Below are 111,030 nucleotides of genomic sequence, written 5' to 3'. Positions count from 1 at the left end.
AGCGAGCGGGTCACGATGGCCATCAGGCCGACCGCGAGCAACAGGGCCAGCAGCACCAGCGCCGCGTCCCGCCACGCCGACTCGACCGCGTCGTCGGCCAGCACCTCGGCGTCGTCGCGCAGCTGGTCGAGCAGCCTGATCTCGACGTCGCGAATGTGGGTGGTGGTGGCCGAGCCGAAGCTGGTCAGCTCGTCCTTGTTGATGTCCAGGTCTGGCTGCGCGGTGCCCGCGGCGGCGGCGCCCTCGGTGTCGGCGATGGCCTGTGCCTTGAGCCGCTCCCGCTTGTCGACCTCCTCGCCGCTGACCGTCTCGTCGTACAGCTGCTGCTGGTCGTTCGAGGCGTTCGCCTTGAAGTCGGCCTCCGCGCCGATGACCGCGGCCTGGGAGTCCCGGATCCGGTCGAGCAGGTCGGCCGGGAAGCCGTTGTTCGCCGCGGCGATCTGCAGGATCGCGTTCTCCTTGGCGGTGTTCTCCTTGGCCTCGGCGAGCGCCTGGATGATCGTGCCGTCGCGCAGCAGGTCGCGGTCGGTGACCGCGGTGTTGATCTCCCGGCCGAGCCGGACGACCGCGTCGAGCACCCCGGAGTAGCGGACGAACGCGTTGATGCTCTGGTAGTCGGGGGTGTTGGCGAGCGTGCGCAGCGCGGGCAGCGCGGACAGTCGCTGGAGACCGATGTTGTAGCGGGTCTTGGCCGCCTCGTCGTCGGTCTCGAGACCGTTGGCCACCTCCTGCGCCCGCTCGATGGTCTCGTCGACCTTGCCGATCTGGGTGTCCAGCGCGGACCGCGACTCGGTCCTGGCGGCCAGCCAGGCCACCATGAGCGTGCGTTCCTCCTGGAGCTCGTGCACCACGTCGGTCACGGCCCTGGCGAGGTCGACCTGGTCGACCGTCTGTTGGAACTCGCCCGCGCGACCGAGGTCGTCCGCGGAGCGCAGTCCGGCAAGGGCCAACGCGGTCAGCGTCGGCACCACGATGACGGCGATGACCTTGGTCCGCAGTCGCCAGTTGCGCATCCGGAGCCGGGACCCGCCGGCGAGGGCGCCGGGGCGTTTGTCCGGCTGCCGGCCTGACGGCGCGTTCCGGTCGCGTTTCTGCTCGGGCACGGCGGCACCATAGACGGTGCGGTTCCCGGCGCGGGGTGGGACATCAGCAGTGTGGTCGGGCACTCCCAGCACTCTCCCTGGTTGTCAAGCCGGTAGCCCGCCAGCTCGAACGGACAAGTACCCCAGTGAGGACCCCGACCCGCCTCGCGCCCCCAGCGGCGGCGCACCCCTGCTGCCACACTTCCCAGCTCCCGCTGCCGGGAAGCACGCGCAAGACCATCTGGGCGCGCTCCTTAACCGCTTCGACGGATCTCTACCTCACTGTGGCCACAGAAGGTAGCGGAGTCTACGGCCCGATGTAAGCCCTCCGGACGGATGGTCACGCATCAGGGTCTGAAAAGTCACACGGAGGCAACGATTTATCTCGATCGGTTTAGCTCTGGACGTACCACGATCGGGTGACGAAACTCTCGTCGTAGTAGCGCCGAGGCCGCAGGTCGGGCCCGTACGTGGGCGACTAAATGCCGCAGCACGCAGGTCGGCAAGCGGCGTTACCACTCGTTTCACCAACCGTCATCACGTGGACATGATCTGGCAGACACTCATTGTGACCCGGGGATGAAGGTCTCTAGAGTGGCGACCTGGTGTACGGGGCACCACCACCTATCAGCTTTCAACCACCTCACCCCATGAGGAGAGGCTCGAAATGCCCAATGGCAGTACCGGGCGCGGTATTCGCTCCCGCCTTCCCCTGGTCGCAACGGCGTTGACGCTGGTCACGGCGCTGTCCAGCTGTGGTCTGCTCGGTGGTTCGGACGAGGAGTCCGAGCCGCAGTCCGGCGGAGACAACAAGCTGGAAAAGACCAATCTCACCGTCTCGATCATGACGACGACCGACCTCGCGCCGTTCCACCTGGCGATGAAGGAGGGCTTCTTCAAGGAAGAAGGCCTCAACATCGAGTACGTCCAGGCGCCGAGCGGTGGCGATTCGGTTGGCAAGCTCCCCTCCGGTGAGGCGGACATCGCCTACTCCAGCTACACCCCGTTCTTCCTCGCCGAGAGCAAGGGCCTGGCCCAGAACAAGGGCGGGATCAAGCTGGTCGCCGACGCCGCCTCGGCCGGTCCGGACAGCTGTGTGGTCGTTGCCCTGCCCACCTCGTCGGTCAAGAGCATCAAGGACATGGCGGGCAAGCGGGTCGCGGTGACCGCGCAGGGCACCATCTCCGACCTGCTGGTGATGTCCACGCTGAAGACCAACGGGATCGACCACGCGACGATCGACTGGGTCAAGACGCCGTTCCCCAAGACCGCGGACGCGCTCAAGGCGGGCGACGTGGACGCCGCCTTCGCCACCGAGCCGTTCATCCAGGACACCCACAAGCGGGCCGGCGCGGTGACGATCTTCGACACCGCCAAGGGTCCGACGGCCGACATCCCGGCCGCCGGCTGGGGCTCCACCGGGGAGTTCGTCGAGGCGAACCCGAACACCGTCGCCGCCTTCCAGCGCGCCATGCAGAAGGGCACCGACCTCGCACTCTCCGACCGCAGCCTGGTCGAGCCGCTGCTGGTCGAGCACTCCAAGGTCGATGAGGAGACCGCGAAGCTCGCGACCCTGCTCACCTTCCAGTCGAAGCTGGACGCCTCGCGCATCCAGCGGGTGCCCGACCTGATGGAGGAGTTCGGCGTCATCGAGGCCCCGTTGGACGTGTCCACGATGATCGTGCCGACCGCACCGCTGACCTGACGCCACTGTGCGACCTGTTGTGCGAGGTCTGATCGGGCTGGCCGGCTTCTTCCTGTTGTGGGACGGAGTCGTCCGGCTCGGTCTGGTCGACGCGGTGACCCTGCCCCCGCCAGCAGAGGTGGCGGTGCGGCTGGTTGACCTGTTCGGCCAGGAAGAGTTTCTCCGCGACGTGATCGCGACCGTGTTGGCCTGGCTGGTCGCCGTGGCCATCGCGGTCGCGATCGCGGTGCCTGCCGGCCTGGTGCTGGGGACCCTGCCCGGGGTCCGCACGGCCACCCGGACGCTGATCGAGTTCCTCCGGCCCATTCCGCCGGTGGCGCTGATCCCCCTGATCATCATCGTGCTCGGCTCCGGGCCGGACGCGAAGATCACCCTCGCGGTCTACGCGTCGGTCTGGCCCATCCTGTTCAACATCATCTACGCGCTGGACGAGATCGATCCGCTGCTGCTGGACACCGCCCGTTCCTTCGGCCACAAGCGGGCCAGGGTGCTGTCCACGGTCGCGCTGCCGCACGTCGCGCCGTTCGCGTTCACCGGTCTGCGGCTGTCCGCGGCGATCGCGCTGATCGTGACGGTGTCCACCGAGTACCTGGCGGCCAGCGAGGTCGGCGTGGGCGCGTTCATCATCACCGTGTCCAACGCGCCGAACACGATGGACGAGGTACTCGCCGGCGCGATCGTGATCGGTGTCTTCGGCTACCTGGTCAACGCGGTGCTGGAACGGATCGGCCGGCGGCTGTTCCACTGGAGCGACACCACCCGCGCGGAGGCGCTGACATGAGCCGGGTCTCCCGCTTCGCACACCGGTGGGTGGTGTTGATCGTCCTGGTCGTCGCCTGGCAACTGGCAACGGCCGCCGCGGACGACGTGTACTTCCCGACGCCATGGCACATCCTGCATCACGGCTGGAAGATGTTGTTCACCACCGAGGACGGCGGTTTCGGCCTCGCGGACACGATCTTCGTCGACGTGCTGCCCAGCATCACCCGCGCGGTCGGCGGTTGGGCGATCGCGGCACTGCTCGGGGTGGTGCTCGGGACCATGCTCGGCCGCTCCCGTACCGGGATGCAGTACGTCGGGCCGCTGTTCGCGTTCTTCCGCTCGCTGCCATCGCCCGCGCTGCTGCCGGTGTTCATCGGGCTGTTCGGCCTCAACAACAACATGAAGCTGTCACTGATCGTGTTCAGCTGCATCTGGCCCGTACTGATGAACACGGTTGACGGCGTACGCTCAGTGGACTCGGTGAAGACCGAGACGGCCCGCTCGTTCCGCACCCCCCGCACCCAGTGGGTGACGATGGTGGTGCTGCCGGCGGCGCTGCCGAAGATCTTCGCCGGCCTTCGACTCAGTCTGGCGATCGCGGTGATTCTGATGGTCGTGTCCGAACTGGTCGGTGACACCACCGGCATCGGCTCCCGGCTGACCTTCGCCCAGTCGCAGTTCGACTTCATCAGCATGTGGGCCTGGATCGTCCTGCTCGGCATCATCGGTTACGGGTTGAACCTCGCGCTGCTCGCCGTCGAGCGCCGCGCCCTTGGCTGGCAGCCAACCCGCGCCACCGTGTCGAATGCCAAGCAGACCACCAAAGCAGGAGGATGAGATGTCGACCATGTTGGAGGTGCGTGGGCTCGCGCACCGGTACGGCGCGGGCGCGGGCGCACACGTCGCGGTCGAGGACCTGACGTTCACCGTCGCCAAGGACGAGCTGGCCTGCATCGTCGGCCCGTCCGGGTGCGGCAAGTCGACGCTGCTGCGGTGCATCGCCGGTCTGATCACGCCGTCCGCCGGCGGCGTCGTGCTGCACGGCGACCCGGTGAACGGGGTGCCGGACGACCTCGCGGTGGTGTTCCAGGACTACAGCCGGTCACTGTTCCCGTGGCTGTCGGTGCGCGGCAACGTCGAGTTCCCGCTGCGCACCCGGGTGCGCAACCGCGGCCAGCGGCGGGAGCGCGCGATGGAGGCGCTGAGCTGGGTCGGGCTGACCGACGCGGCCGCGAAGTACCCCTGGCAGCTCTCCGGCGGGATGCAGCAGCGGGTGTCGATCGCCCGCGCGCTGGCCTGCAAGCCGGCGCTGCTGCTGATGGACGAGCCGTTCGCGTCGGTGGACGCGCACACCCGCTCGGAGCTGGAGGACCTGCTGCTGCGGGTGCGCCGCGACCACGGGAGCACGGTGCTGCTGGTCACCCACGACATCGACGAGAGCGTCTACCTGGGTGACCGGGTGCTGGTGCTGTCGAAGTCGCCGGCGCGGATCATGGCCGACCTCACGGTGAACCTGCCGGCGCAGCGGGACCAGATCGCCACCCGGGGTTCGTCGACGTTCGTCGAGCTGCGGACCGAGATCGCCCGGCTGCTGCACGACCGGCCGGGGGCCGGGTCGGGCACGGCCGCGCCGAGGACCGACGGCCAGGCCGCGGAGCGTTTCCTGGCGGCCGAGCGAGCGGAGGCGCGGCACCAGTCGACCCGCTGACCAGCTCTTTTGCGTCACCCATGTGGGTGGTCTTTGTCGCTGGATAGTTTTCCTCTGTGGACGTTGGGCAGCCCCTCCAGTGTTCCGGTACCCAATGGAGGGAGACGTCGTGAGCACGTTCGACAAGGCCAAGGACCAGGCGGGCAATTTCGTCGACGAGGCCAAGGACAAGCTCGGAGACAAGTTCGGCCAGGGCGGCGACCAGCAGTCGGACAACGCCGGCGACCAGCAACAGGCTGACTCCGGCTCCGACGACACCCAGAACGCGCAGGGTCAGGAAGGCGGCGACCAGGGCGATTCCGGCGGCCTCGGCGACAAGCTGCGCGACCAGGCCGAACAGCGGTTCCAGGGATAGTCAAATCGAACAAGCGCCTCTCGGCGGCTCCTGGAAAGGCGAGGAGTCGGCGGGTGGCGTGCCCGTCAGTACAGCACCGTCGGGTTCGGGTCGACCCGCACGTGCACCAGCGTCGGTCGCTCGTCGGCCAGTGCCTCGGTCATCGCCGGCTTGAGCTCGTCGGCCTGGCTGACCAGGTGGGTCGCCAGCCCCATGCCGCCGGCCAGCGCCACGAAGTCGATGCCCCCGAGCTCCACGCCGGGCATCTTGCCGTTCTCCGGCCCGGCCAGGATGTCCACGGCCGCGTACTGCGCGTTGTCCAGGATGACGAACGTGACCGGCAGGTGCTCGCGCGCCGCGGTCCACAGCCCCTGGATGGAGTACATGCTCGACCCGTCCCCCAGCACCGCGACCACCTTGCGGTCGGGGGCGCCGAGCGCGGCACCGACGGCCGCCGGCAGGCCGTAGCCGAGCGCGCCGCCGCCGGTGCTCAACAGCCCGGTCCGTAACGCGCGCACCGGCAGGTACTCCCGGCGCACCAGCAGGTGGCTGGGGATCTCCTCCACCAGCAGCGCCTCCGCCGGCACCAGCTCGGCCAGCGTGGCGAACACCCAGTCCACCGCGATCGGCGCGGTCGGCGCGGGCGCCGGCCGGCGGGTACGGCCGGCGGGCACCGGCCGGGTCGGCTCGGTCACCTGATCGGCGACCGCGCGGACCGCCGCCAGCACGCCGGACCGGATGCCGACGCCCTCGCGTGCCCTGGCCAGGACCTGTTCGTCATCGCTGACCAGGTACAACGGCGGCAGGCTGTGCTCGGCGGTGCCCCGGAACACGTGGTACAGGAAGGCGGGGGCGCCGAGCACCACCACCAGGTCGTGCTCCTGTAACGCCTCGACCAGCCCGCGCTCCTCCGGCGGCAGGAAGCCACGGAACCGCGGGTGGTCCTCGGGGAACGAGCTGCGCCAGGACATCGGGCTGGCCCACACCGCGGCCCGCGCCCGCTCGGCCAGGGCCACCACGTCGGGCACCGCGCCCTCGGCGTCCACCCCCGGCCCGACGACCAGCGCGGGCCGGCGTGCCTCGGCCAGGGCGGCGACCAGCCCGGCGATGGCGTCCTGGTCAGGGCCGAAGCCGGGGACCGGCGGCCGGGCCGGCAGCGGGTCGCACGGGGCGTCCCAGTCGTCGGCGGGCACCGAGACGAACACCGGGCCGAACGGCGGCTGGGTGGCCACCCGGTGGGCCTGCGCGATGGCCGCCGGGACGTCGTCGGGGCGGGCGGGCTCGATCGCCCACTTCACGTACGGGCGGGGGAACAGGGTGGCGTCCAGCGCGCCGAGGAACGGTTCGGTGACCATCAGTGAGCGCACCTGCTGGCCGGCGAGCACGATCATCGGCGTGTGGTTGCGGTAGGCGGTGAACACGTGCCCGAGACCGTGCCCGACGCCGCCCGCGGAGTGCAGGTTGACCAGCACGGCCTTGCCGCTGGCGTGCGCGTAGCCGTCGGCCATGGCGACCACGACCGACTCCTGCAGGCCAAGGACGTAGCGGAAGTCGTTGGGGAAGTCGCGGAGGAACCCGATCTCGGTGGTGCCCGGGTTGCCGAAGATGGTGGTGAGGTCCAACGCCCGCAGCAGATCACGGGTCACTTCCCTGACAGTGCTGGTCACCGCACCAAACTACCTCCCAGCCCCCCAGGGACCGCGATGCCCTGAATGAGGCATTGGCGACGTTCAACGTCCCGAATGGGGCATTCAGGGCAGTTCCCCGGCCGGGCGACAACGGTGCAGGTACAGCACCGGGGCCGGCTGGCGGCCGCCCCGTATCGTCGTGGGGCAGTCTCGTGGAAGGAAGTCCGAGTGACCGACGGCCCGTTGATCGTGCAGTCCGACAAGACAGTCCTGCTCGAGGTCGACCACCCGAGCGCGGACGACGCGCGAATGGCCATCGCGCCGTTCGCGGAGCTGGAGCGCGCGCCGGAGCACGTGCACACCTACCGGATCACCCCGCTCGCGCTGTGGAACGCGCGCGCCGCGAGCCACGACGCCGAGCAGGTGGTCGACGCCCTGACCAGGTACTCGCGCTACCCGGTCCCGCAACCGCTGCTGATCGACATCGTGGACACCATGGGCCGGTTCGGCAGGCTGCAACTGCAGAACCACCCCGCCCACGGCCTCACGATGTCCACAACGGACCGCGCGGTGCTGGTAGAGGTGTTGCGGCACAAGAAGATCGCCCCGATGATCGGCGCGCGGATCGACGACGACACGGTGATCGTGCACCCGAGCGAACGCGGCCGGCTCAAGCAGGTGCTGCTCAAGGTCGGCTGGCCGGCCGAGGACTTCGCCGGCTACGTCGACGGCGAGGCGCACCCGATCGCCCTGGAGGAGAACGACTGGGAACTGCGCGACTACCAGCGCCGCGCGGCCGACGCGTTCTGGGCGGGCGGCTCCGGCGTGGTGGTCCTGCCGTGTGGCGCGGGCAAGACGCTGGTCGGCGCGGCGGCCATGGCCCGCGCGCAGGCGACCACGCTGATCCTGGTGACCAACACCGTCGCCGGCCGGCAGTGGAAGCGCGAGCTGATCGCCAGGACCTCGCTGACCGAGGAGGAGATCGGCGAGTACTCCGGCGAACGCAAGGAGATCCGGCCGGTCACCATCGCCACCTACCAGGTGATGACCCGCAGGTCCAAGGGCGAGTACCGCCACCTCGACCTGTTCGACTCCCGCGACTGGGGCCTGGTCGTCTACGACGAGGTGCACCTGCTGCCCGCGCCGGTGTTCCGGATGACCGCCGACCTGCAGTCCCGCCGGCGGCTGGGGCTGACCGCCACCCTCGTGCGCGAGGACGGCCGGGAGGGCGACGTCTTCTCGCTGATCGGCCCGAAGCGCTACGACGTGCCGTGGCGCGACATCGAGGCGCAGGGCTGGATCGCGCCCGCGGAGTGCATCGAGGTCCGGGTCACGCTGACCGACAACGAGCGGCTCCAGTACGCCACCGCCGAGCCGGAGGAGCGCTACCGGCTGTGCGCCACCGTGGCGACCAAGCTGCCGGTGGTGCGCAGCATCCTGGCCCGGCATCCCGACGAGCCGACCCTGGTCATCGGCGCCTACCTCGACCAGCTGGAGGAGCTCGGCGAGGCGCTGGGGGTGCCGATCATCCAGGGCTCGACCCGCAACTCCGAGCGCGAGCGGCTGTTCGACGAGTTCCGCCGGGGTGAGCTGCGGGTGCTGGTGGTGTCGAAGGTGGCGAACTTCTCCATCGACCTGCCGGAGGCGACCGTCGCGGTGCAGGTGTCCGGCACGTTCGGCTCCCGCCAGGAGGAGGCCCAACGGCTGGGCAGGTTGTTGCGCCCCAAGGAGGACGGCCGGCAGGCGCACTTCTACTCGGTGGTCTCCCGGGACACCCTGGACACCGACTACGCCGCCCACCGCCAGCGGTTCCTCGCCGAGCAGGGCTACGCCTACACGATCCGCGACGCCGACGACTTCCTCGGCCCAGCCCTCCCGGAGATCGCCGGCTAGTCGGCCACGCCGGCCTGCGCCACGACCTTGGTGATCCGCCCCCGCACCAGCAGCTCGCCGGGCACGGCGTTGCGCCTGCCGAACTCCAACGCCCGGTCCTCGCCCATGTACCGGGAGCCGATCCGGCTGGCCCAGGAGCGCATCTCGTCCAGGTCCTCGGACAGCTCGGCCTCGGCCTGCACGCTGACGAAGGCGTAGGGCGGCTCCTCGCTGTCCACACACAGCGCGAACCGGGGGTCGCGCAGCAGCGCCCGGCCCTTGGCCGTGGTGGCGGCCGTGGTGAGCACCAGGTAGTCCGCGTCGGCGCCCTCGTCGACCACGAACCAGACCGGCGCCACGTGCGGTGCGCCGTCGGCACGCATCGTGGCCAGCTTGCCGGTGCGGGTGCCGTGCTGGACGAAGGCGAGCCACTCGTCCCGAGCCATGATGTGCATGACCCAATCGTGCCTGCTCAGAGCTCGGCGAGCACCTCGTCGATGAACTGCGGCCAGGTTTCGACGGCCCACTGCCCGAAGTCCCGGTCGGTGAGCACGACACATCCGACGCGCGCGTCCGGGTCGACCCACAGGAACGTGCCGGACTGGCCGAAGTGCCCGAAGGTCTTCGGTGAGCTGTGCTTGCCGGTCCAGTGCGGGCTCTTGTGGTCCCGCAGCTCGAAGCCGAGGCCCCAGTCGTTCTCCTGCTGGTAGCCGAACCCGGGCAGCACGCCCGCGCGGCCGGGGAAGGCCACCGAGGTCGCCTCCGCGAGGGTCTGCGCGGAGACCAGGGTCGGGGACTGTAATTCCGCGACGAACCGGGCCAGGTCGTCACAGGTGGCCACCGCGCCGGCGGCCGCACTGCCGGCCAGCCGAGAGGAGGTCATGCCCAGCGGGTCGAGCACCGCCTCGGTCAGGTACTCGGCGAACGGGATGCCGGACGCGTCGTGCACGGTGTCGGCGAGCACCTCGAAGCCGGCGTTGGAGTAGAGCCGCCGCTCCCCCGGCGGGGCCACCACCTTGTGCTGGTCGAAGGCCAGGCCGGAGGTGTGCGCGATCAGGTGCCGCACGGTCGAGCCGTCCGGGCCCGCCGGCTGGTCCCACTCGACCGCGCCCTCCTCTACCGCGATCAGCGTCGCGTAGGCGGTGAGCGGTTTGGTCACCGAGGCCAGCCGGAACTCCCTGGACATCGGCCCGCTGGTCGCCAGCACGGTGCCGTCCGCACCGACCACCGCCGCGGCCGCGTTGTCCACCGGCCAGTCGGCCACCGCCCGCACACTGTCCATGCCGTTGACGTTACCCAGGCGACGCTCAGCCGCCGGGGCGGGTCAGGCCATCGTCGAGGGCGCCGCGCGAGCCGACCACCTCGTCGGTGCGGTCCAGCGCCTCGTCGCGGCGCTCGTCGGCCACGTCGTGGTCGTCGCCGGTCAGGTCGACCAGGCGGATCGGCGGGCCGAGGTCGACCAGGGTCGGCACGTACTCCGCGCGGTCGACCGTCCAGCCGTCGCCGCTCCTGCTGAACCGGAAGCGGGCCGTCACGCCCTCCTCGGTGGTGCCCCTTGGCTCCTCGTGCTTCGCGACCTGGTTGCCAAGGCCGTAGGCGACCCATTTGCCGTGCAGCTTCTCGAACGGCTGCACGACGTGCGCGTGGTGGCCGATGATCAGGTCGACGGCGGGGTCGGCGAGCAGCTCGTCGGCGATCTCGCGCTGCTCGTCGGTGGGTTCGTGCTGGTCCTCGATGCCCCAGTGCAGGCTCGCGATGACCACCTCGGCGCCTGCCTGCTTGGAGGCGCGCGCGGCGGCCAGGACGGCGTCGACGTCCAGTTCGTTGGTCATCCACGGCGCCGGCGCCTCGGTGCCGGCGTTGAGGCCGAAGGTGAACGACACCTGGCCGACCTTCACGCCATGCACGTCGGTGATCAGCGGCGCCTGGGACTCGAGCTCGATCCGCGCCGAGCCGGTCTGCCGGATGCCGGCGGCCGACAGGGCCTCGATGGTGGTGGACACGCCGGCGGGGCCGTGGTCGAGGGTGTGGTTGGAGGCCGTCGAGCAGGTGTCGTAGCCGGTCTCCGCGAGCGCCGTGGCCACCTCCGGCGGCGCGTAGAACAGCGGATAGCCCTGAAACGGGCCACTCTTGCGGGCCAGCGGCACCTCAAGGTGACAGATAGCCAGATCGGCCGAACCGATCAGGGACGAAACCCCACTGAACAACGGCACGAAGTCGCGATCGCCATTACCGTCGGCAACCGCCTGCTCGGTCAGCGCGGGGTGGATCAGCACATCACCGCTGGCCACCACGGTGAACGACCCGGGTGGGGCAGGCGCGCCGGACTGCGCGGACCGCAACGGCGCGACGGGTTCTGGCGGGCCGGCAACTGGCTCGCCCGCGCACCCGGCGACGAGCACGGCGATTCCGCCAAGGACCAGTATCGACCGTCGCACCCGCGACATCCTTCCGGCGGGCGGCAGAGTCTTCAAGGGGCCGTCTGGCCCCTTTCCGGTCACCCTTTCCGCCGCCGCCTGGTCAACACGGCGATCACCGCGAGCGCGCCGATGGCCACCGGCACGAGCCGCTTGAGCAGCGACGGTCCGGCGTAGGACAGCAGGTCGATCGGCTCGGACTCGGGTTCGGGCGCGACCGAGGCCAACTTCGGCTTGGCGACGCTGCGCCGTGCCTTCGCGGTGGCCGCACCCGCCTGCGCACCGGTCGCCGCCGCGGCCGCGCGGGCTGGTTGCGGCACGGCCTCCAGCCTGGGCGGCTCGCTGACCGGCTCCGGCGCGAGCTTGGTCGCCAGACAGGTGGCGAACGAGTCCAGGATCTTGCTGCCGACCTCGGAGATCAGCCCCCGGCCGAACTGGGCCGGCCGGCCGGTGATCGAGAGGTCGGTGTCGACCGAGCCGACGGTGGCGTCGCCGTCGGCGCGCAGGGTGAGGGTGACCGTGGCCGATGCCGTGCCGTTGCCGCGGACGTCCTTCCCGGCGGCCTTGATCACGACCTTGCGGGCGGTCGCGTCCTTCTCCAGGAACTCGCCGGATCCCTTGTACTGCAACGAGATCGGCCCGACCTTGACCTTCACGACGCCCGTGAAGGAGTCGCCGTCCACCTCGTCGAGGGTGGCACCGGGCATGCACGGCGCGACCCGCTCCGGATCGAGTACCGCCGCCCACACGGTGTCGAGGTCGGCGGGCACGGTGAACGAGTGCTCCAGCTTCACGGGCACCTCCTGACCTGCATAAACAACCAAACGGTCCGCTACGGTACAAAGCGTACGCGTTACGTGCCGGTCAGTCAGGTCGTGCGGAAGGTGTCGAGGTGACGTGCCCAGCCCAGCAACGGCGCGATGCCGAAGTGGTCTGGAAGCCGAGGCTGACATGCGGACGGAATCCGCTCGCTGCTTCGGGAACATGGTCCCGACCCCACACATCGCCGATCGCACCCCGAACAGCGAGACGGAGTGCGGCGAGCGGCGCCGGTGGCCGCACCGGCAGCTGAATGGTTTCCGGGTCGACCCGCGCCGGGCCGATGGTCACCGTGCAGGGAGTGAGGCGCGCACAACGTGCCCGGGCCGCCGAGACGATGCGGTCCACGTCGGCGCCGGTTACCTCGTCGGTGAAGCCGATTCCCTGGAGTGTCAGGTGCAGCCAGCGCGACGGTACGGGGTCGATGACCGGCAGACCGGCGAGCGCCGGGGAGTATCCGGCGGCGAGATCGTGCGCACCGGGCTGATCGGCGAACGTGATGTGCCAGGTGTAGAACGATCGGCCGGTCCGCCAACCTGGCCGCCACCACCAGTGATCTCGCATCGGCCGTCCTGCCCTGGGCTACCGCGTCAGGTCCCCATCACCGCGGTGATGGGGACCGTCACACGCCGGCTATGCGCCGACTGCCGCGGTTACCGCTCGGGAGGTCAGCACTCTGGCCAGGTGTTGGCGGAACTCGGTGTCGGCGTTGCCGTCGGTCGTTGGGCTGGTGCCCTCGGCGGCGTGTCGGGCCGCGGCGTTGATCACTTCGGCGGTTGCCGGTTGGCCGATCAGGGCGGCTTCTACCGCAGTCGCCCGGAGTGGGGTCGCGGCCATGTTGGTCAGTCCGACCCTGGCCTGGGCGATCACGCCGGCCTCGACCAGTACCGCGGCTGCTACCGCGACGATCGACCATGCCTGGGCCACTCGGTTGAACTTCTCGTAGTGGGCGCTCCAGCCGGTTCGTTTCGGGATTCGGATCTCGCACAGGATTTCGCCTTGGCGTAGCGAGGTCTCGAAGAAGTCGGTGAAGAACTCCGCCGCGGGCACCGTTCGTTGGCCGTCCACTCCGGACACGACCAGTTCGGCGTCCAGGGCCAGTGCGGGGGCCAGCAGGTCGCCGGCCGGGTCGGCGTGTGCCAACGAGCCGCCGAGGGTGCCTCGGTGGCGCACCTGGGGATCGGCCACCGTGTCGGTCGCGCGGGCCAGCAACAGCGCGTGCTCGCGGACCAGTGGGTCACGTCGCACCTCGTAGTGCGTGGTCATCGCGCCGATCACGATCTGGTCGCCGTCCTCGCGGATGCCGCGCAGTGCCGGGATCCTCCCAAGGTCGATCAGGGTGGATGGGGCGGCCAGGCGCATTCGCAGTACCGGCAACAGACTCTGCCCGCCGGCGATCACCTTGGCGTCCTCACCCGCCTCGGACAGCGCGTGTACCGCTTCGTCCACAGTGGACGGGGCGACGTAGTCGAATGCGGCCGGAATCACTTGGCACCTCCCGAGGCGTCGATGGAACCGAGGCCACCGCCCGACTCGCCGCCGAGTCCGCCGGCGTCGGTCTGGCCGGTGCGGATCGCCTGCCACACCCGCAGCGGGGTGCATGGCATCTGGATGTCGGTCACGCCGAGGTGGCGCACCGCGTCGACCACGGCGTTGACCACGGCGGGTGTCGACGCGATCGTGCCGGCCTCGCCGACTCCCTTGACGCCCAACGGGTTGGACGTCGCCGGGGTCTCGGTGCGGTCGGTGGTGAACTTCGGCAGATCGGCGGCCGATGGCACCAGGTAGTCGGCCAGGGTGCCGGTCATCAGGGTGCCGGACTCGTCGTGCACGGCCTCCTCGAACAGCGCCTGGGCGATGCCCTGCGCCAGGCCACCGTGCACCTGGCCCTCGACGATCAGTGGGTTGACGACCTTGCCGACGTCGTCCACGGCGACGTAGTCGCGGATGCGCACCTGGCCGGTCTCGGTGTCCACTTCGGCCGCGCACAGGTGCGTGCCGTGCGGAAAGGAGAAGTTCTCCGGGTCGAAGGTGGCCTCCGAGTCCAGGTTCGGCTCGACGCCCTCCGGCAGGTCGTGTGCGGCGAAGACGGCCAGCGCGACGTCCTGAATGGACACTGTCTTCGCGTCCGCGCCGGCACCCCGGACCCCGAACGAGCCCGCGGTGAACTCCACGTCGTCCTCGGCCGCCTCCAGCATGTGTGCGGCGACCTTCGCGGCCTTGGCCTTCACCTTGTCCGCGGCCTGGACCACGGCGATGGCCCCGACGGTCAGCGACCGCGAACCGTAGGTGTCCATGCCCTTGTGCGAGGACTGCGTGTCCCCGTGCAGCACCTCGACGTCCTCGAACGGCACGCCGAGCTGGTCGGCGACGATCTGGCTCCACGCCGTCTCGTGGCCCTGACCGTGCGGCGACGAGCCGGTGACCACCTCGACCTTGCCGGTGGGCAGCATGCGGATCGCCGCGTGTTCCCAGCCGCCGGCCGAATAGGCGAGCGCGCCGAGTACCCGCGAGGGCGCCAGCCCGCACATCTCGGTGAACGTCGACGTGCCGATGCCCAGTTGCACCGAGTCGCCGCGGTCCCGGCGGGCCCGCTGCTCGGCGCGCAGCGCGTCGTAGCCGAACAGCTGCTTGGCCTTCGCGGTGGCCGCCTCGTAGTTGCCGGAGTCGTAGGTCAGGCCGGCGACCGTGGTGAACGGGAACTCCTCGTGCGCGATCCAGTTCCGCTCCCGCACCTCGATCGGGTCCAGGTCCAGCTCCGCGGCCAGCTCGTCCATCAGTCGCTCGATGGCGTAGGTCGCCTCCGGGCGCCCGGCGCCGCGGTAGGCGTCCGTCGGCGTCTTGTTGGTGAACACGTTCGTGCAGCTGAACCGGTAGGCCGGGAACTTGTAGATCGCGTTGAACATGAACGCGCCGAGGATCGGCACCCCGGGCCCGACCAGGCGCAGGTAGGCGCCCATGTCGGCGAGCAGCTCCACCTTGAGGCCGGTGACCGTGCCGTCGCGCCGGGCGGACAGCGTCAGCTTCTGGAGCTGGTCGCGGCCGTGGTGGGCGGCCATCAGGCTCTCGCTGCGCGACTCGGTGTACTTGACCGGCTTGCCGAGCCGGCGCGCGATCAGGAAGGTCAGCACCTCCTCCGGCGTGACCTGCAGCTTGCCGCCGAACCCGCCGCCGACGTCCGGCGCGATCACCCGGATCTTGTGCTCGGGCACCGACAGCGTCATCGCCAGCATGATCCGCAGGATGTGCGGGATCTGGGTGGACGACCACATGGTGAACTGCTCGCCGGTCGGGTCGACCATGATCGAGCGCGGCTCCATGAACGCCGGGATCAGCCGTTGCTGGCGGTAGGTGCGCTCGATGAGCACCTCGGCGCCGTCGATGGCCTGGTCGACCGCCGAACCGGTGCCGGCCTCGGCGGAGTCGAACACCCAGGTCGCGCTCTTGTTGGTGCCCAGGTCCTCGTGCACCAGGTCGGCGCCGTCCTCGGCGGCCGCCGCCAGGTCGAGCACCACGGGGAGCTCGTCGTAGTCGATGTCGATGGCCTCGATCGCGTCCGCGGCCTCGTAGGCGGTGCGGGCGACCACCACGGCCACCGCCTCGCCGGCGAAGTTGACCCGGTCGACGGCGATCGACGGCGCGGCCGGCGACTTCATGTCCTCGGTGATCGGCCACGCGCACGGCAGGCTGCCCTGCTCGTCGGCGAGGTCGGCGCCGGTGAACACGGCCAGCACGCCGGGCAGCTGACCGGCCGACGAGGTGTCGATCCTGGTGATCCGGGCGTGTGCCATGGGACTGCGCAGGATGGCCAGGTGCAGCAGTCCGGGGAGGGTGAGGTTGTCGGTCCACCTGGTGCGCCCGGCGATCAGCCGCGCGTCCTCCTTGCGGAGCCTGGCCCGGCCGACCTCCGGCTCGACCGTCGCGGTCATCAGTTACCGCCCCCCGCCACGTGCTCGCCGACCCGTTCGGCTTCCGGGCCGGCGCCGCCGCTCATCTTGGCCGCGGCGTCGCGGACCGCGCGGACGATGTTCTGGTAGCCGGTGCAGCGGCAGAGGTTGCCCTCGAGGCCCGCGCGCACGGCCTGCTCGTCGGGGTCCGGGTCGTCGGCCAGCAGGTCGATCGACTGCATGATCATGCCCGGGGTGCAGAAGCCGCACTGGAGGGCGTGGTTGTCGTGGAAGGCCTGCTGCACCGGGTGGAGCCGGCCGTCCCTGGCCAGGCCCTCGACGGTGGTGACCTCGCTGCCGTCTGCCTGCACGGCGAGCACCGAGCACGACTTGACGCTGTGCCCGTCGAGGTGGACGGTGCACGCGCCGCAGTTGCTGGTGTCGCAGCCGACCACGGTGCCGACCTTGCCCAGCCGTTCTCGCAGATAGTGGACGAGCAGCTGGCGTGGTTCGACGTCGTCGCTGTACTTCGTTCCGTCAACGGTCACGGTGATGCGCATGGAGCCTCCAATTCGACACAGACGGCCATGGCTGGGTCGATACCTACGGCGTGAGTCAGCTCACTCGTCTGTGAGCCTGCCCCCGCCGGCCAGTGAGGACAAGTCCTGGCGTGGAAAAGTGGATCTGGGCGCCAAACCGGGAGGACCACACGTTGCGCAAGCTGACTTACCTGATCGCGATGTCCATCGACGGGTTCATCGCCGGCCCCGGCGACGAGGTCGACGTCTACCCCACGCCGGAGGCCTACGTGGGGCACCTGGCCAGCGAGTACCCCGAGACGTTGCCGACCCACGTGCGCCCGCACCTTGGCATCGCCGACGCGCCGAACACGCGCTTCGACACGATCGTGCAGGGCCGGACGACCTACCGGGCGGCCCTCGACATCGGGATCACCAGCCCCTTCGCGCACCTGCGCCAGTACGTGGTGTCCAGCACGCTCGACTCGCCCGACCCGGCCGTGACGGTGACCGCCGACCCGGTGGCGCTGGTGCGCTCGCTGAAGGCCGAGCCGGACGGGCTGGGGATCTACCTGGCGGGTGGCGCGAAGCTCGCGGGCGCGGTGTACGCCGAGATCGACGAGGTGATCGTGAAGCTGTACCCGATCATGCTCGGCCGCGGCGTGCCGATGATCGCCGGTGACTTCGACGTGACCGCCTTCGAGCGCACCGACGTCACCACGTTCGACAGCGGGCATGTGATCCTGCGCTACCAGCGCGCTCAGTAGTCGTTAGGCAAGCATACGATCGGTGATGTGGTCACCTCCCCGACCGAACAGCGGGTCGACGAGTTCCCGGAGTACCGGCGGGGAGTCGTCCTCGGCGCGACCGCCTACAGCCTGTGGGGCCTGTTCCCGCTGTACTGGACGCTGTTGGGGGCCGCCGGTGCGCTGGAGGTGCTCGCGCACCGGATGGTGTGGTCACTGGTGGTCATGGCGGGGGTGCTGTGGTGGCTGGGCAGGCGCAGGGGGACGGGGTTCCTGCCGGTCCGCGCGGTGGTGCGGGACCGTCGGCGGCTGGGGTTGCTCGCGCTGGCCACGGTGCTGATCGCGTTCAACTGGGGTGGCTACATCTGGGGTGTGAACAACGGGCGGGTGGTGGAGACCGCGCTCGGGTACTTCACCGGGCCGCTGGTGTCGGTGCTGATCGGCGTGCTGCTGCTGGGTGAGCGGTTACGGGTGGCGCAGTGGGTGGCCGTCGGGCTGGGCACCGTGGCGGTGGTGGTGCTGGCCGTCGGGTACGGGCAGGTGCCGTGGGTGGCGTTGGTCCTCGCGTTCAGCTTCTCGGCGTATGGGCTGGTGAAGAAGCTGGCGGGGGTGCCGGCGGTGGAGTCGGTCGGCATCGAGGCGGCGGTGGCGTTCCTGCCGGCGCTCGGGTATCTCGTCGTGCTGCACGTCACGGGGTCGGGGACGTTCGGCACGCTCGGTCTTGGGCACTCGCTGCTGTTGGTCGGCGGTGGGGTGGTGTCGTTGGCGCCGTTGCTCGCCTTCGGTGGGGCGGCGGTGCGGATCCCGTTGTCGGTGGTCGGGTTGTTGCAGTACCTGGCGCCGGTGTTGCAGTTCGGCTTCGGGGTGCTGGTGTTCCGTGAGGACATGCCGCCGGAGCGCTGGCTCGGGTTCGGCATCGTGTGGCTCGGCCTGATCATCCTGACCATCGACGGCACCCGCCGCACCCGCCCCGCGCAGCGAAGGACCCCATCACCGCACCCAACGCAGTGAAGGGTCCCTTCGCTGCACCCACCGCAGCGAAGGAGCCCATCGCTGCGGTCAACGCAGCGAAGGAGCCCATCACTGCACTCAACGCAGCGAAGGAGCCCATCGCTGCGGTCAACGCGATGAAGGACGCCTTCATCGCGTTTCGGGGGCGGGTGCCGGGGGTGGTTACGGTTCGCGGTGGATGCGGCCGGTCAGCTCGGTGAGGCGGTTGCCGGCGCCGCCCCAGCGCAGCGAGATGATCTCCGCGGCGATCGAGACGGCGGTCTCCTCCGGGGTTCTGGCACCGAGGTCCAGGCCGATCGGGGAGGCCAGGCGGGCCAGCTCGGTCTCCGAGAGACCCGCGGCGCGCAGCCGGTCCATGCGGTCGTCGTGGGTCCGCCGGGAGCCCATCGCGCCCACGTAACCCACCTCGGTACGCAGCGCGACCTCCAGCACCGGCACGTCGAACTTCGGATCATGGGTCAGCACCGCGATCACCGTGCGACCGTCCACCCGCCCGGCCTCGACCTCGGCGGCCAGGTACCGGTGCGGCCAGTTGACCACCACCTCGTCGGCCTCCGGGAAACGGCTCCTGGTCGCGAACACCGGCCGGGCGTCACACACCGTCACCCGGTAGCCGAGGAACGCTCCCAACCGGGCCATCGCCGCGGCGAAGTCGATCGCGCCGAACACCAGCATCCTCGGCGGCGGCTCGAACGAGCTCACGAACACCGACATGCCCTCGCCGCGCCGCTCACCTTCCACGCCGTAGTGCAATGTGGCGCTGCGCCCGGTGGCCAGCAGGCCGCGCGCGTCGTCGGCGACCGCGTCGTTGATCCGGGACGTGCCGAGGTCACCGAGGGTCTGCGACGGCCACACCACCAGGCGACGACCAAGCCGTTCCGGTGACGGATGCGCCACCACCGTCGCCAGCGCGACCGGCTCCTCGTTCTGGATCGACTTCGCCAGGTCGCCGAACTCGGGGAAGTCCTCGGGCGAGATCCGCTCGGTGTAGATGTCGATGATCCCGCCGCAGGTCAGCCCGACCGCGAACGCGTCGTCGTCGCTCACCCCGTACCGCGAGAGCACCGGCTCGCCGGTACCGATGACCTGCTGGCCCTGCTCGTAGACCGCGCCCTCGACACAACCGCCGGACACGCTGCCCGACACCGTCCCGTCCGGCGCGACCACCATCGCCGCCCCCGGCGCGCGGGGCGCGGACGAGAACGTCGCCACCACGGTCCCCACCGCCACCGGTTCTCCCGCCGAGTACCGACGGATCAACTCGGCCAGCACGTCACGCACGGCGCACCTCCATCAGCAACTCCTCGAGTGTGGCCAGACTATGTCCGGCCAACAGCCGGTCGACGTGCGGCAACGCCGCCGCGATGCCCGACTGCACCGGTAGGTAGCCCGTCCGGCCGGCGTGCGGGTTCACCCACAGCACCGCGTGCGCCAGCCGGGCCAGCCGCGCGGCCTGCTCGCCGAGCAGCGTCGCGTCGCCGCGCTCCCACCCGTCGGAGAACACCACGACGACCGCGCGCCGAGCCAGGCCGCGTTGCCCCCAACGGTCCAGGAACGCCCGCAGCGTCTCCCCCAGCCGGGTGCCGCCGGCGAAGTCGGGCACCGCCCGGGACGCCGCGGTCAGCGCGTCGACCGGGTCGCGCCCGCGCAGCTGGCGCGACAGCCTGGTCAGCCGGGTGCCCACGGTGAAGACCTCGGTACTGGCCGGGGCCGCCCTGGTCAGCGCGTGCGCGAACCGCAGCAGCGCGTCGGCGTAGGGGCTCATCGAGCCGGACACGTCGATCAGCAGCACCACCCGCCTCGGCCGGCGGCCACGGTCGCGGTAGGACAACCGGCTCGGCTCACCGCCGGCGGCGCGCATCGACCGCAGCACCCGCGCGACGTCCAGCCGGCCCGACCGGTGCCGGCGCAGCCGCCGGGACCGGCGTAGCGGCGGGTCCAGCCGCAGCGTGGCGAACAGCGTGCGCAGGTGGGCGCGCTCGGCGGCGGTCAACGAGGAGATGTCCCGGTGCGCCAGCCGCTCCCGCGCCGAGGCGGCCACCCGCAGCTGGTCGGTCGCACTCGGCGACTGCTCACCGGCGTCGGCCGCGTCGGTGAGCGCGGCCATCGTCGCCTGCCGGGGCCGGGGTGGCGCGGCGGGCCGCGCGCGGCCCGGCCGGGCGGTCGAGAACCACGCGGCGAACGCGTCGTCGTAGCGGGGCAGGTCGTCCGGTTCGGCACACAGCGTCAACCGGCCGGCCCAGTACAGCTGGTTCGGCTCGGCCAGGTCGACCTCGCGCACCGCGCCGAGGTAGGCCTGCACCCGGTGCGCGTCGCACGGCAGACCCGCCACCCGCAGCGCGGCGGCGAACCCCACCAGCCCGGCCACCGGGTCCGGCTCTTCGGACTCCACCTTCACATTGTTACTCGAAACGAGGGAAGGCCAGCCGAGATGGCTTCTCGGCCGGCCCACCTCACCCCCAGTCGTCACCGGCTCACTCGTGACGACCACGCGTTCACAGCTCGTGCGACTCCATGCTCGCCCCCTTCACTACGGCTGGCCTGGCAGCGAGTCCGCCACCTGGGCCGGCGGCACTCGGGACGGCTCGACTGGCTGGGGCTCCGGTGCCCACATCCACACGCCCACCGCCATGCCGAGGGCCAGGCAGAACACCGCGAGTTTGAGCGCGAATGAGACCGGACACACGAATGGGACCGGACCATAAGCTCGCATTCCGCACCTCCCCCTGCTTTCGTTCACCTCGACAAGTCGAGACTCACATGAACAAGGGGCTAGTTGTGCGTCACCTGACGCATAACTAGGGAACTGCTGGCGGCGAGACTCTCTTGTCCTGTGCCCGCGGTTCGGCGACGGGCGGGAAATCGCCGAAACCGTCCGGGAAGTCGCCTTCCCCGGCGGGCAGCGTGACCGGGAACGAGCCGGGCAACGTGCCCTCGACCGCGGCCGGCAACCACGCCGCGGCCGCCGCCTCGGCCGGGTCGGCCAACTCGCACAGCTCACGCAACGCCTGCGGCACGTCCTTGGACCGCCACACCTCGTGCCCGCCCCACCTCGGGGTGCCCAGCGCGCGCACGCTGTCGGTGAGCACCATCCGGTCGCGGGCGGCCGCCGGCCACTCGACCACGCAGGAACGCCCCGGCACGTCCCGCGCGATCCCCCGGCCGAGCCGCTCGGCGATGCCGTGCGCGAGGGTGAGGTCCGGCGGTCCGGCGGTGGCCACGGTGATCCGCAGCCGGAACACGGTGCCCTGGTAGCGCCGTGCCGCGTCGCGGTAGAGCGGCTCGGCGACCGCGGCGAACGGGTCGCCGTCGATCCAGCCGGGCATGGCGTAGCGGTTGCCCATCCGCGAGCGGCCTGGCCGGCCGAGCACGCCGTAGTGGTCGGCGATCAACGAGAGGTACTGGCCGAAGCTGGGCGCGACCCCGGTCGGCACCAGCCCGACCGAGAGCATCGCCGGACGCCGCGCGTCGGCGAGAAACTCAAGCACCCCAGGCCAATCGCCCGGCTGGGCACGCAACGGCGGCACCGCGACGAAGACCCGTACCGGGGCGTCGGGCCGGTGCGGGCGCGCGGTCAGGCATGGCTTGCGCACCTCGGCGATGCCGCGTGGGCGGAACGGGTCGAAGGCGTGCTCGATGGCCGCCCGGCCGGCGAGCGGCCGGACCCGCACGTGGGCCGGCACGGCGGCCAGCCGCGCGAGCGCCTCGGCGCCGTCCCGCTCGATCTCCGTGCCGTGCCGGCGATGCAGCCGGCCGAGCAGGGTGAGCGAGAGCGGGCGACCCGGCTCGGCGAGCCAGCGCAGTTCGAACGCCGCACCGGCCACAGTGGACAGTCGGCGGAGGTACTCGACGTCGTGGCCGTGCGCCAGGTCGAACCACTCGCCGACCGGCCGGCCAACTTCACCGCGCAGCGCGGACAGGTCGATCGCCGAGGTGACCCGGACCGCGAACCTGGCCGACCAGCCGCTGGAATCGTGGTCAACCAACAGGTTCTCGTTCATGCCACCCTGACTCGTCCCCCGCAGCAGCGAGATCGGGAATTCATCCGAGCGTACGTCAGATTATCGCCAACCGGAATCGAGAAGTGGCTGCCGCCGCGGCGGGGCACCGCGACCGGCCCGACACCGCGGCGGCATCGTGGCGCGCCAGGAACAACTATGCGGGGCGGAGGACTATCGGCGCGACCGAATTTCAGCCGGCCAGAATCGTGTCCAGGCCGGCGGCCACCACGCGTTGCGCGTCCTCCCGGTATTTCAGCACCGCGCCGAGGGTGGCCGCCGCGGCGGCGGCGTCCAGCTCCGAGCGGCCGAGCGCGCCCAACGCCTCGGCCCAGTCGATCGACTCCGCGACTCCCGGCGGTTTGAGCAGCTCCACCGTGCGCAGTTTGCGCACGGCGCCGGCGACCTGCTCGGCCAGGCCGGCCGACAGGCCCGGCAGTCGCCTGCGCAGGATCGCGACCTCGCGGGCCAGTGCCGGGTGCTCGAGCCAGTGGTAGAGGCAGCGGCGCTTCAACGCGTCGTGCACCTCGCGGGTCCGGTTGGAGGTGAGGATCACCAGCGGCGGCACCTGCGCGCGCACCTCCCCCAGCTCCGGCACGGTCACCGCGTTCTCGCCGAGGATCTCCAGCAGGAACGCCTCGAACTCGTCGTCGGCGCGGTCGACCTCGTCCACCAGCAGCACGCACGGCGACTCCTCCAGCGCGCGCAACAGCGGCCGGGCGATCAGGAAGCGCCGGGAGTACAGCGACCGCTCCGCCGCGTCCGCGTCCAGCGACTCCGACGTGGCCTCCAGCGCGCGCAGGTGCAGCAGTTGACGCGGGAAGTCCCAGTCGTAGAGGGCCTGGGAGAAGTCGATGCCCTCGTGGCACTGCAGCTTGATCAGCGGCACGGCCAGCGCGTCGGCCAGCGCGACCGCCAGCGAGGTCTTGCCGGTGCCCGGCTCGCCCTCGCAGAACAGCGGCCGGCCCAGCCGCAACGCGAGAAAGGCCGCCGTGGCGACTCCCTCGTCGGCCAGGTACCCGACCCGATCGAGCGAGTCGGCGAGGTCGGCCGGCGACCCGACCGGCGCCCATGCCATGTCCACCACGGCTGGCAGCCTATTACTCCCGCCGCCCTTCGCCCGATCTCGCCTGGTCAGCGGCGGTGCCAAGGTGGCGCATGCCCTGAATGAGGCATTGCGGACGTTGAGCGTCCCGAACGACCCATTCAGGGCATGCCCCGAGCCGGGTCCGGGGCTGACCAGGGGCGATCCCCGATGTCATCGGGCAGGCGGGGGCCGATGCTGGAGTCATGTACGACACCGACACCCAGACCAGGCCGAGTCAGAAGCTGCAGCGGAGCCGGCGCGACCGGATGATCGCCGGTGTGTGCGGCGGACTGGCCGCGAGGTTCGGCGTGGACGCCGCCATCGTGCGCATCGCGCTGGTGGCCGCCACCCTCCTCGGCTTCGGCACCGGCGCCGTCCTCTACGTGATCTGCTGCGTCGTGATGCCGATGGAGTGAGCCCGTACGCTGGCTGACCGTGCACGAGCAGCCCGGTGAGCAGCCAAGCAGGGTCACCCACGTCGGCACCGCCCGCGCGCTGGTGCTGCTGGCCGCCGTGCTCAGCGGCGGCGCCGCGCTGCTGGTCTGCGTCGCGGCGCTGGTGCTCGGCCCGGCGATCCTCGACCGGCCGGAGCTGAGCGGGGCGCTGGCACTGGGCGGGGTGACCTTCGTCGTCGTGGTGGCGCTGTTCGCGGTCGTGGCGAGCGTGTTGGCGGCGCGGGGCCGCACGGTGGGCACCGTCGTCGTCCGGGGTTGCGGATTGTTACTCGCGGGTATGCTGATCGGAGTGGCATCGATGCTGTTGCTGATCACACATTTTGGGTAATACTCGCTGGTAACCACCCGAATGGCCGGTATCTGACCCTTCAGGATCGGCTCTTGAAGGGTAAGACGATCTACCGTTCAGCGGTCGCCCGCATGGGTGGTCGCGAACAGTCCGGAACACGAGAGAAGACGTAGACGCCGGGGGTTGGCACGATGGACCTGGTGCCATCTGAATATCAACCCACGAAGCGGGGTGGGAAGCGGTGACCGAACTGCAGACCGCGAGCATGACCAAGCCGTGGGAGGGCCTGGACGGGCGAGACCGGCACGCAGCTTGCATGATCGCCGCGCAGGCCGGCGACCGGGCGGCGTTCGACGTCCTGGTCGCCGAGCTTTCGCCGTTGGTCTGGCACGTGGCGCGAGCAGGCGGGCTGGACCGGGCGAGCGCGGAGGACGTGGTGCAGACGGTGTGGCTGGCGTTGCTGCGGCACATCCACCGACTGTCCGAGCCCCGAGCACTCGCCGCCTGGCTGATCACCACGACCAGACGGGAGGCGATCCGAGTGCTGCAACGGAGCTCAAGTCAGGTCGAACTGTCCACCGAGGTCGCCGAGCAGCTGCCGACCACCGACCCGTCCCCGGAGCACGAGGTGCTCCGCGACGAGCGTGACCAGCAGTTGTGGGCCGCGTTCCACAAGTTGACGCAACGCTGCCAGGAGCTACTGCGTCTTACGGTTCTCGCCGGCCGCGCGGAGTACCGCGCCGTCGCCGAGGCGCTGCACATGCCGCACGGCAGTATCGGACCGACCAGAGGGCGCTGCATCAACAACCTGCGCGCCCTGTACAACGGGGACAGTGGATCATGAGAACGCACCAGTCTGACGACGAGCTGATGTCCGAGGTGGCTCGGCTGGTCAACGAGCTTGATCCGCCCCCGCCGGGGCTGATCGAACGAGCGCAGTTCGCGGTGGCCATCGAGGCCATCGACGACATCGACATCGAGGTGGCCCGGTGGGCCGAGCATCGCCCGCTGGCCGGCGTGCGCGGCGGTCTGCCCGGCACCATCACGTTCTTCGTCGGTGACCTGACCGTGATGGTCAACGTCACCCGTACCGGTGAACGGCAGCGGATCGACGGCTGGCTCGTGCCGGCGGGGGCGCACGGCGTCGAGGTCCGGGTGGCCGAACACGGCTCGACCACCACCACCGCGGACGAGGGCGGCCGGTTCGTGCTGACCGAGGTCCCAAGGGGCACGACCCAACTGCTGGTGCGGATGCACGCCGAACAGTCACGCACAGTGGTGACACCAACTGTCGACTTGTAGCCCATCTGGCCCTAATTTCCTCGTTTGGCAGATATTCTCTGTATCTCGCTGTGCCCGCCCGCCTCTTGTCTTGGTGAGCACGCAGCATCTGCTGAAAGGGGAGTAAGCATGAGTAGCCCGACGCCAAAGCCTCCGAACGACCCTCGCCCACCGTGCGCCACGTGTGGCTCGACCGCCCACACCACCGGCTACCACGACTCGAGCGAGCCGGCCGGCTACCACGACTCGAGCGTGCCGGCCGAGACGACCAACGACAAGTAAGCCGGAATTTTGCTGGACCCGGGGCACGCTTCGGCAGGCCAAGTGTGCTGCCATTAGTAGCGTGCCCCGACCTCGTTCTCCCATGGCCGCGCCGATGAATCCGCGCGGTACCGACGACGAGAACGTGCCCGACCGCATCGCGACCGCCGCGGAGCTGTTGCGCCGTGGTGTCGACAGCAACAATCTCGGCGGCTCCGCCGAGGGCACGAAGTTGCTGCGCGACGCGTTGCACGCGCTCCCGGTCGGTTCCCGCGACCCGGAGGCAGTCGTCCTGCGCATCAGGGTGCTGCAGGCGCTGGCCTACGCCGAGGCGGAGACCGGGTCGGTCGCCGATGGCCTTGTCCACCTGGCCACCGCGAGCGACCTGGTCAGCGCGGTGCCGGACGCGTCGACCAGGCTCGCGCTACGCGGCCTGGTCGACCACCAGCACGCCCTCATCCTGTTGCGTGCCGGGGACACCACCGGCGCGCTCGACGTCTACGCCGGCGCGATCCCCGCCCTGGAACGGCTCAACGGCACCGACGCCGGCGATCCGGAACTGTTGGCCAAGGCCTACCTCAACCGCGGCCTGGCCCACATCGAGATCGGCAAGCCCGGCCCGGCCGAGCAGGACATGCAGCGCTGTATGGAGCTGGCCTCCGCGCACGGCATCTACCGGCTCACCGCCAAGGCACAGGGCAACCTCGGCGAGATCGCGCTGCTGGCCGGCGATGTCCCCGGCGCGCTCGCGCACTTCGAGGCGGTCGAGCGGATGTTCCGCGACTTCGCTCCCCGGCTCGTCCCACGCACCAAGATCGACCAGGCGAAGTGCCTGCTCATCGCCGGCCTCGCGGACGAGGCCGCCCGCCACCTCGACGAGTCGATGCCCGCGCTGCGCGAGCAACGTCTCGGCCAGGACCTCGGCGAGGCGGAGGTCGCCAGGGCGGGTGCCGCGCTGATGATGGGCGACTTCGCGCTGGCCAAGAAGCTGACCGGCTCGGCGCACCGCCGGTTCGTGCGCCGGGGCAACTCCGCCTGGGCCGAACTCGCCGCGCTGGCGCGGATGCGCGCCGAGACCGCGAGCGCGCTCGACGGCGGCAAGGGCGCCACCTCGCCGGACAAGGCGGCCGGGCTGGCCAACCGGCTGCTCGGGATCGGGCTGACCGACGAGGCCGCGATGGCCATGATGCTGGCCGTTCGGCTGGCGCTGCGCAGGCGAAGTGTCGACACCGCCGAGGCATTGCTCGCCCAGGTGCCCCCGCTGCGCAAGATCGCCCCGATCGACCACAAGATGCTGCTGCGGCTGTGCCGGGCCGAGGTCGCCATGGCCCGCGGCCAGACCCGCAAGGTGCTCGCCCAGGCCAGGGCCGGGCTGACCGAGCTCGGCGCGGTCCGCGACCGGATGGGTGGGCTGGACCTGGTCTGCGGCACCGCGGTGCACGGCCAGGAGCTCGGCCGGATCGCGGTCAACCTGGTGCTGGACTCGGCCCGCACCGAGGCCGACACCCGCAGGCTGCTCAGCTGGCACGAGCGCACCCGGGCGCAGGTGTACCGCTACGAGCCGCTGCCGGCGATCGACGACCCCGAGCTGGCCAGCCAGGTGACCGAGCTGCGCGCGGTGACCAGGACCGTCCAACAGGCGAAGCTGGAGCGGCGGCCGACCGCACACCTGGAGCGCCGGGTCACCGCGTTGCGGCGGGAGGTGAGCCGGCTCGGCTGGCACACCAGCCACTGGGGCAAGCCCCGGCCGGTGTCCGCGCCGGAGGAGATCATCGACCACCTCGGCGACCGGGCGATGATCAGCTTCGCCGGACCAGGCGAGGACCTGGCCGCGATCGTGGTCAGCGGCGGGCACACCCGGCTGATCCGGCTCGGCGGCCGTGAGCAGGCGCTGGAGGTCGCCAGGCAGCTGCACGCCGACCTCGACGCGCTCGCGCCGGACGACCTGATCGAGCCGCTGGTCAACGCGGTGTCCCAGTCGGCGCTGCACCGGATCGCCACGCTCAACGAGTACCTGTTCGGCGACAGCGGGATCCCGCTCGACCTGCTCGACGGCCGCGAGCTGGTGGTGGTGCCCTTCGGCGAGCTGTACTCGGTGCCGTGGGAGTCGCTGCCGGCGCTGCGCGGGCGCGCGGTGTCGGTCGCGCCGTCGGCGACCGCGTGGGTCGGCGCCGCCGAGGTGCCGGCCACCGACGGCCGGGTGGTGCTGGTCAGCGGCCCCGACCTGCCGGACTCGGTGTCCGAGCTGGCGCATCTGCGCGCGGTGTACCCCGACGCGGTCGTGCTCGACGGCGAGCGCGCCACCACCGATGCCGTGCTGGCCGCGATGGACGGCGCGAAGTTGGTGCACATCGCCGCGCACGGCACCCACGAGCCGGCCAACGCGATGTTCTCCCGGTTGGAGCTGGTCGACGGCGGGCTGCTGGCCCACGAGGTGGCCCGGCTGGCCAATCCGCCGGAGCACATCGTGCTGGCCGCGTGCGAGCTGGCGCTGTCGCACATCCGGCCGGGCGACGAGCCGCTGGGGTTCGCCGGCGCGATGCTCGCCAGCGGCTCGCGGACCGTCGTCGCCGCGGTGAATCGCGTCGGCCACCGGTCGGCCGCGCTCACCATGACCGACTACCACCGGCGCCTGGTCAGCTCCAGCGCCCAGGACCTGGCCGAGGCGATGACCGACTACCACCGCAGACTCGCCTCCGGCACCCGCCCGGCCCGCGCGCTGGCCGAGGCGACCGCCGCCGACCCGCTGCGCAGGCCGTTCATCCTGCTCGGCGCCGGGTAGCCGCGGTGTTCGCTGCCGCGGTGGAGTGGAGTGACCCCCGGTTCGTCTCGCACCTGATCTCGATCCCGTTGTTCACCGGGGTGATCGGGTACATCACCAACTGGACCGGCGTGCTGATGATGTTCGGCCCGATGCGCTTCCACGGCGTGCGGGTGCCCGGGCTGCGGTTCCTGTACCCGTATCTGCCGAGGCGGGTGCAGGTGATCCCGGCGATCACCCGCGACGGCCGGTTCGGCTGGCAGGGCATCATCCCGTCGCGGGTGGCCAAGATGGCGAGCATCTCGGTGGACAAGGCGCTGCTGAAGGTCGGCAGCATCAGCGACTTCTACCGCGAGTTCGAGCCTGACCGGATCGCCGACCACCTGGTGACCACCGCGCGCGGAGAGGTGCGCGGCGTCGTCGAGCGGATCATGGAACGGGAGCATCCCCAGCTGTGGCACGACCTGCCGCCCGCGGTCAGGTCGGCGGTGCACGCGCGGATCGAGCAGCGGCTGCCGGTGATCATCCGTGGCCTGACCGACGAGCTCGGTGAGCACATCGAACAGCTCATCGACGCCAAGCTGCTGGTGATCCGGTACTTCGAGCAGCATCCGGAGCTGCTCAACGACATGCTGCGCGAGGTCGGCCGCAAGGAGCTGCGGTTCATGCAGAACTTCGGCCTCTACTTCGGCCTGCCCATGGGCGTCGGCCTGGTGTTCCTGGTGGCGGCGTTCCCACACTGGTGGGTGCTGCCGCTGGGCGGCGCGGTGATCGGCTGGCTGGTGAACTGGATCGGCCTGAAGCTGATCTTCGAGCCGGTGTTCCCCCGGCGGGTGGGCCCGTTCACCCTCCACGGGTTGTTCCTGCGCCGCCAGCCCGAGGTGAGCGACGTGCTGGCGCAGATCATCGCCGAGGACGTCATCACCATGCGCAACATCGGCGACGAACTGCTGCACGGCCCGAGGTCGGACCGCACCAGGCAGCTGCTGGAGAATTCGCTGCGCCCGGCCGTGGACCACGCGGTCGGCCTCGCCCGCTCGGCGGTGCGCGTCGGCATGGGGGTGGAGCGCTACGACCGCATCCGGGACGCGGTGGCGACCGAGGCGGTCGAGTTCGCCGCCGCACTGGGGGACGAGGAGTTCGGCAGACAGCAGTCGGGAAAGATCAGGTCGTTCGTCGCCAGGCAGATGCGCCAGCTACCGTTCGACCAGTTCAGCGAGCTGCTGCGGTCGGCGATCAAGCAGGACGAGTGGTTGCTTTTCGTGCATGGTGGGGTACTCGGGATCGGTGCCGGCCTGATCCACCTAGCGATCTTCGGAGTGTGAGTTGCCGACCAACGAGGTGTTGCGCGAGGTGGCGGGACTGGTGCGGATCGCCGTGAACACCAGCCTGACGACCACCCAGTGGCTGGTGAACACGACCCTCCAAACGGGAGCCAGAGTGGCCAAGGGCCTGGCCGAGGGCGAGTCCCCGACCAGGATCGTCACCGAGATCGGCGCCGAACTCCGGTCGACGGCAAGAGAAACCCTCGGCATGCCCGACGAGCCACCGCCACCGGCCCATTCGTCCACAGAGGACTTGCGCGCACGCGGCGCCGAGCTGCTCCGCCAGTCGGCCGACGTGCACTTCGTCGACGGCACCCACCCCGCGTACGAACGCATCCTCAGCGAACTGACCCCGGACGAGGCGCGAATCCTGCGGCTGCTGGCGACCGAGGGCCCGCAGCCGGTGGTCGACGTGCGCACGAACCGCCCGCTGGGCATCGGCTCGGAACTGATCGAGTCCAGCCTGTCGATGATCGGCCGCCAGGCCGGCGTCCGCCGGTTGACCAGCACCAACGCCTACCTGAACAACCTGTTCCGGCTGGGGTTGGTGTGGTTCTCCGCCGAGGAGGTCGAGCCGGAGCGCTACCAGGTGGTCGAGGTCCAGCCCGAGGTCCAGGCCGCCATGGCCAAGGCAGGCCGCGCCCCGAAAACCGTCCGCCGCAGCGTCCACCTAACCCCCTTCGGCGACGACTTCTGCGAAGCCTGCCTCCCCATGGATTCTTGAATCAACGCAATTGAGGAAGTTTGTACGCCTGACCTGCAACGCCATGCAGATGCACGAATGCTCCGCCGATGACCAATGCCGGTACCCTCGGCCATGCACCTCTTCGCGGAGAGCGCCGCTGGCCGACAGGCCAAGGGCACGCAGAGAGGCTCCTCGAAGGAGGTGGTCCCGTGGACGGCCGCATCGATCTCGGCGCGCGCATCAAGAAATATCGCGGCAAGTTGTTGTCCCAACAGCAGCTCGCAGACCGAGCCGGCGTGAGCGTCTGGCTGATCCGCAAGTTGGAGCAGGGCGCCCGGAGTACCGCGTCGGTTGGCAGCCTGCAGAGCATCGCGCGCGCTCTCGACGTGCCCTTGTCAGTCCTGCTGGACCGGTCGGCGTCGATCCCGTCATCCGATCCGGCTGCCGGTGTGGTCGCGATCCGCCGCGCCCTCACCCCGGTCGACGACCTCATCGACGAGGACGTCACCGACACCTCACCGCTCACCATCGACGATGCCGAGCGCACCGTCATCTACCTGTGGGGCCACTACTGGTCCGGCCGCTACGAGCAGCTGTCCCACCTGCTCCCCGAAGCACTCATGCAACTACGCGCCACCGTCCGCGCGGTGCCGACCGCCGAACGACCACGCGCGGCTCGCGCGCTCGCGCTGGGTTACCGGGCTGCCGGGGACACCCTTGTCCAACTCGGCCACCATGATGCCGCGTGGCTGGCGGTTCGCGAAGCGCTCCGCACGAGCCGGGACGGCAACGACGAGCTGTTGCACGCGGCGCTGCGGGTATCGGTGTCGTGGCAGTTGCTGGTGCAGGGTCGCTACGACGAGTCGGAGCGCGTCGCCGTAGCGGCCGCGCGGGACGTCGAGCCGGCCGGCGACGTGTCCGACTCGCAGCTGTCTGCCTACGGCATCCTCACCATGACCGCCGCCACCGCCGCGGCGCGCTCTTGCCGCGCACACGCGGCACGCGAGTTGCTGTCCGTGGCCGCCGAGACCGCTGGTCGTCTTGGCTACGAGCGCGCAGACCACCAGACCACGTTCGGGCCGGTCAAGGTGAGGATGATGGCTGTTGACTGCGCCGTGGTTCAAGACGACTGGACCGGCGCGCTCACCGCGGCCGACGCACTGCCGCACGACGCCGCGCTCCCGCTCGCGAGCCGCGCTCGGCACATGACCGACCTGGCGCTCGCACACCTGCGGCTTGGTCATCCTCGTCGGGCCGAGGCCGCGCTGCTGGCGACGGCGCAGCTGGCCCCGGACTGGATCACTTACCAGAGTCTTCCCGGTCTCGTGGTCGACGAACTCGTCGAGCGGGAGCGGCGGGTCAGTGCTCCCCTGCGGGAGCTGGCGATCCGGCTCGGGCGGCATATCGGTTAGCTCGGGTAGGACGCGACGTCCTACCCCCGAACGGGTAGTGGCACACCGTGTCCTACCCGCTTGCTGGTTTTTCTCCCTACCTTCGCGGAAGTCAAAGTCACGCGAAGGAGCATCCACAGTGGACTGTCCACAATGTCGGCGGCCATGACCGCCATGGACTACGCCCTGACATTGGGCATCGCTGTGTTCATCGGCGTGGTTGTCGGGCCGCCGCTTGGTTACTGGTCCGTGCGTTGGGAGGACAAGTTGGACCGGCACCGCGCCCAGTGCGCGTCCTGCCGGCGGCGTGCCGAACGGCGGGCAGCGCGCCATGTCTGAGACGACGCGTGATCATGCCCAGGAACCTCCGGTCCCCACTCGGTCGTCGGCCGTCAGTTGGCGGGTGTCTGGGCATGATCTGCGGACACATGCGTTTCCGACGCCGTTCGGTGACCTGTTCGCTGAGGCGTTGTGCTCGCATTCGGTGCCGATTGGGCAGCTTGTCGACATGCCGGCCGGGTGTTGCCTGGCGTGTCAGATGATTCTCGGTGATCTGCTCGCGGATCGACGCCGGGACGTCATGGCAGATCAACTATCTGGAGAATAGTATGGACATTAATCCTTTTGTGCTGAAGACCGTCGATGCCAGCCGGGACGGTATCTACGCTGTCGGTATGTTGATCAGCGGCGGCCCGGACGATGAGCAGGAAGTGCTGACCTATCGCCGCGATCCCGGCTCCGGGCGGGCGTCGTTCGGTATTTTCGCCTCGCCGGAGAGTGCGTTGGCGACTCATCAGCGCATGATGCCGATGCGGCTCGAGTGGACGACGGACGAGGGTGCGGACGATCTGACCGCTCTGCAGACTTCCTGACCATGCCCAAGGTGAACCGTGAGCTTATTCGCGGATGGCTCGACGAGCACAACTGGACGGTCCGTCGACTCGCCAGGGAATGCAGCATTGTCGGCGCTGATGATTTTCCAGAGGCGACCATGCGGAACGTGGTGAACGGAATCGATCCGATGCGACCCGGCAGAATCAAGGTGATCTGCCGGGTCACCGCCAAATATGGCGACGGCATTCCGTACGAACAGCTCGTCATGGAATCCGGCTGCGCGACGGAGTACGGCGTGCATCATTTATCGGTCAGCATGACCCGCGCCACCCACGCCGCGTTGGACATCGTCGCCGAGACCGAGCGGGTGTCCGTCGCCGAAGCGTTGCGGCGGCTGGTCGGTTACGGCGCTCTGGTCTACCGGACCGTGCGAGTCGATCGCGACGAACTGTTGGTGCGGCGCGGCGGGCTGGTAAATCGGATCGTGCTGACCGACGTCGATCCGGCAGCTGACGCCGATGATCAGGTGCCGAGTTGGTTTAGTCGGTGATGAGTGTGAGACCGTCATATTGGACGAAGTCGTCGAAATCCTTCACGTTGTGCGTGGCCAGTGGCAGGTCGTAGACCAGGCAGCACGCGGCGATCCAGGTGTCGTTGACCGGGCGTGGCCGACCGCGTTTGCTGGCTGCTGCTGAGATCTGGCCCCACGCTGTCGCGACGTCCTCCGTGCCAGGCAGGACAGCCATGTCGGCAAGCCACTGTGCGAGCTGAGCCCGTCGTGCCGTTCCCCAGTTACGCGTTTCAGCCCATCTGATCAGCTCGGCATGGGTGACAAATGTGATCAGTGGGCGGCGGCCGACCAGGCGCCTGAACATGGACGTGCGCAATTGACCCTTGAAGCGGAGAGAGGCAACGTCAGTGTCGAGTACGACCGGGTCCACAGTGAGTAAACATTACGCCAGCTCAGTGCGACGAGCTGCGTAGGTGTACTCGAGGAACTCGTGCAGCTCCTCGTTGGACTCGAAGACGCCCCTACCCGCTGGGTCGTCAGGAGTTTCTATCGGCTGGACGTCCTTCTGGCGAAGAAGCTCGTCGACCAGCGCTCGTCCGCGTGGCGAGGGCACGTGATGTGCGCCCGCGTGTTCCGCGGTCATAACGTCCACCTCCTGCCAGACTCCATGACCTTTGCTTATAGTACCGGCCGAGAAGCGCGACTGGGTCCCAGCCGAATCTGTGGATCGGTGACAGGTTCGCGCGGTCTCATCCAGCTGATCATGAAAATAGGCTCTGACCAGGGAGAACCTGACGTCGATCCCGGTGGGTGAGCTGGTCACCCACCGGGAGTTACGGCTACGTGCAGAGGGCGGTGTCGATGGTCTGCATCATGCGGTTGGAGGCCTGCTTGCCGGTTTGGGCGGTGAGGTAGACCGTCGCCTCCCGGCCGGTTTCGGTGCGGACGGACGCGTTGGACACGCCCGCGCCGGCCAGGTCGCCGCCGTGGCCCCAGGCGTAGCCGCACGACAGGGGCAGCTGGGCCAGGCCGAGACCGTAGTTCGCGTCCTCGGCGATGCCCGGTGCCGGCACGGTGGTCTGCATCTGGGCCAGCTGGCGGCTCGGCAACAGGTGACCGTCGAGCAGTTCGCGCCAGAACTTGTTGAGGTCGGCCGGGGTGGACACCAGCGCGCCGGACGCGCCGGCCCATGACGGCTCGTACTCGGTGACGTCGACCAGCGGGCCCTCGGGGTTGTCCTTGTCCAGCATGTAGTTGTGCGCGTGCCTGCCACGGATCTGGCGCTCGCCGGCACGCGGCCAGTACGTGTCGGGCAGGCCGGCGGGGCGGATCACCAGTTCGGCCACGGCGGTGCCGATGTCCTTGCCGGTCACCCGTTCCACGACCATGCCGGCGAGGAGGAAGCCGGTGTTCGAGTAGCGCCAACCGTCACCGGGGGTGAAGTCCGGCTTGTTCGACAGCGCCAGCCGGACCAGCTCGCTCGCCTCGACCGGGCCGTCCAGCTCGGTGAAGTCCACGTACTCGGTGTAGTTCGGCAGGCCGCTGGTGTGCTGCAGGAGCTGGCGCACGGTGATGTCCCGACCATCGATCTCCGCACCGTCGCCGGTGCCGCGCACGACGCCGGGCAGGTAGGTCTCGATCGGCTCGTCGAGGCGCACCTCGCGCTTGGCCACCAGCTGCAGGACGGCCGTGGCGACGAAGGTCTTGGTGACGCTGGCGACCCGGAAGCGGCCGTTCTTCCCGACCATCGGGCGGTCGGTGCCCAGCTCGGCGGTGCCGGCGGTCATCGTGACGAGACGGCCGCGGCTGTTCCGGCCCTGCACCAACGCACCTGGCACCCGGTCGACGCTGGTCAGCAGGTCGAGCTGGGTCTGGACGGGGTTGGGGTCGGGGTGTGCCGCGGCCGGTGAGGTGCCGAGGACGGTCGCGAGGATCGCGGTGCCAAGGGCGATGCCGACCGCGCGGCGCGTCTTGTTTGTCATGTACAAGATCCTCTTGTCTGCGGGGGTCCGCGGACAATGGAGCCAGCATGTGGGTCGGGGGTGGGGCTAGCCGTAGTACGAAGGGCCCGGACTCCCTGGTGGGAGTCCGGGCCCTTCGGTGCTAGCTGTGCGGCCTGGTCAGAAGTCCATGCCGCCGGTGGGGTCACCGCCACCCGGAGCAGGCGCGGCCTTCTCCGGCTTGTCGGCGACGACCGCCTCCGTGGTGAGGAACAGCGCGGCGATCGACGCGGCGTTCTGCAGCGCCGAGCGGGTCACCTTGGTCGGGTCCGGCACGCCGGCGGCGAGCAGGTCCTCGTACACGCCGGTGGCGGCGTTCAGGCCGTGCCCCTGGGGCAGACCCTTGACCTTCTCCACCACGACGCCACCTTCGTGGCCCGCGTTCACGGCGATCTGCTTGAGCGGAGCCTCGACCGCGACCTTCACGATGTTGGCACCGGTCGCCTCGTCGCCCTCGAGCTTGAGGCCGGCGAAGGCCTGCTCGGCAGCCTGCAGCAGAGCCACGCCACCACCGGCGACGATGCCCTCCTCGACGGCGGCCTTGGCGTTGCGCACCGCGTCCTCGATGCGGTGCTTGCGCTCCTTGAGCTCGACCTCGGTGGCGGCACCGGCCTTGATGACCGCGACGCCGCCGGCCAGCTTGGCCAGCCGCTCCTGCAGCTTCTCCCGGTCGTAGTCCGAGTCGCTCTTGTCGATCTCGGCCCGGATCTGGTTGACCCGGCCCTGGATCTGCTCGGCGTCACCGGAACCCTCGACGATGGTCGTCTCGTCCTTGGTGACGACGACCTTGCGGGCGCGGCCAAGCAGCGAGATGTCCGCGTTCTCCAGCTTGAGACCCACGTCCTCGCTGATGACCTGGCCACCGGTGAGGATCGCGATGTCCTGCAGGATCGCCTTGCGGCGGTCGCCGAAGCCGGGAGCCTTGACGGCGACCGACTTGAACGTGCCGCGGATCTTGTTGACCACCAGGGTCGCCAGGGCCTCGCCCTCGACGTCCTCGGCGATGATCAGCAGCGGCTTGGAGGCCTGCATGACCTTCTCGAGGACCGGGAGCATGTCCTTGACCGCGGAGATCTTCGAGCCGAACAGCAGGATGTACGGGTCTTCGAGCACCGCTTCCTGGCGCTCGGGGTCGGTCACGAAGTAACCGGCCAGGTAGCCCTTGTCGAAGCGCATGCCCTCGGTGAGCTCCAGCTCCATGCCGAGTGCGTTGCTCTCCTCGACCGTGACCACGCCCTCCTTGCCGACCTTGTCCAGCGCCTCGGCGATCAGCTCGCCGATCGTGGTGTCAGCAGCGGAGATCGACGCGGTGGCAGCGATCTGCTCCTTGGTCTCGACCTCCTTGGAGGCCTTGTGCAGCTGCTCGATCACCGCCTCGACGGCCTGCTCGATGCCGCGCTTGAGCGACAGCGGGTCGGCGCCGGCGGCGACGTTGCGCAGGCCCTCGCGTACGAGTGCCTGAGCCAGGACGGTCGCGGTGGTGGTGCCATCACCGGCGACATCGTCAGTCTTCTTGGCGACCTCCTTGACGAGCTCGGCCCCGATCTTCTCCCACGGGTCCTCGAGCTCGATCTCCTTGGCGATGGAGACACCATCGTTGGTGATGGTGGGCGCGCCCCACTTCTTCTCGAGCACGACGTTGCGGCCACGCGGGCCCAGCGTCACCTTGACGGCGTCAGCGAGGGTGTTCAGCCCGCGCTCGAGACCGCGGCGCGCGTCCTCGTCGAACGCGATCAACTTGGCCATTGCGGTGTAAGTCCTCCGTGTTGGACGTTCACGATGCGTGGCCAGGCTCGGTGCCCGCGACGGACGACCGGCTTGCCGGCCTCACCGTCCCGACCTCAACATTTGGCACTCGGATGTACCGACTGCCAGAACCGTGTTTAGCACTCGGACCACGAGAGTGCAAGAAACGCAGGTCAACGACCACCCGAATCGGGGTCGTCACCGACCTTGATCGATGGCACGGTCTGCTGGGTGGTCCCGCCCGGGTCCCGCTGGTCGCCCCCGCCGCCGCCGTCATCGCCGGAGCTGAAGAAGACGATCGCGGCCACGATCAGCCCGATCGCCACCAGCCCGACGATCACCGGCACGAGCCAGCGCGAGGACCCACCGGAGTCGGACGTGAACGCCGTGCTCGGCCCGGCGGGCACCGGCGGGCGCAGCCGGACGGGATCGGCCGACGAGGAGTGCGTGCCGGCCGGCACTGGCCGCTGGTAGTTGCCCGGCGGTGGCTGTCGCGGCGGGTAGCCGGGTGGCCCGCCAGGTCCGGCCGGGCCGCTTGGGCCGGGTCGGTGCTGGCTGGGCATCGGGATCGACCCGCCGCCGATCCTCGGGCCGACCGGTACCGCTGGCGGGCGCCGCACCTGCTGCCCGACGCCGGCCAGCGCCTGGCGGGCGGCGGCCATCAGGTCGCGGCAGGTCGCGTACCGGGTCTTGGGGCTCTTCGCCATGCCGCGGCGGATCACGTCGTCGATCGCCGGCGGCAGCGAGACGTACTCGGTGACCGCCGGCACCTCGCGGTTGAGATGTCCCTGGATCACCTCGGGCACCGGCCCCTGGAACGGCGGCCTGCCGGACAGGCAGGCGAACAGCACGCACGCCAGCGAGTACGCGTCGGTGCGCCCGTCCACCGGCTCGCCGCGCAGGTGTTCCGGCGCGGCGTAGGTCGGCGAGCCGAGGAAGTCGCCGCCGCGCGTGCGGTGGCCGGTGGCGCCCCGGCGGGTCAGCCCGAAGTCGGCGACGTAGATGTGTTCGGCGGTCGACTCCCGGCTGGTCACCAGCACGTTGGCCGGCTTGACATCCAGATGGACCAGACCGCGCTCGTGCAGGTTGTCCAGTGCCTCGGCCACCTGGCTGAGTAACGCGAGCGCCCGCTCGGGGGCCAGCGGGCCGTCCTTGACCAGCGAGGCCATGTCCGAGCCGTCGACCAGCCGCATGGCGATGTAGAGCAGCCCGTCGACCTCGCCGAAGTCGTACAGCGGCACGACGTTCGCGTGGTCGATCGCGGAGGTGTTGCGCGCCTCGTCGACGAACCGCTCGCGGAACTCCGGGTCCTCGGTGAGGTGTTCGGCGATGACCTTGAGCGCCACCTTGCGCCCGAGCCGGATGTCCGTGGCGCGGTACATCACGGACATGCCGCCCTTACCGAGCACACCGTCGATCCGGTAGTGCCCCAGGCGACGCCCGGTGAGGTCCTCCGCCACTGCTCATCCATTCGTCCGTTTGTCACTCGAAGCCTAACGTTCGCCAAGTGCGGCGCGCGTGCGGTTGGAGACAACCGGTCGGACCGCCCTCAGCGTGGGCCGCCACCCGCGCTCAGCCAGGCCGCCAACGCGTGCGGGCTGCGGGTCTGGATAAGCAACTGTCCAGGACCCGCGAAGTCCAGCAGCAGGCCCTCGCCGGTGCGCAGCGACTGCGGCAGCGACGGGCTGACCGCGCGCAGCCGGCACTGGGTGGTCTCGCTGTAGGCCAACAGGTAGGTCGGGTCGACGGTGATCAGCTCACCGGCGTCCAGGGTCACCACGTCCAGCGCGCCACACGCGGCCAGCACCAGCGCGCCGTCGCCGGAGACGTGTTCCAGGAAGCCGACATCCGCGCCGAACAGCCCGCGGAAACCCGGCCACTGCGGCTCGACGCGCACCGTGGCGCCGGCCGCGAGCCAGCCGCCGCGCTGCACGCACCACCCGCTCAGCCCGTCGAGCTGCAACGGGTAGAGGTCGCCTGGCAGCGGGGGCGCGACGTCGACCCAGCCGCCCTCGGCCGGCGCGGTGAACACCGCACGCCGCTGCTTGCCCCGCGCCCCGCCACGTGCCGGGGTGACCAGCACGCCGTAGCTGGTGGCGATCATCGCGACGTAGTCGGCCTGCACGGCCTCGCCGGGCGCCAACAGCAGCCGGGCGACACCGGACGCGGGGGTGTGCCGAGTGCGGACCTGCACCTACGTCTCCCTGTTCGTCAGCGGCCGAGCGCCCCGCAGTCTGGCACGGGACAGCTGTCGTGCGCGGTGGGTGAGGGGGCAGGATGCGAAGGGTGTCACACACCTCGCAGTCCGGGCCGCTGTCCGTGTCCGCCTACCGGGCGCGGATCGCCGCGCTGGTGCCGGCGACGCCGGTCGTGCCGCTGCCGCTGGCCGACTGCGTCGGGCTGGTGCTCGGCGAGGACCTCACCAGCCCGGTAGCGCTGCCGCCGTTCGACAACTCGGCGATGGACGGCTACGCGGTGCGCGCGGCCGATGTCGCCGGCGCGGGGCCGGACGCGGCGGTCGCGCTGCCGGTGCCGGAGGACATCCCGGCCGGGCGCACCGACATCGTGCCGCTGCTGCCCGGCACCGCCCACCGGATCATGACCGGCGCGCCGATCCCGCCCGGGGCGGACGCGGTGGTCAAGGTCGAGGACACCGACGGCGGCGAGCAGCGGGTGGCCATGCGCGCCTCGGTCGAGCCGGGCACGCACATCCGGCGGCTTGGCGAGGACGTGGCGCGGGACGCGACCGTGCTCAAGGCGGGCACCGTGCTCGGTCCGGCACAGCTCGGCCTCGCGGCGGCGATCGGGCGCGCCGAGCTGCCGGTGCACCGCCCGGTGCGGGTGCTCGTCCTGGCCACCGGGACCGAGCTGGTCGCGCCGGGAGTTCCGTTGCTGCACGGGCAGATCTACGAGTCCAACAGCGCGCTGATCGCGGCCGCGGTGCGCGAGCTCGGTGGCGCGCCGACCGTGCTGCGGTTCGTGCCGGACGACGTCGCGGTGTTCCACCGGACGATCGCCGAGCACGCCGGGCGGGCCGACCTGCTGGTGACCTCCGGCGGGGTGAGCGCGGGCGCCTACGAGGTGGTCAAGGACGCGCTGTCCGGGCAGGGGGTGGAGTTCCTGCGGGTGGCGATCCAGCCGGGTGGTCCGCAGGGGTGCGGGCGGTTCGGCGACCTGCCGGTGGTGACCCTGCCGGGCAACCCGGTGTCCACCGCGCTGTCCTTCGAGCTGTTCGTTCGCCCGGCGCTGCTGGCGGCGATGGGCCACCAGCGCGTCGAGCGGTCGCGCACGACCGCGCGGACCACCGCCGAGCTGCGCTCCCCCGCCGGCAAACGGCAGTACCGCCGAGGGCAGCGCGCCGGGGACACCGTCACCCCGGTCGGCGGACCCGGGTCGCATCTGCTGGCGTCCTTCGCGGTGTCGGACTGCCTCATCGAGGTGCCGGAGGAGGTCACCGTGGTGGCCGCCGGCGAGCAGGTCGATGTGTTGCTGCTGCGGTGATCCACGCATCTGCCACGTGGCGTTCCGTGATCGGTTACCCACGGATCGCTATTGCTTACACCATGTGTGCGGTCATACACTGCCCGTGCGTCGCGGTTGGTCGACCGGCCGGTGCGTGCATGTCGTCGGGGGATGCGCGGCCGGCCGGGCCGGGGTTGGGCCACCACCGTCACCGTCCGCACTGGGCGTAGCGTGGGCCGTAGCCAATCCGCCCGAAAACACGCACTGTGCGAGGGATGTCCGCACCAGATGACCGAACCAGCAGAGCACCCGGAATCGGGCGCGCTCGCCCGCCTCATCGCCCTGACCAGGAGCATTGTCCCGCCGCTGCACCCGGCGGGCCGGCCGTTCGTGGCCGGCGCGGCCGCCGCGTCGTGGGTGCTGCGCAAGCTGTCCCGCCGCCTCGGCCTGCTCGGCTTCGTGCTGACCGGCGCCATCGCCTGGTTCTTCCGGGAGCCCAAGCGGGTCACGCCGACCCGGCCGGGGCTCGCGGTGGCCGCCGCGGACGGCACCGTGTCCCACGTGGTGCTCGCCAGCCCGCCGCCCGAGCTCGGGCTTGGCGACCGTGAGCTGTTGCGGGTCAGTGTGTTCCTGTCGGTGTTCGACGTGCACGTGCAGCGGCTGCCGGTCTCCGGCGTGGTCGAGCGCGTGGCCTACCGGCCGGGCAAGTTCCTGTCCGCCGATCTGGACAAGGCCAGCGAGGACAACGAGCGCAACTCCGTCCTGATGTCCACTGTGGATGGTCAGGAGGTGGTCGTGGTGCAGATCGCCGGCCTGGTCGCGCGGCGGATCGTCTGCCAGCTCACCGGCGGGGAGAAGGTCCTTGCCGGCCAGACCTACGGGCTGATCCGGTTCGGCTCGCGGGTGGACCTCTACCTGCCGCCGGCGTCGCGGGTGCTGGTCGAGCCCGGGCAGCGCACCATCGGCGGCGAGACGGTGCTCGCCGAACTGCCGGAGGGCTGAGTTGGGCGCTCGCTCACCGGGCGTTCGGCTGCTGCCGAACGCCATCACGGTGCTCGCCATGTGCGCCGGGCTGTCCGCGGTCCAGTTCACCCTCTCCGGCAACCTGGCCGCGGCCATCGCGGCGATCGCGATCGCCGCGGTGCTCGACAGCCTCGACGGCCGGATCGCCCGGCTGCTGGACGCGACCAGCAAGATGGGCGCCGAGCTGGACTCGCTGGCCGACGCGATCTCCTTCGGCGTGGCGCCCGCGCTGGTGCTCTACATCTGGAAGTTCGACGGCAACCGGGTCGGCTGGGTGGTCGCGCTGGTGTTCGCGGTGTGCATCATCCTGCGGCTGGCGCGGTTCAACACGCTGCTCGACGACACCGAGAAACCGCCGTACGCCAAGGAGTTCTTCGTCGGCGTGCCCGCGCCGGCCGGTGGGCTGCTCGCGCTGCTGCCGCTGATCCTGACCATCCAGCTCGGCCGGGACGGCTGGTGGTCGGCCGAGCCGGTGGTGATGGTGTGGACGGTGGCCATCGGCGCGCTGCTGATCAGCCGGATCCCCACGCTGTCGCTGAAGACCTTCCGGGTGCCGGCGCGGATGGTCGCGCCGCTGCTCGTGCTGGTCGGCCTGCTGGCGGCGGCGGTGATCACCTACCCGCTGCTCGCGCTGGCCGCGTTCCTGGCGATCTACCTGCTGCACGTGCCCTACGCGGTGCGCCGCAACCACTGGCTGGCCAACCACCCCGAGGTCTGGGACGTGCCGGCGAGTGAACGGCGGGCCATCCGCCGGGCGCACGGCCGCCGCCTTGGCCTGCGCCCGCCGATCCGCAAGGTCGCCGGCGCCGCGCGGCGCGCGGTGTGGCCACGACGCAACGGCAACGGCAACGGAGATGGCACCGGTGGCGGCAAGCTGGTGCTGCCGACCGACTCCTCCCGGATGCGCCGGTCGGTGCAGCGTGCGCGGGGCTGGCGACGCACCGGGCTGCGCCGCAACCAACCCCGGCCACCCGGCGGCGACCAGTAGTCTCTGGCCTCATGCCACAGATCACGCTCACGGCCAGGCTGACGCCGTCGGCACTCGACACCCGCCGGGGCGTGGTGCGCCTGCACCCGGAGGTGCTGGACGCGCTCGGGCTCGAGCAGTGGGACGGCGTGCGGCTGACCGGGTCGCGGGTGAGCGCGGCGCTGGCGGCCACCGGCGACGGCCCGCCCGGCGTGGTGCTGCTGGACGACGTGACGATGTCCAACCTCGGGGTCACCGAGGGCGCGGAGGTCGTGGTCGCGCCGGCGGAGGTGCGTCCGGCCAGGTCGGTCGTGGTCGCCGGCTCGCGACTGGCGTCGGTGTCGCTGCCGCCGGAGACCGTGCGGCTCGCGTTGATCGGCAAGATCCTCACCGTCGGCGACGCGGTGTCGCTGCTGCCCCAGGACCTGGCCCCGCCGCCCGGCGCCGACCTGTCGGCGGTGCGCGGCAAGCTGTCCAGGGCGATCGGCACCACCTGGACCAACGAGCTGCTGACCGTGACCTCGTCGGACCCGGAGGGCCCGGTGGCCGTTCATCCGTCCACTGTGGTCGGCTGGCGGGACGGCGCGCGGACCGGTGAGCCGGCGCCCGTGGCGCAGCTGGCCGGGGCGGGCGGCACGGTCACCGAGCAGGCGCCGGCCGAGCCGGTCACCTGGCAGGCACCGGAGGTGGCCGTCGAGCCGCCGCCGTCGATGACCGATCTGGTGGGTGCCCGCGAGGTGGCCGACCGGCTGGCGGAGTGGTTCGAGCTGGCGTTCCGCCGGCCGGAGCTGCTGACCAGGCTGGGGGCCGCCGCCCAGCTCGGCGCGCTGCTGATCGGGCCGGAGGGGGTCGGCAAGTCGACCGTGGTGCGCTCGGTGGCGCAGGCGGCCGGGGCCGAGGTGATCGAGCTGGCGGCGCCGACGCTGGCCGCGCTCGAGCCCAACGCCGGTGCGGGCAGGCTGTCCTCGGCGATCGGGTCGGCGGATGCCGAGCGGCCGACCGTGCTGCTGATCACCGACCTCGACGCGCTGTTGCCGGCGAGCAACCCACCGCCGGTGGCCACGGTCGTGGTGGACACCCTGCGGGCGGCGATCCGTACGCCGGGGCTGGCGATCGTGGCCACCTCGGCGCATCCGGAGGCGATCGATCCCCGGGTGCGTGGGGTCGACCTGCTCGACCGGGCGCTGAGCATTCCGTTGCCCGACGCCAAGACCAGGACCGAGCTGCTGCGGGTGCTGTTGCGGGACGTGCCCGTGGAGTCCGCTGTGGACTTCGGGGAGGTGGCCGAGCGCACGCCCGGTTTCGTCGCCGCCGACCTGGTGGCGCTGCGCCGGGAGGCGGCGGTGCGGGCGGCGGTGCGCGACAAGGACGCCGAGTCGCCGACGATCACCTCGGCGGATCTGCTCGGCGCGTTGGAGACCGTCCGGCCGACGTCGATGTCCACCTCGGACACCCTGCGGACCGGTGGGTTGACCCTCGACGGCGTCGGCGACATGGCGGAGGTCAAGCAGGCGTTGACCGAGGCGGTGCTGTGGCCGCTGCGCTATCCGGACTCGTTCGCCAGGCTCGGGGTGGCGCCGCCGCGCGGGATGCTGCTGTTCGGGCCGCCGGGGTGTGGCAAGACGTTCCTGATCAGGGCGTTGGCCGGGACGGGCAAGCTGAACGTGCTGTCGGTCAAGGGCGCCGAGCTGATGGACAAGTGGGTCGGGGAGTCCGAGCGGGCGGTGCGTGAGCTGTTCCGCCGGGCCGCCGAGGCCGCGCCCGCGCTGGTCTTCCTGGACGAGGTCGACGCGCTGGCGCCCCGTCGCGGCCAGTCGTCCGACTCCGGGGTCGCCGACCGGGTGGTCGCGGCCCTGCTCACCGAGCTCGACGGCGTCGAGCCGCGCCGCGACGTCGTGGTGCTCGGCGCGACCAACCGCCCGGAGCTGATCGACCCGGCGCTGCTGCGCCCCGGCCGGCTCGAGCGCCTCGTCTACGTGCCCCCGCCGGACGCCGACGCCCGCACGGCGGTCCTGCGCACGGCCGCGAAGAACACTCCGCTGGCCGACGACGTCGACCTCCCCGCCCTGGCCGCCGACCTGGACGGCTATTCGGCCGCCGACTGCGCCGCCCTGATCCGCGAAGCCGCCCTCACGGCGATGCGCGAGTCCCTGGAGGCCGAGGTCGTCACCGCCACCCACCTGGCCGCCGCCCGAGGCACCGTCCGCGCCTCCCTCGACCCCGCCCAGCTGGCCGCCCTGGAGACCTACGCCAACACCCGCTAGCCCGCCGGCTGCGTGGTTGTCGGTGCTGGTTTCGGAGCGGTCGGCTTGGCGAACCAGCCGGCGTAGGTCAGCAGCAGGCCGGTCACCGCCAGGGCGCCGAAGAAGACGCGGGCCAGAGTGGTCCCGGTTGGCGAGAGCATGGTGGTGTCGACGCCGGACTGGATCGCTTCGGGGTCGGCGATCAGCAGGAACCCGCGCACGGCGACGAACCAGCCGAACAGGGACACGGTGACCGCGAGTGGGCCGCGCCAGCTGCGGTGTCCGCCGATGATGATCAGTCCCCCGGCGAGCATCGCGGCGCCGAGCATCCAGACCAGCACGGGCTGGGCGAACAGGTCGTTGATGTACCCGACCAGGTCGGGCAGGCGGATCGCGTAGAGGGTGGTGAAGACGGCGACGTAGGGGCCGATGACGCGGGCGAAGGCCCGGGTGCGCGCCTGCGCCTCGATACTGGCGGTGGACATGGTGCCTACTCCTCGTCTCGGTGGCCGTCGGGCCGGTAGCCGGCCTGGTGGAGCACAGCTCGCAGGAACCGCTCGGTGTCGTCGACCGTGCGGGTGTCCGGATGCACGGCCAGGTGCTGCCAGGTCGCACCGGTGAGCAGGTCGAGCAGGACGTCGACGTCGGTGTCCTCGGGTAACTGCCCGCGGTCGCGGGCCTGTTCGAACACGTCGCGGCGGGCCTGGTCCCGTTGCCGGCCGAACAGTCTCTGGTAGGCGCGAGCGAGTTCGGGATAGTCCTCGACAGCGCCGTACAGGCGGCGCAGGAGGCGCCGCTGGCGCGGGTTGGCGAGGACCGCCGCCCAGCCGGCCAGCAAGTGCTCGACGTCGCGAATCTCCGGCGTCGGCGGGGGGTCGCCGTAGGCCGCCTCGACCGTGGCGATCAGCAGCTGGGTCTTGTCCGGGAAACGCCGGTACACGGTGGCTCTGGTGACGCCGGCACGCCGGGCCACCTGCTCGATGCTGGTCGCCTCGGCGCCGCGCTCGATCAGCAGGTCCAGCGCGGCGTCCAGGATGGCGGCGTCGGCTTCCCTGCTCCGCGGGCGGCCGGGAACACGCTCGTCGATACCCATGCGACATACAATACAGTGCTGGTCTGTATCGTAAAGAGAAGCTAGTGAACTACTTGGTCACAACTGACGTGCGAGTGGCTACTTGTCGTTCTTCTCCGTTGGCGCGCGTTCGCCGCCAGGGCCCTGGTAGTCGTTGGTCACGATCACGATCAGGCCCGGCTCGAAGTCCTCGATCCCGGTGTACCTCGGCTCCACCCGCATGCCGAACTCGTCGGCCAGCAGTTCCGCCGCCCGCTGCTCCTCGGTGCCCGGTCGGAAGTACACCGTCGTGGTCGGAATCTTCCCGCCCGAGTAGTTGCCGACGTCGGCAACCGGCCAGCCCGCCTCTTTCAGCTCGTCCGCGGCCCGCCCCGCGAGCCCGCTGATGGTGCTGTTGTTGTACACCCGGACCTGCTGGGTCTTGCCCGGCTCGCCGTTGCCGTCGCCACCGGCGGGCGGCGTCGCCGACGTGCCCGGCTGGCTCGTCGGCGACTGCCCGGTCGTCGTGCTCGGCGCGGGCTTGGTGGCCTCGGGTTCCGAGGACTCCGGTGGCCGGGTGTCCGCGGGCGCGGAGTTCGATGTGGGGGTCGGCTCGTCGTCGCCGCGTTCGGCCTGGCCGTTCCCGTTGTTGCCGAAGAGGGAGACCAGCCCGATCACCAACGACACCGCGGCCACGCCGAGCAGCACGAGTCCCGCGACCCGCAGTGGTCGCGCCGGCGACGGCTCAGGAGTGGTCATCGTGCGGTTCGCCTGGCCGAACGGGCCCGCTCACGGGCACTTCGCAGCCGACGGAGGCGCTTGACCAGCATGGGCTCGGCCCGCATCGCCTCCTGCCGGTCGAGCAGCCGGTTGACCAGCTGGTAGTACCGCGTCGGCGACAGGTCGAACTGCTCACGAATCGCCTGCTCCTTGGCCCCGGCGTGCTTCCACCACTGACGTTCGAGGGCGAGCAGGTCGCGCTCGCGCGGCGTCAGACCGTCCGTGGGGTCGCCGACCGGCGCGCTCACCGGCTCCCCGGAGGGCTCCGGCAACTCTGCGGCGTTCATCCGGCTCCTCGTCACGAGGTCTTCCTCTGCCAGGCGAATTACACGCGTGTGATTCGCCACTGTCATTACATCACGTTACCCAGGTCACCGGCTGTCCGTGTGCGCGAAACGCGGAGGCCGGACAGTTGACTATGGTCGCAACCATGGCCGTGCTCCCCATCCGAATCGCGGGCGACCCCGTGCTACACAATCCGGTCCGCCGGGTCGAGACGTTCGACGACGGCCTCCGGAGCCTAGTCGAGGACATGTTCGAGACCATGACCGCCGCGCCGGGCGTCGGCCTGGCCGCCAACCAGGTCGGTGTCGATCTTCGGCTGTTCGTCTACGACTGTCCCGGCGACGACGGCGTGCGGCACCGGGGCGTGCTGGTCAACCCAGAGCTCGAGACCTCGCCGCGCCCGGAGACCATGCCCGATCCCGAGGACGACCTGGAGGGGTGCCTGTCGGTGCCCGGCGAGTCGTTCCCGACCGCGCGGGCCAGTTGGGCCAGGGTGACCGGCCAGGACCTCGACGGCGCGCCGATCGAGGTCGAGGGCACCGGGTACTTCGCCCGCTGCCTGCAGCACGAGACCGACCATCTCGACGGCCTGCTGTACCTGAACCGCCTGGTCGGCCGGTATGCCAGGGAGTCGAAGCGGATGCTGAAGCGCAACGGGTGGGGCCGGCCGGGCCTTTCCTGGGACCCCGCCGCCGAATCGGAGCCAGAACTTCACTGACAGCGAACACGGAACAGTCGCCTGCCAGCGCACACTTGTAGTGGGTGCAACGGTGTAATCAGGCGGGCGGTGATGTGGTGTCGGACGATGAGGCGCTGGACGCCTACTCCCGCACGGTCACCGCGGTGGCCCGCACGCTGACCCCGCACGTGGCGAGCGTGGTGCTGCACCGGGGCAGCGGCTCGGCGGTCACCGTCACCGACGATGGCCACCTGCTGACCAACGCGCACGTGATCGGCTCGCACCGGCACGGCACCGCCACCTTCGCCGACGGCTCGGAGTCCGAGTTCGAGGTCATCGGCGCGGATCCGCTGTCGGACCTGGCGGTGATCCAGGCGCCGGACACCCCCGACCCGGCCGAGCTCGGCGACTCCGACCGGCTCGTGGTCGGCCAGTTGGTGGTGGCGGTCGGCAGCCCGATGGGCCTGTCCGGCTCGGTGACCGCGGGGGTGGTGAGCGGCCTCGGCCGGGCGCTGCCGGTCCGCCAGGGCCAGGCGGCCAGGGTCATCGAGGACGTGATCCAGACCGACGCCGCGCTCAACCCGGGCAACTCCGGCGGCGCGCTGGCCGACTCGACGGGCAAGGTGGTCGGCATCAACACCGCGGTGGCCGGCTACGGCCTCGGCCTCGCGATCCCGATCAACTCCACGACCAGGCGGATCATCGACACGCTGATGGTGGAGGGGCGGGTCCGGCGCGCCTACCTCGGGCTGATCGGCATTCCGGCGCCACTGCCAGACGACGTGGCCGAGCGCACCGGCCAGCAGGCGGGGCTGCGGGTGATCGAGGTGGTCAGCGGCGGTCCGGCCTACCTGGCGGGACTGCGTCCCGGCGACCTGATCCTGACCGTGGACCGCGACCAGGTGCAGAACGCGCAGGGCATCCAACGGAAGCTGTTCGCCGAGGTGATCGGCACCGACCTGGCGGTGACCGTGCTGCGCAACGGCGCGATGGTCGACGTGTTCGCCCGGCCGGTGGAGCTGACGGTCGGATAGCACATCTCCCCGGGTGTCATGGCTACCAACAGGCGATCTGTGGACAACCACTCCGGTTGTGGATAACTGGCTCTTTCCGGGCCAGATCCGGGCGGTCGCCGCGACCCCGTCGCGCACTATGGCCGCATGACACCCGACATCAGGAATGCCGTCAGGAATGCCATCAGGAATGACGTCGCCATGGCGCTAACGGCTGGTTCACCAGTTCCACCGCCTGTCCGAGTCCGGCGAGGTCGGCATACCGCCCGGCCAGCACCCCGGTCCGCAGCTCCCGCACCCTCGCGGCGGTCAAACCCTCGCCGGCCAGCAGGAACGGCACCGCCAGCCGCCAGCTGGCCACCACCGCCACCCGCCACCGGTGCGGCGCGCGCAGCGCCGCGACGGCCACCCGCAGCGCGTGCTCGGCCGGTGTCATCCCTGCCGGCGCCGCGGTGTGGTCCCACTCCCACCGCGCGGCGTCGGCGGCCGCGCATTCCAGGCACGCCGGGTCGCCCGCGCCAGGCTCGCGCCCACACTCCGCGCACCGCGTCAACCGCAGCGCCCAGTCGACGCACGTCCACGAGTACGCGCCGGCCGGCGCCGCCCGCACCCGCGCGGCCAGCTCCTGCTCCGGTTCGGCACCCGCGCTCACCCGTTGTGCCGCAAGCAGTTCCCGCCAGTCCGCGAGCCAGATCCGGTCGACGACATCCGCACAGCCAGGACACGCCGGGTACTCGCGGCCGGCCAACTCCCCACAGGTCGGGCACGGTTTCGCCGCGTCCGGCCGGTCACCCGACCTGGCGCCCGGTGGGTACGGCTGACGCACGTCCACCCCCGCACCGTACTTGGCGGCGCGGCATTCGGCCCTTGGCAGTGCCCATGACGCGTGGCTATGGTCGAGAGCGAGAACTGAAAATCTCGCGGGAGCTCGCGCCACAGCGGGCTGAGAGGGCAAATGGCGTCCGTACCGGACCCGGCTTTGCCGACCGCCTGAACCTGACCGGGTAATGCCGGCGTAGGGAGGCTTTCATGACAGCGCTTGAGGACCGTTCCGTCCGGCCACGTGTCACCACCGGCCCGATCAGCGGGTCCAGCAAGATCTACCGTGACGTCGACGGGCTACCGGTGCCCTTCCGACGGGTGGACCTGACCAACGGGGAGCATCTCGACCTCTACGACACCTCCGGCCCGTACACCGACCAGAACGCGACCATCGATGTCCACAGTGGACTGAATCGGCTGCGGGCCGACTGGGTGGCCGAACGCGAGCCGGTGAACGGCGCGGTGACCCAGCTCGCCTACGCCAAGGCCGGCGTCATCACCAAGGAGATGCGGTTCGTCGCCGCCCGCGAGGGCGTCGAGCCGGAGTTCGTGCGCCACGAGGTCGCGATCGGCCGGGCGGTGATTCCGGTCAACCGCAACCATCCCGAGGTCGAGCCGGCGATCATCGGCAAGCGGTTCCTGGTGAAGATCAACGCCAACATCGGCAACTCGGCGGTCAGCTCGTCCATCGAGGACGAGGTCGACAAGCTGGTGTGGGCGACCCGCTGGGGCGCGGACACGGTGATGGACCTGTCGACCGGCAAACGAATCCACGAGACGCGCGAGTGGATCGTGCGCAACTCGCCGGTGCCGATCGGCACGGTGCCGATCTACCAGGCGCTGGAGAAGGTCAACGGCGACCCGGCCGAGCTGACCTGGGATCTCTACCGCGACACCGTGATCGAGCAGTGCGAGCAGGGCGTGGACTACATGACGGTGCACGCCGGCGTGCTGCTGCGCTACGTCCCGCTGACCGCCAAACGGATCACCGGCATCGTGTCCCGAGGCGGTTCGATCATGGCCGCCTGGTGTCTGGCGCACCATCGGGAGTCGTTCCTGTACGAGCACTTCGTCGAGTTGTGCGAGATCCTGCGGGCCTACGACGTCACGTTCTCCCTCGGCGACGGGTTACGCCCCGGCAGCATCGCCGACGCCAACGACGAGGCCCAGTTCGCGGAGCTGCGCACGCTCGGCGAGCTGACCCACATCGCCCGCGAGCACGACGTGCAGGTGATGATCGAGGGCCCCGGCCACGTGCCGATGCACAAGATCGCCGAGAACGTCCGCCTCGAGGAGGAGCTGTGCGGCGAGGCGCCGTTCTACACGCTCGGTCCACTCGCGACGGACATCGCGCCCGCCTACGACCACATCACCTCCGCGATCGGCGCCGCGCAGATCGGCTGGGCGGGCACCGCGATGCTCTGTTACGTCACGCCGAAGGAGCATCTCGGCCTGCCCAACCGGGACGACGTGAAGACCGGCGTGATCACCTACAAGATCGCCGCGCACTCGGCCGACCTGGCCAAGGGCCATCCGCGCGCGCAGGAGTGGGACGACGCGCTGTCGCGGGCGCGCTTCGAGTTCCGCTGGACCGACCAGTTCAACCTGTCGCTCGATCCGGACACCGCGCGTTCCTATCACGACGAGACGCTGCCGGCGGAACCGGCGAAGACCGCGCACTTCTGCTCGATGTGCGGGCCGAAGTTCTGTTCCATGCGCATCACCCAGGACGTGCGCGCCTACGCGGAGAAGCACGGACTGTCCACAGTGGCGGCTATCGAGGCCGGCATGGAGGAGATGTCCGAGCGGTTCCACGACCACGGCGACCGGGTCTACCTGCCGATCAACGCCACCGAGAAAAACACCACCGAGAAAGACGCGAGCGAGAAAGCGAAGGAAGGGTGACCGAGACACCGCCACGAGTGCTCACCATCGCCGGCTCCGACTCCGGCGGTGGCGCAGGCATCCAGGCCGACCTGCGCACGTTCTTCGCCTGCGGGGTCCACGGCATGACCGCGATCACCGCGGTCACCGTGCAGAACTCGGTTGGCGTGCACGGGGTCTCGGTGCTGCCGGCCGAGGTGGTGGCCGCGCAGATCGAGACCGTCGCCGAGGACATCGGTGTGCTGGCCGCGAAGACCGGGATGCTGGCCACCGCGGAGGTGATCGCCGCGGTGGCCAAGGCCTGCGACAAGGTCCACATAGGACGCGACGGGCGGATCCCGTTCGTCGTCGACCCGGTGTCCGCGTCCATGCACGGCGACCAACTGCTGCACGACGACGCGATGGCCGCGTTACGCGCGGAGCTGTTCCCGAGGGCCACCCTGGTCACGCCCAACCTCGACGAGGTCCGGCTGCTCACCGGCATCACCGTGCGCGACCGCGACGATGCCCACGAGGCGGCCAGGGCACTGCACGCGCTCGGCCCGAGGTGGGTGCTGGTCAAGGGCGGGCACCTGCACGACGATCCGGAGTGCGTCGACCTGCTCTACGACGGCGAGACCGTCATCGAGCTGTCCGCCGAGCGCATCGACACCAGACACACCCACGGCGGCGGCGACACGATGGCCTCGTCGATCACCTCGGCGCTGGCCCGCGGTCTGGACGTGCCGGCGGCGGTCCGGTTCGGCAAGGCGTTCGTGACCCGCTCGGTCAGGGAGGCCTACCCGCTCGGCGGCGGAGTCGGCCCGGTGTCACCGTTCTGGCGGCTCGCACCCCTGCCGGAGGTGACCGAGGAGATCTAACTCCCACCTTCGGCGAATCCTCCCGGGCACCAGCGGGGCGGCGTTTACGCTTCCTTGACGCCACCACGTGAGTCCTCGGGAGGGTGCCGGTGTCGAAGACCCGCGACCGGGCACGTGCGCTGGTCGAGCACCCGCGCTTTCAGCGGTTCGTCATCTGGGTGATCGTGGTGAACGCCATCACGCTCGGCCTGGAGACCTCGACCGGGGTGATGAACAGCGTCGGCGGCGTGCTGCACGTGGCGGACCGCGTGATGCTGACGATCTTCGTGGTGGAGTTGGTGTGCCGGCTCTACGCGCATGGCTGGCGGTTCTTCACCGACCCGTGGAACGTCTTCGACTTCCTGATCGTCGGCATCTCGCTGGTGCCGGCGACCGGGCCGCTGTCGGTGCTGCGGGCACTACGGGTGCTTCGGGTGTTGCGGCTGGTGTCGGCCGTGCCGGCGATGCGCCGGGTGGTGTCGGGGCTGTTGGCCGCGGTGCCCGGCATGGCGTCGATCGGCGCGCTGCTCGCGCTGATCATCTACGTGGCCGCCGTGATGGCGACGAAGCTGTTCGGCGAGATCGCCCCGCACTTCTTCGGCGACCTGGGTACCACGCTGTTCACCCTGTTCCAGACCATGACCGGCGAGGGCTGGCCGGACGTGGCCCGCGAGGTGATGGCGACCATGCCGCTGGCCTGGATCTTCTTCGTGATCTACATCCTGGTGTCCAGCTTCGCCGTGCTGAACCTGTTCATCGCGGTGATCGTCAGCGGGATGGAGAAGGAGGTCACCGACGACCTGGTGGAGGCCGAGGACCGGCACGCGGCCGACCAGGCGGCCTCGGACAAGCTGATCCTCGACGAGCTGCGCGTGCTCCGAGCCGAGCTGGCCCAACTGCGCGCCGACAGGTCGGCGCCAGACCTGGGAAGCTCGGAGCCGTCGAATTCGGAGCCGTCGGCTTCGGAACGAACTGCTTCGGAACCGTCGGCTTCGGAGCGGACGTAGCGGATGTCCGTCCGGGAGCGCGCCCGCGAGCTGGTCGAGCGACCGGCGTTCCGGCGTGCCGTGATCACGGTCATCCTGCTCAACGCGGTCACGCTGGGGCTGGAGACCGGACTGTCCGCACAGGCCCGCTCGACCCACATCGGCACCGCGTCGATCGGCGACGTGCTGCACACCCTGGACCAGGTGGCGCTCGCGGCGTTCGTCGCCGAGTTGCTGGTGCGCGGCTATGCCTACGGCTGGCGGTTCTTCACCGACCCGTGGAACGTGTTCGACACCCTCGTGGTCGGGGTCGCGCTGGTGCCGTCTGGCGGCCCGCTCTCCGTGCTGCGGACCCTGCGCGTGCTGCGTGTTCTCCGCCTGATCTCCGCGGTCCCGTCGATGCGCCGCGTGCTGACCGGCCTGCTCACCGCCGCCCCCGGCCTGGCGTCGGTGGCCGCGCTGCTGGCCATGGTGATCTTCGTGGCCGCGGTGATGGCCACCAACCTGTTCGCCGCCATCGCCCCGGAGAGCTTCGGCGACCTCGGGCGCTCGCTGTTCACCCTGTTCCAGACCATGACCGGCGAGGGCTGGCCGGACGTGGCCCGCGAGGTGATGGCGAGCATGCCGCTGGCCTGGATCTTCTTCGTGATCTACATCCTGGTGTCCAGCTTCGCCGTGCTGAACCTGTTCATCGCGGTGATGGTGCGCGGCATGGAAGACCAGGTCACCGACGACCTGGCCGCCAGGGAGGAGGCCAACGCCGCCAACCAGGCCGCGTCCGACCAGCGGATCCTGGCCGAGGTGCGGGCGCTGCGCGCGGAGCTGGCCGAGCTGCGCAACGCCGAGCCCTCGCCGAGGAAGACTTCCGGCTGATTACCGTGTCCCCACAACCACCGCCGTTGGAAAGGACCCGAACCATGAAGGTGGGCTACAACCCCGTGGTGGCGGCGGTGAGTCTGGTGATCGGCACGATGGTGCTGGCGCTCGGCGTCATCGGGCTGACCAACGACTCGGCGACCCCGCTGCTGCTGCTCGGCCCGCTGCTGATGCTGGCCGGGGTCCTGCAACTGCTCCGCACCTACTTCGAGTTCGACCCCGCCGCCGGCACCATCGTGGTCCGGGCCATCGCCGGCCCAGCCAAACGCCGGTTCGGCGGCCAGGACGGCCGACTGGCCATCGCCAACGGCCGCATCGTCTGCACCCCGGCCGACGGGCACACCAGGAAGGTCCCGGTCTCCCGCAAGCTCGCCAAGCGCGACGACTGGGACGCGGTACTCGCCAGACTCAGCTGACCCGACCCCTCGACGCAACTCATCTCGGCGGGCTGGAGGCCTGCGCCCAGAACCGCTGGGGCACCCGGCCCGCCGCCCGTGCCAGCCGGCCGCCGGTGACCGCGTGGCGCATCGCGGCGGCCATCTTCTCCGGGTCCGCCGCCCTGGTCACCGAGGTCGCCAGCAGCACGGCCGCGCAGCCAAGCTCCATCGCCAGTGCCGCGTCCGACGCCGTGCCGATGCCGGCGTCCAGGATCACCGGCACCCCGGCCCGCGCCACGATCAGCTCGATGTTGTGCGGGTTACGAATCCCCAGGCCGGTGCCGATCGGCGAGCCGAGTGGCATCACGGCCGCGCACCCGGCCTCCTCCAGCCGCAACGCCAGCACCGGGTCGTCGTTGGTGTACGGGAGCACGGTGAACCCGTCGTCGACCAGCGCCCTGGCCGCGGTGAGCAGCTCGACCGGGTCCGGCAGCAGCGTCCGGTCGTCGGCCACCACCTCCAGTTTGATCCAGTCCGTGCCGAGGGCCTCGCGGGCCAGGCGCGCGGTCAGCACGGCCGCCTCGGCGCTGCGGCAGCCCGCGGTGTTGGGCAGCAGGTCGATGCCCAGCCTGCCCAACAGGTCCAGCACACCGGTGCCGCCGTCGACGTCCACCCGGCGGATGGCCACCGTCGTCAGCTCGGTCCCGGACGCGACCAGCGCGCGCTCCAGCACGGCCAGGTTCGACGCACCACCGGTGCCGGTGATCAGCCGCGACGAGTACTCGCGGTCGGCGATGAGCAACGGGTCGTCCATGTCAGCCTCCCTGCACCGCGGTCAGCACCTCGACCACGGCCGCGTCCGGCAGCACGGTCCTGGCATGCCACGCCCTGGTCACGACCTCGCCGTTCACCGCCACCGCGATCCCGGCCGCCGGCATACCGAGCCCGGCCAGCAGGTCGGCCACGGTCGCGCCGTCGGCGACCGCGTGCACCTCACCATTGACTGTTACCTTCATCACGTCACCTTTTCGTCGGGATGTGCCGGGCGGGGTCGGCCACCGCCACCGGCGCCGGCGGGTCCTCCCCGACGACCAGCGCACGTACCGCGGCCGCGGTGATCGGCGCGAGCAGCAGCCCGTTGCGGTGATGCCCTGCGGCCACCAGCACACCGGGCTCGACCCAGCCGACCAGCGGCAGGTTGTCCCGGCTGCCGGCCCGCAACCCGGCCGCGCACTCGGTCAGGCCGTACTCCGCGATGCCGGGCAGCACCCGCTCGGCGTCGGCGAGCAGGTCCCGCACGCCGCCGACGGTCACCTCCTCGTCGAACCCCGTCTCGTACTGGGTTGCCCCGAGCACCAGCTCGCCGCCACGCCTGGGCACCAGGTACAGCGGCCGGGACTCGACCAGCGCGCGCACGGTGTGGCGCACCGGCACCTCGCCCGCCCTCGCCCGCAACCGCAGGATCTCGCCCTTGACCGGGCGCACCGCCCCGGCCAGCGCCGGATGCAGCGCCGCCGACCACGCGCCGGCGGCGATCACCACGGTGTCGCACCGGATCGGGGCATCGTCGGCGAGGCGGACCGCGCCCGGCTCGACCTGTTCAGCACGCCGCCGGTCGAACCGGACGCCGCGGTCAGCACACCGCGTGCCGAGTCGGCGCAACAACTCCCGGTTGTCCACGGCCAGGTCCCCGGGAACTAACAGTCCACTTCGGACATTCGGGCTGAGTGCCGGTTCGAGTGCGCGAAGCTCCCGGCCGGGCAGCCGGCGCACCGAACGGCCCCGGGAGGCGAGGAACTCGGCGAGCATCTCCTGCTGGCCGGCGTCGGCCGCGTCGAAGGCGGCCGCGATCGTCCCCTCGGTACGCAGGTCGACATCCAGTTCGGCGGCGAACTCCGGCCACCCGTCCAGGGACGCGGCGCCGAGCTCGAGCAGGTCCTCCTCACCTGGCCAGGCCTCGGTGATCGGCGCGAGCATCCCACCGGCCACCCAGGACGCACCGGCGTCCGGTTGGGGATCGAGCAGCGTCACGTCGTGGTCGGCGGCCAGTCGCCAGGCGACCGACAGGCCGATCACGCCGCCACCCACGACGACGATCTTTCCGTTGAACCTCAAGGCACACACGCTCCCTGCGCCGGCATGATCCGGATCAGGTTCGACGGTCGGGATCGGCGGATCCCCTCTCAGCCCGGTACCTCCGGACTCCCGTGCGGACCACCTCCACCGTAGCGCACGGGATAGCGTGCGGGGATGCCTGGACTTGACGGAGATCGGATCCGCCGCCGGCTGGCGGACGCGCGGCTGTACCTGTGCACGGGCCTGCGGCCGGACCTGGCCGAGTTCGCGGACGCGGCGCTGGCCGGCGGTGTGGACGTGCTCCAGCTACGCGACAAACGCGACGGCGTGCCGCTGGAGGCGGCCGAGGAGCTGGCCGCGCTCGCGGTGCTGGCGCAGGCCTGCGCCCGGCACGGCGCGTTGCTGGCGGTGAACGACCGGGCGGACATCGCGCTGGCTGCCAAGGCGGACATCCTGCACCTCGGCCAGGACGACCTGCCGGTACCGGTGGCCAGGCGGATCCTCGGCGAACAGATCGTCATCGGCCGCTCGACCCACGACCTCGCCCAGGCCACGGCCGCCGCCGGGGAGCCCGGCGTGGACTACTTCTGCACCGGCCCGTGCTGGCCGACGCCGACCAAGCCCGGCCGCCCGGCACCCGGCCTCGACCTGGTCACCGCGACCGCGGCGACCGCGACCGACCGGCCGTGGTTCGCCATCGGCGGCATCGACGAGACCCGGCTGCCGGCCGTACTCGCCGCCGGGGCCACCCGGGTGGTCGTGGTGCGCGCGATCACCGAGGCCGACGACCCGCAGGCCGCAGCCGCCCGACTCGCGGGCGCGCTGCGGCCAGCGGGAACCTGAACGCGGCGGACGGGCCGGCAGGGTCGGCCCGTCCGCCGCCGGGTTGGTCAGCCGGTGTACAGCGTCAGGCCGTACACGCTGAGCACCTCGGGCACGGGTTGGAAGAACGTCGTGCCACCGGAGCTGCAGTTACCGGAACCACCGGAGGTGAGACCGACCGCACGCACGGTCGTGCCGCTCGGCCGGGTCACCAGCGAACCGCCGGAGTCACCAGGCTCAGCACACACGTTGGTCTGAATCACCTGGTTGACACAGCCCTGGGAGTAACACACCGTCGTGTTCGGGTTGGTGACGGTGCCACAGTGCCAGCCGGTCGTCGAGCCGGAACGGCACACGGCCATGCCGGACGTCGCGTTCGTCGCGCCGGTGACCGTGACGTCACTGCCGGACGAGTAACGGTCGACCAGGGCCGTGGAGGCGGCCGAGGAGGACGTCACCCGGATGATGCCGTAGTCGTTGCCGGGGAACGACGAGCCGGCGACGGTGCCGATCGTGCCGCCACTGCCCGACCAGGTGCCGCCGAGGGCGGTGCAGTGGCCGGCGGTGATCACGTAGCGGGTGCTGCCGGAGCGGGCGTTGAAGCCCGCCGAGCAGCGGGAACCGCTGGAGGTCGTGATCGCCTGGCCGCCGATGATGTTCCAGTACGGCTTGGGTGCCTCGGCGACCTTGTCGATCGTCACGGCGCCCGCGCCGAGGTCCTTGGCCCAGTCCGCGACGCCGGCATCGCTGCCGTGCACCGAGACCACCATGGACTTCGACTTCTCGTCGACGTACCAGGCGGTCACCGTGCTCGGCCGGGTGTCGGCGGCCTCGTTCATGTTGACCTGTGCGGCGGCCAGTTCGGTGATGGTCGGGGCCACGGGGGCCGCGGTGGCCGGTGCGGTCATCGTGAGTGCCACGCCGGCTGCCAGCAGGCCGACACTCACCACGCTCGCGAAGTTGCTGCGTTTCATCAGCGTTCTCCTTGTGTTGGGTAGCAGGGGACCCGAGAACGCTGCTGAAACTATTAATTCGAAGTGGTGTTCGGATAGGGGCCGTTCGGGGGCAACAGTTGCCATAAAGCCACGGGGTGACTACCGGCAGTAAAACGTCAGCCGGACGGCGGGGGCACCGAGTCCGTGGTGGTCGGCGGGTCGCTGGTGGTCGGCACCTCGGTCGTGGTCTCCGGTTCGCTGGACTGCGCCGGCGGGTCGGTCGGGGCCTCGCCGGTCGGTTCGGCGGTCGTGGTGTCCGTCGGTGTCGGCGCCGGGGCGTCGGCCGGGTCGTCGCTGGTGGCCGGTGGGGTCGAGGTCTCGCTCGGGGCCGGTGGGGGGTTCTCGTCGCGCTCGCCGGCCGGGCGGGGCTGGATGATCTCGCTGAGGGTGGTGCCGTCGCCGCCCGACAGCGGCTCGCCGCGCAGCCATTCCACGCCGGTGATCACCGCCATGCCGACGACGAAGGCCAGCACGCTGCCGAGCACCATGACCGGCCACACCCGCCGCCGCGCCGCCGGCTGGCCGGGTGCACCGGCATCGGTGGCATCGGTACCGATGCCGTCGTTCACCGTGGGCTGCGCGGTTTCCGTGCTGTCGCCCGGTTTCGCCTCGGGGTCGGTCGGCGCGGTGTCCGTGCCGGGTGTCGGCTCGGGGGTCTGTTCGGTCATGGTGACCGAGGTCGACCCGGCGCGGGTGACCACCCTGGTGCGTACGTGGAGCACGCTTTCCTTGGTGCGCTGGATGGATCGCAGGTACCAGACGCCGCCAAGCGTGCTGACCACGCTCGCGACCCCCGCCCCCACCACGGTCCCGGCCACGCCCATCGTCGAGCCCAACAGCGCGGCGGTGACCGCGGCCAGCGCGCTGGCCGCGACCTGACTTGGCCGAATACGCTCGGTGTCCTTGTCGCTCATGATCCTTTCCCAGGCCGGTTCTACCCACTAGCACAACACGCACGCCAGCCACACAGTTTCCGCCACCTACCAATGGTGAGCAAGCACACAGTCCTTTGTGGACAGTGCATACTCTGATCGTGAAGCTGATTACCGTCGAGGATGTCGACGCCGCCGCCGACCACGTCCGGACGACCGCGGTGCGCACTCCGCTGCTGCCATGCGATCTGGCCGATCCGGACCGTCCACTGTGGCTCAAGCCGGAGAACCTGCAGCCGATCGGCGCGTTCAAGATCCGCGGCGCCACCAACGCGATCGCCAGGATCCCGACCGACGCCCGGCCGGCGGGCGTGGTCGCGTACTCCAGCGGGAACCACGCGCAGGCGGTCGCCTACGTGGCGAAGCTGTTCGGCCTGCCGGCGGTGATCGTGGTGCCGGAGAACACCCCGCCGATGAAGATCGCCGCCACCCGGGGGCACGGCGCGGAGGTCGTCGTGGTCCCGATCACCGACCGGGAGACCGTCGCGCAGCGCCTGGTCGCCGAGCGCGGCGCGACGCTGATCCCGCCGTTCGACCACCCGGACGTCATCGCCGGCCAGGGCACCGTCGGCCTGGAGATCGCCGCCGACCTGCCCGACGTCGACGTCGTGCTGGTCCCGGTGAGCGGCGGCGGCCTGGCCGCCGGCGTGGCGACCGCGATCAAGGCCCGCTGCCCGCACGCGGCGGTGATCGGCGTCGAGCCCGCGCTCGCCGCCGACGCGACCGAGAGCTTCGCCGCCGGCCACCGCGTGCCCTGGAGCGACCACGACCGGGCGCGCACCATCGCCGACGGCCTGCGCGCCGCCCCGTCCGAGCTGACCTTCGCCCACCTGCGCGCCCGGCTGGACGCCATGGTCACGGTGACCGAGGACGAGATCCGCGCCGCGGTGACCACGCTGGCCACCAGCGCCCGCCTGGTGGCCGAGCCGAGCGGCGCGGTGACCACCGCCGCCTACCTGCACCGGGCCGCCGACCTGCCGAAGGGCCGCACGGTGGCCGTCGTCTCCGGCGGCAACCTCGACCGCGCGCTGCTGGCCGAACTGCTCGGCTGACCCCGGCTGTCACATCGGCCGGCCGCGCGGGCTCATGGGGTTACCGACCCCATGAGGAGGACAGGATGCAGTTCGTACTGGTCATCTACCACGGCGACTACCCGCCGCCGGGCACGCCGGGATGGGACGCGCTCGCCAAGGAGGACCGCGACGCGGCCTACGTCGACTACGCCGCCCTCAACGCGCTGGACAACGTGCACGGCATGCCGCCGTTCGGCCTGCCGGAGAACGCGACGACCGTGCGGGTGGCCGACGGCGCGACCATCACCGCCGACGGCCCGTACGTCGGCATCAAGGGCGCGGTCGGCGGGGTCATGGTGGTCGAGGCCGATGACCTGGACGCGGCGGTCGCCATCGCCGCCAGGGTGCCCCAGGCCCGGCTGGGTGGCGCGGTCGAGGTGCGGCCGTCCGCGAAGTACTGGTGAGTCCGGCGGGCCCGATGCGCGGCACCGGGCCCGTCAGTCCCCCGCCACCACCTCGGCGGCCAGCCGGCCGACCCGGTCGGGGTCGTGCACGATGTCGATCCGGACGATCCGGTCGCCGGCCACGGCGAAGGCCATCACCGAGAACGGCCGCCCGTCACGGGTGATCACCGCACCGACCGCGCCGTTGACCAGTGCCGGCAACAGCGCACCGCCGCGCGGCACCCTGGCCTGCCTGGCCACGGCCTCCCCGCCACGCACCACGATCGGCGGCCCGGCGGCGCCGAGGTCGGTGCGCAGCACCACGTCCGGATCGAGCACCTGGAGCAGGGCGTCGAAGTCACCGGCGTGCGCGGCGGCGTAGAAGGCGTAGACCACCCGCCGCTGCCGGGCCAGATCCGGCGCGGCGGGCAGCTCGGCGCCGCTCACTCGCCGCCGCGCCCGGCTGGCGAGCTGCCGGGCCGCGCCCGGGGAGCGGCCGACGATGCCGGCGATCTCCTCGAAGGGCAGCTCGAACATGTCGTGCAGCACGAACGCCAGCCGCTCGGCCGGGGTGAGCTGGTCGAGCACCACGAGCATGGCCAGGCCGACCGAGTCGGCGAGCAACGCCTCCTGCTCGGGGTCGAGGTCGCCGTCCGGGATGATCACCGGGTCGAGCGGGTAGGCGTCCTCCTGGCGGCGCCGGCGAGAGCGCAGCAGGTGCAGGCACTCCCTGGCGACCACGGTGGTCAGCCAGCCGCCGAGGTTGACGATCGCGTCCGCGTCCGACCGGCTCAGCCGCAGCCACGCGTCCTGTACGGCGTCCTCGGCCTCGGCCAGCGAGCCGAGCATCCGGTAGGCCACCGCCCGCAGTCGCGGTCGGTGCTGCTCGAAACGCTCGGCCAGCCAGTCGTGCTCATCCATCGGTCACCCATCCTCACCATCGCCACGGCTCATCTCCTGGATGAACCCTGGGACCGCCCGAATGTGACCGGCCCCGCTCAGGCGGGCTGGCGGGTGGTCGGCGCCACGTGGGTCGGCGGGCTGACGATGCCGCAGTGCAGGCACTCCCCCGGGCCAGGCGCCTCCGGGGTGCGCGCCGGCGGGGCCGCGAGCACGTCGTTGCGCACGCCGAGCGCGAGCAGCCCCCCGCCGACCGCGAGCCCCGCGCACAGCCACATCGCCAGCTGCCAGCTCGACGTCAGCGCCGCCGGGTCGGCATAGGCCTCGCCGTGCAGGCCGATCGCGGCCGGCAGCACCGCCACCGCCAGCAGCCCACCGGTCCGCGCGATCGCGTTGTTCACCCCCGAGGCCACCCCGGCGTGCCGGTCGGCGGCCGAGGCGAGCACGGTCGCGGTCACCGGGGCGACCACGATCACCAGCCCGAGCCCGAAGACCGCCATCGCCGGGAACACCACCAGCCAGTACGACGCGCCGGCCACCACCATGGTCAGCATCGCCATCCCGGTGGCCAGCACCAGCGGCCCGACCACGAGGAACCACTTCGGCCCGAACCGCTGCGCGAGCTTGCCCGACCGGGACGAGAACAGCAGCATCAGCACCGACATCGGCAGCCCGGCCAGGCCCGCCGCGGTCGGCGAGTAGCCGAGCGAGGTCTGCAGCTGGAGCACGAACAGCATCATCACGCCGCCAAGCGCCGCGTAGACCACGAACGTCAGCGCGTTGGCCACCACGAACGTCCGGTCGGCGAACAGGTCGGGCGGCACCAGCGGGTCCCGCGCCCGCAGCTGCACCAGGACGAACGACACCAGCGCGACCACGCCGACCACCAGCGACCCGAACACCAGGGGGTCGCCGAAGCCGCGGGCCGGGCCCTCGACCAGCGCGGCGGTCAGCCCGGCGAGGCCGAGCGCGGCGAGCACCGAGCCGAACACGTCCGGCCGGCCGCCGAGCTGCTGGTCACAGGACTCCGGCACGTGCCGGCGGGTGAACCAGACACAGGCCAGCGCGATCGGCACGTTCACCAGGAACGCCAGCCGCCACGACCACGCCTGCACCAGCAGGCCGCCGACCAGCGGCCCGAGCGCGCCCGCGATGCCGCCGAGGCCCGACCACGCGCCGATGGCCCGCGCCCGGTCGGTGCGCACGAACGAGGACTGGATGATCGCCAGCGCCCCCGGGGTGAGCAGCGCGCCGCCGACCCCCTGCAGCACGCGGGCGGCCACCAGCATCTCGGTGTTCACCGCGACGCCGCACAGCACCGAGGACACCCCGAACCAGGCGACGCCGATCAGGTAGATCCGCCGCCGCCCGTACCGGTCGCCGAGGGACCCGGCGACCAGGATCAGCGCGGCCAGCGACAGCAGGTAGCCGTCGAGGATCCACTGCAGCCCGGACACCGAGGCGCCGAACTCCTCGCCGATGCGCGGCAGCGCGATGTTGACCACCGTGCCGTCGAGGAAGGCCATCCCCGAGCCGAGGATCGTCGCGGTCAGCACGCCGCGCGCGGCCGGGCTGCCCCAGCTGACCTCTCCCTGGCCCAGGGCCGCGGTCATGCCGGCCGGTTGAGTTCCGCGACGAACTTGTAGCGGTCGCCCCGGTAGACCGAGCGGACCCACTCCACCGGCCGTTCGGTGGTGTCGTAGACGTGCCGGGACAGCAGCAGCATCGGCATGCCGACGTCCGCGCCGAGCAGCTCGGCCTCGTGCGGGCCGGCGAGCGCGGTCTCGATGGTCTCCTCCGCGTGACCCATCTCGACGTCGTAGCGCTCCTTGAGCACCTGGTAGAGGGAGCCGCCGGCGGAGACGTACTTGCGCAGGCCGCGGAACCGGCCAAGGGGCAGGTGGGTGGTCTCGATCGCCATCGGCTCGTCGTCGGCCAGGCGTAGCCGTTGCATGCGCAGGATCTTCGCGCCGGCGCGCACGCCGAGCAACCCGGGCAGCTCGCCCTCGGCCGGGATCTCGGAGATGTCCAGCAGCCGCGAGGACGGCTCGCGGCCCTGCGCGCGCATGTCCTCTGTGTACGAAGACAGCTGAAGCCGTTGGGCCACTTTGGGTTCCGCGGCGAAGGTGCCCTTGCCCTGCACCCGGAGCAGCCGGCCTTCGACCGTCAGGTCGGCGAGTGCCTGGCGAACGGTCGTCCTGGACACGTCGAACTCGGCGGCCAGTGACCGTTCTGTCGGGATCGGCGAACCCGGCGGCAGCGAGCTGAGCAGCTCGAGCAGGTGCCGCTTGAGGCCCCAGTACTTGGGCTCCCGCAACGCCCGCGCGGCGGTGTCGGGCTCCTGTGCGGCCGACGTTTCCAGCATGACTCCTCCATACGACGGTTCCCGGTTACAGGATGCCCTCCCCGGCGCCACTGGCGCAGGCACACTCCCCGGATGTGGGAGATCAGTTACTCCCCTCGCGTCGACCCACCCTACAGCGATACCATGATTGGTCTAGACCTACTGGGTGTCGGAGAGTGCATGACCGATCACACGAGCAGCCCGCCCGCCACGCGCGATCTCGACCGGCCGGAGCGCAAACGCTTGCGCGCTCGGCGGCCGCGGTCGTCCTGGCCTCCGGACGTCGTCCACCGGAACCGAAACGTTGTGGTGATGCACGCATTCGGCGCATTACGACCCCCCGCGCCGACCCCTACACTTCCCGAGGTGCGAAGAACGTCGTTCGCCCGCTGGCCGTGTTCCATCGCAAGAACCATGGACCTGCTCGGCGACCAGTGGACGCTGCTGGTGCTGCGCGAGGCGTTCCACGGAGTGCGCCGGTTCGACCAGTTCCAGGCCGCGCTCGGGATCGCGCGCAACACGCTGACCGAGCGCCTCGACCGGCTGACCGGCGCCGGGCTACTCGAACGGGTCCGCTACCAGGACCGCCCGGCGCGCTACGAGTACGCGCTGACCGACATGGGCCACGACTTCTTCCCCGCGCTCGCCGCGATCATTCGCTGGGGTGACCAGTGGCTCGACGACGGCGCCGGCCCGCCGGCGGTGCTGCACCACCTCGACTGCGACCTGCCGACCGCCGCCGACGTGAACTGTGCGCGTTGCGGCGAGGCGCTCACGTCCGAACGCGTGCGCTTCGAGCCGGGGCCGGGACTGGTGGCCATGGAGGTGCCGCGATGAGTACGGACCGGGTGATCGGCGTCGACATCGGGGGCACGTCCACCCGCGCCATCACCATGCGCCTGGACGGCACGGTGGCCGGACGGGGCAGATCCGGTGGCGGGAACCCGACCACCCACCCGCCGGACCTCGCGGCCAAGCGGGTGGCCGAGGCGGTGCGCGAGGCGCTGGCCGGCGAACCGGTGCTGGCGTGCGTGCTCGGCGTGGCCGGGGAGAGCAAGTTCACCGACCTGACGGTGCTCGCGACGTTCGAGACCGCGCTGCGCCAGGCCGGGGTCGGCTGCGCGATCAAGGTGGTGAGCGACGCGGAGGTGGCGTTCGCGGCGGCCACCTCGGAGCCGGACGGCACGGTGGTGATCGGCGGCACCGGGGCGGTGGCGGCGCGCATCGTCGACCACCGCAAGACCACGTGGGTCGACGGGTGGGGCTGGCTGCTCGGGGACGAGGGGTCGGCGTACTGGATCGGCCGGGAGGCCGTGCGGGTGACGCTGCGCGCACTGCAGGGCGGGGTGCCGCCGGGGCCGTTGGGCCGGGCGGTGTTGGCCGACGCGTTGCCCGATCTGTCCGCAGTGGACATGAAGACGGCCAACCATCTGATCACGGCGGTGAACGCGGAGCCACCGGTGCGGCTGGCGCGGTTCGCCTCGACGGTCAGTTCGCTGGCCGCGACCGATGAGTCGGCGGCCGACATCGTGACCAGGGCGGCGGAGCATCTGGCGCGGCATGCGCAGACCGCGCGCAGGGAAGACGAGCGCACGCCGGTGGTGTTGGCGGGCAGCGTGGTCGGCCCGGACAGTCCGGTCGGTCTGGCGTTGCGGGCGACGTTGGCCGCGCGGATCGCGGCGCCGGTGCTGTTCGCCCCGGACTGCGCGCTCGGCGCGGCGTGGTTGGCCGCGCTGTCGGTCGCCGGCCAGGACGCGGCCCGCCCCCGCTAGCCGGGTTCGCGCTTCCGGGTTGTCCGAGCACTTCGCGAGCCGGCGCGGTTGTCAGCCGAACTACGACCAGGAGTGCACCCGTGTTCGTCAGTCGCGCGTACGTGCCCGACGGGTTGCGACCGCCGCACTTTCGGCGGTGGCCATACACCGTGCCGGCCATCGCGGCGTTCGTCGAGCATGGCATCGAGTTCACTCGGCCGGTCACCTTCCTGGTCGGTGACAACGGCTCCGGCAAGTCGACCCTGATCGAGGCGGTCGCCGAGGGGTTCAACCTGGACGCGCGCGGCGGGCGAGCAGCCCGCAAGGCAGGCGGCCCGGACGACACCAGGACGGCGCTCGGTGAGGTTCTGCGGCTGGAGACCACCGCCAGGGGCGCTCGCATGCTGGCCGGCCCGCGACTGAAGAAGAAGGGCTTCTTCCTGCGCGCCGAAACCGCGTTCAGCATGACCGAGAAGCTCGGTGGTGTCCCCGGCTACTGGGAGGACAACACCGCCGAGATGAGCCACGGCGAGGGTTTTCTCACCGTGTTCCGCTCGATGTTCCGCGAACCGGGCTTCTACGTCATGGACGAACCCGAGTCCGCGCTGTCGTTCACCGCCTGTCTGCACCTGGTCGCCCTGATGCGTGAACTTGGTGAGACCGGCGCACAGGTGGTGTGCGCGACGCACTCGCCGATCCTCGCGTCGACACCGGGCGCGGACATCGTCGAACTGGACGAACACGGCCTACACCGAGTGAAGTGGTCCGAACTGCGGCTCGTCGACCACTGGCGCCGGTACCTCGACAACCCGGAAACCTATCTGCGCCATCTCACCGACCCGTGAACAACCTGGGAATAGTCCGCGGCGACCGGCGGTTGAGGTCGCCGGAAACCGTGCTCAAGGAGGTCTGCCGGGTGTCGCCAGTCAGAGAGCGTTTTCTCGCCGCCGCGGAGACGGCGGCGAGCCTGTTGGCCGCGCCGGAGGTGGCCGGCGCGTGGGACGAGCCGTCGGCACTGGCCAAGCTCAGCGTGCGGGGTCTGGCCGGGCATCTGGCCGTCCAGGTCCACGTCATGCCGAGGACGCTCGCCGAGCCGATCCCCACCGAGCCGGTCATCTCGCTGCACGAGTACTTCACGCGCGCGAGCTGGATCGGCTCCGACGTCGACGATCCGGCCAACGAGCGCACCCGCGCCGGCGGGGTGCAGGAGGCGCGGGACGGTGCCGCCGCGCTGGCGGCCGGCGTCGCCGATGGCGTGCGGGACCTGCGCCGGACGTTGCTCGACACGCCGAACCGGCCGGTGCGCCGGTCCAACTGGGGACCGTGGTCGCTCAGCCTGGACGACTTCGTCACCAGCCGGCTGCTCGAGATCGTCGTGCACGCCGACGATCTGGCCCACAGCGTGGGCATCCCGACGCCGGAGTTTCCCGCGCAGACCGTCGAAACCGTGGTCGACCTGCTGTCGCGGATCGCGCTTCGGCGACACGGCGCGGTCAACGTGCTGCGCGCGCTCAGCCGAGCCGAACGCGCCCCCGCCTCGATTTCAGCGCTCTGACGGGGCAGTTCCGGAGATTCCCGAAGCACCGCTTGGTTCCCATATGAGTTCCACCGGGGTGACGGTGCCGAATCGGCGGCGGGCCGACTCCACCGATCGATGGACGGCGAACATGGCGCGACCGTCGGGTTCGCGGCGGAAAGTGATGACGTCCCTGCCGGACGGCAGGTCGATGTCGAGGCCGTACGCGAATATCTTTGTCCGATCCTCGGTGCTGACGATGGCAAACGGCGTAGCCGTCACGGCATAACTCCAGTGGGTATTCGATCGGTTCGACAACTCAGGTCAATCGCCGCCGCCGCACGCGCACCGGCACCCGGCTCCCGGTGACGCCGGTGCCTCTTGGTGCCGGCGTGAGTGGGGGCAGGCCGCCCGGCTCGCCGGGGTTGGGCAGGGTGAGCAGCGCGCGGAGAACCCACACCCGGCTGACTCCCGGCAGCACCATGCCGGCCTCTGGCAGCCGGATGGCGTGGTCACAGCGGCCGTACCACCAGTGGACCTGCGACGGCGCGAACACGTCCTGCGTCGCCTCGGTCGGGGTGCGGTAGGCGTGTGACCCCTTCTCGTCGGCGAGTACGACGACGTCGCCGCACACGCCCCAGTTGAACGTGCCGGCGAGCACTTCCGGACCGAGATGGTCGTCCCGGAAACGGTGCCACAGATAGCCGCGTCTGGCGGCGCGTTCGATCAGGGCGTCCAACTCGGTCACCACGGCCGCCCGGTCCTGTGCATAGCGCGCTCCTTTCGCGATCAGGAGACAAACGCTAGAAAAACCGGGTGAGTGGTTTTTCACAATCGGTTACAGGAAGCGGGCATTCACCCGATCAGGGAGCAACACCCATACGGTAAGCAAGCCCCCGCAATTCCCGGCCGCCAGCTTCCCGCCGATCCACCCGAAGTAGGTCGGCTACCGCTTCCCGCACGAACATATTAGCGTGGAATTTCTGTGGCGCCAATTTCTCCGCCCGCAACAGTAGCTCCAGACCGGCGCTTCGTGAATGTTTCTCGGTTAGCAGCCCTCGACCGATGTCGGCATAGAAATCGGCGTGCCTCTTCTGACTCGGGATAGCCTTCAGGTGAATACCGCGAGCGGTTTCGGCAACCTTCGCGCCCTCACCCAGCTCCAGCCCGATACTCACCCGCCAGATCCGGACGTTCGTTCGGCCGAACCACATCATCGCGAACCGGCCGACCTCGGCCTCCTGGCGATCGGCAAGCCCGCCGGCCTCGTCCAGGTGCGTGAAGGCCGTGCTCCGGTCGGACTGTGCCGCTGCCGCCAGCGCGGCGGACAGATGCAACATGCCGTATGCCTGCAACACCTCCGGATTGTCCAGGAGAGGCACCAGTTCCTCCGCCATGCGGACGGCCCGCCGGTACTGCTGCGGCCGATTGACCGCCCCGGCGGCGAGGCAGCGTTGCCAGGTGGCCATCGCGCGCCACTGCGGTTGACCCAACTCCTCGGCGCACCGCTGTGCCGCCATCGCGGCCAGCAGCGGCAATGCCTCGTTTCCGCCGTTGTAGTTCCTGGTGACGGCGACGATCTGCTTGTAGACCTGAATCAGGGCCAACAGGATCTGCTCGCGCAGTACCGGCTTCCGGACATACAACGCATGTAGTTCACCGAGCAGTTTCGGCAGCAGATCGGCAAGACGGACAAAATCAGCCCGAAGGTGGTTCAACTCCTCGGACAACCGAACATCGGCTTCGACCTCCGGCCATTCCCGGACGTTTTCGCCTGGATCCTCGCCAAGTTCGAAGGCGTCGAGCGCGGACACCAGGCCGGCAAGGTTCACCTGGCCTTCCACGGAGTCCCCGGCACGCTCCCACGGCTTGTCGGACAGGTCCGCCGGCGACACCCGCAGCGCCTTGGCCAGTGCCTCCAGCGTCGACCGCTTGGTCACCGGGCGCAACCCACGTTCGATCATGGACAGATAGGCGTGCGACATCCCGGCGAGGCCGGCGGTCGCGGTCAGGCTCATCCCGCGCCAGTGCCGGATCTGGCGGACGCGACTGCCGATGTGTGCGTCGTCGATGTTCACGGGCGTGCCTTCCTGGCGTCGGGCCAGCCAGTCTACGCCGCACCGTCACAGAACTAACCGGATTGATCACCCGCAGTGATGCGTTCCAGGGTCCGGCGGCCGGTCCGGCTCATCGACGGGTTGCTGTCGACGTAGTACCAAACCAACCCCATGGCCTGCTGGAACGCCCACGCCCGACCCCGGGCCCACTCGAGGTCAGCGCAACCCAACTCGGCACGCAGCACCCGCCGTGGACCGGCTTCGAGCAGATGCCAGGCGCTGACCAGGTCCAACGCCGGGTCCGCCGGCCCGAGCCCGCCGACGTCCAGCACCCCGGCCAGGCGCCCGCCGGACACCAGGACGTTGCCGGGAATCAGATCCGTGTGGGACATGACATCGGGGTCGGTGCCGCGCGGCAGCGCCCGCATCGTCCGCCACAGCGACCGCAGCCCGCCGACGTCCAACAGCCCTGCACTGCGCTGGAAACAGGTCTCCAGCCACTCGTCGTGTGCGCTCAGCACGCCGCCTCGGCCCATCCCGGCGAACACCCGGCCACCGGTGTCGATGGCGCGCACCTCGGTGATGAACTCGGCGAGGTCGCGGGCGAAGGCGACCGAGTCGCTCGCGTCGGCGTCGGTCGCGGTCACGCCGGGCACCCAGGTCTGCACCGACCACGGCAGCGGATAGCCCGCTCCCGGCCGGCCGAGCGCGATCGGCTCCGGGGTGGCGAACCGCGTCCGGCCGACCAGCTGTGCGGCCGCGTCGGCCTCGGCGGTCAGCGCCAGGTGGGCGGCCGACACCTCCGTCGGCACCAGCGGGAACCGGGCCACGAGCCGGTCGCCGATGCGGAAGATGGCGTTGACCGTGCCCTCGGCGGCCACCTGGCTGACCGGTAGGCCGCGCCAGTCCGGGAACTGGTCGGCCACCAACGCGCGCACCGTCGCCGGGGAGACGTCCAACTGCCGCTCGTGCATCTACTGCCTCGGGTGCCGCAACCCGGGGTGGCCTGCGGGCAACGCCCTGCGCAGCACCACCGCGCTCACCGCCACCGTCGCCGCGATCAGCGGCCAGCTCAACGCGACCCGGACCACCGCGAGCGCCACCACCCATCCCGACCACCACAACAGCCCGAACACCACGACCCGCAACGTGTACTGGCCGAACACCCACACCCAGCTGGCCCGCCCGTAGGCCCGCACCAGCTCAGGATCGCGCCGCCACCGTGTCTTCTGCCCGAGCACCACCCCGACCACCACACCCAACAGCGGCCACCGGATGAGAATGCTCACCGCCCACGCCAGCGCGCTGGCCGCGTTGGCCAGCACCTGCACCAGGAAGAAGTCCTGCGCCCGCCCGGTGTACAGCGCGAGCAGCGACGCCGCCGCCACCGCGCCGACACTGGCCAGCACGGCCGTCACCCGGCCGCCCTTGGCCAGCCGCAGGCCGCCGACCAGCACGCCGGCGGCCACCGCCGCCAGCGCGCCCCAGCCGATCGACCGGTCGGCGACCAGCCAGCCGATGGCGAACACCACCGGCGGCACGCTCGCGTCCACCGCACCCCGGCGCCCGCCCAGCAGCTCGCGCAGGCCCAGCTGGTCCTCGGTGGTCGACTGCTCGGTCACCCTGCCAGCCTGCCCTATCCGCAGCACCGGGTCTAACTGCCCTGAATGCCTCATTCGGGACGCTCATCGTCCGCAATGAGGCATTCAGGGCAGCTCCTCGGTCAGGCGGTGGGCCAGGCGGGCGGTGTCGGCGGGCCATACGGTTATCCAGTCCGTGCCGTCGGGGCCGGGCGTCATCGTGGTCGCGTAACGGCCGTCGGCGGTGTCGAACCAGCCGATGCCCGGCTCCCGGTGCCGCCTGCCGGACTCGTCGACCCTGGTCAGTCCCAACTGCCCGGCCCGCACCACCGGCCGCTCGCGGTCGTCCGGGTCGTCGTCCGGGTCGTCGGCCGGTGGGCGCACGGTGCGCAGCACGCCACCGGCGTGCACCAGGCCGCGGGCCCGCTCGGCACGCAGGAACGCCGCCGGCCGGGTGACCGACTTCTCCGTGCCCGCCGGGGCGCTGGGCAACTGCTCGAGCAGCGCGCCGAGCGCCCGTTCCGCGCGCAGGCCCCGCAACGACACCGTCAGCCGTTGTTGCACGGCGACGAGTCCGTGCCGGCCGCGGACGACGGCCAGCGCTCTGACCGGCTCGGTGTCGGTGAGGTCGAGCAGCGCGACCAGGTCGACGGCCACCGCCGGGTCGGCGAGCAGGCGCAGCTTCTCCACCAGGCCGTCGTCGGGCCGGGTGCCGGTGGCGAGCCCTCGGCGGCTCAGGTCGGCGTACACCGCGGTCCGGATCCGGTTCCGGATACCGACCGTGTCGCCGTGGCTGCGCACCTCGAGCGGGAACGGCAACTGGCCAAGCCGCAGGTCCTCCCACAGAATGTCCAGTGCGGCGAGCGAGAGCTCGATCCTCATCCCTCGTCCAGCAGCGGCGGCGGCGCGAACACCACGACCTCGCCCGCGGCCCCGCCCATCACCCGATCCCGTTGCGTGACAACCCGAACCGCGTCCTCGTGAGCGGCGTCGTGCAGCTGTTTCTGGTCGTACATCCGTTGTGGCAGGCCGGCAAGGGCCAGTGGGCCGCCCTCGCCCGCGTCCCGGATCAGCTGGGCCGGGTCGTAGGGCACCGGGTCGGGCATGGCACGCCTGGCGGCCTCCGCGGCCTCACCCTGCCTGGCGATGGACGCACTCGCCGCGGTGATCTGCCCGCCGGTGCCGCTGCTCCACTCGGCGACCTCGGCCAGCCGGGCGCGCATCGCCGCCGCGGCGTCGCCGGTCCACCCCGCCTCGGAGTCCGCCGCGGCTCGGCGCAGGGTGTCCGCCGCCTCGGACAGGGCCGCGCCGGTGTCCGTCCAGGTGTCCGCGACGGCCTGCGCGGCGCCCGCGTCGGCGTCGTCGGTCCACCGCTTGAGCGTGGCATGGTCGTACGCGGCGGGGTTGACCTCGGCCGCCGCCGGTACCTGACGCTCATCGTGACCGGTCATCCGTACCCCTTGGTGATCAACCGATGACGTTGTGCAGCTTACTCAGGCACGAATGGCGAAAACAGCACTTCGCGCCCACATTCACCTGTACGCTCCAACCGACGGGTCATCCGTGCCGGTGGGACACCGCCGGACCGCGGTGGGACTACCGCGGCGGGAACCGCTGGGCGGCGTCGGCGTCGGCCGACTGGTAGGCGGCCATGCTCAGCTGGACGGCTTCGCGCAGGCGGCCCAACTGCTCGCTGAACCGATCCATCACCTCGGTCGCGGAGCCAGCCCCGGCGACGGTCCACTCCCGGTTGAACTGGTCGATCCGCTCCGCGTAGCCACCGCCGAGCCGGGTGTCAGCCTGCGCGGATGCCAACTGGCGCAACGTGTCCACCTGTTCCTGGACCACCGTGATCGCCTGGATCGTGGCCGCGCCGGTCAGCTCGTCGACGCGGAGGTTGCCGGTGCCGGCGGCCAACTCCAGGTCGTGCAGCGTGGACCCCACCTCGCCCCCGACAGCCGAGCTCGGCCTGGTGCTCCCGCCGGCCGGAACGTTCGGATCGATGTACATGACATCCCCTCCGTGATCGGACGGTAACCCCATGCATGGTACCTACTCCGGCCATGCTTAACCGGTGGCGTCGAACGGGAATGACACGGCATCCTGAGGGTTTAGAGATGTGGGGTCAACAGGTTTCGTATGGAGGGGAGGCGACCGTGTCACGGTTGTCCAGCTGGGTGGCCATAGGGGACAGCTTCACCGAGGGACTGGACGACGAGGCGCCGGACGGCGGCTACGTCGGCTGGGCCGACCGCCTCGCGGAGACGCTGGCGGCCGGCGATCCGGACTTCAGATACGCCAACCTCGCGGTGCGCGGCAAGCTTCTCCGGGAGATCGTCGACGAGCAGGTTCCCGTGGTGGAACAGGTCAAACCGGACCTGGTGACGATGTGCGCCGGCGGCAACGACCTGATCGTGCCCGGCAGCGACGTCGACCAACTCGCCGCCGAGTTCGAGCGGGCCGTCCGCACGCTGCGCGCCGCGGGCTGCGAGGTCGTGGTGTTCACCGGACCGGATCCGCGCAAACAACCTGTCGTGCGGCGGGTGCGCGGCAAGGTCGCGATCTACAACGCGCACCTGCGGGCCATCGCCGACCGCAACGGGGCCAAGGTCGTCGACCTCTGGGCCATGCCGGTGCTGGTCGACCTGCGCGCCTGGAGCGACGACCGGCTGCACTTCTCGCCAGAGGGTCACCGGCGGATCGCGTTGCGTACGGCCGAGGTGCTCGGCGTCGAGGTCACCGAGGACTGGCGCGAGCCGTGGCCGCCGGCACCCGTGATGCCGTGGCTGCGGTTGCGGCAGGCCGACCTGGCGTGGACCCGCACCTATCTGCTGCCCTGGGTCAGCCGCCAGCTGCGCGGGGAGTCCATAGGCGACGGCTTACGTCCCAAGAGGCCGGAACTGCAGCCGATCGCCGACCAGCACAACGGGCGCGCGACCGCCTGAGCGGACAAAGCGAGGACCGGCCGACACACGTCCCCCACGGTGCCGGCCGGTTCGCTCGGGCAGCACACCCCCACGTTGGCAGTGCCGCCCCGGCACTCGACAATCTGGCTCCGGGACAACGAGTACCGCGGCGCAGCCTGCCAGTAGGCGGCGCCGCGCGACTAACTGTTCGCTAAACGACCAACCGCACCGCCCGGCTCAGTCCCACCGGGCCAAGGGTCCTTGTCCCCTCGGCGAACTCGCTCGCCATCCGCGCCAGCTGCACGATCTCCTCGTCCTGCCCGGAGTCCCGCACCGAGTCCAGGCCCGCCTCCACGACCGCGAGCAGGTTCGTCCACTCCTGCTCGACCCAGTCGACGGCCTCACCCGGTGTGCTCATCCGAACCCGTGGCGTGTCCGGGAACCGCGCCGCCAGCTCGGGTTCGTCGTCACTGTCCGAACGCAACTGACGATGCGCGCGGTCGGCACTGACCAGGTAGTAGCGCAACAGCCTTCGCCGCGCCCGCGCTCTGTCCACCTCGGACAGTTCGGTCTCGGCGAGCTCGGTGGCGTGCAGGCGGACCAGGTCGTGCATCAGGAACACCTCCCGGCTCGCCTCGGTCACCACGAACGAGGCCGCCAGCATGCGCAGCCGCCGCCGCGCCAGGTCGACGTCACTGCCGCCCAACGCCGCCACCGCGAACGGGCCGATCCGCGTGCCGGGGAACAGGCCGAGCAGACAGACCAGCTCGGCCAGCTCCTTGTCCAGGTTCCGGTAGGTCACGTCGAGCGCGGCCCGCACGCTGGTCGCCGGATCCTCCAGATCCAGCGCGGAGAGCCGGCGCCGCTCGTCGGCCAGCTCGGTCACCAGGTCGGCCACCGACCACTGCGCGCCGCCGGCCAGCCGCGCGCCCGCGATCCGCAGCGCCAACGGCAGATGCCCGCACAACCGCGCCAGCCGCCGGCGCAGCTCCCGGTCCCGGCCCTCCGCCGGCGCGCCGGCGATCAGCTCGAGCACCTGCTCGGCCGCGCCGGCGGCCAGCGTGCCGAGCACCTGCAGCCGCGCCCCGGTGCGCGCCACCAGCGCGTCCGGCCGGACGCGGGTGGTCACCAGCACCATCGACGCCGACGCGGGCGGCAGCAGCGGCTCGATCTGCTCGGCGTCGCGCGCGTCGTCCAACAGCACCAGCACCCGCCGGTCGGCCAGGATCGACCGGTACAGCGCCGCCCGCTCGTCGACCTCGGTCGGCACGTCCTCGCCGCCGACGCCGAGCGCGAGCAGGAACCGGGTGAGCACGTCGGCCGAGGACATCGGCGTGTGCTGCGGGTCGAAGCCGCGTAGGTGCGCGAACAGCTGGCCGTCGGGGAACCGGTCGGCCACCCGGTGGGCCCACAGCACGGCGAGCGCGGTCTTGCCGACCCCGGCCGCGCCGGCGAGCACGCCCATGGCGGGCGAGCCCGCTGGCCGGCCGCCCCGGGTGAGCAAACCGTTCAGCCAGTCCAGCTCCTCCTCGCGGCCGGCGAACCCGGACGGCGCCCTTGGCAGCTGGGCCGGCACCAGCACGCCGAGTTTGGGCGAGACCACCGGCTCCGGCGACGGCTCGAGCAACGTGGTGTCGTCGCGCAGCACCCGGACGTGCAGCGCGCGCAGCTGCGGGCCGGGGTCCATGCCGAGCTCGTCGGCCGCGCGGTGGGCGAACCGTTGGTAGGCGGCCAACGCGGTCGCCCGACGGCCCGCGCGGTAGAGCGCGAGCATCAGCTGGGCGACCAGTCGTTCACGGAAGGGCTGTTCGTCGACCAGTTGGGTCAGCTCGCCGATGATCTCGTGGTGGCGGCCGAGTTCGAGGTCGGCGTCGAAGCGGGCCTCCAGCACGGCCAGGCGCAGCTCGATCAGCTCCGGGGCGGCGACCCGGTTGCTCACGTCGGCGAGCTCGGGACCGCGCCACAGCGCCCGCGCGGCGCGCAGCAGCTCGGCCCGGCGGGCCGCGGGCGTGCCGCTCGCCTCGGCCAGCAGGTCGCGGGCGAGCGTGACGTCGATCAGCGACTCGTCCACCACCAGCCGGTAGCCCGGCGGGGTGGTCGCGATGCGCACCGCGCCGGAGTCGTCCACCGCGGCCAGGCGTTGACGCAGCCCGGAGACGTAGCCCTGCACCATGGTGCGCGCGCTGGCCGGCGGCTCGTGTGCCCACAGCACGTCGACCATCCGGTCCAGCGGCACCACCTGGTTCGCCTCGAGCACCAGCAACGCGAGCACGCCGCGCATGCCGGGCCCGCCCATCGGCACCGGTCTGTCGTGCACGAACACCTGTACCGGCCCGAGCAGACAGAACCGCAGCCCCGATGCGGCGGCACGTGACATACCATGCTGGTCGGCCACGGGTCACCACCCCCCAGTTACACCCGGGCCTACCCTGTATCGCCCGGCCGACGCCCAACAAGGTACGGCCTAACCGGGCGGCGGCGCGATCTCCGCGCGAAAGACGTCATCCGGATGGCCTAACGGGCGCCGGCCCTGGCTCAGCGGCGCAGTGGAGTGGCCTCCCGGCAGGCCATGTGCCGTGGCCGGGGAGCGCTACCGCCGAACGGCGGCAGCAACGGGTTCTCCACGCTGTTGAACACCAGGAAGATCGTGGACCTGGGGAACGGGGTGATGTTGTTGCCGGAGCCGTGCATGAGGTTCGCGTCGAACATGACCGCGGTGCCCGCGGGCGCGGTGTACGGGTCGATCCCGTATGCCCTGGCCAGGTTGGTCACGTGCGTCGGGCTCGGCACGCCGATCTCACCGGCGGCCAGTGGGGTCCGGCAGTGTTCCGGCGCGATGGCACCCGCGCACGGGACGAACGTCCGGTGGGAGCCCGGCATCATCATCAGGCCGCCGTTGAACGGGTGGTGGTCGGTGAGCGCGATCGACATGCTGACCGCGCGTGGCGCCGGCATGCCGTCCTCGGCGTGCCAGGTCTCGAAGTCGGCGTGCCAGTAGTTGCCCCGGCCCTCGAAGGCCGGCAGGTAGGTCGCCCGGCTCTGGTGGATGTAGACCTCGGAGCCGAGGATCTGCCGGGCGCGGTCGAGCACTCGCGGGTCGGTCGCCAGCTCGCCGATCAGCGAGCTGAGCCGGTGGACCTCGAAGATCGTGCGGACCTCGCCGTCCTCGGTGATCACCCGAGGATCTTTGTCCAAAGTAGACGGTAAGCGGTCGAGCTCCTGGCTGAACGCGGCCACTTCCGGCGGGCTGAGCAGATCTGGATGCGCCGAGTAGCCACGGCTGTCGTGTGCGGCGAGCGTCGCCGGGTCGATCGGACCCGCCATGCCGGACGTCCACACCGTCGGTTCGTACCGGTCGAGCAACTCGGGGTCGCCGGACTTCCTTGTGGGATAGGGATCGGCGGTCCCGGTCTCGGTGAGCGTCATGCGCTCGTCCCCTCCATCTCTTGCGGGTCCTCGACGATCAGCGGATAGACGCCGTGCTCGTCGTGCACCTCGCGCCCGGTGACGGGCGGGTTGAACACGCATACGGTCCGCATCTGGGTACGCGGCCGCAGCTGGTGGTGATCGTGCTTGTCAAGCAGGTAAAGGCTTCCCGGCCCGAGCTGGTAGGTCTCGCCGGTCTCCTTGTCGAGCAGCTCACCCTCGCCCTCGACGACGAAAACAGCCTCGATGTGGTTGGCGTACCAGAAGTCGTTCACCGAACCGGCGTAGAGCGTGGTCTCGTGCACCGAGAAACCGACGCCCTCCTTGGCGAGCACTACCCGCTTGCTGCGCCAGTTCGGGGTCTTGATGTCGCGATCGGTGTCATCCAGATCGTTGACCGAGCTTACGAACACATCGCCTCCCTTGGCTCAGGAACACACCTGGTGCACGGCCGCTGTCAGCCGGTCTAGTCCGTCGACGAGCTCCTCCTCGGTGACGGTCAGCGGCGGCATCACCTTGGCCACCTCGCCGTCCGGGCCGGAGGTCTCCATCAGCAGGCCACGTTCGAAGGCCGCGCGGCAGACCCTGGTCGCCAGCTCACCGGTCTCGAACGACAGCCCACGGGCCAGGCCGCGGCCCTTGGCGTGCATCGGCGTGCCGGGGTGGGTCTCGGCCAGCTCGGTCATCACCCGCTGCACCTGCTCGCCCTTGGCCAGCGTCGACTTCTCCAGCCGGTCGTCGCGCCAGTACGTGCGCAGTGCCTCGGTGGCGCCGACGAAGGCCGGGTTGATGCCGCGGAAGGTGCCGTTGTGCTCGCCGGGCTCCCAGATGTCGAGGTCCGGGCGCAGCAGCGTGAGCGCGAGCGGCAGGCCGTAGCCGCCGATCGACTTGGACAGGCAGACGATGTCCGGGGTGATGCCGGCGGACTCGAAGCTGAAGAACGGGCCGGTGCGGCCGCAGCCCATCTGCACGTCGTCGACGATCAGCAGGATGTCGTGGCGCTTGCACAGATCCGCGAGGCCACGCAGCCACTCGTCGCGGGCGACGTTGATGCCGCCCTCGCCCTGCACGGTCTCCACGATCACCGCGGCCGGCTCGTTCAGCCCGGAGCCGCTGTCCTCGAGCAGGCGCTCGAACCAGAGGAAGTCCTCGGTCTTGCCGTCGAGGTAGTTGTCGTAGGGCATGGGGGTGGCGTGCACCAGCGGGATGCCGGCGCCGCCGCGCTTCATCGAGTTGCCGGTCACCGACAGCGCGCCGAGGGTCATGCCGTGGAACGCGTTGGTGAAGTTGATGATCGACTCACGGCCGGTGACCTTGCGGGCCAGCTTCAGCGCCGCCTCGACCGAGTTCGCGCCGGCCGGGCCGGGGAACATGATCTTGTAGTCCAGCGAGCGGGGGCCGAGCACGACCTCGGTGAAGGTCTCCAGGAAGTCGCGCTTGGCGACCGTCTGCATGTCCAGCGAGTGCGTCACGCCGTCGCGCATGATGTAGTCGACGATGGCCTGCTTGAGCACCGGGTTGTTGTGCCCGTAGTTGAGCGCGCCGGCGCCGGCGAAGAAGTCCAGGTATGCCCGGCCGCTCTCCTCGTACAGCCAGGATCCGGTGGCGCGATCGAACACCACGGGCCAACCCCGGCTGTAACTTCGTACTTCCGATTCGACCGACTCAAATACGTTCATGATGCTCCTCAAACGGATCTTTTCCCATGCCGCACAACACGCGAAATCGCGTTGGCACGCAATGGGATCGGAAATGAGCTACGAGGCTGCGCGCACTCCAGGTGTGGCGCGGAACGGTCCGATACGGAACCGGATCTCGGACTCGTGCTCGTCTGGGAACTGGCCGGCATCGAACGTGCCGGCACGGTCCATGGTCGCTCCCCAGCGTCTGGCGAGCGAGGCGAACAACGCGTTGGACGCGTCGTTGTCGGGTGTGATGGTGGTCTCCAGATGACGCACCCCCTGCTCGAACAACCGCCCGACCAGCGCATCGAGTAACGCTCCCGCGGTTCCTCTGCCTCGCTGTGACGAGTCGACCGCGATCTGCCACACGACGACCGTGTCCGGTCTCGTTGGCCTGCGGTAACCGATGACGAACCCGACCACGTCGTCGTCGACCCGAGCCACGGCAGAGGTGTCAGCGAAATCGTGACACCACATGAGGTAAGCGTAAGAGGAGTTCAGATCAAGTTTTCGCGAATCGCGCGCGATCCGCCAGATCGATGCACCGTCTCTTGTAGACGGTTCGTCGATCACCTGATCCGCCGCCCCTCGGTTGTCGCCCTTGGCACGGTTGGCGTGCTTTTCGGACATACCAATGAAACCTAACAGGGTTCTTTCCCGGAATCAGCCTTACGCGATCTTGGGCACACCATAACCTGCGGATACTCAGAATTAACTGTGATAACAACAACAAAACTGTTGTGATCATGCGTTGCGATATGGTATATAGCCAGGTGCCTTATCGGATCTTTTTGGTTGACGACCATGAAATCGTCCGGCGCGGAATCGCCGATCTGTTCGAGGACGAGCCGGACATCGAGATCGTCGGTGAGGCGTCCTCCTACGACGAAGCCCTCGCCCGCATCCCGTCCAGCCGGGTCGACGTCGCCGTGCTCGACGTACGCCTCGGCGAACGTTCCGAGGAGCGGAACGGCGTTCAGTTGTGTCGGGAACTGCGCTCGCGACAGCCGGAGCTGCGCTGCCTTATCTTCACCTCGTACTCCGACGACGAGGCGTTGCTCAACGCCATCATGGCCGGCGCGTCCGGGTTCGTGCTCAAACAGGTGCTCGGCAACGACCTGAAGACCGCGCTGCGCACCGTGGGCGCCGGCGGCTCCCTGCTTGACGGCCGGACCACCGAGGCCCTGATGAAGCGCCTGCGTCAGGGCGCGGACGGCCACGGCCCCCTGACCAACCTTACCGACCAGGAACGCGCGGTGTTCGAGCTCATCGGCGAGGGCATGACCAACCGCCAGATCGCCGAACGCCTGTTCCTGGCCGAGAAGACCGTCAAGAACTACGTCTCCCACCTATTGGCCAAGCTCGGCATGCAACGCCGCACCCAGGCCGCCGTCCTCGCCACCGAGCTCAAGTCCCGCAAACCCCACCCCTGAGCCGGGTCAGACCTGGGTGATGGGGACTCGCCAGGTGAGGCGGGTGCCGCCTTCCGGGCCGGGGCTGACGTTGAGGACCCCGCCCCGGCGGGCGGCGCGGCGTTCGATGCCGAGCAGGCCGCTGCGGGCCACGCCCGGCGGGAAGCCGACGCCGTCGTCGACCACGTCGATCACCAGGTCGACGCCCGCCTCCACGGTGACCACGATCGTGCCGGCCCTGGAGTGCCGCACGGCGTTGCTCAGCGCCTCCCGCAGCACCGCGGTCGCGTGCGCGGCCAGCTGGTCGGGCACCAGCGTGTCGACCGCGCCGGAGATTCGCACCGACGGCGTCACGTCGGCGTCGGCGCTCAGCTCGTCGACGATGTCGAGCATCCGGCGGCGCAGGCTCGCCGACGAGTCGGTGCCGGTGGTGTGCAGGTCGAAGATCGAGGTCCGGATCTCGCGCACGGTCTCGTCCAGCTGCTCCACCGCCCGGCTCACCCGCGCGCGCACGTCCGGGTCGGTGATCCGGCGCACCGTGCCCTGCAGGCTCATCCCGGTGGCGAACAGCCGCTGGATCACGTGGTCGTGCAGGTCGCCGGCGATCCGGTCCCGGTCGGCGAGCACGTCGAGCTGGCGCTGCGCCCGGTGCTTCTCGGCCAGCTCCATCGCCATCGCCGCCTGATCGGCGAAGGAGGCCAGCAACGGCATCTGGTCGCGCCGGTACAGCTTGGCGCCCTTGTTCCGCATGGCGATCAGCACGCCGCCGGCCACGTTGCCCGCGCCGAGCGGCACCACCACCGCCGGCCCGAAGTCGCCGTCGGCCACGCTCCAGCCCTCGGGCATCAGCTCACTGAGGTCCTTGATCAACCCCGAGCTCCCGCTGCGGAACATGTCCTCGACCAGGCGTTCCTCGGCCCGCAGGCGCATCCCGACCAGCCGCTCGCCACGCTCCCCCGCGCCGGCGCGCACCAGCACGTGATCCGGCGGGTCGGCCAGCAGGATCAGCGCGCAGTCCGAACGGGACAGCTCCAGCGCCCGGCGGGCGATCAGCGTGAGCGCGTCCTGGCTGGACGCGCCGCCCAGCAGCGCGGCGTTGACCTCGCCGGAGGCCTCCAGCCACCGCTCCCGCATCCGGGACTCCTCGAACAGCCGCGCGTTCTCCACCGCCACCCCGGCGGCCGCGGCCAACCCCTGCAACACCACCTCGTCATCGGCGGTGAACGGCACCGCGCCGCGCTTCTCGGTCAGGTAGAGGTTGCCGAAGATCTCCCCGCGCACCCGGATCGGCGCGCCGAGGAAGCTGCGCATCGGCGGGTGGTTGGCCGGGAAGCCGACCGACGCCGGGTGCTCGGTCAGGTCGTCCACCCTGATCGGCAGCGGGTTCTCGATCAGCACGCCGAGCAGGCCGCGGCCCTCCGGTAAGTGGCCCATCGTGCCCTTGGTCTCGTCATCGATACCGACCGTGACGAACTCCGACAGCCGCTCCTGCCGGTCCTGGCTGAGCACCCCGAGCGCGCCGTAGCGGGCGTCGACCAGCTCGACGGCGGTGTGCACGATGCGGTTGAGCGTGCCCTCGAGCTCCAGGCCGGCGCCGACGGCCACCACCGCGTCCAGCAGACCCTGTAGTCGGTCACGGGTCCGCACGATCTCCGCCAGCCGGCTCTGCAGGTCTCCGAGCAACCCGTCGAGGAGCTGGCCCTCGGGTTCCGGCGCATCTGGCATGGCAACCCCGACAGTCCAGGGAAACGATGTCTGCGGAAGGGACCCCTTCAGCACCTCGGCTATCGGAGATCCTCAACGCAGCGTTACCTCGGTTGCACAGTGTGCCCGGTAGTTGCGCTGCGGAGCCGCCGACCCGCCGTGCGTGCGAGCAATGCCACGCAGACGATCTCCCCGGCTACTGGCGGGCGTCCCGTCGATATGGAACGGTTCCCCGGTAACCGTCGTCCGGCTGACCAGGTGACCGAAATGGGTCGAAGGTCCCGGCGGACGAACGGTCGTTGTGCCCTGGCGCGGTAGCCGCGTCTCACGGAGGCTCCTCGCTCGGAGGCGGCATGCTCAGGAACGGGCAAAGGGAGGTGACCGGGTGCGCGCGGAGCCACGACGGCTGGCGGAGCTGACGCGCCCGGAGTCCCTCCGGCTGCTCGACGGGGTGCCCATCGGCCGGATCGTGTACACGGTGCGCGCGCTGCCCGCGATCGTGCCGGTGAGCCATGTGATCGACGACGGCATGGTCGTGGTGCGGACCCATGTCGGCGCGGGCGCCGAGTGCGCCGGCTCGGTGGTGGCCTACCAGGCCGACCAGATCGACGTGCACGCCAGGACCGGCTGGAGCGTCACGGTCACCGGGGTGGCCAGGCGCGTGCTCGACGCCGACGAGCTCGCCGACTACGAGGCGCGGCTGACCCCGCTGATCGAGGCGCACACGGTGGAGACCCTGCGCATCTATCCGGAGATCGTGACCGGGTACCGCCTGGTCAACGGCGTGGAACGCTAGGCACGCAGGCCGGAGAAGATCACCGCCAGCGTCCTGGTCCGCAGGTCGTCGCTCCAGTCGCCGTGCAGTGCGCCCTGGGTGGTGGCGGTGAGCAGCGCGAGCACCTCGTCCAGGTGGATGTCCGCGCGGACCGTGCCCGCGCGCTGGGCCAGCGTGAGCAGCACGCCGAGCGCGTCCGCCAGGCCGCGCAACGGTTCGGCCGCGCCGACCGGCGTGCCGCTCGCGGCCAGGGCGTCCACCACGGCGCGGTTGGCCGCCGCCTGCTCGACCACCCTGGTGAAGAACTCGAACAGCGCGCCGCCCCCGTCGGTGGCCGCCAGCGCATGCACGTCGGCGGTGAGCCGGTCCAGCAGGGCCTTCATGATCGCGGCGAGCAGGTCCTGTTTGGTCGGGAAGTGCCGGAACACCGTGCCGACAACGACTCCGGCCTCGACCGCGACGTCCTCTGTGGACGCGGACGTGCCACGCGCGGCGAAGACCAGCTCGGCGGCGGCCAGGATGCGTTCCCGGTTGCGCCGCGCGTCAGCCCGCAACGGCTTGCTTGACAAAATGAGTCTCCACTCATTATTTTCGTAAAATAAGTACTGACTCATCTTAAGGGGCGACCATGACCGACACCACCGCGTTCGCGAACCGGGTTGCCGACTACTTCCTCGGCCACGGCGAGAACCACGAGCTGTGGGCGGAGGATCTGGTGATCGAGTCGCCGTTCGCGCGCACCGATCGGCAGCGCCGGTACGTCGGCCGACAGAAGTTCCTTGACGCCACAAGGGAAAGCCGGGAGGCACTGCCGGTGCGGTTCGAGGAGTTCCGCGACGTCACGGTCCACGACGCCGGTGAGACACTGGTGATCGAGTACGAACTGGCCGGCACCGTGCTCACCACGGGAAAGAAGGCGTCCGCGCGCTTCATCGCGGTGGCGCGGGTGCGCGGCGAGCAGGTCACCCACTGGCGCGAGTACCCGGACACCCAGGCCATCACCGAGGCCCTCGGCGACAGCTGGCGCTAGGACTCCGGCAGGGTCGCCGGATCGGTTGCCAGTGCGCGCAACCGGGTCAGTGCCCCGACCCGCGCCAGGTCGTAGGCCGAGTCGTCGTCGTGCAGGACCGACTGGCCGTTGGCCGCGGACACCAACGCCGCCAGCTCGAACGCCAGCTGTCGACTGTCGCTTGTGGACACCAGTTGGCCGAGCTGGCGCGCATCCTCGGCGGCCTGGCGCAGCAACCGCGCCCAGTCGGCCAGTGCGGCGGCCACCGCGTCGCGCACTCGCCCCGGCCGCGAGTCGTACTCCGCCGACACCGCGAGGAAGAAGCACCCGCCGGGGAAGACCCGGTCGCACGAGTAGTCGATCCACCCGGTGCACAGCAGCCAGAGCCGCAGCACCCCCGGCGGGACCTCGAACGCCGGCCGCACCACCGCCTCGACGAACACCTCCCGCGCCGCCTCGACCGTGGCGAGCTGCAGCTCCTCCTTCGAGCCGAACCTGGCGAACACGCCGCTCTTGCTCACGTCGAGCTCCGTGGCCAGCCGGCCGATCGACAGCCCGTCGAGCCCGTCCACCGAGGCGATGGCCATCGCGTGCCCGAGCACGCTCGCCCGGGTCTGCGCACCGCGGCGCACTCGCCCATCCGTCACTCAAGACAAACTAGACGATCGTGCTTGATTCCTCCACATCTGTGGACAATACCTGTGGATGGCCACTAGTCTGCCCGCGAAACATTTAGCACGACCGTTCACAAAGGGGTAGCAGTCAGATGGACATGATCGCGTTTCACCGCAGAGCGACCGCGTCGACCACCTCGGTCATCGACCAGGTGCCCGCCGAGCGGCTCGACGCGCCGACACCGTGCGAGAGCTGGACGATCAGCGACATCATCGAGCACCTGGTCGGCAACAGCCACAACATGCTCGACCGACTCGACCAGAAGTCCACTGTGGACGATCTGGCCGGGCTGCACGAGGTGGTGCTCGCCGCCTACGACGATCCCGAGATCCTGGCACGGAAGTTCGAGCTGGCCGGCATCGAGGTCGACGGCAACAGCGTCATCGCGGTGAACGCCGCCGACGTGTTCATCCACGGCTGGGACATCGCCCGCGCCGCCGGCCTCGACGTCAGCTTCGACGAGGACCTGATCGCCATCGTCAAGGGCATCACCTCCCAGTTCCCCGACAGCGTGCGCGGACCGAACGCCGGCTTCGCCCACGCCCGCCCGATCAGCGACGACGCCTCGCCGCAGGACAAGCTGATCGCCTTCCTCGGCCGCGACCCCGAGTGGGCGCCCGCGCTGGCGAGCTGACCGACCACCACCGGCCGGCCGCGTCGGGCAGGATGACCACATGCGCGACATCGGCATCCTCCTGTTCGAGAACGTCGAGGAACTCGACGCGGTCGGCCCGTGGGAAGTGCTCGCCTACTGGTGCCAGCGCTTCCCCGAGGACGGTTGGGCGGTGCACACGCTGTCCCGCGACGGCGGCGTCGTGCGCTGTGCCAAGGGAATGGACATCCTCGCCCAACACTCCTTCGCCGACGCGCCGCCGAGCGAGATCCTCATCCACCCCGGCGGCCGGGGCACCCGCCCGCTGCTCACCGACGAGGACCACCTCGACTGGGTGCGCGCCCAACGGCGGACCGTGCCGCTGATGGCCAGCGTGTGCACCGGCTCGATGGTCTACGCGGCCGCCGGCCTGCTCACCGGCCGGCCGGCGACCAGCCACTGGTCGGTACTCGACGAGCTGCGCCGGCTCGACCCGACCATCGACGTCCGCGACGACGACCGGTTCGTCGACGACGGGGACGTGCTGACCTCGGCCGGTATCTCGGCGGGCATCGACATGGCGCTGCACATCGTCGCGCGCTTCAGCGGGACCGATCGCGCCCGTGCCGTTCGGCGCGGAATCCAGTACGACCCCCAGCCGCCGGTCTGAACCGGCGGTATAACCAGGATGTGCGCTACGTACGGCTGGGAACGTCGGGGCTGAAGGTGTCGCCGGTCTGCCTCGGCATGATGAGCTACGGCGATCCGCGACGACGCGCCTGGTATCTCGACGAACAGGCCGCCGAGCCGATCGTCGCCCGCGCCGTCGAGACCGGGGTCAACTTCTTCGACACCGCCGACATGTACTCCGACGGCCTCACCGAACAGATCACCGGCAACCTGCTCGGCCGGCTGTTCGCCAACCGCGACGACTACGTGCTGGCCACCAAGGTCTACTTCCCGACCGGCCCCGGCCCCAACGACAGGGGCCTGTCGCGCAAACACATCCTGGCCGCCATCGACGGCTCGCTGCGCCGGCTGGGCACCGACCACGTCGACCTGTACCAGGTGCACCGCTGGGACGACGAGACGCCGATCGAGGAGACCCTCGAGGCGCTGCACGACGTGGTGCGGGCCGGCAAGGCGCGCTACCTCGGCGCGTCGACCATGCCCGCGTGGAAGTTCGCCAAGGTCCAACACCTCGCGCGGGCCAACGGCTGGACCAGGCTGGTGTCCATGCAGCCCTACTACAACCTGCTCTACCGCGAGGAGGAGCGGGAGATGCTGCCGCTGTGCGTCGACGAGGGCGTCGGGGTCATCCCGTGGAGCCCGCTGGCCCGCGGCATGCTCGCCGGCACCCGCGACCGCGGCGGCGTGCGCAACACGACCCGTGCCGGCGTGGACTTCTTCGCCGACGAGCTCTACACCGACGACGACTTCGACGTGGTGGACGCGACCCGCGCGGTGGCCGCCGACCGGGGCGTGCCGCCCGCCCAGATCGCGCTGGCCTGGCTGCGGGGCCACCCGGCGGTCGCGGCGCCGATCATCGGCGCGACCAGGCCGGGGCACATCGACGACGCGGTCGCCTCGGCCGAGCTGACGCTGACCGCCGAGGAGCGGACCCGGCTGGCCGCGCCCTACCGGCCGCACGAGGTCATGCCGAAGAGCTGATCTCGTCCACGTGGCGGATGTTGGCCAGGTCGGACTCGTCGGCGCTCGGCGTGCCGGCGAACCAGCCGTCGAGGATCTCGGTCAGCTGCGGGGCGCTGGTCAGGCGCAACGACAGGGCGAGCACGTTCGCGTCGTTCCACTGGCGGGCGCCGTGCGCGGTCTGCGCGTCGACACACAGCGCGGCGCGCACCCCGGCGACCTTGTTGGCCGCGATGGACGCGCCCGTCCCGGTCCAGCAGGCCACGATCGCCTGCTCGGCTCGACCGGCCGCGACGTCGCGGGCGGCGGCCTCGCTCGCCCACGCCCAGTCGGCGCGCTCGGCGTCGTTGAGCGCGCCGTGCGGCAGTGGTTCGTGGCCCCGGCGGCGAAGCTCCTCGACGATGGCCTCGGCGACTCCGACCCGCTCGTCGGCGGCGACTGCGATCCTCATGTCGTCGAGGTTCCCACATCCGCCACACGATCGGGCGTTACCGGTGAGTTGCCCTGCCGTTGCCGACACCGGCCGGTCCACTGTGGAAGCATGAGAACCTTCCGCCTCGGCGGCATGCTGCTCGCCGTCGTTTCCCTGCTGTTCCTCGCGGCCACCTCTGCCACCGCCTCCCCGGCCCAGTCCGCGCCGACCGACAGGGAAGAGTCGTCCCTCACCCTGATGGTCTGGGGCCCCGACACCACGTCCGCCGGCGCCGAACTGCGCTGCAACCCGCCCGGCGGCGACCACCCCGACCCACTGACCGCCTGCGACGCGCTCACCGCCGCGAACGGCGACTTCACCCATCTGGCCAGCGGCGCGTTCTACGTCTGCACGATGGAACTACGCCAGGTCACGGCCATCGCCGTTGGCACCTGGGAAGGCCAGACCGTGCGCTGGCACCAGCAGTACAGCAACCCGTGCGTGCTGCGCGCGGAGACCGGCACGGTGTTCGACCTGGCTACGCAGCCAAGTCAGTGACGTGCAGGCCGCCGGCGTGCACGAAACCCAGATCGCCGGTGCGCAGGTAGTTGTCGGTCGACCCGCGTAGCCGCGCGCAGAACGTGCGCTCGCTCGCCTCCGGCTTGCCGAGGTAGCCCACCGCCACGTTCGGCCCGGAAACCCAGATCTCGCCCGCGGTTCCGTCCGGGCACCGGGTGGCGGTGAGCGGGTCGACGATGACGATGTCGAGTTCGTCGCCTGCCCGACCCCGGTCGAGCACCGGCTGGCCGGGCGAGCGTGGCCGTGCCGGACGCCCGGGAGCGAGACTGTCCGCGTCGAACGACGTGGCCGCGGGCGCCCGGCGACCGGTGACCAGGGCGGTCGCCTCGGTCAGCCAGTAGCAGGCGAACAGTGCCCGACGCCGGAAACCGTTACCCGCGAGGCGATTGGCGAACCGGTCCATTGTGGCCGGTGCCGCGTCGGTGAACGCCACGTCCCATGTGGACAGATCGAGGCCGGCGAGCTCGTCGGCCGACAGGTCCGCGCACCCATCGAGTGCCGCGTCCGGCCCACCGCTGATCCTGGCCTGCCGGTCGGCGATCAGCCGCAGCCAGCGCTCCGGCCGGGCGCGGAACTCGTGCGGGTCGAGCAGGGTTGCCGGGCTGCCGGTGAAGATCGGGTGCAGGATGCCGGCGGTCAGGCCCATGTCCTGGTGGGGCGGCGACCCGCTCACCACCCGCGCGTCCCGGTCCGCGCCGAACACGCTGGCGACCTGCCGGCAGCCGGCGAGCAGGTTCGCGTGCGACACCATCACCCCGTGCGGTTCCCGGGAGATCGGCGAATACCGCAGCAGTGCCAACGTGTCCGGCCCGATCTCCGGCCGGCGCCACGCGCTCGCCGGGGCCGCCATCAGGTCCGTTGTGGACAGTGTGGGCACCCCGCCGGGCAGGTCGGTCGCCGTACCGGGCGGCACGATCGCGGCGGCGGCCGCCGCGTCGGCGAGCACCGCGGCCCTGGCGGCCGACAACGGCCCGGCCAGCGGGGGCAGCGGTACGGCCACCGCGCCCGCGTACAGGCAGCCGAGCAGCACCGCGACGTAGTCCAACCCGGACGGGAGCAGGACCAGGATCCGTTGGCCGGCAAGGCCGTGACCGGTCAGCGTGGCGCCGATGGTGCGGGCGCGGGTGTCCAGGTCGGCGTAGCCGAGGAACGACGTCGTGCCCCGGTCGACATACTCGAAGCCGATATCGGCTGACTCGGCCGCCCGCTCACCGAGCACGTCGACGAATGTCGAGGCCATGCCGCTCCCTTCACCCCTGGTCGAGTTTCGCTCGGCCATGACATCGCGCCCGTCTCGAACCAGGCTCGAGACCCGCTCAGCTGACCTGGACGATGCGCACCGAGACCACCAGCGCTGTTTCATCTTTGACTTATATAAGGCTGGCCCGTTACCGTGGGTGGCGTGCATGCCTTCGACGTTCTCGGCGATCCGGTCCGCCGCCGGATCCTCGAACTCCTGGTCGACGGCGAACGGGCGGCCGGCGAGGTCGCGGCCGTGGTGCGGGCGGAGTTCGGCATCACCCAGCCCGCCGTGTCCCAGCACCTGAAGGTGCTCCGCGAGCACGGCTTCGCCAGCGTCCGCGCCGAGGGCACCCGCCGGCTGTACGCGGTCGACCCGGAACCGCTGCGCGAGGCCGACCAGTGGCTGGCGAACTTCCGCCGGTTCTGGACCCCGCACCTGGACGCGCTGGCCACCGAGATCGCCCGCGGCAAACGCGAACGGCGCACCCAGGGTGAGCACCCCGACCGCTAGCGCGGGGTCTGTCCCTGCCCGTCGATGACCGCCGTGGACACGGACTCGGAGAACTCGCGGGTGCCGACGAACTCCCCGGTGTCCACGTAGGCGTCGAACAGCCGCCCGAACTCGGCCACCGGATCGGGTCCGCCCAGATACGGGCGGTCCCGCTGCGCCGGCTCGTCGTCGGGCGGCTGTCCTGGGGTCAACGTCCGCACATCAGCTGTTACCCGATGACCCGTCGGGCGTTCACGGCTACCGCGAGAGCAGTTGCGCGCAGCGGATCAGGCCGAGGTGGGAGTAGGCCTGCGGGTGGTTGCCGAGCGAGCGTTCGGCGACCGGGTCGTACTCCTCGGGCAGCAGCCCGGTCGGCCCGGCGGCGTCGACGATCTGCGCGAACAGGTCCTCCGCCTCGGTGCGCCTGCCGGTCAGCAGGTACGCCTCGATCATCCACGCCGCGCACAGGTGGAAGCCGCCCTCGTTGCCGGGCAGCCCGTCGTCGCGGTGGTAGCGGTAGACCGTCGAGCCGCTGCGCAGCTCCGCCTCGGTCGCGGTGACCGTGGCGTGGAAGCGCTCGTCGCTCGGGTCGAGCAGGCCGACCATGCCGATCAGCAGCGTCGCGGCATCCAGGTCGGTGCCGTCGTAGGCGGTGGTGAACGAGCGGACCTCGTTGTTCCAGCCCTTGGTCAGCACGTCCTGCGCGATCTGGTCGCGCAGGCCCGGCCAGGTCGGGTCGACGTCCCGGTCGTAGGCCTCGGCCAGCTTGACCGCGCGGTCGATCGTGAGCCAGCACATGACCTTCGAGTACACGTGGTGGCGCGGTCGATGCCGCTCCTCCCAGATGCCGTGGTCTGGCTCGTGCCAGCGGCGGGCGACCGCCTCGGCCATCGCGCAGACCATCCGCCAGTCGTCGTCGGTGACCTTGCCGCGTGCCTCGGACAGCGCGGCCACCAGGTCGACGACCGGGCCGAACACGTCCAGCTGCACCTGCTGGTTGGCCAGGTTGCCGACGCGCACCGGCCGCGAACCGGCGTACCCCGGCAGGGTGTCGATCACAGCTTCGGCCGGCAGCGTGGTGCCGGCGATGGTGTACAGCGGGTGCAGCAGCTCCGGGCCGGGCAGGGTGGTGAGCACGCCGTGCAACCAGTTCAGGAAGCCCTCGGCCTCGCCCGTCGAGCCGACCGACACCAGCGCCTTCGCGGTCATCGCGCCGTCGCGCAGCCAGCAGTAGCGGTAGTCCCAGTTGCGGATGCCGCCGAGCTCCTCTGGCAGCGAGGTGGTGGCCGCCGCCATGATCGCGCCGGTCTCCGAGTGGCACAGGCCGCGCAGGGTGAGCGCGGAGCGGGCGACCAGGTCCTTCTCCACCGGCGGCAGGGTCAGCCCGTCGAGCCACTCGGTCCAGTACGCGGCCGAGCGGGCAGCGCGCTCGGGCTCCGGCACCTCGTGCGGGTCGAGGTCGTTGGTGCCACAGCGCAGTTCCAGCACGATCGGCCGCTCCGGCGTCGGGTGCACGACCGCGCGGGCGGTGTCGTGCATGCCGTCGGAGGTGACCTCCCAGGTGATGCCGGGGGCGCGCAACGCGACCGGGTCGGAGGTGCCGAGCACCCGCAGCCCCTCCGGTGACTGGATCAGGCGCACCTGGACCTGGGCGAACTCCGGGCGCGGCGCGAACTCCACGACCGCGGGGGCGTTGCCGGAGATGACCCGCACCAGGTCGGTGCGGTGCGGCAGGGAGTAATGGTCGAGGTAGTCGGTGACCAGCAGGCCCGACCACCGGGTCTCGACGGTCATCGAGCCGGACAGGTAGCGCTGGCCGAGCGGCAGCCCACCGCGTTCCGGGGTGATGGCGAAGTTGCCGGCGGACTGGCCGCCGAGCAGGTCGGCGAACACCGCGGCCGAGTCGGGCTCCGGGTGGCACAGCCAGGTCAGCCGGGCGTCGGGGGTGAGCAGGGCGACCGAGCGTTCGCTGGCGAGCATGGTCAGCCGCTCGATCGGCGGGGCCTGCTCGCCGTAGAGCCAGTTGCGCCGCTCCTCGAGGAGGAACGCGAGCACCATGGCGACCTCGGCCGGGTCGGCGATGTGGAACCCGGCGAGGGTCTCCCCCGGGCCGACCTTGATGCCGAGGTCCGGGCCGGACAGCCGGGCGAAGGCCTTCTCGTCGGTGACGTCGTCGCCGACGAACACGGCCGCGGTGGCGCCGACCTGGTGGCGCAGGATGTCCAGCGCCTTGCCCTTGTCGGTCTGCACCACGGCCAGCTCGATGACCTCCTTGCCCTCGGTCACCTGCACACCGCCCCAGGTGCACGGACCGGAGCGGACGGCCTCGTTGACCCGGTCGCCGACCGCCCGCTCGGCGCGCCGGGTGTGCACGGCGACGCTGGCCGGCTTGACCTCGAGGTGGACACCCACCTCGCCGGAGACGATCCGCTCCAGCTCGGTCTCCATGCGGCGGTGCAGATCGCGGGCGCTCTCATCGAGCGCGTGCACGAAGCCGATGTCAAACTCGGATCCGTGGCTACCGACCAGATGCACTTCGGAGGGCAGGCGGGACAGCGTGGCGAGGTCGCGCAGCGCCCGGCCGGAGATCACCGCGGTGGTGGTCTCGTGCAGCCCGGCAAGCGAACGCAACGCGCCGACCGACTCGTTCATCGGCCTGGCCTGTTCCGGGTTCTCGACGATCGGCGCCAGGGTGCCGTCGTAGTCGCAGGCGACCAGTAGCCGGGGCGTGCGGGCGATCTGGACGATCGCTCGGCGCAGCTCGGCGGAAAGGGCCTCAGCGGTCATGGCGCGTCCCTCGGCTTTCGCGCAGGGGTTCAACGGTCACGGACGTTCGACTCTCTCGCAAAGGGGTGGGTGCGCGAGCACATCACCGGAGGCTGGCACACTGCGGCAGAGCCGAACTGTATCGCCCGTCAAAGACGACGATCCGCGGCGGCTGCCGTCGCGATGTGCTCCCGTGTCCCCAACGGCAGGAACAGGTCATGACGACACCGCGCACGGTATCGCGGCCACGTAAACACCACGTCGATCTCATGCGGGTGGTGACCTTCGCCTGTGTGGTCCTGGTACACACGGTTGGCACCGTGGTGTTCCTGACCACCGTCCCCGGCGGCGGTCTCGCGTACCTCATGCATTACACGAGATACGCCTTCGTCGCCATCACCGGTTTCGTGCTCTTCCTCGGCTACTACCGCCGTGACGAGGGCATCCTGCCGTTCTACCGGCGACGTTTCGGCCTGGTGGTGCTGCCGTACCTGTTGTGGTCGGGGGTGTACCTGTCGCTGATCGTGGCGACCACCGAGTGGCGCGGGGTCCTGGGTACGGCCAAGTGGGTCGTGGAGAACGTCGTCTACGGCTCGAGCTGGTTCCACCTGTACTTCCTGTTGATCTCGATGCAGATCTACCTCCTGTTCCCGGTGTTGCGCTGGGTCGTGCGCCGGACCGAGGGCCACCACGGGAAGTTGTTCGCCGGGGCCTGGGTCGTGCAGTTGGGCTACATGGCGCTGGTGACCTGGGTGCCGGCGCTGCCGGGCTGGTTCGGCTGGATGCTCTGGGGCCGCAGCTTCACCCTGTTGCCGATGTACATCGGGTTCGCGGTCATCGGCGCGCTGGCCGCGGTGCACTACGAGCGGATGCACGCCTGGGTGCTGGCGCATCTGCGACTGCTCGCCATGATCGCGGCCGCCGGCCTCGCCGCCACCGGGGTGATCTTCTACGTGCGGGTCTACGAGCTGGGCACGCCGCCCCAGGCGGCGGCCATGGCCGTGCACCCGGTGCAGGTGGTACCCGCGTTGGCGATGATCGTGGGGCTGTACGTGGTCGGCTCGATGTGGTTGTCCCGCAGGAAGGACACCGACCTGCTGGCGAAGGTGGTCGACGCGGGTTCGGTGCGCGCGTTCGGGGTCTACGCGGTGCACCCGCTCGCCATCTGGCTGCTCGGCCAGTGGTTCACCCCGGAGCTGTTCGCGCTGATCCCGTACACCCTGATCCGGGTGCCGCTGCTGCTGCTCGCGGTGTACCTGCTCTCGCTGGTGATCGTCGAGGTGCTGCTGCGCTCGCCGTTGGCCAAGCAGCTCGTGGCCAGGGACCGGATGCCGATCCGGCCCCGCCGCCGGCTCGCCCCCACGAGCCAGCCGGCCGAGTCAGTCCAGCAGCACGGGTAACCGGTCGAGGCCGTAGACGATGGAGACCTTGCGGTAGTCGAGGTACTCGGCCGGGGTGGCCAGGCGCATCGTCGGGAAGCGGCGGACCAGCGCCGGGTAGGCGGCCCGCAGCTCCATCCTGGCCAGCTCGGCGCCGATGCAGCGGTGGACGCCGTGGGCGAAGGCCAGGTGCGAGGTGGCCGGCCTGGTCGGGTCGACGACCTCCAGGTTGTCGCCGAGCTTGGGGTCGCGGTTGGCGCCGGACAGGGAGACGATCATGACGTCGCCCTCCGAGATCCGCTTGCCGGCAAGTTCGAGATCCTCGCGGGCGAACCTCGGGAAGGCCACCTGGACCACCGTGAGGTAGCGCAGGAGCTCCTCGACGAAGTTGTGGATCGCGGCGTCGTCGTCGTGGACGAGCCTGAAGGCCTTGTCGTCCTGGAGCAGCACCAGCGCGCCGAGGGCCAGCATGCTGGCCGTGGTCTCGAAGCCACCGGTCAGCACGCCGTCGGCGAGGCCGGCCAGCTCGGAGTCGTCGACCTGGTCGCCGTGCTCCTTGATGATCATGCCGAGCAGCCCGTCGCCCGGCTGCTCGCGCTGCTTCTTGACCACGTCGCGCAGGTAGTCGAGCGACTCGCTGATCGCGCCGAGCGAGGCCGTCGCACCGCTGAACAGGTCGAAGCGGGCCATCGACAGGTGCTGGAAGTCGCGGCGCTCCTCGTAGGGGACGCCGAGCAGCTCGCAGATCACCAGCGACGGGATCGGCAGCGCGAAGTGCTCAACCAGGTCGACCGGGCCGTCGGCGGCGGCCATCACGTCCAGCTGCTGGTCGACGATGGCCTTGATGCCCGGGGTGAGCCGGGCGAGCCGGCGCATGGTGAACTCCGGCGTCAGCAGCTTGCGCAGCCGGGTGTGCTCCGGCGGGTCGGCGAAGCCGAGACCGCCAGGGCTGTGGCTCTCCGACGCGCCGTGCTTGCCGAGGTTGGCGAAGTCGTTGCTGTAGCCCTTCGAGTTGGCGAGGACGGCCTTGGCCTCCTCGTACCCGCTGACCAGCCAGACGTTCACCCCGAACGGGATGTTGATCTTGCTGACGGGTTCTCGGTCCCGCACCTCACCCAGCTCCGGCACCGGATCGAGACCGTCGCGCCGCAGGCTCATCAACGCCGAGTCCGGCAACATGGCCATCTTCGACAGATCGAACCCCTTGCGCTGTGCACGGGCCAGATACCAGCGGGTCACCAACCCGACAAGCCGATCCTTAAGCTTCATGACAACCCCCTAACTCCCGTAGTTCGCGAGACTAGACCGATTCCGACGCTACGAGCGTCGGGGGCAGGGCACTACGGGGTTTACCCCAATATCATCCTGATGTTTTCCGCATCCTCATCCTCGCGGCCTTCCCGTTCAGATAGCGCCGCTCCGGCAGGCTGACCGTGCGCCGCGCGGCCAGCTCGTAGTGCACGCGGGCCTGGTCGCGTTCGCCCGCCAACTCAAGCAGGTGCCCGCGAACCGCGTCGAGCCGGTGGTGCCCAACGATCCTCTTGTCCTGTGCCAGCTCGTCGAGCAGATCCAGCCCAGCCCGCGGACCGTGCACCATAGCGGTGGCCACCGCCCGGTTCAGCGTGACCATCGGGTTGGGCGCGATCCGGTCGAGGATCCCGTACAACACCAGGATCTGCGCCCAGTCGGTGTCCCGGTCGCCGCTCGACTCGGCGTGCACCGCCGCGATCGCGGCCTGCAGCAGGTACGGGCCGAGTCCCGCGGTCGCCAGCGTCCGCGCGACCAGCTCGGTACCCTCCGCGATCAGCTCCTGGTCCCAGCGGTCGCGGTCCTGTTCGGCCAACGGCACCAGCCCGCCGTCGGGCGCCACCCTGGCCGCCCGGCGGGCGTCGGTGAGCACCATCAGCGCGAGCAGGCCGGCCACCTCGCCGTCGGCCGGCAGCAGCCGGTGGACCTGCCTGGTCAGCCGGATCGCCTCGGTCGTCAGCTCGACCCGCTGCAGGTCGGGCCCGGAGGTCGCGGTGTAGCCCTCGTTGAAGATCAGGTACAGCACGTGCAGCACGACCGCGAGCCGCTCGGTGCGCTCCGGGCCGGCCGGCATGGTGAACGTGGCACCCGCCTGTCTGATCTTCTGCTTGGCGCGGCTGATCCGCTGGGCCATCGTCGACTCCGGCACCAGGAACGCGCCGGCGATCTCGTCGGTGGTCAGCCCGCCGACCGCGCGCAGGGTCAGCGCCAGCTGCGATGGCGCGGAGACCGCCGGATGGCAGCACAGGAACAGCAGGGTGAGGGTGTCGTCGGTGTCCTGGCGCGCGAACTCGTCGGCCGGGTCGGGCGACATCAGCTCGTGGTAGGGCCGCGTGACCGTCTCCTCCCGCCTGCGCCGGGCGGACTCGCTGCGCCACAGGTCGGTCAGCCGCCTGCCGGCGACCGTGACCAGCCAGCCGGCCGGCTCGCTCGGCACGCCATCGACCGGCCACTGGGTCGCCGCGGCGAGCAGCGCCTCCTGGACGGCGTCCTCGCAGGCGTCGAACTGGCCGTGCCGGCGGACGAGCACGGCGAGAACCCGCGGCGCGAGCTCGCGCAGCAGGTTCTCGACACGCTCCGTACTCATGGGCAACGCGGCGGTCAGCCCTCGAACCCGGCCGAGAACATCACCGGGCGCACCTCGACGGCCATCCCAGCCACCGATGTGTCCGGAATCATGCCGGCGAGCTCGACGGCCCGCCGCTGGTCCTCGCAGTCGACCAGATAGAAGCCGCCCATGTACTCCTTGGCCTCGAGAAACGGGCCGTCGGTCACCGCCGGCTGAGCGCCGGTGCCACGCAGAGTGGTCGAGTTGGCCGGATCGGCGAGCGCCTGAGTGCCGATGAACTCGCCGGACTCCTTGGTGACCCGCATGAACTCCTCGTGCCCGGTCATGATCATGTTGTGCTCCTCCTCGGTCAACGCCGCCAGCACAGCCGGGTTGACCTGCATGATCAGCAAGTACTTCATGTCACTCTCCTCGATGTGCGTATCCGGTTCGTGAGGAAGTCGGACCCGCCGGCCGGCACTCGACATCGTGCTCGCCCGCGACCGCCGGCAAACTGTGTCACCGCACACTTCGGCTCGGAACCGGCGGTGGCGGCGTGTTAGACACGCCCGGGTGTTTTCGAGCGTGAGTAGGTGATCTACATGCGGGTTCGTCGGCTGGAGCGGTTCGCGCACCGGCTGTTGGACCGGTTGCACGACCAGGTCGGCGCCGGCCTCGTCGCGGCCGGGCACACGCCTGGGCTGGCGGCCGAGGTCGACCAGCACACGGCGGCGGTACGCGACATTCTCAGCATCGGGGTCGAGGGCACGGGGGTGGCCGGCCCGGTACTGCTCGCCGGCTACGCCCAGGGTGTGCTCGACCACGTGCGGGAGCGGGGCGACCAGCTCCGGGTGCCCGACGACCGGGACGGCTGGGCCAGGGCCGACTGGATCAGCGTGCGGCTGGTCGCGGTGTGCGCGCTGGCCAAGGACCTGCGTACCGGTCTGCCGGTGCCCTCGGTCGACGGCCTGCCCTCACTGGCCTGACCCGGCAATGCCCTGAATGAGGCATTGGCGACGTTCAACGTCCCGAATGGGGCATTCAAGGCATTGGCCCTTGCCGGTACGGACAAGCGGCGACGGCCGGGGCTGATGCCGCCGGCCGTCGCCTGCTGTCTCGTCACCTCAGTGGGCGTGTCTGTCGTTGTCCCTGGTCAGCGATCACGCGGACGCAGGTTGGGCGGCTTGTCCGGCGGCGGTGGCATCCGCCCGGTGGTACCGGTGGAGCTGGTACCGGTGGAGCTGGTACCGGTGCTGCCGGTGGTAGTGCCGCCTGACGGCCTGCCCTCCGGTGCCGCGTGTGCCGCGTGGTGCTGGCCGGAACCGCCGCTCCTGGCCTGACCGGCACGCACCGAGGTGCGCTCACCGCTCTGCTGGGAACCCGAACCGGAGGTCGACCGGCGCGCGTCCTCGCGGCCACGTTGGTAGGCGTCGGTCGCCGCCGCCTTGGCCTGCGGGACCTCGTCCTCTGCCCGGTCGAGCCACCGGTCCCAGCGGCTCTGCATCGGGCGCACCAGACCACCACCGACACCGACGATCGCGATACCGGCGACGATGGCGAGCACGGTGATCAGCACCGGCATGGTGACCGCGGTGGCCACGCCGATCTGGTTCAGCGCCGCGATGATGCCGAGACCCCAGATGAACACCGAGGCCAGGGTGCCGAGCAGCGGCCCGTAGGACAGCCCGCCGAGCGCGTTGGTGATCAGGTCCTTGACCGCCTTGGCGATCGCACCCGCCACCACCACGATCACGATGGCGACCACGGCCAGCGGCAGCCACGCGACCACCGCGGTGAGCATCGCGCTGACCGGGTTCGGGCCGAAGACACTGAACGCGATCTGCAGCGCGATCAACAGGATCGCGTAGTAGACCAGCTTCGCGATGATGTCCGAGGCGTCGTACTTGCTCTTCTCCAGCATGCGTTTGATGCCACCGCGTTCGACCACGCGGTCGAAGCCGACTCGTTCGAGCACCTTGTCGACGAGTTTCGCGACGGCTTTCGCGATGATCCACCCGATGACCAGGACCACCAGGAACCCGATGAGCTTCGGAACGAACGTCGCGACGGAGTTCCAGGCGTCCGAGAACCCCTGACTGAGGTTTTGCCCGTAGTCCATAGCCGCGAGCGCGGGTGCTGACGACACAGTCACCGCCCCCTTTCCGGCGAGACCGGCACGACCCCAACGGACGTGCGCGTTGATCAGGACTTCCCCGGGGCCCGTAGGCCACACCTGATGTACCCCGAAAGGGGGATGACGCGCTGGTGGAGCCGCTGACAGGACTTGAACCCGCAACCGTTCGCTTACAAGGCGAGTGCTCTACCGATTGAGCTACAGCGGCCCGGCCACGCAAGGTGGCCGGTGCTCATCGTAGGTCACGTGGTCGACGCCACGTGCACACGCCATAACACTGAACCTGCCCAGGTCGATGCCCCCTGGGATAACGTCGAAACTCGCGCCGAGCTTGGAGGTGACAGCGGTGTGGTTCACGCAGCGGAACCGGTCCGCTCGTGTACACGACCAGCCAAGGTTTCTCCGCGAGAGACGAACCGACCAGCAGGTCCCCGCGGTCCAGGGTCCGGCGCCGCCGGACGAGGCGACCGTCCACTTCGTACTCGATCTGGCGGTGCGGATCGGCGAGGTGCAGATGTCCTCCGGCGCGGGCGCCTCCGACGCGACGGCCACCATCATCGCCGTGGCCAACGCGTACGGGTTGCCGCACTGCGAGGTCGACGTGATCTTCACGTCCATCACCGTGACCTGTCACCGCGGCGTCGACTACCCGCCGATCACCTCGCTGCGGGTGGTCCGCACGCGCAGCCTCGACTACACCCGGCTGGCGCTGGTCGAGCAGTTGGTCCGGGACATCACCCGCGGCCGGGTGCCGGTGCGGGCGGCGCACATCGAGCTCAACAAGCTGACCAACGCGCCCCACCCCTACCCACGCTGGCTGGCCACCGCGGCCTACGCCGGCATGGCCGCCGCGATCACCGTGATGATCGGCGGCGAGCCGGTCATGGCGCTGTTCGCGGCCTTGATCACCGCGGTGATCGACCGGGTCGGCAGGCTGCTCAACCGGCGCGCGCTGCCGTTCTTCTTCCAACAGGTCGTCGGTGGCGCGCTGGCCACCGGTGGCGCGCTCGCCCTGGTCGCGAGCGGCATCCTGCCCGACGAGGTGCGCCCGACGATGGCGGTCGCCGCGTCGATCACCGTGCTGCTGTCCGGGCTGTCGCTGGTCTCGACCGTGCAGGACGCCATCACCGGCTACAACGTCACCGCGGCCGGGCGCACCATAGAGGTCTCGATGATGACCGCCGGGCTGATCGCCGGGGTGGTGCTCGCGCTGAACGTCGCGGTCAGACTCGGCCTGCCGCCCCAGGCGCTGGCCGAGCCGGTCACCCCCTCGGCGCTGCTGCTGCCGCTGCAGACGGTGGCCGGCGCGGCTGCGGCCGGCTGCTTCGCCCTGGCCAGCTACGCCACCCCGCGCGCGGTGCTGGTCGCCGCGGTGGCCGGGGCCACCGGTGCCGGCGGCTACAGCCTGCTGACCCTCGGCGGCTTCGGCCAGATCGCGTCCTCGGCCATCGCGGCGACCGCGATCGGCTTCGCCGGCGGCCTGATCTCCCGGCGGCTGCGCATCCCGCCGCTGGTGGTCGCGGTGGCCGGCATGGTGCCGCTGCTGCCGGGGCTCACCACCTACCGGGCGCTGTTCGAGATGGCCGTCGAGCGGACGCTGACCGGACTGCCGACCCTGATGTTCGCCGCGTCGATCGCGCTGGCGCTGGCCGCGGGCGTGGTGCTCGGCGAGTACCTGGCGCAGCCGGTGCGCTACGGCCTCGGCCGGCTGGAGCGCCGGCTGTCCGGACCCCGGCTCGCCGGGCCGCTGCGGCCGACCAGGCGGCGGTTGGAGTAACCGTGCTTTCTAGTGATACCAACGGCCATATCACCCAATACCGTGCGAACTTGACTAATCTCGAACGTTGACGGGGTTTCGAGGGAGGCACGCGCGGCGTGACGACTGACAGCACGACCGACCTGCCCGACGGTGGCGACGCCGACTTCATCGTGGTCGCCAACCGGCTACCGGTCGACCTTGAGCGGTTGCCGGACGGGACCGAGCGGTGGAAACACAGTCCCGGCGGCCTGGTGAGCGCCCTGGAGCCGTTCCTGCGCGCGCACAGCGGCGCCTGGGTCGGCTGGCCGGGCGTGCCGGACGTCAAGGTGGAGAAGTTCGCCGACGACGGCATCTGGCTGCACCCGGTGACGCTGAGCAGCGACGAGGTCCGCGACTACTACGAGGGCTTCTCCAACGCCACGCTGTGGCCGCTCTACCACGACGTGGTCGCCACCCCGGTCTTCGACCGGGACTGGTGGGAGGCCTACGTGCGGGTGAACCGGCGCTTCGCCGAGGCGTGCGCCCAGATCGCCGCGCCGGGGGCGGTGATCTGGGTTCAGGACTACCAGCTCCAGCTGGTGCCGGCGATGCTCCGCGACCTGCGCCCGGACCTGCGTATCGGCTTCTTCCTGCACATCCCGTTCCCACCGACGGAGCTGTTCATGCAGCTCCCCTGGCGTGCGGAGATCATCCGTGGGCTGCTCGGCGCCGATCTGGTCGGCTTCCACCGGCCGGGTGGCGCGCAGAACTACCTGTGGCTGGCCCGCCGGCTGATCGGCCTCGAGCCAAGCCGAGGGGCCGTCGGGGTGCGTACCCGGCCCGGTGTGGTGCAGGTCGGCGACCGCTCGGTGCGTGTCGGCGCGTTCCCGATCTCGATCGACTCCCCCGGCCTGGACACCATGGCCAGAAGCCGGGAGGTCATCCAGCGGGCCAGACAGATCCGCGCCGACCTCGGCAACCCGCGCAAGATCATCCTGGGCGTGGACCGGCTGGACTACACCAAGGGCATCGACCTGCGGCTCTACGCGCTGCAGGAGTTGTTGGAGCAGGGCAGGGTCGACCCGGCCGAGGTCGTGATGGTCCAGCTGGCCACCCCGAGCCGGGAGCGGGTCGAGCACTACCAGCGGATGCGCGGCGAGATCGAGCAGGTGGTCAGCCGGATCAACGGCGAGTTCGCCAGGGTCGGCCGGCCGGTGGTGCACTACCTGCACCAGTCGATCAACCGCAAGGAGCTGGTGGCGTTCTTCTCCGCGGCCGACGTGATGCTGGTGACCCCGGTCCGCGACGGCATGAACCTGGTCTGCAAGGAGTACGTCGCCTGCCGCCACGACCTCGGCGGCGCGCTGGTGCTGTCCGAGTTCGCCGGCGCCGCGGCCGAGCTGACCAGCGCGTTCCTGGTCAACCCGCACGACCTGGACGGGGTGAAGAACGCCATGCACGCCGCGCTGACCCTCGACCCGGCCGAGGGCAGGCGGCGGATGCGCGCCCTGCGCCGCCAGGTGTTGACCCACGACGTCGACCGCTGGGCGAGGTCGTTCCTGGAGGCGCTCCAGCCGGCCAGCCAGCAGGACGCCGTCACGTAGCGACCGTCAGCTAGGAACCTCGGCCACCTCGTAGAGGGCGCGCAACGCCGCCCCGATGTTCGGCGTGACGATGGCCTGGATGCCCGGCGGGATGACCCCGGCGTCCGGGGGCACCAGCGCCCTGGTGAACCCCAGCCGGGCCGCCTCGGCCAGCCGGTTCTTGACCCCGGACACCCGCCGCACCTCCCCGGCGAGGCCGACCTCGCCGAGCACCACCAGGTCGGCCGGCAGCGCGATGTCCTTGGCCGCCGAGGCGACGGCGAGCGCGAGCGCCAGGTCGGCGGCCGGCTCGTGGATCCGCATCCCGCCGACGGTGGCGGTGAACACGTCGTGGTCGGCGAGCCGGATCCCGCCGCGACGCTCCAGCACCGCGAGCGCCATCGCGACCCTGGCCGAGTCCAGCCCGCTGACCGCCCGCCGGGGCGCGGGCAGCGCCGACTTGGACACCAGCGCCTGCACCTCGCCGGGCAGCGGCCGTTTGCCCTCGACCGCGACGGTGACCGCGGTGCCGGCGACCCCGGTCTCCCGTTTGTTGAGGAACAGGCCGGACGGGTCGGTCACGCCGAGGATGCCCTCGTCGACCAGCTCGAAGCAGCCGACCTCGTCGGCCGGGCCGAACCGGTTCTTCACCCCGCGCACCATGCGCAGCGAGGTGTGCCGGTCGCCCTCGAAGTGCAGCACGACGTCGACCAGGTGTTCCAGCACACGCGGGCCGGCGATGGCGCCGTCCTTGGTGACGTGCCCGACCAGCACGACCGGCAGCCCGCGCTCCTTGGCCAGCGCGACCAGCGCGGCGGTGACCGCGCGTACCTGGGTCACCCCGCCCGGGGTGCCGTCGACCTCGGCGGTCCCGAGCGTCTGCACCGAGTCGACCACCAGCAGGCCCGGTTTGACCGCGTCGACATGGCCGAAGACCGCGCCGATGTCGTTCTCGGCGGCCAGGTACATCGCGTCGTGCACGTTGCCGGTCCGTTCGGCGCGCAACCGCACCTGGCCGGCGGACTCCTCACCGGTCACGTACAGCGACGGGCTCGCGCCACCGTCCCTGGCCGCCCACTGGTAGGCCACCTCGAGCAGCAATGTCGACTTGCCGACTCCTGGTTCGCCGGCGAGCAGCACCACCGCGCCGGGCACCAGGCCGCCACCGAGGACCCGGTCGAGCTCGGAGACCCCGGTCAGGCTGGCCCTGGCGGTCTCGACATCGACCTCGGCGATCCGCCTGGCCGGCGTGGCCGGCGCGCCGGCGGCGATCTTGGCCATCACGGCCCGGTTGGGGACACCGACCTCTTCGAGCGTGCCCCAGGCCTGGCACTCCTGACACCGGCCGAACCACTTGGCGGACTCGTGTCCGCATTCGGCACAGCGGTATCCGGGCTTGTTCGCACGCGTGTTCTTGGCCACGGCGACAACCTACGGCCGGGCACCGACAGTCGGGGGGAGGCGGTCAGTGACCGCTGTCCTCCCCGTCGTCGGTCGGGTCCGGGCGCGAGGTCGTCGGCGTGGCGATCGGCAGGTTCACCGTGATCTGGCCGGCGTTGGCGAAGACGAACGTGACCGGGACGTTGCGACCCGGCGGCAGGTCCTGGACCAGCCCGGTGAGCACGATGCTCATCCGGCCGATCTCGGTCTCCAGCTCGGCGCTCTCGGTGGCCGACGGCGACTCGCTGGCCGACGGCGGCGCGGACGGGTCGGTGGCGTCGGTCTCCGAGGACTCCGAGGTCTCCGGCGTCGAGGTGTCCGACGGCGCCGACGACTCGGTGGTCTCGGTCGACTCGTCCGGCACGACCACGTGCAGCGACGTCCTGCCCGGCAACGATGGGTCGCCGATCAGCTCGACCTCCCTGGCCGCCGGGCTGGACACCGAGACCAGCTCGTCGGCCGCGTCGCCGGTGTTGACGATCGTGAGCACCAGCGGGGCGTCGTCGTCCTCGCGGTAGTCGCCGGACTCCGGGTAGGCGAGCAGCGTGTCGCGCAGGGCGATGTCGCCGACGTCGCCCCGGTTGCCGTTGACCGCGGGTTCGATCGAGTCGGTCTGGGTGACCTGTCCCGCCGAGCACCCGACGAGCAGGGCCGAGAGGGAAACGGCCACCGCCGGCACGATCCTGCGCAGCGTTCCGGTCGAACGACTCACCATCGCGGTCCTTCCTCGGGCATGCCTACTCACGCGGAAGAGTAGCGGGACGCACCGACACCTCGATCGAGTGGTCTCCCAGTCGCCCCAACCGAGTTCGCTTATTTCCCGTCCTAAGTAGATCAGCGGTGGCGCACAGCACATTCCTCAACAGAGATGGTCGAGCACGCCTGGAGCGGGTTTGTCAAGCCCTAGAACCAATGCTCACGCATGGGCTGACCTGCGGTAACAGATCACGGGTCGGATACACCCCCACGTCCGAGCGTGTTAAGATGGAGTCAGCGAAAGGGGCAGAGGACACATGGTTTTCAAGGTCGGAGAGACCGTCGTCTACCCGCACCACGGTGCCGCACTCATCGAAGCAATCGAGACCCGAGTGATCAAGGGCGAGGAAAAGAAGTACCTCGTCCTCAAGGTCGCTCAGGGTGACCTCACTGTACGCGTTCCCGCTGACAACGCCGAGATCGTCGGTGTTCGGGATGTCGTCGGCCAGGAAGGTCTCAACCGAGTCTTCGATGTTCTGCGTGCTCCTCACACCGAGGAGCCGACCAACTGGTCCCGGCGGTACAAGGCCAACCTCGAGAAACTCGCCTCCGGCGATGTGAACAAGGTGGCCGAAGTGGTGCGCGACCTCTGGCGGCGCGAGAAGGATCGCGGATTGTCCGCCGGCGAGAAGCGCATGCTCGCGAAGGCACGGCAGATCCTCGTCAGTGAGTTGGCGCTGGCCGAGGGCACGGATGAGGGCAAGGCCGAGGTCATCCTCGACGAGGTCCTCGCCACGGCATCCGTCTAGCCGCCCTGAGCAACAACCGAATCAAGTCCGACGACCCGGCGTTGTCGGCATCGACCGTCGCGCTCGTTCCCGCCGCTGGCAGGGGCGAGCGTCTCGGCGTCAAGGGCCCCACAGCACTGGTGCCGGTCAACGGGGTGCCCCTCGTCGTCCACGCCGTACGCCGCCTGCACGCCGCGGGTTGTGTGCGGCGTGTCGTCGTCGCTGCCCCGGCGTCGGCCACCGACGCTGTGCGCGCGGCCCTGGGCGAGGCCGGCCTGGACGCGCTCGTGGTATCCGGCGGCGCCGACCGTACCGAGTCCGTGCGCCGCGCGTTGGACGCCGCGCTCGGCGAGTCGCCGAGGACGACGGCCGTGCTCGTGCACGACCTCGCCAGAGCGTTCACCCCGCCCGAGCTGATCCGTGCGGTCGCCGCCGAGGTGGCCGCCGGCGCGCGGGCGGTCGTGCCGGTGCTCCCGGTCACGGACACCGTCAAGCGAGTGGACGCGGCCGAGAACGTCACCGCAACCGTGGACCGCACGGCCCTGCGCGTCGTGCAGGGCCCGCAGGGCTTCGCGGTCGAGGAGCTGCGCGGGCGGACCGATGCCGCGGTGTCGACCGTGCCCGGGCATCCTGCCGCCATGAAGATCACCACCGCGTTCGATCTGACCGTGGCCGGCGCCCTGTTCGGGGTGCCGGCATGACCCCCAGAGTCGGCATCGGCACCGACGTGCACCCGATCGAGCCCGGCCGGGAGTGCTGGCTGGCCGGGTTGCGCTGGGAGGACGTCGACGGCTGCGCCGGACACTCCGACGGCGACGTCGCCGCGCACGCACTGTGCGACGCGCTGCTGTCCGCGGCCGGTCTCGGCGACCTCGGCGCGGTGTTCGGCACCGGCGACCCACGCTGGGCCGGCGCGCACGGGGTAGCGCTGCTCACCGAGGTGCGGGCCAGGCTGGACGCCGCCGGCTACCGGGTCGGCAACGCCGCGGTCCAGGTCATCGGCAACGCGCCGCGGATCGGCACCCGGCGGACGGAGGCCGAGCGGACGCTGTCCGAGGCCGTCGGCGGGCCGGTGTCGGTGTCGGGCACGACCACCGACGGGCTCGGCCTGACCGGCCGGGGCGAGGGTGTCGCGGCGGTGGCCACCGCCTGTGTCCTACCACGCGGCTAGGCTCTCTGGGGCCGCGCCACCTCCGCGCCCGCCCGACGAGTCCTGACGAGGAAGACACCGTGAGCCTGCATCTGTACGACAGCGCGAGCCGTCGCGCGCGGGAGTTCACCACCGTGCGGCCTGGGGCGGCGTCGATCTACGTGTGTGGACCGACTCCGCAGGGTCCGCCGCACATCGGCCACGTGCGCAGCGCGCTGAACTACGACGTGCTCGGCCGCTGGCTGCGCCACGCCGGGCTCGAGGTCACGCTGGTGCGCAACGTCACCGACATCGACGACAAGATCCTGCGCAAGGCCGCCGAGCAGAACGTGCCGTGGTGGCAGTGGTCGGCGACCTTCGAGCGCGCGTTCGACGAGGCCTACGAGGTGCTCGGGGTGCTGCCGGCCTCGATCGCGCCGCGCGCCACCGGGCACGTCACGCAGATGGTCGAGCTGATGGGACGGCTGATCGACGACGGGCACGCCTACGCCGCGGCCGGTGACGTGTACTTCGCGGTCGGCACCTATGCCGAGTACGGCGCGCTGTCCGGCCAGAAACTCGACGAGGTCCAGCAGGGCGAGTCGGCGGGCGATGGCAAACGCGACCCGCGCGACTTCACGCTGTGGAAGCGCGCGCGCCCCGGTGAGCCCTCGTGGCCGACGCCGTGGGGGCCGGGTCGGCCGGGTTGGCACCTGGAGTGCTCGGCGATGGCGCTGACCTACCTCGGGGCCGAGTTCGATGTCCACGGCGGCGGGCTGGACCTGGTGTTCCCACATCACGAGAACGAGTTGGCGCAGTCGCGGGCGGCCGGCTACGGGTTCGCCCGGTTCTGGATGCACAACGGGCTGGTCGGGCTGGCCGGCGAGAAGATGTCGAAGTCGCTCGGCAACGTGGTGTCGATCCCGGCGCTGTGCGCGCGGTACCGGCCGCAGGAGCTGCGCTACCACCTGGTGGCGCCGCACTACCGGTCGACCATCGAGTTCTCCGAGGCCGCGCTCGACGAGTCGGTGCGTGCCTTCCAGCGGATCGAGTCGTTCGTGCACCGGGTGGCGCAGCGAGCCGGCGCGGTGGCTCCCGGCGAGGTCGGGGCCGAGTTCGCCGCGGCGATGGACGACGACCTCGGCACGCCGGCCGCGTTGGCGGTCGTGCACAACACCGTGCGCCACGGCTTCACCGCGCTGGACGCCGGCGGCGAAGTGACGGCCAGGGCGGCGGCCGCCGTCGTCCGCGCCCAGACCGCGGTGCTCGGCCTGGACCCGTTGTCGGACAAGTGGTCCTCGGCGTCGGTGGCGGACTCGAAGGCCGCCGCGGCGGTCGACTCGCTGGTCGGCGAGCAGCTGGCGGCCCGCCAGCTGGCCAGGGCGGAGCGCGACTTCGCCGCCGCCGACACGATCCGGGACCGGTTGCTGGCCGCCGGCATCACCGTCGAGGACACCCCCGACGGTCCACAATGGACATTTAAGGACAGCTGACGTGGCTGGAAACTCCAAGCGCCGGGGCGCGATCCGCAAGACCGGCACCAAGAAGGGCGCGGTCATCGGCTCCGGCGGACAGCGCGCGAAAAGCCTGGAGGGCAGGGGCCCGACCCCGAAGGCCACCATCCGCCCAGGCCATCCCGCACAGCGCCGCGCCGCCGCCCAGGCGAAGTCGGCCCAACGCCGCTCGAAGGACAAGCCGACGGCCGAGCTGGTCGCCGGCCGCAACCCGGTGGTGGAGTGCCTACGCGCCGACGTGCCCGCGACCGCGCTGTACGTGCAGCTGGGAGTGGACGCCGACGACCGGGTGACCGAGGCGGTACGGCTGGCCGCCGACCGCGGCATCTCGGTGCTCGAGGTCGGCAAGCCCGAGCTGGACCGGCTCACCGGCGGCGCGCTGCACCAGGGCCTGTCGCTGCAGATGCCGCCCTTCGAGTACGCCCACCCCGACGAGTTGCTCGAGGCGGCGGCCGAGTCGTCCGAGCCCGCGCTGCTGGTGGCACTGGACGGCGTGACCGACCCGAGAAACCTCGGCGCGGTGATCCGCTCGGCGGCCGCCTTCGGCGCCAACGGGGTGCTGTTGCCCCAACGACGCAGCGCCGGCGTGACCGCGGTGGCGTGGCGAACGTCAGCCGGCACGGCGGCCAAGATCCCGGTAGCACTGGCGACGAACCTCACGCGCACCCTCCGGGCCTACGCCGAGGAGGGCATGATGATCGTCGGCCTCGACGCCGACGGCACCGTCGACGTCGACGGCCTGGCGCTGGCGACCTCACCCCTGGTCGTGGTGATCGGCTCCGAGGGCCGCGGCCTGTCCCGCCTGGTCCGCGAGACCTGCGACGAGACGGTGTCGATCCCGATGGCGGCCGGGGTCGAGTCGCTGAACGCGTCGGTGGCCGCGGGCGTGGTACTGGCCGAGGTGGCACGGCGCCGGCGGGTGGCCGGGCGAGTGTAGGGGCCTTTATGGCTGAGACGACCGAACCACTCGGATAGGGTCCAGAGGTCCTTTTCGGGGGAGGTTGAGGTCACCGGATGTCGTTCGCCAGCCCGCTGTTCCTGTGGATCTTCATTCCACTGGTGCTGGCGCTCGTGCTGCTGGCCCCGCGTGGGTGGCGCAACGGCATCGTCGCGATCTCCAGCCTGACGTTCTACGCCGTGGGCGCCGGCCCAACGACGGTCCTGCTGTTCGTCTGCATGGTGGTCAACTTCCTGGCCGGCCAAGCACTGGAACCGGACGACTGGGCACTGGCCAAGCGACGCAAGCGCGGGCTGCTGATCGCGGTGATCGTGTTCGACGTGGCGACGCTGGTGGTGTGGAAGTACGCGGGCTTCCTGACCGAGCAGCTGGACGGGTTCGCCAACCTGTTCGGTGGCGACTTCCCGGTGGTGCACCTGCTGTTGCCGATCGGCATCTCGTTCTACACGTTCCACAACATCTCCTACGTCGTGGACATCTATCGCGGCGAGCGCCCGGCGCTGCGCCAGCCCGTGGCGTACGCGACGTACATCTCGATGTTTCCGCAGCTGATCGCCGGCCCGATCGTGCGGTACCGGGAGATCGCCGACCAGCTCCCGCAGGCACGCACGCACCGCCTCGACGACGTGGCCGCGGGGTTCCCGAGGTTCGCGCTGGGCCTGTGCAAGAAAGTGATCATCGCCGACTCCCTGAGCCCGGTGGTGGAGGCGTGCTTCACGACCCCGAACGACGAGATGACGTTCGCGGTGGCGTGGCTGGGGGCGTTGACGTACACGCTGCAGCTGTACTTCGACTTCTCCGGCTACTCGGACATGGCGATCGGCCTTGGCCGGATGCTGGGGTTCCGCCTGCCGGAGAACTTCGCCCGGCCGTACTCGTCGGTGACGGTGACGGAGTTCTGGCGGCGGTGGCACATGTCGCTGTCGAGGTGGTTCCGGGACTACGTGTACATCCCGTTGGGCGGCAACCGGCACGGGAGCGCGAAGACGTACCGGAACCTGTCGATCGTGTTCGTGCTGACGGGCTTCTGGCACGGGGCGAACTGGACGTATCTGGTGTGGGGCATTTATCACGGAGCGCTACTGATCATCGAACGCGGCTACCAGCTCGACGACGCGCCGACGTCCCGTGCGGGAGTGATCGGCCGCCGTGCGCTGACGTTCGTGCTCGTGGTGGTCGGCTGGGTGTTCTTCCGGTCGACGGACCTGGCGCAGGCGCTGACGATGATCGGGAACATGCTGCTACCGGACTTCACCGGAGTGACCGACGTCGTCGGAGAGGCGTTCACGAACCAGCGCGTGCTGATCCTGCTGGCGGCGTTGGTCATCGTGTTCATGCCAGCCCACCCAGTGACCGGACCGATGCTGGAGTCCTCCCAGAGCATTCCCGCGACCGTCCTACGCGTCACCGTGATGACCGCCGGCCTGTTCTACGCCGCCGTCCTCATCGCAGCCGGCACGTTCAGCCCATTCCTGTACTACCAGTTCTGATCGCAGGCCCGGCCCCTTCTCGGAGCCGGGCCTCTTTCATGCCTCTGACCTGGGTGAATACTGCTCGACGTTTCTCGCCGCTCCCCGACCTCTGACGGCCCGGAGACGGCCTGATCTTGTGCTGCCTAGACGTCCCCCGCTCCCTCGTAGAGGCCGTCACGTAGCGCCCGGGTATCGGTGTCAAGAGTGGTCGCTTGCGGCCATCGTGTCAGCGACGCGGAGCGCTCTTGATGCCGATGCCCCGGCGTTAGACGATTGAGGCCGAGGGAGCCGCGCCCGTGGCTCTGTGGCTCTGTGGTTCCTCGCGCCGCCGGTGGTGGCACTCCCGTCGCGGGCCGTGGACTGCGCCGCGCAGGCCGGCGGCGTGAGCGGAGCGGAAGCCGCCCGTGCCGCGATGGATGCAGACCACGCTTCCAACGCGACGGGCACAGCGCGCCGCCACCGGCGACGCGCCCTGATCCTATAGAGTCAAGTTCTGCACATCGCCTGAACGCCTGACAGCTACGCTTTGCCAAAGCTGGGCTGGATGGACAGCGACGCCTTTGACTAAGATACGTAATCGCTACGGTCGACCATGACCTCAGTCATCGGAACCAAGTGGTATTCCTCAACCCACTCCTCTCCTGACAATGGCGACCATGACGGAGAATTATGGAGAAAAAGTGAATACCGACCGCTATCGTTTATCTCGCCAATTTGCGCCTTAATCTCTACCAGTTGACCCTTTGCCGTCTCGCTCAGATCATTCAGGTCCACAAGGACACGACGCGCTTTTGCGGAGGTTCGGTCGTGTTGAATCCACTCGATGTCATCGCTAGCGCTAAATATTGCCAGGATACTAGCGTGATCAGCGTCCGGAACGCGTTCGATGTCATTAGCGTCTTGACGAAGCCTTCTCCAGCATTCGCGCCACCGCCCAAATGTTTCCTGCCATGGCGGCTCGTTCGGATCATCTAATATTGCGGTAAATCGCCTTGTCCACAACCCGCGCCTACTAATCTCTTCACGAGTGAGAAGCGCAAGACAGGTTCGTGGATATCGGGACACATTCCGCGCGTTTCCGAGAACGTCTACGAAATGATCCACAAGTCCATCCAAGCTCTTCAGTGCCAGCTCAGCCTCGTCATATGTTGGCAAATAGGCGCCGTGAACAGCCCGATTTCTGAGGTTTCCGACATTAACATGCCAGCCCTTCAGTAGTCCCGCTCGCGTCAAGTCCCATACTCCACCTAGTCGAATCTGGAATTCACGTTTGACTCTATTGGACAGCTTGCCATGCCAATTCGTGGCCGCAATCTCGGGCGTGAGTTTTTCTTCCCACATCAAATAAAGAAGCATCGTGTCTAAGAAAGATTCTGCAGATACGGCTGCAAATACAACTGTCGCACGCATGTCTCCGTTGCCGAAGAAGGCCGAGAGCGCCTCGCGCCGCAGGTCCCTGTACGCCAGCAATGGCG

General features: G+C 70.5%; 118 protein-coding genes, 1 tRNA gene and 2 riboswitches (1 of these 121 only partly in view). Of the genes, 57 read left to right on the top strand and 62 right to left on the bottom strand.

Annotation, left to right across the window (positions count from 1 at the left end):
• On the bottom strand, positions 1-1,103 hold the beginning of the coding sequence (locus tag ACYVIP_RS35585; protein ID WP_460404514.1) for a sensor histidine kinase. Its footprint begins 1,915 nt before the window's first position; 1,103 of the gene's 3,018 nt are visible here — the first part of the coding sequence; it begins with the start codon at positions 1,101-1,103; its stop codon lies beyond the left edge, outside the window.
• Positions 1,104-1,749: 646 nt separating this feature from the next.
• Here ACYVIP_RS35585 and ACYVIP_RS35580 point away from each other — a divergent pair.
• The 5 genes from ACYVIP_RS35580 (at position 1,750) to ACYVIP_RS35560 (ending at position 5,612) form a co-directional block, all read left to right on the top strand.
• Complete coding sequence (locus tag ACYVIP_RS35580; protein ID WP_460404512.1) at positions 1,750-2,787, top strand: ABC transporter substrate-binding protein; 1,038 nt, start codon at positions 1,750-1,752, stop codon at positions 2,785-2,787.
• Positions 2,788-2,794: 7 nt separating this feature from the next.
• Positions 2,795-3,568 carry an ABC transporter permease gene (locus ACYVIP_RS35575; RefSeq protein WP_460404510.1) on the top strand — a complete coding sequence of 258 codons (774 nt, stop codon included), beginning with the start codon at positions 2,795-2,797 and terminating at the stop codon, positions 3,566-3,568.
• Positions 3,565-4,386: an ABC transporter permease gene (locus ACYVIP_RS35570; protein WP_460404508.1), complete on the top strand. Its 822-nt coding sequence runs from the start codon at positions 3,565-3,567 to the stop codon at positions 4,384-4,386. The genes ACYVIP_RS35575 and ACYVIP_RS35570 overlap by 4 nt, the downstream gene beginning before the upstream one ends.
• A 1-nt stretch (position 4,387) precedes the next feature.
• Positions 4,388-5,257, top strand: coding sequence for an ABC transporter ATP-binding protein (locus ACYVIP_RS35565; RefSeq protein ID WP_460404506.1), 870 nt, complete (start codon positions 4,388-4,390; stop codon positions 5,255-5,257).
• Between the two features lie 109 nt (positions 5,258-5,366).
• Positions 5,367-5,612 carry a hypothetical protein gene (locus ACYVIP_RS35560; RefSeq protein WP_460404504.1) on the top strand — a complete coding sequence of 82 codons (246 nt, stop codon included), beginning with the start codon at positions 5,367-5,369 and terminating at the stop codon, positions 5,610-5,612.
• A gap of 65 nt (positions 5,613-5,677) precedes the next feature.
• Here ACYVIP_RS35560 and mdlC read toward each other — a convergent pair whose 3' ends face one another.
• Entirely contained in the window at positions 5,678-7,258 is a 1,581-nt protein-coding gene (gene mdlC, locus ACYVIP_RS35555; protein WP_460404502.1) for a benzoylformate decarboxylase, read from the bottom strand.
• Between the two features lie 189 nt (positions 7,259-7,447).
• On the opposite strand from mdlC, the gene ACYVIP_RS35550 reads away from it, so the two are divergent.
• Positions 7,448-9,112, top strand: coding sequence for a DNA repair helicase XPB (locus ACYVIP_RS35550; RefSeq protein WP_460404500.1), 1,665 nt, complete (start codon positions 7,448-7,450; stop codon positions 9,110-9,112).
• Here the strand turns inward: ACYVIP_RS35550 and ACYVIP_RS35545 are convergent.
• The 8 genes from ACYVIP_RS35545 to ACYVIP_RS35510 all read right to left on the bottom strand — a co-directional run bounded on the left by ACYVIP_RS35545 (position 9,109) and on the right by ACYVIP_RS35510 (position 16,774).
• Complete coding sequence (locus ACYVIP_RS35545; RefSeq protein ID WP_460404498.1) at positions 9,109-9,546, bottom strand: PPOX class F420-dependent oxidoreductase; 438 nt, start codon at positions 9,544-9,546, stop codon at positions 9,109-9,111. The two genes, ACYVIP_RS35550 and ACYVIP_RS35545, sit on opposite strands and share 4 nt — an antisense overlap.
• A 17-nt stretch (positions 9,547-9,563) precedes the next feature.
• Positions 9,564-10,373: a serine hydrolase domain-containing protein gene (locus ACYVIP_RS35540; RefSeq protein WP_460404496.1), complete on the bottom strand. Its 810-nt coding sequence runs from the start codon at positions 10,371-10,373 to the stop codon at positions 9,564-9,566.
• 25 nt (positions 10,374-10,398) lie between these two features.
• On the bottom strand, positions 10,399-11,538 hold the full coding sequence (locus ACYVIP_RS35535; protein ID WP_460404494.1) for a CapA family protein: 1,140 nt from the start codon (positions 11,536-11,538) through the stop codon (positions 10,399-10,401).
• A 50-nt stretch (positions 11,539-11,588) separates the two neighbouring features.
• Positions 11,589-12,302, bottom strand: a complete 714-nt coding sequence (locus ACYVIP_RS35530) for an SRPBCC family protein (protein ID WP_460404492.1) — start codon at positions 12,300-12,302, stop codon at positions 11,589-11,591.
• Between the two features lie 70 nt (positions 12,303-12,372).
• Positions 12,373-12,891, bottom strand: coding sequence for a 2'-5' RNA ligase family protein (locus ACYVIP_RS35525; protein WP_460404490.1), 519 nt, complete (start codon positions 12,889-12,891; stop codon positions 12,373-12,375).
• A 69-nt stretch (positions 12,892-12,960) separates the two neighbouring features.
• On the bottom strand, positions 12,961-13,815 hold the full coding sequence (locus ACYVIP_RS35520; protein ID WP_460404488.1) for an FAD binding domain-containing protein: 855 nt from the start codon (positions 13,813-13,815) through the stop codon (positions 12,961-12,963).
• Positions 13,812-16,256, bottom strand: coding sequence for a xanthine dehydrogenase family protein molybdopterin-binding subunit (locus tag ACYVIP_RS35515; RefSeq protein ID WP_460404486.1), 2,445 nt, complete (start codon positions 16,254-16,256; stop codon positions 13,812-13,814). Before ACYVIP_RS35515 ends, ACYVIP_RS35520 begins: the two co-directional genes overlap by 4 nt.
• On the bottom strand, positions 16,256-16,774 hold the full coding sequence (locus tag ACYVIP_RS35510) for a (2Fe-2S)-binding protein (protein WP_460404484.1): 519 nt from the start codon (positions 16,772-16,774) through the stop codon (positions 16,256-16,258). Before ACYVIP_RS35510 ends, ACYVIP_RS35515 begins: the two co-directional genes overlap by 1 nt.
• Before the next feature lie 152 nt (positions 16,775-16,926).
• Between ACYVIP_RS35510 and ACYVIP_RS35505 the strand changes: the two genes are divergently transcribed.
• Together ACYVIP_RS35505 and rarD are read left to right on the top strand one after the other, a co-directional pair.
• Positions 16,927-17,499, top strand: a complete 573-nt coding sequence (locus ACYVIP_RS35505; protein ID WP_460404482.1) for a dihydrofolate reductase family protein — start codon at positions 16,927-16,929, stop codon at positions 17,497-17,499.
• 27 nt (positions 17,500-17,526) lie between these two features.
• Positions 17,527-18,489: an EamA family transporter RarD gene (gene rarD / locus ACYVIP_RS35500; RefSeq protein WP_460404480.1), complete on the top strand. Its 963-nt coding sequence runs from the start codon at positions 17,527-17,529 to the stop codon at positions 18,487-18,489.
• A 162-nt stretch (positions 18,490-18,651) separates the two neighbouring features.
• On the opposite strand, the gene ACYVIP_RS35495 is transcribed toward rarD, so the two are convergent.
• From ACYVIP_RS35495 to ACYVIP_RS35475, 5 genes are all read right to left on the bottom strand, one after another.
• A complete protein-coding gene (locus ACYVIP_RS35495) occupies positions 18,652-19,770 on the bottom strand; it encodes an XdhC family protein (RefSeq protein WP_460404478.1) in 1,119 nt (372 codons plus the stop codon).
• Positions 19,763-20,881: a vWA domain-containing protein gene (locus tag ACYVIP_RS35490; protein WP_460404476.1), complete on the bottom strand. Its 1,119-nt coding sequence runs from the start codon at positions 20,879-20,881 to the stop codon at positions 19,763-19,765. Before ACYVIP_RS35490 ends, ACYVIP_RS35495 begins: the two co-directional genes overlap by 8 nt.
• Before the next feature lie 138 nt (positions 20,882-21,019).
• Positions 21,020-21,175 (bottom strand): hypothetical protein, encoded by a 156-nt coding sequence (locus tag ACYVIP_RS35485; protein WP_460404474.1) that lies wholly within the window; start codon positions 21,173-21,175, stop codon positions 21,020-21,022.
• 112 nt (positions 21,176-21,287) lie between these two features.
• Complete coding sequence (locus tag ACYVIP_RS35480; RefSeq protein WP_460404472.1) at positions 21,288-22,490, bottom strand: hypothetical protein; 1,203 nt, start codon at positions 22,488-22,490, stop codon at positions 21,288-21,290.
• Positions 22,491-22,680: 190 nt separating this feature from the next.
• The gene (locus ACYVIP_RS35475; RefSeq protein ID WP_460404779.1) at positions 22,681-23,565 is read right to left on the bottom strand and encodes an AAA family ATPase; all 885 of its coding nucleotides are present in this window, start codon (positions 23,563-23,565) and stop codon (positions 22,681-22,683) included.
• A gap of 212 nt (positions 23,566-23,777) precedes the next feature.
• Here ACYVIP_RS35475 and ACYVIP_RS35470 point away from each other — a divergent pair, with 212 nt between their 5' ends.
• The 12 genes from ACYVIP_RS35470 to ACYVIP_RS35415 all read left to right on the top strand — a co-directional run bounded on the left by ACYVIP_RS35470 (position 23,778) and on the right by ACYVIP_RS35415 (position 33,406).
• Positions 23,778-23,990 carry a PspC domain-containing protein gene (locus tag ACYVIP_RS35470; protein WP_460404470.1) on the top strand — a complete coding sequence of 71 codons (213 nt, stop codon included), beginning with the start codon at positions 23,778-23,780 and terminating at the stop codon, positions 23,988-23,990.
• A gap of 19 nt (positions 23,991-24,009) precedes the next feature.
• Entirely contained in the window at positions 24,010-24,357 is a 348-nt protein-coding gene (locus tag ACYVIP_RS35465) for a hypothetical protein (RefSeq protein WP_460404468.1), read from the top strand.
• A 202-nt stretch (positions 24,358-24,559) separates the two neighbouring features.
• Positions 24,560-25,162 (top strand): RNA polymerase sigma factor, encoded by a 603-nt coding sequence (locus tag ACYVIP_RS35460; RefSeq protein ID WP_460404466.1) that lies wholly within the window; start codon positions 24,560-24,562, stop codon positions 25,160-25,162.
• Positions 25,159-25,620, top strand: a complete 462-nt coding sequence (locus tag ACYVIP_RS35455) for a carboxypeptidase regulatory-like domain-containing protein (protein ID WP_460404464.1) — start codon at positions 25,159-25,161, stop codon at positions 25,618-25,620. The genes ACYVIP_RS35460 and ACYVIP_RS35455 overlap by 4 nt, the downstream gene beginning before the upstream one ends.
• 108 nt (positions 25,621-25,728) lie before the next feature.
• Positions 25,729-25,881, top strand: a complete 153-nt coding sequence (locus tag ACYVIP_RS35450; RefSeq protein ID WP_460404462.1) for a hypothetical protein — start codon at positions 25,729-25,731, stop codon at positions 25,879-25,881.
• An 82-nt stretch (positions 25,882-25,963) separates the two neighbouring features.
• On the top strand, positions 25,964-28,642 hold the full coding sequence (locus ACYVIP_RS35445; RefSeq protein WP_460404460.1) for a CHAT domain-containing protein: 2,679 nt from the start codon (positions 25,964-25,966) through the stop codon (positions 28,640-28,642).
• A 20-nt stretch (positions 28,643-28,662) separates the two neighbouring features.
• The gene (locus ACYVIP_RS35440; protein ID WP_460404458.1) at positions 28,663-29,946 is read left to right on the top strand and encodes a hypothetical protein; all 1,284 of its coding nucleotides are present in this window, start codon (positions 28,663-28,665) and stop codon (positions 29,944-29,946) included.
• 1 nt (position 29,947) lies between these two features.
• The gene (locus ACYVIP_RS35435) at positions 29,948-30,670 is read left to right on the top strand and encodes an Abi-alpha family protein (RefSeq protein ID WP_460404456.1); all 723 of its coding nucleotides are present in this window, start codon (positions 29,948-29,950) and stop codon (positions 30,668-30,670) included.
• A 170-nt stretch (positions 30,671-30,840) separates the two neighbouring features.
• Complete coding sequence (locus tag ACYVIP_RS35430) at positions 30,841-32,043, top strand: helix-turn-helix domain-containing protein (RefSeq protein ID WP_460404454.1); 1,203 nt, start codon at positions 30,841-30,843, stop codon at positions 32,041-32,043.
• Positions 32,044-32,187: 144 nt separating this feature from the next.
• The gene (locus tag ACYVIP_RS35425) at positions 32,188-32,361 is read left to right on the top strand and encodes a hypothetical protein (RefSeq protein WP_460404452.1); all 174 of its coding nucleotides are present in this window, start codon (positions 32,188-32,190) and stop codon (positions 32,359-32,361) included.
• Positions 32,362-32,570: 209 nt separating this feature from the next.
• Positions 32,571-32,894 (top strand): hypothetical protein, encoded by a 324-nt coding sequence (locus ACYVIP_RS35420; RefSeq protein ID WP_460404450.1) that lies wholly within the window; start codon positions 32,571-32,573, stop codon positions 32,892-32,894.
• A gap of 2 nt (positions 32,895-32,896) precedes the next feature.
• Positions 32,897-33,406, top strand: a complete 510-nt coding sequence (locus ACYVIP_RS35415; protein WP_460404448.1) for a hypothetical protein — start codon at positions 32,897-32,899, stop codon at positions 33,404-33,406.
• On the opposite strand, the gene ACYVIP_RS35410 is transcribed toward ACYVIP_RS35415, so the two are convergent.
• From ACYVIP_RS35410 to ACYVIP_RS35385, 6 genes are all read right to left on the bottom strand, one after another.
• Positions 33,396-33,797 (bottom strand): PIN domain-containing protein, encoded by a 402-nt coding sequence (locus tag ACYVIP_RS35410; RefSeq protein ID WP_460404446.1) that lies wholly within the window; start codon positions 33,795-33,797, stop codon positions 33,396-33,398. The genes ACYVIP_RS35415 and ACYVIP_RS35410 overlap by 11 nt on opposite strands.
• A 12-nt stretch (positions 33,798-33,809) precedes the next feature.
• Complete coding sequence (locus ACYVIP_RS35405) at positions 33,810-34,010, bottom strand: hypothetical protein (protein ID WP_460404444.1); 201 nt, start codon at positions 34,008-34,010, stop codon at positions 33,810-33,812.
• A gap of 196 nt (positions 34,011-34,206) precedes the next feature.
• The gene (locus ACYVIP_RS35400; RefSeq protein ID WP_460404442.1) at positions 34,207-35,349 is read right to left on the bottom strand and encodes a serine hydrolase domain-containing protein; all 1,143 of its coding nucleotides are present in this window, start codon (positions 35,347-35,349) and stop codon (positions 34,207-34,209) included.
• A gap of 138 nt (positions 35,350-35,487) precedes the next feature.
• Complete coding sequence (gene groL / locus ACYVIP_RS35395) at positions 35,488-37,113, bottom strand: chaperonin GroEL (protein WP_460404440.1); 1,626 nt, start codon at positions 37,111-37,113, stop codon at positions 35,488-35,490.
• Positions 37,114-37,286: 173 nt separating this feature from the next.
• On the bottom strand, positions 37,287-38,573 hold the full coding sequence (locus ACYVIP_RS35390) for a serine/threonine-protein kinase (protein ID WP_460404438.1): 1,287 nt from the start codon (positions 38,571-38,573) through the stop codon (positions 37,287-37,289).
• An 89-nt stretch (positions 38,574-38,662) separates the two neighbouring features.
• Positions 38,663-39,307: an AIM24 family protein gene (locus tag ACYVIP_RS35385; protein WP_460404436.1), complete on the bottom strand. Its 645-nt coding sequence runs from the start codon at positions 39,305-39,307 to the stop codon at positions 38,663-38,665.
• 83 nt (positions 39,308-39,390) lie between these two features.
• On the opposite strand from ACYVIP_RS35385, the gene moeA reads away from it, so the two are divergent.
• From moeA to ACYVIP_RS35365, 4 genes are all read left to right on the top strand, one after another.
• Entirely contained in the window at positions 39,391-40,614 is a 1,224-nt protein-coding gene (moeA, locus tag ACYVIP_RS35380; protein ID WP_460404434.1) for a molybdopterin molybdotransferase MoeA, read from the top strand.
• A 249-nt stretch (positions 40,615-40,863) separates the two neighbouring features.
• Positions 40,864-41,577, top strand: a complete 714-nt coding sequence (locus tag ACYVIP_RS35375; RefSeq protein ID WP_460404432.1) for a phosphatidylserine decarboxylase — start codon at positions 40,864-40,866, stop codon at positions 41,575-41,577.
• A 58-nt stretch (positions 41,578-41,635) separates the two neighbouring features.
• On the top strand, positions 41,636-42,586 hold the full coding sequence (gene pssA / locus ACYVIP_RS35370) for a CDP-diacylglycerol--serine O-phosphatidyltransferase (RefSeq protein ID WP_460404777.1): 951 nt from the start codon (positions 41,636-41,638) through the stop codon (positions 42,584-42,586).
• An 11-nt stretch (positions 42,587-42,597) separates the two neighbouring features.
• Complete coding sequence (locus tag ACYVIP_RS35365) at positions 42,598-44,829, top strand: AAA family ATPase (RefSeq protein ID WP_460404430.1); 2,232 nt, start codon at positions 42,598-42,600, stop codon at positions 44,827-44,829.
• Here ACYVIP_RS35365 and ACYVIP_RS35360 read toward each other — a convergent pair.
• The 4 genes from ACYVIP_RS35360 to ACYVIP_RS35345 form a co-directional block, all read right to left on the bottom strand.
• On the bottom strand, positions 44,826-45,293 hold the full coding sequence (locus ACYVIP_RS35360) for a hypothetical protein (protein WP_460404428.1): 468 nt from the start codon (positions 45,291-45,293) through the stop codon (positions 44,826-44,828). The genes ACYVIP_RS35365 and ACYVIP_RS35360 overlap by 4 nt on opposite strands.
• A 5-nt stretch (positions 45,294-45,298) precedes the next feature.
• A complete protein-coding gene (locus tag ACYVIP_RS35355; RefSeq protein ID WP_460404426.1) occupies positions 45,299-45,901 on the bottom strand; it encodes a TetR/AcrR family transcriptional regulator in 603 nt (200 codons plus the stop codon).
• Positions 45,902-45,979: 78 nt separating this feature from the next.
• Positions 45,980-46,618 (bottom strand): LytR C-terminal domain-containing protein, encoded by a 639-nt coding sequence (locus ACYVIP_RS35350; protein WP_460404424.1) that lies wholly within the window; start codon positions 46,616-46,618, stop codon positions 45,980-45,982.
• Complete coding sequence (locus ACYVIP_RS35345; RefSeq protein ID WP_460404422.1) at positions 46,615-46,926, bottom strand: DUF3263 domain-containing protein; 312 nt, start codon at positions 46,924-46,926, stop codon at positions 46,615-46,617. Before ACYVIP_RS35345 ends, ACYVIP_RS35350 begins: the two co-directional genes overlap by 4 nt.
• 143 nt (positions 46,927-47,069) lie before the next feature.
• Here ACYVIP_RS35345 and ACYVIP_RS35340 point away from each other — a divergent pair, with 143 nt between their 5' ends.
• Positions 47,070-47,642, top strand: coding sequence for a peptide deformylase (locus ACYVIP_RS35340; protein ID WP_460404420.1), 573 nt, complete (start codon positions 47,070-47,072; stop codon positions 47,640-47,642).
• A 77-nt stretch (positions 47,643-47,719) separates the two neighbouring features.
• Positions 47,720-48,637: a S1C family serine protease gene (locus tag ACYVIP_RS35335; protein ID WP_460404418.1), complete on the top strand. Its 918-nt coding sequence runs from the start codon at positions 47,720-47,722 to the stop codon at positions 48,635-48,637.
• Between the two features lie 163 nt (positions 48,638-48,800).
• On the opposite strand, the gene ACYVIP_RS35330 is transcribed toward ACYVIP_RS35335, so the two are convergent.
• Positions 48,801-49,448, bottom strand: coding sequence for a hypothetical protein (locus tag ACYVIP_RS35330; RefSeq protein WP_460404416.1), 648 nt, complete (start codon positions 49,446-49,448; stop codon positions 48,801-48,803).
• Positions 49,449-49,526: 78 nt separating this feature from the next.
• Positions 49,527-49,655, top strand: a riboswitch (TPP riboswitch).
• Here ACYVIP_RS35330 and thiC point away from each other — a divergent pair.
• The 5 genes from thiC to ACYVIP_RS35305 all read left to right on the top strand — a co-directional run bounded on the left by thiC (position 49,646) and on the right by ACYVIP_RS35305 (position 54,439).
• Positions 49,646-51,343: a phosphomethylpyrimidine synthase ThiC gene (gene thiC, locus ACYVIP_RS35325; protein WP_460404414.1), complete on the top strand. Its 1,698-nt coding sequence runs from the start codon at positions 49,646-49,648 to the stop codon at positions 51,341-51,343. Its footprint overlaps the riboswitch before it by 10 nt.
• Positions 51,340-52,182, top strand: a complete 843-nt coding sequence (gene thiD, locus ACYVIP_RS35320; RefSeq protein ID WP_460404412.1) for a bifunctional hydroxymethylpyrimidine kinase/phosphomethylpyrimidine kinase — start codon at positions 51,340-51,342, stop codon at positions 52,180-52,182. The genes thiC and thiD overlap by 4 nt, the downstream gene beginning before the upstream one ends.
• 89 nt (positions 52,183-52,271) lie before the next feature.
• On the top strand, positions 52,272-53,168 hold the full coding sequence (locus ACYVIP_RS35315; RefSeq protein WP_460404410.1) for an ion transporter: 897 nt from the start codon (positions 52,272-52,274) through the stop codon (positions 53,166-53,168).
• Between the two features lie 3 nt (positions 53,169-53,171).
• On the top strand, positions 53,172-54,020 hold the full coding sequence (locus ACYVIP_RS35310) for an ion transporter (protein ID WP_460404408.1): 849 nt from the start codon (positions 53,172-53,174) through the stop codon (positions 54,018-54,020).
• 44 nt (positions 54,021-54,064) lie between these two features.
• Positions 54,065-54,439 carry a hypothetical protein gene (locus tag ACYVIP_RS35305; protein ID WP_460404406.1) on the top strand — a complete coding sequence of 125 codons (375 nt, stop codon included), beginning with the start codon at positions 54,065-54,067 and terminating at the stop codon, positions 54,437-54,439.
• Between the two features lie 19 nt (positions 54,440-54,458).
• On the opposite strand, the gene thiG is transcribed toward ACYVIP_RS35305, so the two are convergent.
• The 3 genes from thiG to thiO all read right to left on the bottom strand — a co-directional run bounded on the left by thiG (position 54,459) and on the right by thiO (position 56,515).
• Complete coding sequence (thiG, locus tag ACYVIP_RS35300) at positions 54,459-55,214, bottom strand: thiazole synthase (RefSeq protein WP_460404404.1); 756 nt, start codon at positions 55,212-55,214, stop codon at positions 54,459-54,461.
• Between the two features lies 1 nt (position 55,215).
• Positions 55,216-55,416, bottom strand: coding sequence for a sulfur carrier protein ThiS (gene thiS / locus ACYVIP_RS35295; protein ID WP_460404402.1), 201 nt, complete (start codon positions 55,414-55,416; stop codon positions 55,216-55,218).
• A gap of 4 nt (positions 55,417-55,420) precedes the next feature.
• Positions 55,421-56,515 (bottom strand): glycine oxidase ThiO, encoded by a 1,095-nt coding sequence (gene thiO, locus ACYVIP_RS35290; RefSeq protein ID WP_460404400.1) that lies wholly within the window; start codon positions 56,513-56,515, stop codon positions 55,421-55,423.
• Positions 56,510-56,619, bottom strand: a riboswitch (TPP riboswitch). It overlaps the preceding gene by 6 nt.
• 31 nt (positions 56,620-56,650) lie before the next feature.
• Here thiO and thiE point away from each other — a divergent pair.
• Positions 56,651-57,319 carry a thiamine phosphate synthase gene (gene thiE / locus ACYVIP_RS35285; protein WP_460404398.1) on the top strand — a complete coding sequence of 223 codons (669 nt, stop codon included), beginning with the start codon at positions 56,651-56,653 and terminating at the stop codon, positions 57,317-57,319.
• A 47-nt stretch (positions 57,320-57,366) separates the two neighbouring features.
• Here the strand turns inward: thiE and ACYVIP_RS35280 are convergent, their stop codons facing one another.
• Positions 57,367-58,272, bottom strand: coding sequence for a S1 family peptidase (locus tag ACYVIP_RS35280; RefSeq protein WP_460404396.1), 906 nt, complete (start codon positions 58,270-58,272; stop codon positions 57,367-57,369).
• A gap of 137 nt (positions 58,273-58,409) precedes the next feature.
• On the bottom strand, positions 58,410-59,207 hold the full coding sequence (locus tag ACYVIP_RS35275) for a hypothetical protein (protein ID WP_460404394.1): 798 nt from the start codon (positions 59,205-59,207) through the stop codon (positions 58,410-58,412).
• Between the two features lie 119 nt (positions 59,208-59,326).
• Between ACYVIP_RS35275 and ACYVIP_RS35270 the strand changes: the two genes are divergently transcribed.
• Complete coding sequence (locus tag ACYVIP_RS35270) at positions 59,327-60,277, top strand: threonine ammonia-lyase (RefSeq protein WP_460404392.1); 951 nt, start codon at positions 59,327-59,329, stop codon at positions 60,275-60,277.
• 65 nt (positions 60,278-60,342) lie between these two features.
• Positions 60,343-60,702, top strand: coding sequence for a YciI family protein (locus tag ACYVIP_RS35265; protein ID WP_460404390.1), 360 nt, complete (start codon positions 60,343-60,345; stop codon positions 60,700-60,702).
• Positions 60,703-60,735: 33 nt separating this feature from the next.
• Here ACYVIP_RS35265 and ACYVIP_RS35260 read toward each other — a convergent pair whose 3' ends face one another.
• From ACYVIP_RS35260 to ACYVIP_RS35250, 3 genes are all read right to left on the bottom strand, one after another.
• Positions 60,736-61,602 carry a sigma-70 family RNA polymerase sigma factor gene (locus tag ACYVIP_RS35260; RefSeq protein WP_460404388.1) on the bottom strand — a complete coding sequence of 289 codons (867 nt, stop codon included), beginning with the start codon at positions 61,600-61,602 and terminating at the stop codon, positions 60,736-60,738.
• A gap of 77 nt (positions 61,603-61,679) precedes the next feature.
• Positions 61,680-63,194, bottom strand: a complete 1,515-nt coding sequence (locus ACYVIP_RS35255) for an MFS transporter (protein ID WP_460404386.1) — start codon at positions 63,192-63,194, stop codon at positions 61,680-61,682.
• A complete protein-coding gene (locus ACYVIP_RS35250; protein ID WP_460404384.1) occupies positions 63,191-63,946 on the bottom strand; it encodes a GntR family transcriptional regulator in 756 nt (251 codons plus the stop codon). Before ACYVIP_RS35250 ends, ACYVIP_RS35255 begins: the two co-directional genes overlap by 4 nt.
• Positions 63,947-64,291: 345 nt before the next feature.
• On the opposite strand from ACYVIP_RS35250, the gene ACYVIP_RS35245 reads away from it, so the two are divergent.
• The 4 genes from ACYVIP_RS35245 (at position 64,292) to ACYVIP_RS35230 (ending at position 67,231) form a co-directional block, all read left to right on the top strand.
• A complete protein-coding gene (locus ACYVIP_RS35245; RefSeq protein WP_460404382.1) occupies positions 64,292-64,762 on the top strand; it encodes a winged helix-turn-helix transcriptional regulator in 471 nt (156 codons plus the stop codon).
• Positions 64,759-65,697 carry an N-acetylglucosamine kinase gene (locus ACYVIP_RS35240; RefSeq protein WP_460404380.1) on the top strand — a complete coding sequence of 313 codons (939 nt, stop codon included), beginning with the start codon at positions 64,759-64,761 and terminating at the stop codon, positions 65,695-65,697. Before ACYVIP_RS35245 ends, ACYVIP_RS35240 begins: the two co-directional genes overlap by 4 nt.
• A gap of 80 nt (positions 65,698-65,777) precedes the next feature.
• A complete protein-coding gene (locus tag ACYVIP_RS35235; RefSeq protein WP_460404378.1) occupies positions 65,778-66,521 on the top strand; it encodes an AAA family ATPase in 744 nt (247 codons plus the stop codon).
• Positions 66,522-66,592: 71 nt separating this feature from the next.
• A complete protein-coding gene (locus ACYVIP_RS35230; protein ID WP_460404376.1) occupies positions 66,593-67,231 on the top strand; it encodes a maleylpyruvate isomerase N-terminal domain-containing protein in 639 nt (212 codons plus the stop codon).
• On the opposite strand, the gene ACYVIP_RS35225 is transcribed toward ACYVIP_RS35230, so the two are convergent.
• From ACYVIP_RS35225 to ACYVIP_RS35190, 8 genes are all read right to left on the bottom strand, one after another.
• The gene (locus ACYVIP_RS35225; protein ID WP_460404374.1) at positions 67,220-67,474 is read right to left on the bottom strand and encodes a hypothetical protein; all 255 of its coding nucleotides are present in this window, start codon (positions 67,472-67,474) and stop codon (positions 67,220-67,222) included. The two genes, ACYVIP_RS35230 and ACYVIP_RS35225, sit on opposite strands and share 12 nt — an antisense overlap.
• Before the next feature lie 37 nt (positions 67,475-67,511).
• Entirely contained in the window at positions 67,512-67,940 is a 429-nt protein-coding gene (locus ACYVIP_RS35220; protein WP_460404372.1) for a hypothetical protein, read from the bottom strand.
• 115 nt (positions 67,941-68,055) lie between these two features.
• Entirely contained in the window at positions 68,056-69,270 is a 1,215-nt protein-coding gene (locus ACYVIP_RS35215) for a helix-turn-helix domain-containing protein (RefSeq protein WP_460404370.1), read from the bottom strand.
• Between the two features lie 53 nt (positions 69,271-69,323).
• Positions 69,324-70,223, bottom strand: coding sequence for an aminoglycoside phosphotransferase family protein (locus ACYVIP_RS35210; protein WP_460404368.1), 900 nt, complete (start codon positions 70,221-70,223; stop codon positions 69,324-69,326).
• On the bottom strand, positions 70,224-70,871 hold the full coding sequence (locus ACYVIP_RS35205) for a DUF3159 domain-containing protein (RefSeq protein WP_460404366.1): 648 nt from the start codon (positions 70,869-70,871) through the stop codon (positions 70,224-70,226).
• Between the two features lie 84 nt (positions 70,872-70,955).
• Entirely contained in the window at positions 70,956-71,711 is a 756-nt protein-coding gene (locus ACYVIP_RS35200; RefSeq protein ID WP_460404364.1) for an ESX secretion-associated protein EspG, read from the bottom strand.
• Entirely contained in the window at positions 71,708-72,280 is a 573-nt protein-coding gene (locus ACYVIP_RS35195) for a hypothetical protein (protein ID WP_460404362.1), read from the bottom strand. Before ACYVIP_RS35195 ends, ACYVIP_RS35200 begins: the two co-directional genes overlap by 4 nt.
• Before the next feature lie 145 nt (positions 72,281-72,425).
• Positions 72,426-72,839 carry a hypothetical protein gene (locus ACYVIP_RS35190; protein WP_460404360.1) on the bottom strand — a complete coding sequence of 138 codons (414 nt, stop codon included), beginning with the start codon at positions 72,837-72,839 and terminating at the stop codon, positions 72,426-72,428.
• 107 nt (positions 72,840-72,946) lie between these two features.
• On the opposite strand from ACYVIP_RS35190, the gene ACYVIP_RS35185 reads away from it, so the two are divergent.
• Entirely contained in the window at positions 72,947-73,774 is an 828-nt protein-coding gene (locus ACYVIP_RS35185; protein ID WP_460404358.1) for an SGNH/GDSL hydrolase family protein, read from the top strand.
• A 172-nt stretch (positions 73,775-73,946) separates the two neighbouring features.
• On the opposite strand, the gene ACYVIP_RS35180 is transcribed toward ACYVIP_RS35185, so the two are convergent.
• The 5 genes from ACYVIP_RS35180 to ectA all read right to left on the bottom strand — a co-directional run bounded on the left by ACYVIP_RS35180 (position 73,947) and on the right by ectA (position 79,473).
• Positions 73,947-76,130 (bottom strand): AfsR/SARP family transcriptional regulator, encoded by a 2,184-nt coding sequence (locus tag ACYVIP_RS35180; protein WP_460404356.1) that lies wholly within the window; start codon positions 76,128-76,130, stop codon positions 73,947-73,949.
• Positions 76,131-76,270: 140 nt separating this feature from the next.
• Complete coding sequence (locus ACYVIP_RS35175) at positions 76,271-77,161, bottom strand: phytanoyl-CoA dioxygenase family protein (RefSeq protein ID WP_460404354.1); 891 nt, start codon at positions 77,159-77,161, stop codon at positions 76,271-76,273.
• Positions 77,158-77,574: an ectoine synthase gene (locus ACYVIP_RS35170; protein WP_460404352.1), complete on the bottom strand. Its 417-nt coding sequence runs from the start codon at positions 77,572-77,574 to the stop codon at positions 77,158-77,160. Before ACYVIP_RS35170 ends, ACYVIP_RS35175 begins: the two co-directional genes overlap by 4 nt.
• Positions 77,575-77,589: 15 nt before the next feature.
• Positions 77,590-78,840, bottom strand: a complete 1,251-nt coding sequence (ectB, locus tag ACYVIP_RS35165) for a diaminobutyrate--2-oxoglutarate transaminase (RefSeq protein WP_460404350.1) — start codon at positions 78,838-78,840, stop codon at positions 77,590-77,592.
• Between the two features lie 78 nt (positions 78,841-78,918).
• Positions 78,919-79,473 (bottom strand): diaminobutyrate acetyltransferase, encoded by a 555-nt coding sequence (gene ectA, locus ACYVIP_RS35160; RefSeq protein WP_460404348.1) that lies wholly within the window; start codon positions 79,471-79,473, stop codon positions 78,919-78,921.
• Between the two features lie 116 nt (positions 79,474-79,589).
• Here ectA and ACYVIP_RS35155 point away from each other — a divergent pair, with 116 nt between their 5' ends.
• Entirely contained in the window at positions 79,590-80,276 is a 687-nt protein-coding gene (locus tag ACYVIP_RS35155) for a response regulator transcription factor (protein ID WP_460404346.1), read from the top strand.
• A 6-nt stretch (positions 80,277-80,282) separates the two neighbouring features.
• Here ACYVIP_RS35155 and ACYVIP_RS35150 read toward each other — a convergent pair whose 3' ends face one another.
• Entirely contained in the window at positions 80,283-81,980 is a 1,698-nt protein-coding gene (locus ACYVIP_RS35150) for a sensor histidine kinase (RefSeq protein ID WP_460404344.1), read from the bottom strand.
• 364 nt (positions 81,981-82,344) lie between these two features.
• Here ACYVIP_RS35150 and ACYVIP_RS35145 point away from each other — a divergent pair, with 364 nt between their 5' ends.
• Positions 82,345-82,755, top strand: coding sequence for a pyridoxamine 5'-phosphate oxidase family protein (locus ACYVIP_RS35145; RefSeq protein ID WP_460404342.1), 411 nt, complete (start codon positions 82,345-82,347; stop codon positions 82,753-82,755).
• Here the strand turns inward: ACYVIP_RS35145 and ACYVIP_RS35140 are convergent.
• Entirely contained in the window at positions 82,752-83,303 is a 552-nt protein-coding gene (locus ACYVIP_RS35140; RefSeq protein ID WP_460404340.1) for a TetR/AcrR family transcriptional regulator, read from the bottom strand. The two genes, ACYVIP_RS35145 and ACYVIP_RS35140, sit on opposite strands and share 4 nt — an antisense overlap.
• A gap of 59 nt (positions 83,304-83,362) precedes the next feature.
• Here ACYVIP_RS35140 and ACYVIP_RS35135 point away from each other — a divergent pair, with 59 nt between their 5' ends.
• A complete protein-coding gene (locus tag ACYVIP_RS35135; protein ID WP_460404338.1) occupies positions 83,363-83,764 on the top strand; it encodes a nuclear transport factor 2 family protein in 402 nt (133 codons plus the stop codon).
• Here the strand turns inward: ACYVIP_RS35135 and ACYVIP_RS35130 are convergent.
• The gene (locus ACYVIP_RS35130; RefSeq protein ID WP_460404336.1) at positions 83,761-84,390 is read right to left on the bottom strand and encodes a TetR/AcrR family transcriptional regulator; all 630 of its coding nucleotides are present in this window, start codon (positions 84,388-84,390) and stop codon (positions 83,761-83,763) included. The genes ACYVIP_RS35135 and ACYVIP_RS35130 overlap by 4 nt on opposite strands.
• Positions 84,391-84,515: 125 nt before the next feature.
• Here ACYVIP_RS35130 and ACYVIP_RS35125 point away from each other — a divergent pair, with 125 nt between their 5' ends.
• The 3 genes from ACYVIP_RS35125 to ACYVIP_RS35115 are packed head-to-tail and all read left to right on the top strand — an operon-like array spanning position 84,516 to position 86,681.
• Positions 84,516-85,052 carry a TIGR03086 family metal-binding protein gene (locus tag ACYVIP_RS35125; protein WP_460404334.1) on the top strand — a complete coding sequence of 179 codons (537 nt, stop codon included), beginning with the start codon at positions 84,516-84,518 and terminating at the stop codon, positions 85,050-85,052.
• Between the two features lie 40 nt (positions 85,053-85,092).
• Positions 85,093-85,680: a DJ-1/PfpI family protein gene (locus ACYVIP_RS35120; RefSeq protein WP_460404332.1), complete on the top strand. Its 588-nt coding sequence runs from the start codon at positions 85,093-85,095 to the stop codon at positions 85,678-85,680.
• Positions 85,681-85,700: 20 nt separating this feature from the next.
• Positions 85,701-86,681 carry an aldo/keto reductase gene (locus ACYVIP_RS35115; protein ID WP_460404330.1) on the top strand — a complete coding sequence of 327 codons (981 nt, stop codon included), beginning with the start codon at positions 85,701-85,703 and terminating at the stop codon, positions 86,679-86,681.
• Here the strand turns inward: ACYVIP_RS35115 and ACYVIP_RS35110 are convergent.
• Positions 86,665-87,111, bottom strand: coding sequence for an RpiB/LacA/LacB family sugar-phosphate isomerase (locus ACYVIP_RS35110; protein WP_460404328.1), 447 nt, complete (start codon positions 87,109-87,111; stop codon positions 86,665-86,667). The genes ACYVIP_RS35115 and ACYVIP_RS35110 overlap by 17 nt on opposite strands.
• 90 nt (positions 87,112-87,201) lie before the next feature.
• Between ACYVIP_RS35110 and ACYVIP_RS35105 the strand changes: the two genes are divergently transcribed.
• Positions 87,202-87,630: an SSI family serine proteinase inhibitor gene (locus ACYVIP_RS35105; RefSeq protein ID WP_460404326.1), complete on the top strand. Its 429-nt coding sequence runs from the start codon at positions 87,202-87,204 to the stop codon at positions 87,628-87,630.
• Here the strand turns inward: ACYVIP_RS35105 and ACYVIP_RS35100 are convergent.
• Complete coding sequence (locus ACYVIP_RS35100) at positions 87,611-88,891, bottom strand: AMP-binding protein (RefSeq protein WP_460404324.1); 1,281 nt, start codon at positions 88,889-88,891, stop codon at positions 87,611-87,613. The genes ACYVIP_RS35105 and ACYVIP_RS35100 overlap by 20 nt on opposite strands.
• A 162-nt stretch (positions 88,892-89,053) precedes the next feature.
• Between ACYVIP_RS35100 and ACYVIP_RS35095 the strand changes: the two genes are divergently transcribed.
• Positions 89,054-89,404 (top strand): ArsR/SmtB family transcription factor, encoded by a 351-nt coding sequence (locus tag ACYVIP_RS35095; protein ID WP_460404322.1) that lies wholly within the window; start codon positions 89,054-89,056, stop codon positions 89,402-89,404.
• Here the strand turns inward: ACYVIP_RS35095 and ACYVIP_RS35090 are convergent.
• The gene (locus ACYVIP_RS35090; RefSeq protein ID WP_460404320.1) at positions 89,401-89,595 is read right to left on the bottom strand and encodes a hypothetical protein; all 195 of its coding nucleotides are present in this window, start codon (positions 89,593-89,595) and stop codon (positions 89,401-89,403) included. The genes ACYVIP_RS35095 and ACYVIP_RS35090 overlap by 4 nt on opposite strands.
• Positions 89,596-89,641: 46 nt before the next feature.
• Positions 89,642-92,170, bottom strand: a complete 2,529-nt coding sequence (otsB, locus tag ACYVIP_RS35085; protein ID WP_460404318.1) for a trehalose-phosphatase — start codon at positions 92,168-92,170, stop codon at positions 89,642-89,644.
• A 197-nt stretch (positions 92,171-92,367) separates the two neighbouring features.
• On the opposite strand from otsB, the gene ACYVIP_RS35080 reads away from it, so the two are divergent.
• Positions 92,368-93,549 carry an acyltransferase gene (locus tag ACYVIP_RS35080; RefSeq protein WP_460404316.1) on the top strand — a complete coding sequence of 394 codons (1,182 nt, stop codon included), beginning with the start codon at positions 92,368-92,370 and terminating at the stop codon, positions 93,547-93,549.
• Here ACYVIP_RS35080 and ACYVIP_RS35075 read toward each other — a convergent pair.
• The 3 genes from ACYVIP_RS35075 to ACYVIP_RS35065 all read right to left on the bottom strand — a co-directional run bounded on the left by ACYVIP_RS35075 (position 93,529) and on the right by ACYVIP_RS35065 (position 96,525).
• Entirely contained in the window at positions 93,529-94,797 is a 1,269-nt protein-coding gene (locus ACYVIP_RS35075; RefSeq protein ID WP_460404314.1) for a cytochrome P450, read from the bottom strand. The two genes, ACYVIP_RS35080 and ACYVIP_RS35075, sit on opposite strands and share 21 nt — an antisense overlap.
• 91 nt (positions 94,798-94,888) lie before the next feature.
• Complete coding sequence (locus ACYVIP_RS35070; protein WP_460404312.1) at positions 94,889-96,142, bottom strand: RNA polymerase sigma factor; 1,254 nt, start codon at positions 96,140-96,142, stop codon at positions 94,889-94,891.
• A 14-nt stretch (positions 96,143-96,156) separates the two neighbouring features.
• Complete coding sequence (locus tag ACYVIP_RS35065) at positions 96,157-96,525, bottom strand: YciI family protein (protein ID WP_460404310.1); 369 nt, start codon at positions 96,523-96,525, stop codon at positions 96,157-96,159.
• Positions 96,526-96,705: 180 nt separating this feature from the next.
• Between ACYVIP_RS35065 and ACYVIP_RS35060 the strand changes: the two genes are divergently transcribed.
• The gene (locus ACYVIP_RS35060; RefSeq protein ID WP_460404308.1) at positions 96,706-97,089 is read left to right on the top strand and encodes a DUF6401 family natural product biosynthesis protein; all 384 of its coding nucleotides are present in this window, start codon (positions 96,706-96,708) and stop codon (positions 97,087-97,089) included.
• Between the two features lie 167 nt (positions 97,090-97,256).
• On the opposite strand, the gene ACYVIP_RS35055 is transcribed toward ACYVIP_RS35060, so the two are convergent.
• Positions 97,257-98,222: a membrane protein gene (locus ACYVIP_RS35055; RefSeq protein ID WP_460404306.1), complete on the bottom strand. Its 966-nt coding sequence runs from the start codon at positions 98,220-98,222 to the stop codon at positions 97,257-97,259.
• A 147-nt stretch (positions 98,223-98,369) separates the two neighbouring features.
• Positions 98,370-98,445 (bottom strand) — tRNA-Thr (locus tag ACYVIP_RS35050).
• 87 nt (positions 98,446-98,532) lie between these two features.
• Here ACYVIP_RS35050 and ACYVIP_RS35045 point away from each other — a divergent pair.
• Positions 98,533-100,014: a threonine/serine exporter family protein gene (locus ACYVIP_RS35045; protein ID WP_460404304.1), complete on the top strand. Its 1,482-nt coding sequence runs from the start codon at positions 98,533-98,535 to the stop codon at positions 100,012-100,014.
• Positions 100,015-100,112: 98 nt separating this feature from the next.
• A complete protein-coding gene (locus ACYVIP_RS35040; RefSeq protein ID WP_460404302.1) occupies positions 100,113-101,579 on the top strand; it encodes an alpha,alpha-trehalose-phosphate synthase (UDP-forming) in 1,467 nt (488 codons plus the stop codon).
• A gap of 6 nt (positions 101,580-101,585) precedes the next feature.
• On the opposite strand, the gene radA is transcribed toward ACYVIP_RS35040, so the two are convergent.
• Positions 101,586-102,980 (bottom strand): DNA repair protein RadA, encoded by a 1,395-nt coding sequence (gene radA / locus ACYVIP_RS35035; RefSeq protein ID WP_460404300.1) that lies wholly within the window; start codon positions 102,978-102,980, stop codon positions 101,586-101,588.
• A gap of 43 nt (positions 102,981-103,023) precedes the next feature.
• Positions 103,024-103,713: a copper chaperone PCu(A)C gene (locus ACYVIP_RS35030; protein ID WP_460404298.1), complete on the bottom strand. Its 690-nt coding sequence runs from the start codon at positions 103,711-103,713 to the stop codon at positions 103,024-103,026.
• 298 nt (positions 103,714-104,011) lie between these two features.
• Between ACYVIP_RS35030 and ACYVIP_RS35025 the strand changes: the two genes are divergently transcribed.
• The 6 genes from ACYVIP_RS35025 (at position 104,012) to ACYVIP_RS35000 (ending at position 109,573) form a co-directional block, all read left to right on the top strand.
• Positions 104,012-104,503, top strand: a complete 492-nt coding sequence (locus ACYVIP_RS35025; RefSeq protein ID WP_075129788.1) for a CarD family transcriptional regulator — start codon at positions 104,012-104,014, stop codon at positions 104,501-104,503.
• A gap of 41 nt (positions 104,504-104,544) precedes the next feature.
• A complete protein-coding gene (locus ACYVIP_RS35020) occupies positions 104,545-105,183 on the top strand; it encodes an IspD/TarI family cytidylyltransferase (RefSeq protein ID WP_460404296.1) in 639 nt (212 codons plus the stop codon).
• Positions 105,180-105,653, top strand: coding sequence for a 2-C-methyl-D-erythritol 2,4-cyclodiphosphate synthase (gene ispF / locus ACYVIP_RS35015; protein ID WP_460404294.1), 474 nt, complete (start codon positions 105,180-105,182; stop codon positions 105,651-105,653). The genes ACYVIP_RS35020 and ispF overlap by 4 nt, the downstream gene beginning before the upstream one ends.
• A 59-nt stretch (positions 105,654-105,712) precedes the next feature.
• Positions 105,713-107,104 carry a cysteine--tRNA ligase gene (gene cysS, locus ACYVIP_RS35010; RefSeq protein WP_460404292.1) on the top strand — a complete coding sequence of 464 codons (1,392 nt, stop codon included), beginning with the start codon at positions 105,713-105,715 and terminating at the stop codon, positions 107,102-107,104.
• Between the two features lies 1 nt (position 107,105).
• Positions 107,106-108,062: a 23S rRNA (guanosine(2251)-2'-O)-methyltransferase RlmB gene (gene rlmB, locus ACYVIP_RS35005; RefSeq protein WP_460404290.1), complete on the top strand. Its 957-nt coding sequence runs from the start codon at positions 107,106-107,108 to the stop codon at positions 108,060-108,062.
• Between the two features lie 77 nt (positions 108,063-108,139).
• Positions 108,140-109,573, top strand: a complete 1,434-nt coding sequence (locus ACYVIP_RS35000) for an MBOAT family O-acyltransferase (RefSeq protein ID WP_460404288.1) — start codon at positions 108,140-108,142, stop codon at positions 109,571-109,573.
• A gap of 546 nt (positions 109,574-110,119) precedes the next feature.
• On the opposite strand, the gene ACYVIP_RS34995 is transcribed toward ACYVIP_RS35000, so the two are convergent.
• On the bottom strand, positions 110,120-111,030 hold a 911-nt coding region (locus tag ACYVIP_RS34995), incomplete at its 5' end, for a hypothetical protein (RefSeq protein ID WP_460404286.1).

It is taken from the genome of Actinophytocola sediminis (assembly GCF_054779715.1).
The sequence above is the reverse complement of the archived record's forward strand: the minus strand, read 5'-3'. Positions and strand labels throughout refer to the sequence as shown.

Coding starts and splice junctions, on each gene's coding strand:
- ACYVIP_RS35355 (WP_460404426.1), bottom strand. CDS start 45,901: ATGGGTATCGACGAGCGTGTTCCCGGCCGCCCGCGGAGCAGGGAAGCC.
- groL (WP_460404440.1), bottom strand. CDS start 37,113: ATGGCCAAGTTGATCGCGTTCGACGAGGACGCGCGCCGCGGTCTCGAG.
- ACYVIP_RS35185 (WP_460404358.1), top strand. CDS start 72,947: ATGTGGGGTCAACAGGTTTCGTATGGAGGGGAGGCGACCGTGTCACGG.
- ACYVIP_RS35445 (WP_460404460.1), top strand. CDS start 25,964: ATGGCCGCGCCGATGAATCCGCGCGGTACCGACGACGAGAACGTGCCC.
- ectB (WP_460404350.1), bottom strand. CDS start 78,840: ATGAACGTATTTGAGTCGGTCGAATCGGAAGTACGAAGTTACAGCCGG.
- ACYVIP_RS35305 (WP_460404406.1), top strand. CDS start 54,065: ATGAAGGTGGGCTACAACCCCGTGGTGGCGGCGGTGAGTCTGGTGATC.
- ACYVIP_RS35120 (WP_460404332.1), top strand. CDS start 85,093: ATGCGCGACATCGGCATCCTCCTGTTCGAGAACGTCGAGGAACTCGAC.
- ACYVIP_RS35400 (WP_460404442.1), bottom strand. CDS start 35,349: ATGACAAACAAGACGCGCCGCGCGGTCGGCATCGCCCTTGGCACCGCG.
- ACYVIP_RS35470 (WP_460404470.1), top strand. CDS start 23,778: ATGTACGACACCGACACCCAGACCAGGCCGAGTCAGAAGCTGCAGCGG.
- ACYVIP_RS35000 (WP_460404288.1), top strand. CDS start 108,140: ATGTCGTTCGCCAGCCCGCTGTTCCTGTGGATCTTCATTCCACTGGTG.
- ACYVIP_RS35450 (WP_460404462.1), top strand. CDS start 25,729: ATGAGTAGCCCGACGCCAAAGCCTCCGAACGACCCTCGCCCACCGTGC.
- ACYVIP_RS35125 (WP_460404334.1), top strand. CDS start 84,516: ATGATCGCGTTTCACCGCAGAGCGACCGCGTCGACCACCTCGGTCATC.
- ACYVIP_RS35280 (WP_460404396.1), bottom strand. CDS start 58,272: ATGAAACGCAGCAACTTCGCGAGCGTGGTGAGTGTCGGCCTGCTGGCA.
- ACYVIP_RS35100 (WP_460404324.1), bottom strand. CDS start 88,891: ATGGCCTCGACATTCGTCGACGTGCTCGGTGAGCGGGCGGCCGAGTCA.
- ACYVIP_RS35375 (WP_460404432.1), top strand. CDS start 40,864: ATGACCGAACCAGCAGAGCACCCGGAATCGGGCGCGCTCGCCCGCCTC.
- ACYVIP_RS35545 (WP_460404498.1), bottom strand. CDS start 9,546: ATGCACATCATGGCTCGGGACGAGTGGCTCGCCTTCGTCCAGCACGGC.
- ACYVIP_RS35075 (WP_460404314.1), bottom strand. CDS start 94,797: ATGAAGCTTAAGGATCGGCTTGTCGGGTTGGTGACCCGCTGGTATCTG.
- ACYVIP_RS35350 (WP_460404424.1), bottom strand. CDS start 46,618: ATGACCACTCCTGAGCCGTCGCCGGCGCGACCACTGCGGGTCGCGGGA.
- ACYVIP_RS35240 (WP_460404380.1), top strand. CDS start 64,759: ATGAGTACGGACCGGGTGATCGGCGTCGACATCGGGGGCACGTCCACC.
- ACYVIP_RS35150 (WP_460404344.1), bottom strand. CDS start 81,980: ATGCCAGATGCGCCGGAACCCGAGGGCCAGCTCCTCGACGGGTTGCTC.
- moeA (WP_460404434.1), top strand. CDS start 39,391: ATGCGAAGGGTGTCACACACCTCGCAGTCCGGGCCGCTGTCCGTGTCC.
- ACYVIP_RS35580 (WP_460404512.1), top strand. CDS start 1,750: ATGCCCAATGGCAGTACCGGGCGCGGTATTCGCTCCCGCCTTCCCCTG.
- ACYVIP_RS35195 (WP_460404362.1), bottom strand. CDS start 72,280: ATGACCGGTCACGATGAGCGTCAGGTACCGGCGGCGGCCGAGGTCAAC.
- ACYVIP_RS35265 (WP_460404390.1), top strand. CDS start 60,343: ATGCAGTTCGTACTGGTCATCTACCACGGCGACTACCCGCCGCCGGGC.
- ectA (WP_460404348.1), bottom strand. CDS start 79,473: ATGTCCGAAAAGCACGCCAACCGTGCCAAGGGCGACAACCGAGGGGCG.
- ACYVIP_RS35515 (WP_460404486.1), bottom strand. CDS start 16,256: ATGACCGCGACGGTCGAGCCGGAGGTCGGCCGGGCCAGGCTCCGCAAG.
- ACYVIP_RS35510 (WP_460404484.1), bottom strand. CDS start 16,774: ATGCGCATCACCGTGACCGTTGACGGAACGAAGTACAGCGACGACGTC.
- ACYVIP_RS35080 (WP_460404316.1), top strand. CDS start 92,368: ATGACGACACCGCGCACGGTATCGCGGCCACGTAAACACCACGTCGAT.
- ACYVIP_RS35565 (WP_460404506.1), top strand. CDS start 4,388: ATGTCGACCATGTTGGAGGTGCGTGGGCTCGCGCACCGGTACGGCGCG.
- thiC (WP_460404414.1), top strand. CDS start 49,646: ATGACAGCGCTTGAGGACCGTTCCGTCCGGCCACGTGTCACCACCGGC.
- ACYVIP_RS35525 (WP_460404490.1), bottom strand. CDS start 12,891: ATGCGAGATCACTGGTGGTGGCGGCCAGGTTGGCGGACCGGCCGATCG.
- pssA (WP_460404777.1), top strand. CDS start 41,636: ATGTGCGCCGGGCTGTCCGCGGTCCAGTTCACCCTCTCCGGCAACCTG.
- ACYVIP_RS35135 (WP_460404338.1), top strand. CDS start 83,363: ATGACCGACACCACCGCGTTCGCGAACCGGGTTGCCGACTACTTCCTC.
- ACYVIP_RS35155 (WP_460404346.1), top strand. CDS start 79,590: ATGCGTTGCGATATGGTATATAGCCAGGTGCCTTATCGGATCTTTTTG.
- ACYVIP_RS35425 (WP_460404452.1), top strand. CDS start 32,188: ATGACCGCCATGGACTACGCCCTGACATTGGGCATCGCTGTGTTCATC.
- ACYVIP_RS35480 (WP_460404472.1), bottom strand. CDS start 22,490: ATGAACGAGAACCTGTTGGTTGACCACGATTCCAGCGGCTGGTCGGCC.
- ACYVIP_RS35060 (WP_460404308.1), top strand. CDS start 96,706: ATGCGGGTTCGTCGGCTGGAGCGGTTCGCGCACCGGCTGTTGGACCGG.
- ACYVIP_RS35540 (WP_460404496.1), bottom strand. CDS start 10,373: ATGGACAGTGTGCGGGCGGTGGCCGACTGGCCGGTGGACAACGCGGCC.
- ACYVIP_RS35110 (WP_460404328.1), bottom strand. CDS start 87,111: ATGAGGATCGCAGTCGCCGCCGACGAGCGGGTCGGAGTCGCCGAGGCC.
- ACYVIP_RS35065 (WP_460404310.1), bottom strand. CDS start 96,525: ATGAAGTACTTGCTGATCATGCAGGTCAACCCGGCTGTGCTGGCGGCG.
- ACYVIP_RS35175 (WP_460404354.1), bottom strand. CDS start 77,161: ATGACGCTCACCGAGACCGGGACCGCCGATCCCTATCCCACAAGGAAG.
- ACYVIP_RS35025 (WP_075129788.1), top strand. CDS start 104,012: ATGGTTTTCAAGGTCGGAGAGACCGTCGTCTACCCGCACCACGGTGCC.
- thiG (WP_460404404.1), bottom strand. CDS start 55,214: ATGGACGACCCGTTGCTCATCGCCGACCGCGAGTACTCGTCGCGGCTG.
- ACYVIP_RS35045 (WP_460404304.1), top strand. CDS start 98,533: ATGCCCCCTGGGATAACGTCGAAACTCGCGCCGAGCTTGGAGGTGACA.
- ACYVIP_RS35105 (WP_460404326.1), top strand. CDS start 87,202: ATGAGAACCTTCCGCCTCGGCGGCATGCTGCTCGCCGTCGTTTCCCTG.
- ACYVIP_RS35475 (WP_460404779.1), bottom strand. CDS start 23,565: ATGGCATGGGCGCCGGTCGGGTCGCCGGCCGACCTCGCCGACTCGCTC.
- thiS (WP_460404402.1), bottom strand. CDS start 55,416: ATGAAGGTAACAGTCAATGGTGAGGTGCACGCGGTCGCCGACGGCGCG.
- ACYVIP_RS35455 (WP_460404464.1), top strand. CDS start 25,159: ATGAGAACGCACCAGTCTGACGACGAGCTGATGTCCGAGGTGGCTCGG.
- thiE (WP_460404398.1), top strand. CDS start 56,651: ATGCCTGGACTTGACGGAGATCGGATCCGCCGCCGGCTGGCGGACGCG.
- ACYVIP_RS35535 (WP_460404494.1), bottom strand. CDS start 11,538: ATGTCGCGGGTGCGACGGTCGATACTGGTCCTTGGCGGAATCGCCGTG.
- otsB (WP_460404318.1), bottom strand. CDS start 92,170: ATGACCGCTGAGGCCCTTTCCGCCGAGCTGCGCCGAGCGATCGTCCAG.
- ACYVIP_RS35055 (WP_460404306.1), bottom strand. CDS start 98,222: ATGGACTACGGGCAAAACCTCAGTCAGGGGTTCTCGGACGCCTGGAAC.
- ACYVIP_RS35200 (WP_460404364.1), bottom strand. CDS start 71,711: ATGAGGATCGAGCTCTCGCTCGCCGCACTGGACATTCTGTGGGAGGAC.
- ACYVIP_RS35360 (WP_460404428.1), bottom strand. CDS start 45,293: ATGTCCACCGCCAGTATCGAGGCGCAGGCGCGCACCCGGGCCTTCGCC.
- ACYVIP_RS35260 (WP_460404388.1), bottom strand. CDS start 61,602: ATGGATGAGCACGACTGGCTGGCCGAGCGTTTCGAGCAGCACCGACCG.
- ACYVIP_RS35030 (WP_460404298.1), bottom strand. CDS start 103,713: ATGGTGAGTCGTTCGACCGGAACGCTGCGCAGGATCGTGCCGGCGGTG.
- ACYVIP_RS35275 (WP_460404394.1), bottom strand. CDS start 59,207: ATGAGCGACAAGGACACCGAGCGTATTCGGCCAAGTCAGGTCGCGGCC.
- ACYVIP_RS35405 (WP_460404444.1), bottom strand. CDS start 34,010: ATGACCGCGGAACACGCGGGCGCACATCACGTGCCCTCGCCACGCGGA.
- ACYVIP_RS35345 (WP_460404422.1), bottom strand. CDS start 46,926: ATGAACGCCGCAGAGTTGCCGGAGCCCTCCGGGGAGCCGGTGAGCGCG.
- ACYVIP_RS35570 (WP_460404508.1), top strand. CDS start 3,565: ATGAGCCGGGTCTCCCGCTTCGCACACCGGTGGGTGGTGTTGATCGTC.
- ACYVIP_RS35310 (WP_460404408.1), top strand. CDS start 53,172: ATGTCCGTCCGGGAGCGCGCCCGCGAGCTGGTCGAGCGACCGGCGTTC.
- ispF (WP_460404294.1), top strand. CDS start 105,180: ATGACCCCCAGAGTCGGCATCGGCACCGACGTGCACCCGATCGAGCCC.
- ACYVIP_RS35255 (WP_460404386.1), bottom strand. CDS start 63,194: ATGACCGCGGCCCTGGGCCAGGGAGAGGTCAGCTGGGGCAGCCCGGCC.
- ACYVIP_RS35250 (WP_460404384.1), bottom strand. CDS start 63,946: ATGCTGGAAACGTCGGCCGCACAGGAGCCCGACACCGCCGCGCGGGCG.
- ACYVIP_RS35415 (WP_460404448.1), top strand. CDS start 32,897: ATGCCCAAGGTGAACCGTGAGCTTATTCGCGGATGGCTCGACGAGCAC.
- ACYVIP_RS35210 (WP_460404368.1), bottom strand. CDS start 70,223: ATGCACGAGCGGCAGTTGGACGTCTCCCCGGCGACGGTGCGCGCGTTG.
- ACYVIP_RS35340 (WP_460404420.1), top strand. CDS start 47,070: ATGGCCGTGCTCCCCATCCGAATCGCGGGCGACCCCGTGCTACACAAT.
- ACYVIP_RS35070 (WP_460404312.1), bottom strand. CDS start 96,142: ATGAGTACGGAGCGTGTCGAGAACCTGCTGCGCGAGCTCGCGCCGCGG.
- ACYVIP_RS35190 (WP_460404360.1), bottom strand. CDS start 72,839: ATGTACATCGATCCGAACGTTCCGGCCGGCGGGAGCACCAGGCCGAGC.
- ACYVIP_RS35365 (WP_460404430.1), top strand. CDS start 42,598: ATGCCACAGATCACGCTCACGGCCAGGCTGACGCCGTCGGCACTCGAC.